Annotated in this window: 109 protein-coding genes (1 of these 109 running past the window's edge); 42 read left to right on the forward strand and 67 right to left on the reverse strand. The window is 67.1% G+C overall.

The features are described from left to right. Positions 1-64 precede the first annotated feature (64 nt). The 17 genes from CDA09_RS23865 to CDA09_RS22260 all read right to left on the reverse strand — a co-directional run bounded on the left by CDA09_RS23865 (position 65) and on the right by CDA09_RS22260 (position 15,814). The gene (locus CDA09_RS23865; RefSeq protein ID WP_444541840.1) at positions 65-418 is read right to left on the reverse strand and encodes a hypothetical protein; all 354 of its coding nucleotides are present in this window, start codon (positions 416-418) and stop codon (positions 65-67) included. Positions 419-978: 560 nt separating this feature from the next. Beyond that, on the reverse strand, positions 979-1,371 hold the full coding sequence (locus CDA09_RS22180; RefSeq protein ID WP_050417978.1) for a hypothetical protein: 393 nt from the start codon (positions 1,369-1,371) through the stop codon (positions 979-981). Between the two features lie 1,065 nt (positions 1,372-2,436). Then, positions 2,437-4,452, reverse strand: a complete 2,016-nt coding sequence (locus tag CDA09_RS22190; protein WP_050417980.1) for a DNA topoisomerase III — start codon at positions 4,450-4,452, stop codon at positions 2,437-2,439. Between the two features lie 285 nt (positions 4,453-4,737). Continuing rightward, complete coding sequence (locus tag CDA09_RS22195; protein WP_050417981.1) at positions 4,738-5,121, reverse strand: single-stranded DNA-binding protein; 384 nt, start codon at positions 5,119-5,121, stop codon at positions 4,738-4,740. After that, complete coding sequence (locus tag CDA09_RS22200; RefSeq protein ID WP_050417982.1) at positions 5,118-5,666, reverse strand: DUF3158 family protein; 549 nt, start codon at positions 5,664-5,666, stop codon at positions 5,118-5,120. Before CDA09_RS22200 ends, CDA09_RS22195 begins: the two co-directional genes overlap by 4 nt. Then, on the reverse strand, positions 5,663-6,430 hold the full coding sequence (locus tag CDA09_RS22205; protein ID WP_050417983.1) for a PFL_4669 family integrating conjugative element protein: 768 nt from the start codon (positions 6,428-6,430) through the stop codon (positions 5,663-5,665). The genes CDA09_RS22200 and CDA09_RS22205 overlap by 4 nt, the downstream gene beginning before the upstream one ends. Positions 6,431-6,630: 200 nt before the next feature. Continuing rightward, positions 6,631-7,383: an OST-HTH/LOTUS domain-containing protein gene (locus CDA09_RS22210; protein WP_050417984.1), complete on the reverse strand. Its 753-nt coding sequence runs from the start codon at positions 7,381-7,383 to the stop codon at positions 6,631-6,633. Between the two features lie 283 nt (positions 7,384-7,666). Further along, positions 7,667-8,869, reverse strand: a complete 1,203-nt coding sequence (locus CDA09_RS22215) for an STY4528 family pathogenicity island replication protein (protein ID WP_050417985.1) — start codon at positions 8,867-8,869, stop codon at positions 7,667-7,669. Positions 8,870-8,872: 3 nt separating this feature from the next. Then, complete coding sequence (locus tag CDA09_RS22220; protein WP_050417986.1) at positions 8,873-9,433, reverse strand: DUF2857 domain-containing protein; 561 nt, start codon at positions 9,431-9,433, stop codon at positions 8,873-8,875. Between the two features lie 15 nt (positions 9,434-9,448). Beyond that, entirely contained in the window at positions 9,449-11,140 is a 1,692-nt protein-coding gene (locus CDA09_RS22225) for a ParB family protein (RefSeq protein ID WP_050418518.1), read from the reverse strand. Continuing rightward, a complete protein-coding gene (locus tag CDA09_RS22230) occupies positions 11,133-11,390 on the reverse strand; it encodes a hypothetical protein (protein ID WP_050417987.1) in 258 nt (85 codons plus the stop codon). Before CDA09_RS22230 ends, CDA09_RS22225 begins: the two co-directional genes overlap by 8 nt. Next, positions 11,374-12,252, reverse strand: coding sequence for a ParA family protein (locus CDA09_RS22235; protein WP_050417988.1), 879 nt, complete (start codon positions 12,250-12,252; stop codon positions 11,374-11,376). The genes CDA09_RS22230 and CDA09_RS22235 overlap by 17 nt, the downstream gene beginning before the upstream one ends. 41 nt (positions 12,253-12,293) lie before the next feature. After that, on the reverse strand, positions 12,294-12,509 hold the full coding sequence (locus CDA09_RS22240) for an AlpA family transcriptional regulator (protein ID WP_050417989.1): 216 nt from the start codon (positions 12,507-12,509) through the stop codon (positions 12,294-12,296). A 121-nt stretch (positions 12,510-12,630) separates the two neighbouring features. Next, the gene (locus CDA09_RS22245) at positions 12,631-13,362 is read right to left on the reverse strand and encodes a hypothetical protein (protein WP_050417990.1); all 732 of its coding nucleotides are present in this window, start codon (positions 13,360-13,362) and stop codon (positions 12,631-12,633) included. 751 nt (positions 13,363-14,113) lie between these two features. Next, positions 14,114-14,467 carry a hypothetical protein gene (locus tag CDA09_RS23430; protein ID WP_164844456.1) on the reverse strand — a complete coding sequence of 118 codons (354 nt, stop codon included), beginning with the start codon at positions 14,465-14,467 and terminating at the stop codon, positions 14,114-14,116. Positions 14,468-14,655: 188 nt separating this feature from the next. Beyond that, positions 14,656-15,183 (reverse strand): superoxide dismutase family protein, encoded by a 528-nt coding sequence (locus CDA09_RS22255; protein ID WP_121430513.1) that lies wholly within the window; start codon positions 15,181-15,183, stop codon positions 14,656-14,658. Between the two features lie 130 nt (positions 15,184-15,313). Beyond that, entirely contained in the window at positions 15,314-15,814 is a 501-nt protein-coding gene (locus CDA09_RS22260; protein ID WP_121430514.1) for a flavin reductase family protein, read from the reverse strand. 134 nt (positions 15,815-15,948) lie between these two features. Between CDA09_RS22260 and mutY the strand changes: the two genes are divergently transcribed. After that, complete coding sequence (mutY, locus tag CDA09_RS22265) at positions 15,949-17,043, forward strand: A/G-specific adenine glycosylase (protein ID WP_121430515.1); 1,095 nt, start codon at positions 15,949-15,951, stop codon at positions 17,041-17,043. Between the two features lie 12 nt (positions 17,044-17,055). Here mutY and CDA09_RS22270 read toward each other — a convergent pair whose 3' ends face one another. The 5 genes from CDA09_RS22270 to CDA09_RS22290 are packed head-to-tail and all read right to left on the reverse strand — an operon-like array spanning position 17,056 to position 21,410. Further along, complete coding sequence (locus CDA09_RS22270; protein ID WP_121430516.1) at positions 17,056-17,697, reverse strand: LON peptidase substrate-binding domain-containing protein; 642 nt, start codon at positions 17,695-17,697, stop codon at positions 17,056-17,058. Then, positions 17,697-18,329, reverse strand: coding sequence for a flavin prenyltransferase UbiX (locus CDA09_RS22275; RefSeq protein WP_121430517.1), 633 nt, complete (start codon positions 18,327-18,329; stop codon positions 17,697-17,699). The genes CDA09_RS22270 and CDA09_RS22275 overlap by 1 nt, the downstream gene beginning before the upstream one ends. A gap of 11 nt (positions 18,330-18,340) precedes the next feature. Then, positions 18,341-19,501, reverse strand: a complete 1,161-nt coding sequence (locus tag CDA09_RS22280) for an ABC transporter substrate-binding protein (RefSeq protein WP_121430518.1) — start codon at positions 19,499-19,501, stop codon at positions 18,341-18,343. Positions 19,502-19,539: 38 nt separating this feature from the next. Beyond that, positions 19,540-20,532: a branched-chain amino acid ABC transporter permease gene (locus CDA09_RS22285; protein WP_121430519.1), complete on the reverse strand. Its 993-nt coding sequence runs from the start codon at positions 20,530-20,532 to the stop codon at positions 19,540-19,542. Beyond that, positions 20,529-21,410, reverse strand: coding sequence for a branched-chain amino acid ABC transporter permease (locus CDA09_RS22290; protein WP_121430520.1), 882 nt, complete (start codon positions 21,408-21,410; stop codon positions 20,529-20,531). The genes CDA09_RS22285 and CDA09_RS22290 overlap by 4 nt, the downstream gene beginning before the upstream one ends. Before the next feature lie 161 nt (positions 21,411-21,571). Between CDA09_RS22290 and CDA09_RS22295 the strand changes: the two genes are divergently transcribed. Then, positions 21,572-22,192, forward strand: coding sequence for a trimeric intracellular cation channel family protein (locus tag CDA09_RS22295; protein ID WP_121430521.1), 621 nt, complete (start codon positions 21,572-21,574; stop codon positions 22,190-22,192). A gap of 164 nt (positions 22,193-22,356) precedes the next feature. Next, positions 22,357-22,791, forward strand: coding sequence for a large conductance mechanosensitive channel protein MscL (gene mscL, locus CDA09_RS22300; RefSeq protein ID WP_121430522.1), 435 nt, complete (start codon positions 22,357-22,359; stop codon positions 22,789-22,791). A 38-nt stretch (positions 22,792-22,829) separates the two neighbouring features. Here mscL and CDA09_RS22305 read toward each other — a convergent pair whose 3' ends face one another. The 5 genes from CDA09_RS22305 to CDA09_RS22325 all read right to left on the reverse strand — a co-directional run bounded on the left by CDA09_RS22305 (position 22,830) and on the right by CDA09_RS22325 (position 26,968). After that, the gene (locus CDA09_RS22305; protein ID WP_121430523.1) at positions 22,830-23,471 is read right to left on the reverse strand and encodes an MBL fold metallo-hydrolase; all 642 of its coding nucleotides are present in this window, start codon (positions 23,469-23,471) and stop codon (positions 22,830-22,832) included. Positions 23,472-23,554: 83 nt separating this feature from the next. After that, positions 23,555-24,655, reverse strand: coding sequence for a molybdenum ABC transporter ATP-binding protein (modC, locus tag CDA09_RS22310; protein WP_121430524.1), 1,101 nt, complete (start codon positions 24,653-24,655; stop codon positions 23,555-23,557). After that, the gene (gene modB, locus CDA09_RS22315; RefSeq protein ID WP_121430525.1) at positions 24,652-25,323 is read right to left on the reverse strand and encodes a molybdate ABC transporter permease subunit; all 672 of its coding nucleotides are present in this window, start codon (positions 25,321-25,323) and stop codon (positions 24,652-24,654) included. The genes modC and modB overlap by 4 nt, the downstream gene beginning before the upstream one ends. Before the next feature lie 13 nt (positions 25,324-25,336). Next, positions 25,337-26,089, reverse strand: a complete 753-nt coding sequence (modA, locus tag CDA09_RS22320) for a molybdate ABC transporter substrate-binding protein (protein WP_121430526.1) — start codon at positions 26,087-26,089, stop codon at positions 25,337-25,339. A 57-nt stretch (positions 26,090-26,146) separates the two neighbouring features. After that, positions 26,147-26,968, reverse strand: coding sequence for a TOBE domain-containing protein (locus CDA09_RS22325; RefSeq protein WP_121430527.1), 822 nt, complete (start codon positions 26,966-26,968; stop codon positions 26,147-26,149). Positions 26,969-27,157: 189 nt separating this feature from the next. On the opposite strand from CDA09_RS22325, the gene CDA09_RS22330 reads away from it, so the two are divergent. The 6 genes from CDA09_RS22330 to CDA09_RS22355 all read left to right on the forward strand — a co-directional run bounded on the left by CDA09_RS22330 (position 27,158) and on the right by CDA09_RS22355 (position 34,072). Further along, positions 27,158-27,586, forward strand: a complete 429-nt coding sequence (locus CDA09_RS22330; RefSeq protein WP_121430528.1) for a TOBE domain-containing protein — start codon at positions 27,158-27,160, stop codon at positions 27,584-27,586. A 174-nt stretch (positions 27,587-27,760) separates the two neighbouring features. Next, positions 27,761-28,720: a phosphate/phosphite/phosphonate ABC transporter substrate-binding protein gene (locus CDA09_RS22335; protein ID WP_121430529.1), complete on the forward strand. Its 960-nt coding sequence runs from the start codon at positions 27,761-27,763 to the stop codon at positions 28,718-28,720. Positions 28,721-28,735: 15 nt separating this feature from the next. Beyond that, positions 28,736-30,802 carry a putative bifunctional diguanylate cyclase/phosphodiesterase gene (locus CDA09_RS22340; protein ID WP_121430530.1) on the forward strand — a complete coding sequence of 689 codons (2,067 nt, stop codon included), beginning with the start codon at positions 28,736-28,738 and terminating at the stop codon, positions 30,800-30,802. Beyond that, on the forward strand, positions 30,799-31,380 hold the full coding sequence (locus CDA09_RS22345; protein WP_121430531.1) for a hypothetical protein: 582 nt from the start codon (positions 30,799-30,801) through the stop codon (positions 31,378-31,380). The genes CDA09_RS22340 and CDA09_RS22345 overlap by 4 nt, the downstream gene beginning before the upstream one ends. After that, on the forward strand, positions 31,377-32,474 hold the full coding sequence (locus CDA09_RS22350) for a c-type cytochrome (RefSeq protein WP_121430532.1): 1,098 nt from the start codon (positions 31,377-31,379) through the stop codon (positions 32,472-32,474). The genes CDA09_RS22345 and CDA09_RS22350 overlap by 4 nt, the downstream gene beginning before the upstream one ends. Further along, complete coding sequence (locus CDA09_RS22355; RefSeq protein ID WP_121430533.1) at positions 32,471-34,072, forward strand: SulP family inorganic anion transporter; 1,602 nt, start codon at positions 32,471-32,473, stop codon at positions 34,070-34,072. Before CDA09_RS22350 ends, CDA09_RS22355 begins: the two co-directional genes overlap by 4 nt. A 59-nt stretch (positions 34,073-34,131) precedes the next feature. Here CDA09_RS22355 and CDA09_RS22360 read toward each other — a convergent pair whose 3' ends face one another. The 5 genes from CDA09_RS22360 to CDA09_RS22380 form a co-directional block, all read right to left on the reverse strand. Next, positions 34,132-34,500, reverse strand: coding sequence for a hypothetical protein (locus CDA09_RS22360; RefSeq protein WP_286164289.1), 369 nt, complete (start codon positions 34,498-34,500; stop codon positions 34,132-34,134). A 148-nt stretch (positions 34,501-34,648) separates the two neighbouring features. Then, positions 34,649-35,200, reverse strand: a complete 552-nt coding sequence (pgaD, locus tag CDA09_RS22365; protein ID WP_121430535.1) for a poly-beta-1,6-N-acetyl-D-glucosamine biosynthesis protein PgaD — start codon at positions 35,198-35,200, stop codon at positions 34,649-34,651. 25 nt (positions 35,201-35,225) lie between these two features. Next, positions 35,226-36,506 carry a poly-beta-1,6-N-acetyl-D-glucosamine synthase gene (gene pgaC, locus CDA09_RS22370; RefSeq protein WP_121430536.1) on the reverse strand — a complete coding sequence of 427 codons (1,281 nt, stop codon included), beginning with the start codon at positions 36,504-36,506 and terminating at the stop codon, positions 35,226-35,228. Beyond that, positions 36,503-38,401 carry a poly-beta-1,6-N-acetyl-D-glucosamine N-deacetylase PgaB gene (pgaB, locus tag CDA09_RS22375; protein WP_164844457.1) on the reverse strand — a complete coding sequence of 633 codons (1,899 nt, stop codon included), beginning with the start codon at positions 38,399-38,401 and terminating at the stop codon, positions 36,503-36,505. The genes pgaC and pgaB overlap by 4 nt, the downstream gene beginning before the upstream one ends. Positions 38,402-38,412: 11 nt before the next feature. Beyond that, entirely contained in the window at positions 38,413-40,821 is a 2,409-nt protein-coding gene (locus tag CDA09_RS22380) for a PgaA family protein (RefSeq protein WP_121430538.1), read from the reverse strand. 327 nt (positions 40,822-41,148) lie between these two features. Between CDA09_RS22380 and CDA09_RS22385 the strand changes: the two genes are divergently transcribed. Next, positions 41,149-42,792 (forward strand): ATP-binding domain-containing protein, encoded by a 1,644-nt coding sequence (locus CDA09_RS22385; protein WP_121430539.1) that lies wholly within the window; start codon positions 41,149-41,151, stop codon positions 42,790-42,792. Positions 42,793-42,889: 97 nt separating this feature from the next. Here CDA09_RS22385 and CDA09_RS22390 read toward each other — a convergent pair whose 3' ends face one another. From CDA09_RS22390 to CDA09_RS22400, 3 genes are all read right to left on the reverse strand, one after another. Further along, positions 42,890-43,231 (reverse strand): phage protein Gp27 family protein, encoded by a 342-nt coding sequence (locus CDA09_RS22390; protein ID WP_121430540.1) that lies wholly within the window; start codon positions 43,229-43,231, stop codon positions 42,890-42,892. 116 nt (positions 43,232-43,347) lie between these two features. Beyond that, positions 43,348-44,619 (reverse strand): three-Cys-motif partner protein TcmP, encoded by a 1,272-nt coding sequence (locus CDA09_RS22395; RefSeq protein WP_121430541.1) that lies wholly within the window; start codon positions 44,617-44,619, stop codon positions 43,348-43,350. A 6-nt stretch (positions 44,620-44,625) separates the two neighbouring features. Beyond that, positions 44,626-45,375, reverse strand: coding sequence for a DUF5131 family protein (locus CDA09_RS22400; RefSeq protein WP_121430976.1), 750 nt, complete (start codon positions 45,373-45,375; stop codon positions 44,626-44,628). Between the two features lie 274 nt (positions 45,376-45,649). Here CDA09_RS22400 and CDA09_RS22405 point away from each other — a divergent pair, with 274 nt between their 5' ends. The 10 genes from CDA09_RS22405 (at position 45,650) to CDA09_RS22450 (ending at position 54,175) form a co-directional block, all read left to right on the forward strand. Continuing rightward, positions 45,650-45,991 (forward strand): endonuclease V, encoded by a 342-nt coding sequence (locus tag CDA09_RS22405; protein ID WP_174718470.1) that lies wholly within the window; start codon positions 45,650-45,652, stop codon positions 45,989-45,991. Further along, the gene (locus CDA09_RS22410) at positions 45,988-46,257 is read left to right on the forward strand and encodes a hypothetical protein (protein WP_164844458.1); all 270 of its coding nucleotides are present in this window, start codon (positions 45,988-45,990) and stop codon (positions 46,255-46,257) included. Before CDA09_RS22405 ends, CDA09_RS22410 begins: the two co-directional genes overlap by 4 nt. A 346-nt stretch (positions 46,258-46,603) precedes the next feature. Then, entirely contained in the window at positions 46,604-47,239 is a 636-nt protein-coding gene (locus CDA09_RS22415; protein WP_121430542.1) for a hypothetical protein, read from the forward strand. After that, on the forward strand, positions 47,236-47,934 hold the full coding sequence (locus tag CDA09_RS22420) for a hypothetical protein (RefSeq protein ID WP_121430543.1): 699 nt from the start codon (positions 47,236-47,238) through the stop codon (positions 47,932-47,934). Before CDA09_RS22415 ends, CDA09_RS22420 begins: the two co-directional genes overlap by 4 nt. Further along, positions 47,927-48,175, forward strand: coding sequence for a hypothetical protein (locus CDA09_RS22425; protein ID WP_121430544.1), 249 nt, complete (start codon positions 47,927-47,929; stop codon positions 48,173-48,175). The genes CDA09_RS22420 and CDA09_RS22425 overlap by 8 nt, the downstream gene beginning before the upstream one ends. Before the next feature lie 12 nt (positions 48,176-48,187). After that, on the forward strand, positions 48,188-49,177 hold the full coding sequence (locus CDA09_RS22430) for a hypothetical protein (protein ID WP_128106589.1): 990 nt from the start codon (positions 48,188-48,190) through the stop codon (positions 49,175-49,177). Positions 49,178-49,663: 486 nt separating this feature from the next. Further along, positions 49,664-49,897: a hypothetical protein gene (locus tag CDA09_RS22435; RefSeq protein ID WP_121430546.1), complete on the forward strand. Its 234-nt coding sequence runs from the start codon at positions 49,664-49,666 to the stop codon at positions 49,895-49,897. 50 nt (positions 49,898-49,947) lie between these two features. Then, on the forward strand, positions 49,948-50,268 hold the full coding sequence (locus CDA09_RS22440) for a Mor transcription activator family protein (protein WP_164844459.1): 321 nt from the start codon (positions 49,948-49,950) through the stop codon (positions 50,266-50,268). After that, positions 50,265-51,005: a hypothetical protein gene (locus tag CDA09_RS22445; protein WP_121430548.1), complete on the forward strand. Its 741-nt coding sequence runs from the start codon at positions 50,265-50,267 to the stop codon at positions 51,003-51,005. Before CDA09_RS22440 ends, CDA09_RS22445 begins: the two co-directional genes overlap by 4 nt. 14 nt (positions 51,006-51,019) lie before the next feature. After that, positions 51,020-54,175: a phage tail length tape measure family protein gene (locus tag CDA09_RS22450; protein WP_121430549.1), complete on the forward strand. Its 3,156-nt coding sequence runs from the start codon at positions 51,020-51,022 to the stop codon at positions 54,173-54,175. 2 nt (positions 54,176-54,177) lie between these two features. On the opposite strand, the gene CDA09_RS22455 is transcribed toward CDA09_RS22450, so the two are convergent. Further along, the gene (locus CDA09_RS22455; RefSeq protein ID WP_121430550.1) at positions 54,178-54,492 is read right to left on the reverse strand and encodes a hypothetical protein; all 315 of its coding nucleotides are present in this window, start codon (positions 54,490-54,492) and stop codon (positions 54,178-54,180) included. A 43-nt stretch (positions 54,493-54,535) separates the two neighbouring features. On the opposite strand from CDA09_RS22455, the gene CDA09_RS23220 reads away from it, so the two are divergent. From CDA09_RS23220 to CDA09_RS22485, 6 genes are all read left to right on the forward strand, one after another. Next, complete coding sequence (locus CDA09_RS23220; RefSeq protein ID WP_128106590.1) at positions 54,536-55,435, forward strand: hypothetical protein; 900 nt, start codon at positions 54,536-54,538, stop codon at positions 55,433-55,435. Between the two features lie 210 nt (positions 55,436-55,645). Beyond that, the gene (locus CDA09_RS22465) at positions 55,646-55,993 is read left to right on the forward strand and encodes a phage virion morphogenesis family protein (RefSeq protein ID WP_164844460.1); all 348 of its coding nucleotides are present in this window, start codon (positions 55,646-55,648) and stop codon (positions 55,991-55,993) included. 114 nt (positions 55,994-56,107) lie between these two features. Next, complete coding sequence (locus CDA09_RS22470) at positions 56,108-56,290, forward strand: hypothetical protein (RefSeq protein ID WP_121430553.1); 183 nt, start codon at positions 56,108-56,110, stop codon at positions 56,288-56,290. A 93-nt stretch (positions 56,291-56,383) separates the two neighbouring features. Next, positions 56,384-56,707, forward strand: coding sequence for a cupredoxin domain-containing protein (locus CDA09_RS22475; protein ID WP_121430554.1), 324 nt, complete (start codon positions 56,384-56,386; stop codon positions 56,705-56,707). A gap of 6 nt (positions 56,708-56,713) precedes the next feature. Next, on the forward strand, positions 56,714-57,535 hold the full coding sequence (locus tag CDA09_RS22480; RefSeq protein WP_121430555.1) for an FTR1 family iron permease: 822 nt from the start codon (positions 56,714-56,716) through the stop codon (positions 57,533-57,535). A gap of 103 nt (positions 57,536-57,638) precedes the next feature. Then, on the forward strand, positions 57,639-58,370 hold the full coding sequence (locus tag CDA09_RS22485; protein WP_121430556.1) for a hypothetical protein: 732 nt from the start codon (positions 57,639-57,641) through the stop codon (positions 58,368-58,370). 83 nt (positions 58,371-58,453) lie between these two features. On the opposite strand, the gene CDA09_RS22490 is transcribed toward CDA09_RS22485, so the two are convergent. The 4 genes from CDA09_RS22490 to CDA09_RS22505 form a co-directional block, all read right to left on the reverse strand. Continuing rightward, positions 58,454-58,933 carry a ProQ/FINO family protein gene (locus CDA09_RS22490; protein WP_121430557.1) on the reverse strand — a complete coding sequence of 160 codons (480 nt, stop codon included), beginning with the start codon at positions 58,931-58,933 and terminating at the stop codon, positions 58,454-58,456. Between the two features lie 338 nt (positions 58,934-59,271). Beyond that, positions 59,272-62,079: a formate dehydrogenase subunit alpha gene (gene fdhF / locus CDA09_RS22495; RefSeq protein WP_121430558.1), complete on the reverse strand. Its 2,808-nt coding sequence runs from the start codon at positions 62,077-62,079 to the stop codon at positions 59,272-59,274. Beyond that, positions 62,076-63,872 (reverse strand): NAD(P)H-dependent oxidoreductase subunit E, encoded by a 1,797-nt coding sequence (locus tag CDA09_RS22500; RefSeq protein ID WP_121430559.1) that lies wholly within the window; start codon positions 63,870-63,872, stop codon positions 62,076-62,078. The genes fdhF and CDA09_RS22500 overlap by 4 nt, the downstream gene beginning before the upstream one ends. A 249-nt stretch (positions 63,873-64,121) precedes the next feature. Continuing rightward, positions 64,122-65,021: a LysR family transcriptional regulator gene (locus CDA09_RS22505; protein ID WP_121430560.1), complete on the reverse strand. Its 900-nt coding sequence runs from the start codon at positions 65,019-65,021 to the stop codon at positions 64,122-64,124. 167 nt (positions 65,022-65,188) lie between these two features. Here CDA09_RS22505 and gpmI point away from each other — a divergent pair, with 167 nt between their 5' ends. The 9 genes from gpmI to CDA09_RS22550 all read left to right on the forward strand — a co-directional run bounded on the left by gpmI (position 65,189) and on the right by CDA09_RS22550 (position 78,524). Further along, positions 65,189-66,832: a 2,3-bisphosphoglycerate-independent phosphoglycerate mutase gene (gene gpmI / locus CDA09_RS22510; protein ID WP_121430561.1), complete on the forward strand. Its 1,644-nt coding sequence runs from the start codon at positions 65,189-65,191 to the stop codon at positions 66,830-66,832. A gap of 25 nt (positions 66,833-66,857) precedes the next feature. Further along, the gene (locus CDA09_RS22515; RefSeq protein WP_121430978.1) at positions 66,858-67,457 is read left to right on the forward strand and encodes a lipocalin family protein; all 600 of its coding nucleotides are present in this window, start codon (positions 66,858-66,860) and stop codon (positions 67,455-67,457) included. 70 nt (positions 67,458-67,527) lie between these two features. After that, positions 67,528-68,199: a transglutaminase-like domain-containing protein gene (locus tag CDA09_RS22520; RefSeq protein ID WP_121430562.1), complete on the forward strand. Its 672-nt coding sequence runs from the start codon at positions 67,528-67,530 to the stop codon at positions 68,197-68,199. A gap of 715 nt (positions 68,200-68,914) precedes the next feature. After that, the gene (locus tag CDA09_RS23435; protein ID WP_164844461.1) at positions 68,915-71,119 is read left to right on the forward strand and encodes an Ig-like domain-containing protein; all 2,205 of its coding nucleotides are present in this window, start codon (positions 68,915-68,917) and stop codon (positions 71,117-71,119) included. A gap of 38 nt (positions 71,120-71,157) precedes the next feature. Continuing rightward, complete coding sequence (locus CDA09_RS22530; protein ID WP_121430563.1) at positions 71,158-73,446, forward strand: Ig-like domain-containing protein; 2,289 nt, start codon at positions 71,158-71,160, stop codon at positions 73,444-73,446. A 226-nt stretch (positions 73,447-73,672) separates the two neighbouring features. Beyond that, positions 73,673-74,164 carry a MarR family winged helix-turn-helix transcriptional regulator gene (locus tag CDA09_RS22535; RefSeq protein WP_121430564.1) on the forward strand — a complete coding sequence of 164 codons (492 nt, stop codon included), beginning with the start codon at positions 73,673-73,675 and terminating at the stop codon, positions 74,162-74,164. 25 nt (positions 74,165-74,189) lie between these two features. Next, complete coding sequence (locus tag CDA09_RS22540; RefSeq protein ID WP_121430565.1) at positions 74,190-75,617, forward strand: efflux transporter outer membrane subunit; 1,428 nt, start codon at positions 74,190-74,192, stop codon at positions 75,615-75,617. A 22-nt stretch (positions 75,618-75,639) separates the two neighbouring features. Further along, entirely contained in the window at positions 75,640-76,947 is a 1,308-nt protein-coding gene (locus tag CDA09_RS22545) for an HlyD family secretion protein (protein ID WP_121430566.1), read from the forward strand. A 17-nt stretch (positions 76,948-76,964) separates the two neighbouring features. Next, the gene (locus CDA09_RS22550; RefSeq protein WP_121430567.1) at positions 76,965-78,524 is read left to right on the forward strand and encodes a DHA2 family efflux MFS transporter permease subunit; all 1,560 of its coding nucleotides are present in this window, start codon (positions 76,965-76,967) and stop codon (positions 78,522-78,524) included. A 43-nt stretch (positions 78,525-78,567) separates the two neighbouring features. Here the strand turns inward: CDA09_RS22550 and CDA09_RS22555 are convergent, their stop codons facing one another. The 3 genes from CDA09_RS22555 to CDA09_RS22565 all read right to left on the reverse strand — a co-directional run bounded on the left by CDA09_RS22555 (position 78,568) and on the right by CDA09_RS22565 (position 80,834). After that, the gene (locus CDA09_RS22555; RefSeq protein ID WP_121430568.1) at positions 78,568-79,005 is read right to left on the reverse strand and encodes a hypothetical protein; all 438 of its coding nucleotides are present in this window, start codon (positions 79,003-79,005) and stop codon (positions 78,568-78,570) included. Between the two features lie 301 nt (positions 79,006-79,306). Then, positions 79,307-79,945, reverse strand: coding sequence for a response regulator (locus CDA09_RS23440; RefSeq protein WP_164844462.1), 639 nt, complete (start codon positions 79,943-79,945; stop codon positions 79,307-79,309). A gap of 109 nt (positions 79,946-80,054) precedes the next feature. Beyond that, entirely contained in the window at positions 80,055-80,834 is a 780-nt protein-coding gene (locus CDA09_RS22565) for a sensor histidine kinase (protein ID WP_121430570.1), read from the reverse strand. Between the two features lie 417 nt (positions 80,835-81,251). Between CDA09_RS22565 and CDA09_RS22570 the strand changes: the two genes are divergently transcribed. Continuing rightward, positions 81,252-81,503, forward strand: coding sequence for an AbrB/MazE/SpoVT family DNA-binding domain-containing protein (locus tag CDA09_RS22570; RefSeq protein WP_121430571.1), 252 nt, complete (start codon positions 81,252-81,254; stop codon positions 81,501-81,503). Beyond that, the gene (locus CDA09_RS22575) at positions 81,500-81,880 is read left to right on the forward strand and encodes a type II toxin-antitoxin system PemK/MazF family toxin (RefSeq protein ID WP_121430980.1); all 381 of its coding nucleotides are present in this window, start codon (positions 81,500-81,502) and stop codon (positions 81,878-81,880) included. The genes CDA09_RS22570 and CDA09_RS22575 overlap by 4 nt, the downstream gene beginning before the upstream one ends. 161 nt (positions 81,881-82,041) lie before the next feature. Here the strand turns inward: CDA09_RS22575 and CDA09_RS22580 are convergent, their stop codons facing one another. Both CDA09_RS22580 and CDA09_RS22585 read right to left on the reverse strand, forming a co-directional pair. Beyond that, positions 82,042-82,548, reverse strand: coding sequence for a GNAT family N-acetyltransferase (locus tag CDA09_RS22580; protein WP_121430572.1), 507 nt, complete (start codon positions 82,546-82,548; stop codon positions 82,042-82,044). Next, a complete protein-coding gene (locus tag CDA09_RS22585) occupies positions 82,545-82,826 on the reverse strand; it encodes a type II toxin-antitoxin system TacA family antitoxin (protein ID WP_121430573.1) in 282 nt (93 codons plus the stop codon). Before CDA09_RS22585 ends, CDA09_RS22580 begins: the two co-directional genes overlap by 4 nt. Positions 82,827-83,871: 1,045 nt before the next feature. Here CDA09_RS22585 and CDA09_RS22590 point away from each other — a divergent pair. The 4 genes from CDA09_RS22590 (at position 83,872) to CDA09_RS22605 (ending at position 88,312) form a co-directional block, all read left to right on the forward strand. Further along, positions 83,872-85,044, forward strand: a complete 1,173-nt coding sequence (locus CDA09_RS22590; RefSeq protein ID WP_121430574.1) for a hypothetical protein — start codon at positions 83,872-83,874, stop codon at positions 85,042-85,044. After that, a complete protein-coding gene (locus tag CDA09_RS22595) occupies positions 85,041-86,156 on the forward strand; it encodes a hypothetical protein (protein WP_121430575.1) in 1,116 nt (371 codons plus the stop codon). Before CDA09_RS22590 ends, CDA09_RS22595 begins: the two co-directional genes overlap by 4 nt. A gap of 18 nt (positions 86,157-86,174) precedes the next feature. After that, a complete protein-coding gene (locus tag CDA09_RS22600; protein ID WP_121430576.1) occupies positions 86,175-86,792 on the forward strand; it encodes a hypothetical protein in 618 nt (205 codons plus the stop codon). A gap of 71 nt (positions 86,793-86,863) precedes the next feature. Next, the gene (locus CDA09_RS22605; RefSeq protein WP_121430577.1) at positions 86,864-88,312 is read left to right on the forward strand and encodes a CsgG/HfaB family protein; all 1,449 of its coding nucleotides are present in this window, start codon (positions 86,864-86,866) and stop codon (positions 88,310-88,312) included. A 403-nt stretch (positions 88,313-88,715) separates the two neighbouring features. Here the strand turns inward: CDA09_RS22605 and CDA09_RS22610 are convergent, their stop codons facing one another. From CDA09_RS22610 to dsdA, 13 genes are all read right to left on the reverse strand, one after another. Then, positions 88,716-89,303, reverse strand: coding sequence for a DUF4124 domain-containing protein (locus tag CDA09_RS22610; RefSeq protein WP_164844463.1), 588 nt, complete (start codon positions 89,301-89,303; stop codon positions 88,716-88,718). A gap of 10 nt (positions 89,304-89,313) precedes the next feature. Then, positions 89,314-90,069 carry a nuclease-related domain-containing protein gene (locus CDA09_RS22615; protein ID WP_164844464.1) on the reverse strand — a complete coding sequence of 252 codons (756 nt, stop codon included), beginning with the start codon at positions 90,067-90,069 and terminating at the stop codon, positions 89,314-89,316. 455 nt (positions 90,070-90,524) lie between these two features. Beyond that, positions 90,525-91,214 (reverse strand): HTH-type transcriptional regulator HbdR, encoded by a 690-nt coding sequence (gene hbdR / locus CDA09_RS22625; RefSeq protein WP_502697081.1) that lies wholly within the window; start codon positions 91,212-91,214, stop codon positions 90,525-90,527. A 96-nt stretch (positions 91,215-91,310) separates the two neighbouring features. Continuing rightward, positions 91,311-92,066, reverse strand: coding sequence for an enoyl-CoA hydratase/isomerase family protein (locus CDA09_RS22630; protein ID WP_121430581.1), 756 nt, complete (start codon positions 92,064-92,066; stop codon positions 91,311-91,313). 289 nt (positions 92,067-92,355) lie between these two features. Further along, a complete protein-coding gene (locus CDA09_RS22635) occupies positions 92,356-93,174 on the reverse strand; it encodes an enoyl-CoA hydratase family protein (protein WP_121430582.1) in 819 nt (272 codons plus the stop codon). Between the two features lie 51 nt (positions 93,175-93,225). Then, positions 93,226-93,972, reverse strand: a complete 747-nt coding sequence (locus CDA09_RS22640; RefSeq protein ID WP_121430583.1) for an SDR family NAD(P)-dependent oxidoreductase — start codon at positions 93,970-93,972, stop codon at positions 93,226-93,228. A 379-nt stretch (positions 93,973-94,351) separates the two neighbouring features. Beyond that, complete coding sequence (gene hbdA / locus CDA09_RS22645; protein WP_121430584.1) at positions 94,352-95,926, reverse strand: 3-hydroxybenzoate--CoA ligase HbdA; 1,575 nt, start codon at positions 95,924-95,926, stop codon at positions 94,352-94,354. 67 nt (positions 95,927-95,993) lie between these two features. Next, positions 95,994-97,025: a TRAP transporter substrate-binding protein gene (locus CDA09_RS22650; protein ID WP_121430585.1), complete on the reverse strand. Its 1,032-nt coding sequence runs from the start codon at positions 97,023-97,025 to the stop codon at positions 95,994-95,996. Between the two features lie 39 nt (positions 97,026-97,064). Then, positions 97,065-98,396, reverse strand: coding sequence for a TRAP transporter large permease (locus CDA09_RS22655; RefSeq protein WP_121430586.1), 1,332 nt, complete (start codon positions 98,394-98,396; stop codon positions 97,065-97,067). After that, a complete protein-coding gene (locus CDA09_RS22660; protein ID WP_121430587.1) occupies positions 98,393-99,061 on the reverse strand; it encodes a TRAP transporter small permease in 669 nt (222 codons plus the stop codon). The genes CDA09_RS22655 and CDA09_RS22660 overlap by 4 nt, the downstream gene beginning before the upstream one ends. 110 nt (positions 99,062-99,171) lie before the next feature. Then, positions 99,172-100,350: an acyl-CoA dehydrogenase family protein gene (locus tag CDA09_RS22665; protein ID WP_121430588.1), complete on the reverse strand. Its 1,179-nt coding sequence runs from the start codon at positions 100,348-100,350 to the stop codon at positions 99,172-99,174. Between the two features lie 210 nt (positions 100,351-100,560). Further along, positions 100,561-101,361 carry an SDR family NAD(P)-dependent oxidoreductase gene (locus CDA09_RS22670; protein WP_121430589.1) on the reverse strand — a complete coding sequence of 267 codons (801 nt, stop codon included), beginning with the start codon at positions 101,359-101,361 and terminating at the stop codon, positions 100,561-100,563. 259 nt (positions 101,362-101,620) lie between these two features. After that, complete coding sequence (gene dsdA, locus CDA09_RS22675; RefSeq protein WP_121430590.1) at positions 101,621-102,949, reverse strand: D-serine ammonia-lyase; 1,329 nt, start codon at positions 102,947-102,949, stop codon at positions 101,621-101,623. 106 nt (positions 102,950-103,055) lie between these two features. Between dsdA and CDA09_RS22680 the strand changes: the two genes are divergently transcribed. Then, positions 103,056-104,015, forward strand: a complete 960-nt coding sequence (locus CDA09_RS22680; RefSeq protein ID WP_121430591.1) for a LysR substrate-binding domain-containing protein — start codon at positions 103,056-103,058, stop codon at positions 104,013-104,015. 39 nt (positions 104,016-104,054) lie between these two features. Here CDA09_RS22680 and bzdQ read toward each other — a convergent pair whose 3' ends face one another. The 9 genes from bzdQ to CDA09_RS22725 form a co-directional block, all read right to left on the reverse strand. Then, positions 104,055-104,972 (reverse strand): benzoyl-CoA reductase, bzd-type, subunit Q, encoded by a 918-nt coding sequence (gene bzdQ, locus CDA09_RS22685; RefSeq protein ID WP_121430592.1) that lies wholly within the window; start codon positions 104,970-104,972, stop codon positions 104,055-104,057. 31 nt (positions 104,973-105,003) lie between these two features. Continuing rightward, a complete protein-coding gene (locus CDA09_RS22690) occupies positions 105,004-105,807 on the reverse strand; it encodes an acyl-CoA dehydratase activase (protein WP_121430593.1) in 804 nt (267 codons plus the stop codon). 143 nt (positions 105,808-105,950) lie between these two features. Beyond that, on the reverse strand, positions 105,951-107,261 hold the full coding sequence (gene bzdO, locus CDA09_RS22695) for a benzoyl-CoA reductase, bzd-type, subunit O (RefSeq protein ID WP_121430594.1): 1,311 nt from the start codon (positions 107,259-107,261) through the stop codon (positions 105,951-105,953). Between the two features lie 17 nt (positions 107,262-107,278). Beyond that, a complete protein-coding gene (gene bzdN, locus CDA09_RS22700; protein ID WP_121430595.1) occupies positions 107,279-108,418 on the reverse strand; it encodes a benzoyl-CoA reductase, bzd-type, subunit N in 1,140 nt (379 codons plus the stop codon). A gap of 387 nt (positions 108,419-108,805) precedes the next feature. Then, on the reverse strand, positions 108,806-110,350 hold the full coding sequence (gene paaH, locus CDA09_RS22705) for a 3-hydroxyacyl-CoA dehydrogenase PaaH (RefSeq protein ID WP_121430596.1): 1,545 nt from the start codon (positions 110,348-110,350) through the stop codon (positions 108,806-108,808). Between the two features lie 9 nt (positions 110,351-110,359). Beyond that, complete coding sequence (locus tag CDA09_RS22710; RefSeq protein ID WP_121430597.1) at positions 110,360-110,530, reverse strand: rubredoxin; 171 nt, start codon at positions 110,528-110,530, stop codon at positions 110,360-110,362. A gap of 105 nt (positions 110,531-110,635) precedes the next feature. Continuing rightward, positions 110,636-111,439, reverse strand: a complete 804-nt coding sequence (locus tag CDA09_RS22715; protein ID WP_121430981.1) for an enoyl-CoA hydratase/isomerase family protein — start codon at positions 111,437-111,439, stop codon at positions 110,636-110,638. A 120-nt stretch (positions 111,440-111,559) separates the two neighbouring features. Continuing rightward, a complete protein-coding gene (locus tag CDA09_RS22720; RefSeq protein WP_121430598.1) occupies positions 111,560-111,982 on the reverse strand; it encodes a benzoyl-CoA thioesterase in 423 nt (140 codons plus the stop codon). A gap of 7 nt (positions 111,983-111,989) precedes the next feature. After that, a protein-coding gene (locus CDA09_RS22725) for an alpha/beta fold hydrolase (protein WP_121430599.1) crosses the window boundary here: on the reverse strand, positions 111,990-112,692 show its 3' portion. 68 nt of this gene lie beyond the right edge of the window; 703 of the gene's 771 nt are visible here — the last part of the coding sequence; its start codon lies beyond the right edge, outside the window — the gene reads right to left on this strand; the stop codon is at positions 111,990-111,992.

Genomic DNA, 112,692 nt, shown 5'->3' on the forward strand with positions numbered 1-112,692 from the left:
GATGGGACCTCCGGGGAAAGGAATGAAGGGCCCCCCGTCGAGAGGGCGGGAGGCCGTATGGCGGTCAGTGCTGAACGGACTTGTGGCCGGACAGGCATTGCACGCGGATGCGCCGCCAGTTCCCGTCGTCGATCAACCGTTCCAGGGTCTCGCCGAGAGCATCGAAGAACACCTCATCGACCCGTTCGACGAGCTCGCCGTCGCGGTGCAGTTCCAGCGCGTACAGATCGAGCCCGCGCTCGTACAGCACGGTGACGCGTCCCTGGAACTTCGCCGTGGCCACCGTGAAGCCAATGGCCGGCGGCGTCGCGATGATGTCCTCGGGCAGCGGGTCGACCCAGGTGAAGTCCCGCGCGCCGGCATCCACCAGCAGGTGGGTGATGCGCCGGAAGCCGTCGGGAGCGGGAAACTGCTCCATCTGCTGGATCAGCTAGCTCGGGGCAACGGGGCTCGGGGATAGGCAGCTTCGCCGGCGCGGAACCGAGCACGAGCGTCTTCACCGTGTAGGGCTGGCCGTCGGCGGTGAACTCGATGCGTTCCGCGGGCGTATCCGCGCGCTGCCCGTCGAAGCGGCGTCGGGCGTAGGGTTCGACGTGCACCTTGGTGCCTTCGTCAGGCACCTCGGTCACGAGCGCCCGGTCGAGCACCGCGAACTCGCCCCGCCCCGTCTTGACGATGACGGCCTCATCGGTGGTGGCGATGACCTTGCCCTCGAACGGCTTGGGATCGATGTGGAAGCCCAGTGTCGAAACCTTGGGCTGGCCGTCGAAGATGTTGAACTTGAAGGTGCGCACGTTGGAAGGTACGTGGCCGCGAACGAGCAACGGCATTTGTGCGCAGATGGATTGGGTGTCCATGGGAGACTTCCTTGTGGCAACCAAGGGACTCCCGCCCGCAAGGGAGGTATGTCCCTTGAGGGTAAGGCGGATAGACGCGGCATGCGTCCGACGGAAGAGACGACCAGGGCGGTGAACGGGCTCACCAACCGCTGTAGTTCAGCACCAGATCGGCAATGATTTGGCGGCGCTCCAGATCGAGACCTCCCAGATCGGAAAGCCCCTCGAATCCGCAACGCTTGAGCATCGCGCCACCCTCGCGGGCGTTGTAGAAGCTCACCATTGCGGACAGGAACATGCGCTGGCCGCCGCTGAGGACGTCAAGGGCGTCGTTGAGCATCAGCACCTTGGGGCGCAGATCCCACTTGCTTGTGGCGCGCTGCAGGCCTTCGGGCGTGCCGTCGCCGAACCATTCGGCACCGGCAATTTCCGCACCGCGTTTCCATGCTTCGAAAAATGCCTGCGGTGCCTCGGCGAAATGCCGTTCTTCCGCGGCGATCTGATCAAGTACGTCTTGGGGCAAAGACCGGTTCATGAAATGGCTCCTGGTGAGTGGAAGTCAGGGGTGGAGGCGTTGCTGCCAGCGGCCTGTTGCCAGGGCGTGCTCGGCGGCGTACTGCGAGCGGAAGTACTCGACGGACTCTCGGGACACCGGGCCGTCTTCGTCGGCGGTGCCGATGTAGTGGCCGGCGGCGCTGTGGCGCACCTGCAGAGGCAGGCGCTTGCCCGTGTGGCCAGGGCCAGATAGCCAATGGCTTCGGCACGGGCCTGTGCAGCAATCAGTGGCGTCGATGTGAATGCAAGAGACATGGGGCTCTCCTGGTTGAAAGACCGGGAGCCCTACCCCCAAGACGGGAGCGGATACCTCCCGAGGGGTTGAAGGAAGAAGCATCGGCGTCGGGAATAAGCTCATCCGCGGTGGGCGATGCGAAGCGGACTGGTTCGATCCACGCGGCGAATCGCGTTGCAGCCTTGAAGATCGGAGCTGCCAGGGTATGGTGCTGACGACCGTCAGCAGCGCATGACCGCAGGATGGACGCGACGCATCGCTGGCGTCTTTGGGGAATGCGCATTGCACAAGGGCCGCTTTGAGGCAGCGCGACACCGATCAGGATCAAATAAAGACCAACAGGCCGAAGGCCCTTGAGCCTTCAGCCGGAGAAGAGAGAAACCACCTGTGGGCTGTGGCAGTCCCGGCCGTCGTCAAAGCCGCTCGCTGCGTCAGCAATCGCACCCGACCCGTGTCGTGGCTGGGGTCGACATCCTTCGGCACACATCCGCGCACAAAGGGAGCCCGTTGTTCCACCGGCGGGCACCGGCACCGAATACCGTCGACCCGAGGGGTCTCCTGACGGCTCGCCACAGCACAGGTCAGCCAGACGTCAGGAGACCGCTCGTCATCGACGGAAGCATCTCGATCAACGGAGTCGCGGCAGACGCGATTCGCAGAGGAACCGCCTTCTCGTCTCGCTGACCCGTCGCGGGGCAGAGAGACGCGCACACCGTTGCAGAAGGAGGCGTGTGCTGGGGAATCCCGCGGGGTGCGGGAAGTCGGCCCCGCCGTTCGGAACGGTCGGCGTGGCGAGGGGATTCGTCGGCGTCAGGATGCCTTGCGGGAAGCCCGCTGCTTGCGCGGCGCTTCGCGCTTGCCAGTCGAAGTGTCGACCGGCAGCGTTCCCTTGCAGTCCGGGTAGCGGTTGCACGACCAGAAGGCACCGCTCTTGCCCGTGCGCTGGCGCATCTGCGCGCCGCACTGGGGGCAGGACGGAGATGGTGGCAGCTTGATGGCGAGCGTCACACCGCGGTACTGCTGCACGAGCTGGGCCATCCAGGCGGATTGCTTGGCGATGAAGGTATCCAGCGTCATCTGGCCGGCCTCGATCATGTCCAACGCCTGCTCCCAGACCGCCGTCGTGCCCGGATCGGCAATGGCGGCCGGCACGGTGTCGATCAAAGTGAAGGCGGCATCCGAGGCACGGATGGCACGGCCCTTCTTCAGCAGATAGTCGCGCCCAAGCAGGCCGCTGATGATGTTGGCGCGCGTGGCTTCGGTGCCGATGCCTGTCGTGTCCTTGAGCTTCTGCTTCTGGCGCGGGTCGGTGACGAGCCTGGCGACGCCCTTCATGGCCTTGACCAGTTCGCCCTGCGTGTAGGGCTTGGGCGGCAAGGTCTTCAGCGCCTTCAGATCGACATGGCCGACCTGGCAGGACAATCCTGCTTGCAGTGCCGGTAGCACCTGGCTGCGCTGGGCGTCGTCGCCATCCGCATCGCCTTCCTCCTGCGCCGACAGTACCTGGCGCCACCCGGCCACAGCGATCTGCTTGCCCACGGCATGCAGCGACTGCCCGCCGCACGCGAACTGCGCCACCGTCCGGTCGAACTCGTGGTGGGGCAGGAACTGCGCCAGGTAATGCGCGCGGATCAGTCGGTAGACGGCCAGTTCCTTGTCGTTCATCGCCGAGAGGTTGGCCGGTTCCAGCGTCGGGATGATGCCGTGGTGCGCCGTGACCTTGCTGTCGTTCCAGGCGCGCGAGCGCTGAGCCGGGTCCAGGCGGTCGATCAAGGGGCGCAGGCCGGGATCGGTCTTGACCAGGCTGTCGAGAACGGTCGGCACCTCGGCCAGCATGCTCTCGGGCAGGTAGCCGGAATCCGAGCGTGGATAGGTCGTCGCCTTGTGCGTCTCGTACAGCGCCTGGGCGATGTCCAGGGTTTCCTGCACTTCCAGGCCCAACTGCTTGGAACACACCTCCTGCAGCGTGCCCAGGTCGAACGGCAGCGGCGGACCTTCGCGCACGCGCTCCGTCTCGACCGACACCACCTGGGCGCTGCCGGCGGCGCGCATGCGGTCTGCGGCCTGCTGGGCGACCGGCTGTTGCAAGCAACGGCCAGCATTGTCCATACACCCCTGCGACGGCGTCCAACTTGCGATGAAGGATTGGCCGGCATGGGACAGCGTGATGTCGATCGCCCAGAACGGCACCGAGACGAAGCTCGCAATCTCGCGGTCGCGATCCACCACCAGCTTCAGTGTTGGCGTCTGCACCCGGCCCACCGACAGCACACCGGTGTAGCCAGCCTGCCGTCCCAGCAGGGTGAACAGCCGGCTCAGGTTCATGCCGATCAGCCAGTCGGCACGCGAACGGGCCAGGGCCGAGTAGTACAGCGGCAGCGTCTCGGCCGACGGCTTCAGCGCGCCCAGTGCCTTGCGGATCGACGCATCGTTGAGCGCTGACAGCCACAGCCGCTGGATCGGCCCGCGGTAGCCGCACAACTCGATGATCTCGCGGGCAATCATCTCGCCTTCGCGGTCGGCGTCGGTGGCGATCACCAGCTCGCTGGCTTGACCGACGAGCTGCGTGACGATCTTGAACTGCGTGGCGGTCGCAGCCTTGGGCTCGACACGCCAGCGCTCGGGAAGGATGGGCAGTTGCTCGAGAGTCCAGCGCTTGTAGCGCTCGTCATAGCCCTCGGGCGGAACCGCTTCGACCAGATGACCGATGCACCAGGTCACCACGACACCCGCGCCGCTGTAGCAGCCGGAACCACGCTGGCCAGCCCCCAGCACACGGGCGATGTCCTTGCCTTGCGAAGGCTTCTCGCACAGGAACACGCGCATGCTGAAGCCTCCTCGGGAATGTGCGGTTCATCAGATGGACGACAGCATGGCTGGGCCAGGTGAGACCGGCCGCAAGGAAGCCGGACGGCATGGACACCGATTTGTGATCGGCTGGGGAATCGCTGCCGCGGCCGTATGCACGGATCGCGGCGGTATGAGAGGCGGGAGATTGGTGTCGGGAGGGCGACTGGAACTCGGTGGACCGCAGTGGAACTATCCCCAGGGGATAGCCCGCTGGTGCATGGCGGGCGTCTGACGGTTGCTACAGCCGCCCGCGATGATCGGCTACTGGCCCCCGGCCGGTTTGGCGCCGAGCATCACCGTCTCGATGCGATACGGCAGGATGCCGACGCGCCGGGCTTCGATCTTGAAGGTGACGCGCTCGTTCTCGTCGGCGTCCTCCCATTCGTCGCGCACGGTACGGCCTTCGACCAGAACGCGCATGCCTTTCTGGTACAGCGACTGCCAGTGCTCGGCATCGCGGTGCCACAGCTCCACCGGCGCCCAGAAGCCGCCGCGGTCCTCGTACTCGCCATCCCTCTTCGGGATCGGATTGTCGAAATAGACGTTCAGCCGCAGCAGCCTGCGCGGTTCGTCATTGCCGTTGGGGAATTCGCGGTAGTCCGGCGCAGAACCGATGTTGCCCTCGCCGACGAAGTGCGTGCTCATGGTGACTCCTTGGGGGTGGAGGGAATGGATGCGACATGCCCATGGGCACGCCGCAGATACGTCGCCTCGGCCCGCGCCATCCTGCTGGCGCATTCCAGGGCGTGGCGGGCGATGCTGTGGGTCAGGCTGATCTGCATGTTCAGCGCGATGCGCTGCAGTTCGATCGCATACAGGTCGTCGATCAGCGAAGCCGATGTCGCGGGGCGCGCAAGCAGCGCCTCCCACAAGGCCACGCCCATGGCCGAGCGGTCGAGGTTGCGCCAGCGCAGGAAGGTCGTCCCTGCGCCAGTCGCCTGCTGGGCCAGGTGCACATCGAGCACGCTGAAAGGATAGGCCCGCGCCTGCGGTAGCACCTGCCGTTGTGCCAGGGCGATCAACTCGTCGCGCAGCGCCATGCACTGGCTGGCCCAAGTCTCCAGACTCCCCTTACCTTTAAAAGGCTGTAAAAGGCCTTTTAGGTAGCCGGCGTGTTCCAGCCGCTGGAAGTCCGCCTGTCCCAGCGGAATGAAGCGCGCCGGACGGCCGGAAGAAGAAGGTGCCGTCATGCCTTGGCGTCCTCGTCTTGCGCCGTGGTGTCGGCTGCGCCATCGGTGAGGCCTGGCTCCGATGCGTCAGCGGACGGTACCTCGGGCCGGTTTCCCCGTCGCGCGATGGGTGGCGCAAAGCGCGAACGGCGCGTGCCTTCGAGCACGTCCTGCGGCAACTCGCCAAACTTCTCCTGTGCCGCCCGCGCCGCGGCGCTCTTCGCCGCGAAGTCGTCGCGCGTCGTGCCGGAGTAACGGTACTGCTGTGCCAGGGCGAACAAGCTGCGCAGTGCATGCGCACCGTCGTTGAGCCAGCGCTCCAGCGTGCTGCGGTCGATCAGCGCGGTGTGGTGCGCCAGGATCAGCTTGCGCGCCAGATCGTCGTAGTCGGCCAACAGGTATACCGCCATGAAACCGAGCTGCGCATTCACAAACAGCGGCAGCTTGACCGGCTGCACGTTCATGTTCTCACCCAGGGACAGCGCTGGCGGCACGTCGGACAGGGCTTGCTCCACCTGTTCGCGCAAGGTCTGCAAGCGGGTCTTCGTATCGGCCAGCTTGTCCTCGATGCGCAGCATCCACCAGTCCGAGTAGGGATCGTCCTGCTCGGCGCCGCGCTTCATCTTGTTCATCACGCTGAGGTAGCCGTTGAGGCCGATGATGCCGGGGCGCCCCTCGGTCGGTGCGCGACCGTGCCAAATACGAGAGGCATGATGCGTATGCATCGTCAGCGACATCGCGCTGCGCAGCGATCCGAGATTCAGTTGCAGGGGTTCGTTGGCCATGGAGACGACTCGCGGGGAATGAATGTGTCGCCAGCATCGGCATCAGGCGGAAGGCTGTCAGTCATCAAACCGCCGCCGGTGTCCGCCCGGTTTGCCTGATGCGGAAGGCCGCCTGTGCCGGCTATCCCCTGGGGATAACGCGGAAGGCAAAGCAAGGCATGAGCTGCTGGCACAGCGTCATGCAATGTCGTCGCGTAAGGCTATGTCTCTCGTGCCCTGAACCAAGCGGCACGCCGACCATCCACATCGCGGTAGCGAAGCTCGAACAGGCGGGACTCATGCACCACCTGGCGCCAACTGCTGCATCCATATTTGGCGGGCAGTTGCTCGGGATGCCGTTCGGAAATCCACCGTCCGGCCGCGGCGACGGGCGTCCATCCCTCGACGGCCAGTTCCCCGGCCGCCTCGCGCAATGCGCGAACGATGCCGGCCGCCGGCCAATCCACCGTTCCGTCCGGTGCAATGCCGTTGACCACCAGGTCGTGAAACACATCCGACTGGACGAACTCCGCCGCCAGGCTGCGCGCCTGATCCATGTGTTCGGCCCAACCACGCAGTTGCTCGAAATGCTGATCGATGCGGGTGTAGGCGGTGGTCAGCGCATCGTGCGCGGTGTGGCACCCCTTGATTGTCCAGAGGTCGTGCTGGTCGATGAAGTGGTGTACCAGGGCATTGCGCAGCGACACCAGATCCTTGAGGTCGGCCTGCGTCCTGACGTAGTCCTCCGCAGACAGGCTCAGTTGCACCCGCGTGCGAAATGAAATCACGTCGGCGGACAGGTCCGGGCCCTTCTCGCTGACGTCACCGCCCTCCGTGACGACATACGATCCGAACAATTGACCTACCAGCGTACCCAAGGTCTTGGTCGCCGTGTCCTCGATGCGCTCCGCACGAATGGCCTCCAGTGAATGCGCAGGCCCCGAAATGTCATGATGGGCCACGATGGCCTTCATCAGGCGTTCGTATTGCTGAAGGCGCAACACGCAGCGGCCCAGCAGGCGCTGAACTTCTCGCTGCTGTGCCTGAAGTTCGTCATCGCTCGCGGGGCGGTGGGCTCCGGGGTGCAGCAATCCTGAGTCCAGACCATGCGGGTCGGAAGCCGTCGAAGGTATTGCTTCAGAGATCAGGTTCATTTGTGCCATCAGGCAGCAGTTTCGCCCATGGGACAACAGGGAGCAATCAAGAACGGAAGGAAGGCAGCCTGTGCCGGCTATCCCCCGGGGATAGCCCAGTCGATCAGGGATCGCGCATCATCGACCGCAACTGCGCCAGGTAAGCGCGCGCCATCTCACGGTCGGGGCCATTGGACGCAGCAGGTGACGACGGCGCAGGAGCCGTGGCTCGAGGCGGTGGCGGCACTGGGCTGCCTTCGCCCGCCCAGGCCTTGAACTCCCCGCGAATCGCCTTCTGGATGATGCCGAATAGGTAGCCAGCCGGATTGCGCACCGTGCCGCCGCGGCAGCGCGCCGCCCACTCGTCGAGCACCGCCTGCCGCTGGGCTTCGTCCACCTGCTGCAGAGCGATCAATGCACCTGCCTGCTGCTCGTCCTTCAAATTCAGGAAGCGCTCAGGCAGGCGCAGGTTCTGCAAGGCCTTCGCGCGCGGTATTGTACATACTTCATTTATACGATCCTTACGTACGGTACGGTCTTCCTTCGGATTCCGAAGAGAGCCGTCCGGCGCGGGTTTTGGTCCTGCTCCGGATTCCGAAGACGGGTGTTCTGCATTCCGAAGCAAGCCCTCCCTGCCTCCTTCGGAATCGTGATCGGTGCCATCCTGTGGATAAGTCTCTGGCATCCAGCCATGCCGGACCATGCGCTGCGCGAGCACCTGCAGGCGTGTCGGCAGCATGCGACCGCTGAGCAACGGGTCTTCGGCGATTTCCTTCAGCGTGTGTATGCCGACGATCTGCACCGCCTTGGCGGCATGGGTGAGGGCCTGGCTCACCAGACCCAAGTAGTCGGGGTCGAGTTGCATCGCCTCGAAAGGCGTCAGCGGTTCGTCGTGCAGAACATAGAGGTTGCCCAGGATGCGGCCGGTCTTCGGATCGCGCCGTCGCCGCACCAGACTCAACCAGCGCGTCAGCCGCAGCAGCGTCAGGGCACGCGCGACGGTTTCGTGCGATGCCAGCGCCGCGCACGGCATCGACGCCAGGTAGGGCCGCAGCTGGTCGTAGGTCGGGAACGCGGTCACGCCGTCGTCGTTGAGCTGCAGGCGGAACACCTGCCAAGCGTTGCGCTCCAGCGGCGTCAGGCGCCGGTCGAGAAACAGCGCCCGCGGCACGCTCTCGTGGCGGTTGCCGCTGTAGAGGAATCCATCGGCGGCGGGCGCCGAGGCTTGGCTTGATCGTGGGTCCGGTGCCAGCTCGCGCAGCGCATCGTCGAACAACGCCGACAGCACCAAGGGACCATCGCGCCGTGGCGCGCCGCCCGTGGCCATGGACTACACGACTCCCTGGTCGATCCAGTTCCGAATCGCCGCCCAGATCACCGACATCGGCAGCATCAGGGTTTCGGCGAGGTCCATGGTCAGCGCCAGCATCGCCACGTCGTCGTCCAGCGCGATGTGACGCTCGGTGATACCGGCCTTCCAGTGCTCCCACAAGGCAGCGTCCTGCACCTCGTCCAGCACCGGATGCCGCCCCTTGCGCTTGGGCAACCCGAGGATGTCGCGCCGTAGGGCGACTTCCTGATGCGTGAGGCCGTAGAAGCGGCTCACCATCTCCGTGCTCGCACCCAGGCGCAGCATGCGATCCACCGTGGCGATTTCCTGCTCCACGTCATGCACCTGGTTCAGCAGCCGTTTCAGCACCTCGCGGTTGACCGAGACCGAGCACCACGACACCGTGGCGTTGACCAGCACGCTGACCAGCGCCGGATGCTTGAGCGCATCCAGTTCCTCGTCGCCAAAGCCCATCGCCTTGCAGCGACGCAGTTGGCCGTTGCGCAGATCGTGCAGCGCCTGGGCGATGACGGCCTGGTTGAGCGGATGGGGTGACGACATGGTGGCCTCCCACGCTCAGGGTTTGTGGCTCGGGGCGACGGATGCCACACCGGTCTCCAGGTCCAGCAGGCGACGCGCCAGGCGCAGCAGCCGGAACAGCTTCACCAGGCCGGCGTCGCTCAGGCGCATGGACGTTCCGCCGCCGCGCAGCAGCGGCGCCAGGTCGTTGGCCAATCGCTCACGATCCAGGCCCGGCGCAGGTACCCGCGCCGCGCTCAGCGCATGCAGCAGCGTCAGCACGGCACGAGCGAAGGCCGGAAAGTCCTTTGTCTGGCAAATGGCAGTAGTCGCACAGATAAAGCCGATGCCGCTCTCACTGGGCTCGATGTGCTCGGCGACCGCAGCCTCCTCGGCGATCTCGCGAGCGAACTGTGCGATATGCACCCGGAGCCGGTCCGGCCCATCCAGTCCGGGCTCGATGTACCAGACATCTGAAATCGGGTAGAGCCCGCCGACCTGTACAGGAATCGCACGCAAGGCATCGGTCTCGAAATCGGGCAGCTTGTCGCCCATCTGATCCGCCACCAGGCGCTGAATGGATTGCAGGCGTTCAGTGGTCAGCGCCGGAGACACGATGTGTCCCTGCAGACGCTCCGCATCGCGATCGGCCGGTTCTGGTGCGGCGCCTACTCCCTCACCTTGCTCATTGCCAAGCGCGAGCGCCGTAGCAGTCTGTGTCGGGGGAAGCTCGGCAACGGGTCCAGCCGGTGCGCCAGCCTGCTGAGCAGGTGTCGCCGCCGGAGGTGGCGATGCAGGCCTCGGCGTCGCGGGCACGATGGGTGCCGCCGGGCTCACAGGCGCCGGCTCGCGGGTCAAGGCCCGATGGCGGATTTCGCTGTCGTCGATCTCCAGGCTCAGCGTGTCATAGTCCGCTTCCAGGAAGTCGGCCATCTGACCCACCAGTTCGTCCTGCACCCGCTGGAACGAGAAGTCATCCGGCTGCGAGTCGAACTGCGACAGCACATCCTGGAACAGCGTGGCGAAGTCCACGGCGAGGTGACGGCCCAGCGCTCTCCGTTCCCAGGTGCGCTCGCACGCCTTGCGCAGCACCGCGAGCCGTTCCACCTGATGCCGGCCCAGCCCGCCGTACAGCACTGTCGGAATCGCCGGCAGCAGGTAGCGCACCGAATCCTGCATGCGACTGATGTGGGACTGCTGCACCGGATAGCCATCGCCCGTCAGGCGCCGCGCCAGCTCGGACTGAGTCAGCGTGCTGCCGGTTTCCTGTTCGTAGAACTCGCGCGCCTTCTCCACCCCCAGGGCGCGCTCGATGAATGTCAGGCCGCCGCGCAGCTCGTTTTCGGCGAGGTGGCCCGTCAAGGCGACGATTTCGCCCCGTTCTGGCCAGGGGCGGAACAGGCAGGAAATGCGGAAGAACCGTTCCTGCTTGGTCTCGGTCCACAGCTCGCGAAGAATGGCCAGTCGCGTATTGCCGCCATTGCGAATGATGAAGTGTTCTTCGCCGGGCCTGCGTGTGATCGCCGGTGAAGCATCCAGCCCGCGCTCACGGATGGACGCCTTGATTTCCTCGTACGCCGGATTGCGCTTGACGCGAGGGTCGTGGTCATAGGGGCGCAACTGGTCCAGCGTTACGATCATCGGCGTATCGGCGATGGGGTCGCTCAAGACCGTTACCGTCGGACCGCTCCGCTCGAAGCCGGAGGCCATCAGCTTGGCGGCCATGTCCTGCGGGGTCAGATCAGCCAAGGCCATTCTCCTGGGCCGGTATCCGGCTGATGGCTGCCTCCCGATCGGCACGACGAAGCTGCGCGCGAGCATTGAGCCCGGCACGATGGTCGCTCGCCGTCGAACTGGTGTAGATCGATGCGCGACCTGGCTTGGTGAACTTCAAGTGGCCGCCTGGCGTGCGCACCACATGCCAACCTTCACCCAGGGCAAAGTCGATCAGCGCCCGCAGCCGCTTGTGGCCGCGCGCCAGGTCATGCGCGTTCGCCATCGCCCTCGCTCCTTGTCACGCCTCTCGCATCGGATCGGCCGGTCACCTGCGCAAAGCGTTCCCGCCACTGCGGAAACAGCTCGCCGGAAAGGGCGCGCATCGTCGTCAGCGCCGAAGGCGCGACACGACCGGCGGGCTGGCGGTGCTCGACCTGATGCACCGGCAGGCCTCGTGTCGCCGCACGCGGATAGGCTTCAATGGCTGGTACGTCGGTGTCCAGCACCTGCACGCCTGCCTGTCCTTGGAACATCTGCCGCAGCGTCTGCTGAATCAGCCGGGCATTCGACGAGACCGGGTGTACCCGGTTGATGAGCAGGTGCAGCGGTGGAGGCTCGATGCCGAGGAGCCGGTACGGCCCGATGTCCTCGATCAGTTGCAGCGTGCCGCGCCGCAACTCACGTGCCGCCAGAATCTCCGGCGTCACCGGCGACAGCGCCATGTTCGAGGCCAACACCGCCATTTCCAGCAGCACGCTGCGAGCGCCCTGTGTGTCGATCAGCACCAGGTCATAGAACGGCGCCAGCGCGGGTAGCAGGTGTCGGAGCCGCAGGCGCCCGTCCGGCGCATGCAGCAGCAGCGTGTTCAGTTCTCCGCGATCGTCGTTCGACAGCACCAGGTCCAGTCCGGCAATCGCAGTGCGCGACACCAGTTGATCGATGCGACGCTCGTTGAACGCCAGCAACTCGTAGATGCCGGCGGGCGCACGCGCGCTCAGCGCGAAGTAACTCGACAGCGTAGGTTGCACGTCCAGATCGAGCAGCAGTACGCGCAGCCCTGCGTCGGCGACAAAGGCGCCCAGGTTTGCTGCCGTTGTCGTCTTGCCCACGCCGCCTTTGGTCGAAATGATCGAGATGACCAGCATCGTCAGGCTCCTCGTCGCGTTGTCGGAGTACGGAACGAGGATCAGATGCGCTCACTGCGGCGCTCGGCGATCCACTGCTCGATCTCGAGCGAGTCCCACCCGACAGCACGAATTCCAAGACGTATGGCTTTCGGAAACTTGCCCGACTTCATCAGGTTGTAAATGTGGGCGCGCTTGAAGCCGGTCTTGGCTTCGACTTCCTCGCGGCGCAGGATGCGGTGCTCACCCGCAGGCAGCGGAAGTGGCTTATCCGACATGAGGGGCACTCCTTAGCGCTTACTGGCGCATGTTTGGCGTAACCCGTAATTGACAGGAACCCCGGGGGAAAGAACACCGCAAATGCGGTTTCTGCGACCGCAGATTGGGGCTTGACGCCCTTCAGTGGCTCGCTGCCTGCAACCTGCGGCGGGCCTGAGCAAACTTGGCCTGCAGCGTGCGCTCGGTGATGCCCATGAGGTTGCCGTGATGGGCGATCAAGGCGCTGATGATCGCGTCCTGGCTGTTGAAACTGGAGTATGGAGCCCCGGAAGGGGTGCGTCCGAGCATCAAGGCCAGCATCGTGCCGATGATGTTCAGATAAGTGGTCTCGCCACGATCACTGAGGGGGCACAGGGTGCAATTGAGATTCGGAGATCCTTGCTTCTTCTGCTGCTCTTGAAGCTGATGCAACTGATGGCGACATTGCTCGAGCTGGGACTTCAGCGCTTCCCGTTCGACCAAGAGCGCATGACCCGCCTCCAGGGTGATCACCGGGTGGGCGATCCTCTCGTGACGGGAGAAGAGGAACGCCGGCCGCTGCTCCGGATAGCTTCGTAGCATCCACCGCTTGAGGTCGACGTGGCGAACGGTCAGCTCAGGCGAGTCCCACAGGGACTTGTCGCTCATCGTAATCCCGTTCAGTCCGTAAGGCAGCTCGCCGTGGAAGATGGCATCGTAAATGCGATCGGTATACAGGCGGAGTTCATTGCAGCGCGGGCAATTCAACGTCTCAGGCAAGCGCCCGGACCTGACAGCCGCGAGGATGTCATCCCTGAACCGATACAACCCAGCCCATCGGATGGCTGCATCGATGGGCCGGTAATACACCTCCGAAAGCGAACTCCCTTGCATGTAGTTGCTCCCTTGTAACTGCTACCCCCACAAGGGCTCCTGGCTGCCCCGGCCGTGGCCAGTGCTTTGAAATCGCGTCAGCGGTACGATGACGCTATGCAGCCCTGCGCGGAAGGATCGGGCTTCATCGCGAATACCGCGACCAGATCGGGCTCGGTGTCGGCGTTGCATCCGGTGCTACCCCGGGGTAGCCAACGTAGGACCTTGACGAGTGGTCGGTAATCGCACGCAGGTCGACTCCGGCGTCCGCAAGATGGGGGGCTACGCCTCTGTTGCCGCGCATGCAATCATCATGATCGCGCGAAGCGCCGGCAAGACCGGCTGAGAATGAACTGATCTCGCGGCGATCTATGACACTGCGATATCCCGCAATGCGAAGCTTCACGTCGCCCAATGTCAGGCAAAAGCGCCGTGGGTCAGACCTGATCGGTATGCTGATAGCCTGAAAAGGAATCGCGCCGCAGGAGGTATGAGCGTTCAACGGGGGGCCAGGAAGGCAGCCCGTGCGCTGGCTGTCCATGGCTGAGGATGGCCCGCCTTGGAGCGAAGACGTTGCCTGCTTTCCGACTAGCGGGGTAAACTAGTCCATGAGCCAGTCCAATGGCTGGTTTGGGTTTGGAAAAATCGATTATGACTCAACAACTTGGGAGTCGGATTCGATTCCCTTCACCCGCTCCAGATTGCGCAAAAAGGGCCCGGCTGATGCCGGGCCCTTTTGCATTTCCGGGCGCCCTGCGGCGACTTGCCCGGCTTACTTCATCGCCGGCGCAGCCGCGCCCCCCTTCATGTCCATCGCTGCGTCGTGCTTGCCCATGGCCTTCCCGGCGCTCGCCTTCACTTTCTTCTGCGCGTGCTTGGCGGTCGCCTTGGCGCTGTCCAGTGCCTTCGCGGTGTCGGCCTTGGCCGGTTCCGCGGGCGTGGCCTTGACAGCCGGCGTCGCGGGAACGGCCGGGACGGCCTTCTCGCCGCCAACAGCAGGAACTGCCGGCAGGGCCGGAGCGGCCTTCACGGCGGGGGTCGCGGGCGCGGCCGCCGGGCCCGATTGGGCGAAGGCGGTGGCCGCAAAACCGGTGGCGATAATGACGGAAGCGATCTTCTTGAGCATGGCTGGCACTCCTCAAATGACGGTCGGTTGTTCGTGAGGCGGCGGGATGTCCGCCCCTGTGCGAATAACGCGCCCTCTCGCTGCAGGATGTCAGGCTGAGTGTAAGACCATGCTAATTTGTAACAGATGCGATACGAATCGAGGCCTGTCGCGTCCGGGCCAACGCCCCCGGGCGCAGCAGCCTGCCGTCACTTCGCGGTGATCACGCCGCACGCGACGCGTGCGCCGGAGTTGCCGGTCGGTTGGGTGAGGAAGTCGTCCGGGGCGGCATGCACGATGACGCCGCGGCCGACGATGTTGCCCTCACCCTTGCCATTGATCGTCACGCCTTCGAGGATCGTGTCGAGCTTGGCATGACCGTTGGCATCGGCGATCAGCATCGGCATGTCGCCGAGGTGGTGTGCGCCCCGTTCGGGGCTGCCGTGGGGCTCGCCGGTCGGGTTGAAGTGGCCGCCGGCGCTGGTGGCGTCGGGGGCGGAGCAGTCACCCTTTTCATGGATGTGGAAGCCGTGCTTGCCGGGGGCGAGCCCCGTCACGCGGGCTTCGACGAGCACACCGGCATCACCTTCGGCAAACTTGACCGTACCGGACACCGTGCTGCCCTGGGTGGCAGCGAGCGGGGCCTCGGCAGTGACCGGTCCGCGCAGGCCGAGACTGCTGCAGGCGGCAACGAGAAGGATTGCGGGCAGGGCGAGGATCGGGGAGCGGGCGTTCATGTTCTTCTGTCCTTTCTCGAATGGAGGATGTCGATGGCAGGCCTGCAAGCCGGCTACAGTTCAACATGATCCCTTGCTACGCCGAAAGGAATACGGTCACGCCCCCACTGCGGGGCCGGCCGCGGAACGCTCAGCCCGCGGCGAGACGGCGATAGGCGCCGCCGTGGTAGATGAGCGGGGTGCGGTCTTCGCGGTCGAAACGCACGACCTCGGAGATGAACACGAGGTGGTCGCCGCCTTCGTGGCGCGCGGTGTTGCGGCACTCGAAGCGCGCGCAGCAGCCTTGCAGCAGCGGCACGCCGTAGAGGCCGTCCTCGACCTCGAGGCCGGCGAACTTGTCGTCGGAACGCGTCGCGAAGAGCTGCGACAGGGCCTGCTGGTCTTCCGCGAGCACGTTCACCGCGTAGTATTCGCAGGCTTCGAACACCGGCAGGCTCGCCAGGTGCCGCGACAGGCTCCAGACGATGAGCGGCGGATCGAGCGACACCGAGTTGAAGGAATTGACCGTCAGGCCGATCGCCTCGCCGTTGGGCGCGCGCGTCGTGACGACGGCGATGCCGGTCGCGAACATGCCGAGGGCGTCGCGGAAGGCGCGGGTGAAATCCTGGTGGGAGACGGGCGGCTGGGACATGGGGGTTTCTTGTGATCGGCGCCGGCCCCTCTCGGGACGGGCGCGAAATTGGTTGGAACCGGCGATTATCGCCGCGCACAAGGCATTGGGCAACGCGGGACAGGACCGGAACAGGTATCGGGAACAGGAAAGAAATGGACGACACGACGCAGGATGGCGATTTCGCGACGCGGCTGATCGCGTGGCACCGCAAGCACGGGCGGCACGACCTGCCGTGGCAGGCCACGCGCGACCCGTACCGCATCTGGCTGTCGGAGATCATGCTGCAGCAGACCCAGGTCGACACCGTGATCCCGTACTACGCGCGCTTCCTCGCGCGCTTTCCCGACCTCGCGAGCCTCTCCGCGGCGCCCATCGACGACGTGCTCGCGCTGTGGAGCGGGCTGGGCTACTACGCACGCGCGCGCAACCTGCACAAGGCCGCGCAAGCGGTGATCGCGCAGCACGGCGGCGACTTCCCGCGCCGCGCGGCGGAGATCGCGGAACTGCCGGGCATCGGCCGCTCGACCGCCGCAGCGATCGCCGCCTTCGCGTTCGGCGAGCGCGCGGCGATCCTCGACGGCAACGTCAAGCGCGTGCTGTGCCGCGCCTTCGGCATCGACGGCTTCCCCGGCGAGCGCGCGGTCGAGCAGCGCCTGTGGGCGCTCGCGGAAGCGCTGCTGCCGCAGACCGGCATCGGCACTTACATCCAGGCGCAGATGGATCTCGGCGCGACGCTGTGCACGCGCGGCCGGCCCGCCTGCGGGCGCTGCCCGATGGCGCAGATCTGCGTCGCGCTGCGCGACGATCGCGTCGCCGAACTGCCCGCGGCGCGCCCGAAGAAGGCCGTGCCGCAGCGTCACGCGCGCGTCGCGGTGATCGTGGCCGACGGCCGGGTGCTGCTCGAACGCCGGCCGCCGAGCGGGATCTGGGGTGGGCTGCTGGCGCTGCCGGAAGTGCCCGAGCACGAAGCCGATGCCGCACGCTGGGTCGCGGCGCGCTTCGGTCTCGTGCCGCGCGGCGCGACGACGCTCGCGTTGCTGAACCATGCGTTCACGCATTTCCGCCTGGAGATCACGCCGATCCGCGTCGATGTCGCGCCCGCCGGACATGCGGTCGCGGATGCCGACCATCGCTGGCTCACGCTCGCCGAACTGGAGGGCGCCGGTCTGCCGACGCCGGTGCGGCGCATCCTCACCGAGCTCGCGCGCGGGCCGCTGGAGGCGCCGCAGGGCCGACTGGCGTTCTGAACGCGGCGGCGGTCAGCTTCCCTTTTCCTGGCGGTCCGCGAGCAGCCCGCGCTGGTCGAGGAACTGGCGGACGATCTCCAGCCGGTCAGCCGGATCGTCCAGTTCCAGCAGCGCCTGTTTGGCCTGCGCCGGAATCGGCAGCACTTCGGCGAAGCGCAGGCCGACCCAGCCGGCGTCGTCGAAGGCGTGCGGCCCGGGCAGCCGTTCTTCGCCGGCGTCGGCGACGATGGCGCGCAACAGCGCGACGAGCGGTGCGCAGTTCTCGGGCACGGCGGTCGGCGGCGCCTCGGCGAGCCATTCGACTTCGCCCAGCAGCAAGCCGTTGGGTCCGGCCTGGGAGCGCAGGACGCGGTAGCGCCGCTCGCCGCGCGTGACGAGGTCGAGCGTGCCGGGCTTGACCATGTCGCAGCGGACGATGCGGGCGCTCACACCGACCTCGTAGGGCCGCGCCGGCGCGCCGACCTCGCGGCCCTCGGCGATGAGGTTCACGCCGAACACCGCGTCGTCCTTCAGGCAGCGCGTCGCGAGGTCCATGTAGCGCGCCTCGAACACGTGCAGCGGCAGCAGCGCGCCGGGGAACAGCACCGTGTGCAGCGGGAACAGGGGCAAGAGCGGTGGCAACAGCGGGGGCGGCGGCAGGCGGACGTCGTCCATCACGCGCCCTCCCCGTCCGCTTCGCCCCAGCGCTGCGTCAGGCGATGCGGCACGCGCAACTGGTCAAGCACGCGCGCGACGACGAAGTCGACAAGATCGTCGACCGTCTGCGGATGGTTGTAGAAACCGGGGCTGGGCGGCAGGATCACGACGCCCAGGCGCGCGAGCTTGAGCATGTTCTCGAGATGGATCGCCGAGAACGGCGTCTCCCGCGGCACGAGCACGAGCTTGCGCCCTTCCTTGATCGCGACGTCGGCGGCGCGCTCGATGAGGTTCTGGCTGAGTCCCGCGGCGATCGCGGCGAGCGTGCCCATCGTGCACGGGCATACGACCATCGCATCGGCGGGATTGGAGCCGGACGCGAGCGGCGCGAACCATTCCTCGCGCCCGAACACGCGCAACTGGCCATCCGCCGCCTTGAAGCGCGCGGCGAGCGCGGCCTCGACTTCGGCGGGACGCGAGGGCAGGTCCAGCCCCATCTCCTGGCGCGCGACGATCTGCGCGACCTGCGAATACAGCAGCCACACCGTGCAGCCGGCCGCGAGCAGGCATTCGACGAGGCGCAGCCCGTAGGGCATGCCGGAAGCGCCGGTGAAGGCGACGGCGACGGTCTGCGGGGCGGGGAGGCTCATCGGGACGGGGCTCACTTCAGGTAGTCGGTCAGGATCACCCAGCGGCCATCCTGGATCTGCGCGATGCGGCCCTGGCGATTGCCGAGGTGGTCGTCACGACTGAAACGATACTCCGGGGCGCCGAAGAAGTCGCGCGGGGTATGCAGCGATTCCATCGCCGCCGTGAAGCGCTCGACGGTGAGCTCGCGCCCCGCCTTGTCCGCGGCCTTCACGAAGAGGTCGGCGACGCCGTAGCCCATCACGCTCCACACGTTGGGCGCGACGCCGAAGCGTTCGCGGTAGCGGCGGATCCAGTCGGCGAGCTGCGCGTTCGCACCCGCTTCGTAGGGGTGCGGCAGCACGGTCACGCCGTACAGGCCCTCGACCGCCTTGCCGCCCAGCTCGTGCGTCTGCGCCGAATAGCCCGACGCGGTGACCAGCATGTCGACGTTCCAGCCGGTGCGGCGCGCCTCGGCGATGGCGGCGACGGTCTCGCGCACGACCGCCGCGAGCACGACGAGGTCGCAGCCCGCGCCGCGCAGGCGCGCGACCTGGCTGGAAAAATCGGTCGCGCCGCGCTTGTAGCTGGTCTTCTCGGCGAGCGCCTGCTTGAGCTTCGCCAGCCCCGCCTCCACGCCCTTCATCACCTCCAGGCCGTAGTCGTCGTCCTGGTACAGCAGGCAGGTGCGCTTGTAGCCGTGCGTCTGCACCATGTGGCGCGTCGCCGCGTCCATGTAGTCCTGGTAGGGCGCGAACATCTGGAACTTGAGCGGATGGCGCGGTGCGTAGGTCGATTCGTGCGGCGAGAAGGGGAAGAGGTGCGGGCGCCCGGCCGCGACGATCAGCGGCATCGTCGCCATCACCACCGGGGTGCCGAGGTCGGCGAGGAAGGCGAACACCTTGTCGCGCTGGATGAGCTTCTTCGCCGCGAGCACGCCCTTCTTCGGATCGTAGCCGGCGTCCTCGACGACGAGGCGCAGCTTCCGGCTGTGCACGCCGCCCGCGGCGTTGGCGTCCTCGAAACGCATCAGCATGCCGTCGCGCACCGGAGCGCCGAGCAGCGCGATCGGGCCGGACAGGTCCTGGATGCTGCCGACGACGATCTCGCGTTCGCTCACGCCGGGCGCCTGCGCACCCGCGGCGCTCGCGACGAGCAGCGGCAACAGGACGAGGATACGGCGGATCAGGCTCATGGATGCTCCCGGCGCCGGGACAGCGCCAAAGGCGCCGATTATCGGCGATCCGCGCCCGCGCCGTCGCCCCCCGCCAGTCCCGCCGGACGCAGCAGCACCAGCGCGACGAGCACCGCACCGAACAGCAGGGTCTCGATACCCGCCGCGCCGGCGATGTCCGGCGGCAGGCGCTCGACCGCGAGCGACACCCCTTGCGGCAGCGCGACCACCACCAGCGCCCCCCACAATGCCCCGGCGAGATGTCGTGCCCCGCCGATGAAGGCCAGCATCAGCAGCTCGAAGGACAGCATCAGGCCGAACTGCTCGGGGCTCACGAAGCCGATCCAGTGCGCGTAGAGCGCGCCCGCGAGCCCGGACAGGCCGCCACCGAGCACGAAGGCCTGCGTCTTGGCGCGCGCGACGTCGATTCCCGCCGCGGCCGCGGCGACCTCGTCCTCGCGCACCGCCCGCCACGCGCGCCCCAGCCGCGACCGCACCCAACGCCGGCACGCCAGCCAGGCCAGCGCCAGCACGGCGCCACTCACCAGCGCCTGCGCGGCCGAGGTGTCCGCCACGCGGCCGGCGAGCGCCAGCGGCGGCACCGCGAGGCCCGCGGCGCCGTGGGTCAGCGCTTCCGCGCGCACCAGCCCCTCCTCGACGATCAGCGCGAAGGCGAGCGTGCTCATCGCGAAATACAGGCCGCCGAGGCGCCGGGCCGGCAGGCTCGCGAGCCATCCCCCCGCCGCGCCGAGCCCCGCCGCCAGCGGCAGCGACAAGGGCGCCGGCACGCCACGCAGCGCAAGCAGCGCCTGCGCATACGCACCGAGCCCCAGCAGGGCGCCCTGCCCCAGCGAAATCTGGCCGCACTGCCCCGCGATCAGGATCACGCCCAGCCCGGCGATCGCCCAGGTCAGCACGAAAGCCGCCTGCGCGAGCGCATAGTCCACGCCCAGCCCCCATACCGCGAGGCCGGCGAGCCCCACCCCCGCCACAAGCGGCGCCCACGCCCGCAGGCGCCGGGCCGCAGCGATCCCCGATTCCCCGCCGCTCACGGCCGTCCCCGCGTTCCGCCCGCAAACCCGCCCGGAAACAGCAGCAGCGCGAGCAGCATCAGCACATAGGGCACGACGTCCTTCGCCCCTTCCGGCAGCGCGATCCCCGCGAGCGCCTCCGCGACCCCGAGGAACACCCCGCCCGCGAGCGCCCCCGGCAGGCTCGTCATGCCACCCAGCACCGCGGCGGGAAAGGCCTTCAGCGCCACCAGCCCCATGTTCGGATGGATGAAGGTCACCGGCGCCAGCAGCAGCCCCGCGACCGCCGCGAGGCCGGCACCGAGCGCCCACGCCAGCGTGTGCATGCCGGCGACCGACACCCCCATCAGCGCGGCGACCTGCGCGTTCTCCGAACACGCGCGCAATGCCAGCCCCGCGCGCGTGAAGCGGAAGAACAGCGTCAGCACGCCGGCCAGCCCCGCCGTCGCGACGATCACCGCGACATGCTCGGCCGCCAGCACCAGCCCGCCGAGGTGCACGCTCTCCCCCGCGAACGGCAGCGGCAGGCGATGCATGGTGTGGCTCGCCGCCGGCACCGCGCCCACCGCGCCGCGCATCACCATGCCCAGCCCGAAAGTCAGCAGCAGCGCCGTCAGGTGCGTGCGGCCGGGGGCACCGCGCAGCACCGTGCGCTCGAGCAGCGCGCCGAACCCCGCCATCGCCGCGACGCCCAGCCCCGCCGCCGCGAGCAGCGGCAGTCCGGCCGCGTGATGCAGCGCCAGCATTACGAACGCGCCGAGCATCAGCAGTTCACCCTGCATGAAGCTCACCGTCCCGGTCGCCTTGTAGATCAGCACGAAGGACAGCGCGACCAGCCCGTACACGCAGCCGGTCGCGACACCGCTCGCGAACACCTGGATCAGCGTGAGCGCGGTCATCGGTGCGGAGGTGACGCCATCGCGGGGCAGGAAGAATTCATGCGCATTCCGGGAAGAAGCCTGCCGCGCGACGCGGCGGCGGGCGAAAGGCCCGATTATGCCAAGCGCCGCGCGGGCCGGGCCGCTCCAATGGCAGGCGGAAGCGGTGTTATGCTCATCCGATGCCTCCCATCGACTCCCTCGTCTACTCGATCGGCCTCGCCGGCGTCGCCGCGCAGGCCGCGGCCGGCGTGCTCGAGGCCGGCAACAAGCGCTTCGACCTTTTCGGCATGATCGTCGTCGCCCTCTCCGCCTCGCTCGGCGGCGGTTCGCTGCGCGACCTGCTGCTCGACCGCCGCGTGTTCTGGATCGCCGACCAGAGTTACCTCGTCACCGCCGTGCTCGCCGCCCTCGCCGCCTTCGCGCTGGCGCGCGTGATGCGCCTGCCCGCGCGCCTGTTCCTGCTACCCGACGCGATCGGCCTCGCGCTGTTCACGGTGAGCGGCACGCAGGCGGCGCTCGCGCTCGACGCCCCGTGGCTCGTCGCGAGCCTCATGGGCGTCATCACCGGCGCCTTCGGCGGCATCGTGCGCGACGTGCTGTGCAACGAGGTGCCGCTGGTGTTCAGCGGCGCGCTCTACGCCACCGCGTCCTGGGCGGGAGCGCTGCTGCTCGTGGCGCTGACCACGCTGGATGTCGCGCATGCGTGGTCGGCCCTCCTCGCCGGCTCCCTCACTCTCGCGCTGCGCCTCGCGGCGATGCATTTCGGCTGGCACCTGCCGCTGTTCCGCGCGCGGCTGTAAGCACCCGGGGTGCGCTGCGCAACACGTGTGACTATCCCGGATGAAACTCGCGTCGCGGTGCGCGATGACAGCCGAAAACCCGGAAAAGATGGCACACTATTCTCGCAGGCACGGCGCACCGCCTGGTGCGGCGGCCCATCACTCACATAGGGAGGTTATCGAGCATGAGTTTCCTGCGCGAGTTCAAAGAGTTCGCGATGCGCGGCAACGTCGTCGACCTGGCGGTCGGCGTGATCATCGGCGGCGCCTTCGGCAAGATCGTCGAATCGCTGGTCAAGGACGTGATCATGCCCATCGTCGGCCGCCTGCTGGGCGGCGTCGATTTCAGCCACTTCTACATCAACCTCGGCGACAAGACCTACGAATCGCTGGAAGCGGCCGAAAAGGCCGGTGCGCCGCTGGTGAAGTACGGCGCATTCATCAACACGACGATCGACTTCATCATCATCGCGTTCGCGATCTTCGTCGCGATCAAGGCGATCAACCGCCTCAAGCGCGCCGAACCGCCCGCACCGGCGGCGGACCCCGCACCCGCGCCCGAGCCGGAAGACATCAAGCTGTTGCGCGAGATCCGCGACGCGCTGAAGCAGCGCGCCTGACACAACCGGGAGGGCTGCCGCCCTCCCCCTCCGGGCCCCTACGCGTGGTCGCCGACGTAGGGGTTGCTGCGGCGCTCCTCGCCGAAGGTCGAGGTCGGGCCGTGGCCCGGCACGAAGGTGACGTCGTCGCCGAGCGGGAAGAGCTTGTCGCGGATCGAGTGGATCAGCGTCGCGTGATCGCCCTTGGGGAAGTCGGTGCGGCCGATGGAGCCGGCGAAAAGCACGTCACCGACGATCGCGAGCCGCGCATCTGCGTGGAAGAACACGACGTGGCCGGGCGTGTGGCCGGGCGCGTGGATCACGCGCAGCGTCTCCTCGCCCACCGTCACGGTGTCGCCCTCATGCAGCCAGCGATCGGGCTCGAACGACTCGACGTCGGGAAAGCCGAACATCTTGCTCTGCTGCGGCATCCCGGCGATCCAGAAGCGGTCTTCCTCCTGCGGCCCCTCGACCGGCACGCCCAGCTCGCGCGCGAGCTTCGCGGTACCGCCGGCGTGGTCGATGTGGCCGTGCGTGATCAGCAGCTTCTCGATCGTCACGCCCAGCTTGTCGGCCGCGGCGCGGATGCGCTCCAGGTCGCCGCCCGGGTCGACCACCGCGCCCTTCATGGTCCGGTCGCACCACACGATGCTGCAGTTCTGCTCGAAAGGGGTCACCGGAACGATGCGCAACTGGATCATGGCGGGCCGAAGATTCGTTGGTAGGCCGCACAGTTTAACGTGCACGCAATTGGTGAGCAGATTTCCCCGCCGGCGCGGCCCGCTCAGCGCAGCAGCGCGACGCCCTTGACCTGCGCGAAGAGCACCATGCCCGGCACAATCCCCAGCTGCGCCGCCGAGCGCGTCGTGATGCGCGCGAGCAGCGCGCGGCCGGCACAGTCGAGCCGCACCAGCGTGCGCCCGGGGCTCGCGCCGTCAAGCGACACCACGCGCGCCGGCAGCACGTTGAGGATGCTCGAATCGTGGCGTTCCGCGAGCGCGAGGCTCACGTCGCGCGCCAGCACGCGGGCGCGCACCTGCGCCCCGAGCGGCGTGTCGAGGCCGGTGATCCACAGCGGCAGGCCGCCGAATTCGAGCCGCGTCAGCGCGAAACGCTCGTCGCGCCCGGCGACCTGCGCCTCGACGACGACGAAGGCGTCCTCGTCGTGCGCGAAGGGCAGGTCCAGGCGCGGCAGCACCTCGGCGATCGCGCCCGACGCCTGCACGCGCCCGTCGCGCAGCAGCACGACATGGTCGGCGAGCCGTGCGACCTCCTCGGGCGCGTGGCTCACGTACACCACCGGGATGTCGAGCTCGCCGTGCAGGCGCTCGAGGTAGGGCAGGATCTCCGCCTTGCGCGGCGCGTCGAGCGCGGCCAGCGGCTCGTCCATCAGCAGCAGGCGCGGACTGGTCGCGAGCGCCCGCGCGATCGCGACGCGCTGGCGCTCGCCGCCCGACAGCCGCTCGGGCATGCGGCCAAGCAGCGGCTCGATGCCGAGGAGCGCGATCGCGTGATCGAGCGACACCCGCCGCTCGGCCGCCGCGACGCGCCGCATGCCGAATTCGAGGTTGCGCCGCACCGACAGGTGCGGGAACAGGCTCGCCTCCTGGAACACGTAACCGAGCGGGCGGCGATGCGTCGGCACGAACAGCCCGCGCGCCTCGTCCTGCCACACCTCGCCGCGCACCGCGAGGAAGCCGTCGCGGGCGCGCTCCAGGCCCGCGAGACAGCGCAGCAGCGACGTCTTGCCCGAACCCGAATGCCCGAACAGCGCGCTGACGCCGCGCGCGGGCAGCTGCAGCGCGGCCTCGAGCGCAAAACCGGGCCAGGCGAGGCGGAAACGCGCCTCGATGCCGGTCGCGGCCTGCGCTGCGGCGAGGCTCATCGCACGCTCCCGCGCTTGCGGCGGTTGAGCAGCAACAGCACGAGGAAGCTGAACACGACCATGCCGGCGGAGAGCCAGTGCGCCTCGGCGTATTCCAGCGCCTCGACGTGGTTGTAGATCTGCACCGACACGACGCGCGTCCTGTCCGGGATGTTGCCGCCGATCATCAGCACCACGCCGAACTCGCCCACCGTGTGCGCGAAGCCCAGCACCGCCGCGGTGACGAAACCCGGACGCGCGAGCGGCAGCACGACGCTGAAGAAGGTATCGAGCGCGCCCGCACGCAGCGTCACGGCGACTTCCAGCGGCCGTTCGCCGATCGCCTCGAAGGCCTGCTGCAGCGGCTGGACGACGAAGGGCAGGGAGTAGAACACCGAGCCGACGACCAGCCCCGCAAAGCTGAACGGCAGCAGGCCGATGCCCAGCGCCTGCGTGAACTGGCCGATCGGCCCGTGCGGCCCCATCGTCACGAGCAGGTAGAAGCCGATCACGGTCGGCGGCAGCACCAGCGGCAGCGCGACCACCGCGCCGACCGCGCCCTTGAACGCCGAACGCGTGCGCGCGAGCCACCACGCCACCGGCGTGCCGAGCACGAGCAGGATCGTGGTCGTCACCGCCGCCAGTTCCAGCGTCAGGCCGATCGCCGCGAGGTCGACCACGCTTGTCATGCCTGCGCCCGCCTCACAGCCCGTAACCGTAGGATCTGATGATCGCGGCCGCCTTCGCGCCGCGCAGGTAGTCGGCCAGTGCGCGCGCGGCCGGCTTGTCGCGCCCGGCGGCGAGGATCACCGCGTCCTGGCGCAGCGGTTCGTGCAGCTCGGCCGGCACCTGCCACGCCGAACCGCCGGTCAGCCGGCCGTCCGCCCACACCTGCGACAGCGCGAGGAAGCCCAGCTCCACATTGCCGCTGGCGACGAACTGGTGGGTCTGGGCGATGTTCTCGCCGGTGACGAGCTTCGGCGCGAGCGCATCGGCCAGCCCCAGCCTGCGCAGCACTGCCATCGCCGCCGCGCCGTAGGGCGCGGTCTTCGGGTTCGCAACGGCAAGATGCGCGAAGGCGCCGCGCTTCAGCACCTCGCCCTTGTCGTCCACGACGCCGGGCTGCGCCGACCACAGCACCAGCCTGCCGATCGCGTAGGTGAAGCGGCTGCCCGCGACCGCCACGCCCTCCTGTTCGAGCTTCGCCGGCGTGGTGTCGTCGGCGGACAGGAAGAGCTCGAAGGGCGCGCCGTTCGTGATCTGCGCGTAGAGCTTGCCGGTCGCGCCGAACGCGAGGCGCGCCTTGTGCCCGGTGTCGCGCTCGAACTCGGCGGCGATCTTCTGCATCGGCGCGGTGAAGTTCGCGGCGACCGCGACGCTGACTTCGGCGGCCGGGGCGGTCCCGCACGACAGGACGGCGGCGGCGCACAGCAGGCGGGCGAGGACGGCTTTCATGGGGCACTCCTTGGGGGCGGGAACGGGGGCAAAGGCGGAAAATGATGACCCGGGGGTTCAGTCCCAAGTCGCGAGGATCACGCTGGAAGACTTGAACAGCGCACACGCCGGCACGCCGACCGCGAGGCCGAGGGCCGCGCAGCTGCCGTGCGTGACGACCGCCGTGACGCTGCGCCCGGACGGCAGCTGCAGCGTGACCTCGTCGTTGACCGAGCCGGCGTGGACCGCCGCCACCTCGCCCCACAGGCGGTTGCGCGCGGTGATGCGCAGGTCGGCATCGGTCGTCAGCAGCACAGACGAGGACTTCACCAGCGCGCACACCTCCTTGCCGATCGCCAGCGCCAGGTTCTCCGCGCTTTCCTTCGTGATCACGGCGACGATCTCGGTGTCGCGGTCGAGGCGCAGGCGCACCTCGTAATCCACGCCGCCGTCGCGCAACCCGGTGATCGGGCCGGTGAACTGGTTGCGCGCGCTGGTCTTCATCGCCATGCGGTGCATCAGGGTCTGGAACTCGCGGATACCGACCGGCCCGAGATCGTCAAGGCGCGCGGCGAGGCGGTCGAGCGTCGCCTGGTATTCGATCTCGAGCGCGCGGTACATCGCGACGACGCGCCGGCCGTACCCGGTGAGCTGCGTGCCGCCACCCTGGCGCCCCCCGGTGACGCGCACCACGAGCGGCTCGGGGGCGAGGTTGTTCACGGCGTCGACCGCGTCCCACGCCGCCTTGTACGACAGCGGCACGGCCTTCGCCGCCTGGCTGATCGAGCCGCGCCGGTCGATCTCCTCGAGCAGACGGATGCGCGTGTCCGACAGGGCCGTGCCCACGTCGGCCTCGATCGCGAGGCGCCCGATGAATCGGCGCGGACCCGGGGAGTTCATCCGTGAATCTTCCTTTATGTAGTCACCACTATATAGCGATTCGCATGCCAGATTCCGCTGTTGCGCCCGTGTCACTGACGCCTGTAGAGTGCCTCGCGGAGATACCGATCGTCGCCACCGCAGATTGTATGTATTTAACCATACAACGGTGTCGCAATCCCGACACACAACCGACACGAGGAGCCCGCGATGAAAGTCAGCGCACGCAACGTGTTTCACGGCAAGATCGATGCCCTGACGCCGGGCGCGGTCAATGCCGAGGTCGACCTGGTGCTCGCCGGCGGCGACCACCTCGTCGCGATCGTCACGATGGAAAGCGTGCGGGCGCTCGGTCTCGCGGTCGGCCGCGAGCTCGTCGCGCTGGTCAAGGCGCCGTGGGTGATGCTGATGACCGGCGCCGGCGGCGTGCACCTGTCGGCGCGCAACTGCCTCGCCGGCACGGTCAAGTCGGTGGCGCCCGGCGCCGTGAACGCCGAGGTCGTGCTGACGCTCGCCGGCGGCAGCGAGATCGCCGCGATCGTCACCCGGGAAGCGGTCGGCGAGCTGGGCCTCAAACCGGGAGCGCCCGCCACCGCGGTGATCAAGGCCTCGCATGTGATCCTCGGGGTGCCGGACTAGCGGAGCCGTGGAATCCATCACGCAGTCCGCAAACCGAAGGCCTTGAATTCCGCCGCAACCCCGTTCATGCTCCCGCTGCTTGCGCCGCAGGGTTTGCACCAATAAGAACAAGCACGCGGCCGATGTGCCCGTAACCCGGGCACCGCTCCACACGATTCAAAGGGGACAGCAGGAATGAGCACGGTCATGAAGGGCGCGGGAGGCGCCAGGCAAACGCTCGCCGATACATCAGCGTGCGGCATGGGTGCCAGGCCCGCCGGTCGTCGCCGCATCCTGCTCGGGCTGCTGGCGGGCCTCGGGCTGTCGCTCGCCGAACGCTCGATCCCTGCCGCACTGGCCGCGGGCGAGCCGCCGCTCGTGATGGGGATCTTCCCGCGGCGCCAGGCGACGCTGACCACGGAACTCTACGCCCCGCTCGCCGCCTACCTCGGGCGCCAGCTCGGGCGCGAGGTCCGGCTTGTCACCGCGAAGGATTTCGACGCGTTCTGGGACGGCGTCGAACAACGGCGCTTCGATATCGTCCATTACAACCAGTTCCACTACGTCCGCTCCGCCGACAAGTACCGCGTGATCGCGCACAACGAGGAATTCGGCACCGGCACGGTCGCCGGCGCACTCTACGTCAGGAAGGACAGCGGCATCAACGCGATCGCCCAGCTGCGCGGGCGCAGGATCGTGTTCGGCGGCGGCACGGACGCGATGATGAGCTACATCCTGCCGAGCTACCTGCTGCTCGAGGCGGGACTGAAGCCCGGCGACTACGAGACGGTGTTCTCCAAGAATCCGCCCAATGCGCTGATCGCGCTGTACCACGGCCAGGCCGACGCGAGCGGGGCGGGCGACATCCTGATCGATCTGCCCGTGGTGCGCGACGCGATGGACTCCGGCACCGTGACCCACCTCGGTATGACCGAGCGCGTGCTGCACCTGCCCTGGGCCGTGCGCAAGGACATGCCGCAGGCGCTCGCCATGCGCATCCAGGCGCTGCTGGTCGGACTGTCAGCGCACGCGGAGGGGCGCGCGATCCTCGCCCGGGCCGAGATGACCGGTTTCGGCCCGGCGCGCGACGCCGACTACGATCCTCACCGCCGCATCATCCGCAAGGTCATGCCGACGCTCGACCTCCCGCGCTGAGCACGGAGAGCGCCCTTGCGCCTTGCGAGCAAGTTCATCCTCACCGTGGCCGGCATCCTGTCGGTCACGCTGGCGCCGAACGCCTGGTTCTTCCTGCGCAGCCAGCACCACCTCCTGGAGCAGCAGCTCAACGAGCGCGGCCGCGTGCTGGGCAGCCTGATCGCGCTGATCAGCCCCGAGGCGATCCTCGGGCTCGATTTCCTGACCCTCGACGCTTACGCGCGCGAGGTCAGCCGGCAGCGCGACGTCGTCTACGGCGTGATCGTCGACAATGACGGGCGGCCGCTGACGTCCTATGTGGACGGCGAAGATCCGCACATCCGCAGCCGCCTCGCCATCGACGGGCGGGCGCCGGATCATCTGCCGCCGCCCCGCCTGCAGACGCTGGTCCGCGAGCTCGCGGCGCTGCCCGACGTGATCCCGATCGAGTTCCCGATCGTGCACGACGGTCACCCGCTGGGCCGCCTGCAGGTCGGCATCAGCCGCGCGGAACTCGCCACGCAGGCGCGCGAGCAGCTCCTGCAGCAGTTCGGCATCTATGCGGCGATCATCGTGTTCCTGAGCGTCGCGATCCACCTCGTGTTCCGGTACAGCGTGATGCGTCCGGTGCAGCGCCTGATCGAGGTCTCGCGCGATGTCGGGCGCGGCGAATTCACGCTCGTGCCGGTGACCTCCGACGACGAGCTGGGGCGCCTCGGCGAGACCTTCAACGCGATGACGCTGGAGATCCGGCGCGAGCAGGCCAAGCTGCACTACCAGGCGAACTACGATTCGCTGACGGCCCAGCCGAACCGCATGCTCGCGGTCGAGCGGCTGCAGCAGGAGATCCGTTCGGCGCATCGTCAGCAGCAGCGCTTCGCGCTGATGTTCATCGACCTGGACGACTTCAAGATCGTCAACGACACGATGGGGCACGCCGCCGGCGACCGCCTGCTCGCTCGCGTGAGCGCCAACATCCGCGCGCGCCTGCGCGAGGAGGACACGCTCGCGCGCCTTGGCGGCGACGAATTCCTGGTGCTGCTGCCGCGCCTCGGCCAGGTGAACGACGCCAGGGATGTGGCCGGCCGGCTGCTCGAGGCGGTGGCCGAACCGGTGGCGCTGGACGGCCGCGACGTGGTCGTGCACTGCAGCATCGGCATCGCGCTGTACCCCGACGACGGAGACTCGGTCGAGGCGCTGATGGCCAACGCCGACAACGCGATGTACCAGGCGAAAAAACCCGGACGTGCAGCGGTCTGCTTCTTCACCACGGAAATGAACGCACAGGCGCACGAGCGCATGCGCCTCGAGCAGGATCTCAACAGGGTCCTCGCGCGCGGCGAACTGCAGCTCGCGTTCCAGCCCATCTTCCGCGCCGCGGACGGCGCTTACGTCGGTGCCGAGGTGCTGCTGCGCTGGCGGCATCCCGAACGCGGCTTCATCAGCCCGGCGACCTTCATCCCCCTCGCCGAGAGCACCGGCCAGATCGTCGCGATCGGCGAATGGGTGCTGCGCGAGGCGGGGCGGCAGCTGCGTCACTGGCTGGACGCGGGACTCGCGCCGGGCCATCTGGCGGTCAACCTCTCGCGCGTGCAGCTGCGCGAGGACCTGGAGAAGCTGATCCGCGAAATCCTCGACGACAACGAACTGCCGCCGCAGGCCCTCGAGCTCGAGATCACCGAGAACATCCTGCTCGACGACCACCAGCAGATCAACGCGGTGCTCGGGCGGCTGCATGCCCAGGGGTTGAGCTTCAGCCTCGACGACTTCGGCACCGGCTACTCCTCGCTCAGCTACCTGCGCCGCTTCTCGTTCGACACGCTGAAGATCGACCGCAGCTTCGTCGCGCCGCTGTGCGACGACACCGAGGCCGCCGCGCTGGTGCGCGCGATCGTCGCGATGGCGCACAGCCTCGCGCTGAAGGTGATCGCCGAAGGCGTGGAGACCCCCGCGCAGATGGAATTCCTCCGCGGCCTGCGCTGCGACTACCTGCAGGGCTACCTGTTGTCGCACCCGCTCGACACCGAACACTTCACCACCTTCCTCAACCGCCGCGCGCACGAGTCCCGATCCGCGGGCGGCCCGCCGGTGCTTCTCCCATGAGCCACACACCGCCCGTCCCCGCGCTCGCCGCGATGCGCAACCGCCGCCGCGCCGCACGCCAGGCGCGCCTCAAGGTCGTGCTGCGCGGCGCCCTGGGCGCCGCCGCCGTGGTCGGCTTCGTGCTGTGGGCCCATTTCGCCTCCGGCCGACCGAAATTCTCGCCGCACGAGGCACCCGAAGCCGGCTGGGAGGCGTTTCGCGATGCCTATGGCGTCGACGCCTTCGGCCGCGACGGCTATTTCGTCCGCGCGATCCAGAACGGCTACAACCTCGTGCACTACACGCACAAGTACGCCTGGCGCTTCACACGCAAGAGTGCCCACGACCATCCGAACGCGTGCATCGACTGCCACGACGCGGAGTCCCTGGCCTACGCCTTCGCGGCCGGCGACCGCTTCGACGCGCGGCTCGGGCGGCGGGTGTCCTTTGAGGAGCGCGTGATGCGCTGCTACGCGACGCATCTCGACGGCTTCATCCCGACGATCCACGAGCCCGCGGTACGCGACATCCGCATCTTCGCCCGCATGGTCGCCTACCACCTGCAGCTCGGCGAGGGCGCGCTGGAGCACACGCGGTGAAGCGGCGCGCGCCGGGCTGGCGAAAAGCCACGCGACTCGGACTGCTGGTCGGCGTGCTGCTCGCGCTGTACGCGCTCGCGGTCGCGAAGCACGACGAACGCGCACGCATCCGCGAGCAGCCCGTGGCACTGACGCCGGGCTGCGCCGACAAGCTCACCCGCTACGGCCTCGCCGCCGGCGCGACCTACGTGTCGCCCTACGCGCTCGCGCGCACCGGGCGGGCGAACGTGCGCCGCGGCTACAGCGAAGAAGACGTGCGCGCGATCCAGCGCGGCTGCAACATCATCGACGACCTGCAGGGGCAGCTCGCCGCGGACCCCGCGCGCGAACGCTGGAACGCCACGCGCTTCGTGCGCGGCACCCACACCAGCTGCGACCACTGCCACCAGGGCATCGGCGACAAGCAGACCGCGGACGGCGTGCCGCAGACCGGCTCGCTGAGCCTCGCCGCCTCATGGGTCATGGCCGACATGTACGACCAGTTCACCGGCATCCTGCTGCCCTACGAGCTGCGCCAGATGCAGTGCTACATCAACTCGTCGAACGGCTTCAAGCCGAACATCGCCGACGACCTGATCCGCGACGTCACCGCCTACAGCCGCTTCCTCGCCGCGGCGCTCGACCTGCGTTTCGGCGTCCGCTATCCGGAACAGGGCATCGACGAGGTGACCGCATCGTCGACGCTCAAGCGCGGCGACGACTATGTCCGCGGCGGCGCGCTGTTCCGGGAGAAGTGCGCGCGCTGCCACGGCCCGCAGGGGCTCGGCACGGTCGTCGACGGCAAGGTGCGGTTCCCGGCCGTGGCGGGGCCGAACGCGTTCAACCTGCAGTCGCGCAACAACTTCTCCTTCGTGTCGACGATCCTGCCGGGCTTCATCTGCCGCAACATGCCGCTCGGCGAAGAGGGCTCGCTCTCCAACCAGGACTGCCGCGACGTCGCCTTCTACGTCAGCAACCTGCCGCGGCCCGCCGGCGACAAGCAGGGGCCGCTCGCGGCATTGTGGCAGCAGCTGATGATGCGCGTGATGCCGCCGCTGATCCGCAGCATCGAATCCTGGCAACGGCCGGGCGAAACCGTGGGGAACGGGACGTGAACGTGAAGACCGCCGTGTTCGGATGGGCGCCGCCGCGCGTGGGCGCGCTCGGCAACGAATTGCTGATCGGCCTGACGCTCGCGATCGTCGTGCTGCCACAGGCGATCGCGTTCTCGACGACGCTGGCCGGCCTGCCCTCGTATTTCGGCCTCTACTGCGCGATCTGGGGCGTGCTGTTCACGGCGCTGCTGAACCCGTCGCGGGTGTTCCACGGCGGGCCCAACAGCACGCTGTCGGCAGTCGTCGGCGTCACGCTGCTGCCGGTCGCGCCGCAATTCGGCCCCGACTACATCGGCTACGCGCTGACGCTGTTCCTGCTCGCGGGGCTGATCCAGCTGGTGTTCCTCGCGGTGCGGCCGCTCGGACGGATGCTCGACTTCGTCAGCGAACCGGTCGCCAACGGCATGATCTGCGGCATCGGCCTGTACATGATCTTCAAGTCATTCCCGGCCTTCGCCGGGCTGCCGATCAACACCCAGGTCGAATGGCGCCTGTGGATCGCCTGGCAGAGCTTCCTCGCGGTGCTCGAGATCGGCAACCTGCACGCGATCCACATCGGCCTGATCACGCTGCTCGTAACCCTCGTCACGCGCCAGTTCACGGCCCTGCGCAACTGGGCGATCCTGCTCGGCATCGTCGCCGGCACGCTGTACTCGGAATGGCTGAACGCACGCCTCGGACTCGCTGCCACGCTGGTCGAACAGACCGCCAACGTCTCCGCCGCGGGCTTCGTGTACCCGTCCGTGCCGCTGTTTACCCAGGAGGCGATGCCCGACATCATCAGCATCATCCCGGGCGCGGTGACGCTCGCGCTGCTGGGCCTGTTCCAGACGGTCGCCGCGATGCGGCGCATGAACCGCCGCAGCGGCCAGTTCGTCGACGCGCGCCACGGCATCTTCGCCGACGCGCTCTCCAACTGCGTGCTGCCCTTCATCTCGGCGCTGCCGACCTGCGCCTCGTTCAACCGCATGTCGCTGATGCACGCGATGAACACCGGCAGCCGGCTCGCCGCGGTCTCGTCGGCGCTGTTCCTGCTCGCGCTGGTGAGCTTCTTCGGCGAGTTCATCGCGATCATCCCGGTGCCGGCGATGGCCGCGATCATCATGGTCGTCGGCGCCAACATGATCGACTGGTCGGACATCCGCGCGCACTTCCAGCACCGCCCCGAGGCGATCGTGTTCAGCGCCTCCTTCCTGTCGGTGCATCTCTTCGGCCTCTTCGGCGCGGTGATCTGCGGCTCGCTGCTCGCCCTCGCCTACGCGAAGTGGGAGAAGGCACATCCCAACGTCAGCCTCGAACACAACGTGCTGCGCATCCGCGGCAACATCTATTACGGCTCGCTGCCGGTGATCGAATCGCTGTACCACCGGGCCAGCACCGACGCGCACATCGACGAGCTGGTCGTCGATTTCTCCGCGGTCCACCACATCGACCCGGAAGGCATCCGCTGGCTCGCCGAAGTCGGCAAGAACGGGAAAGTCCGCTTCATCGACCGGCGCAGCGGGCTGGACCGGCGCGCGGCTTCGGGCGAATCCCCGCCCGACCGCAAGCGCCGCGACCGCAAGCGCCGCGACCGCCGCCGCCGGCGCACGCTGTAGCCGCCGCCGCGGGGCGCGTCGCGTGCCGGGGCAGGGCCGTTCGGGCGCGGACGGAGGGCCTACTTCTTCGCGATGGTCGCTTCCTCGACCAGCAGCGGGTACATGTAGCCCGAGCCGAAATCGCGGTCGAGCGTGACCTTGCCGGTGACGACGACTTCGTCGCCGACCGCGGCGGTGTCCTTGCTCGTGACGATGAGGTTGTTGGTGCCCTGCTCGCCCGAGCCGTCGCGCACATGGACGAAATTGCGGCCCATGATGCCGTTGTTCACCTTGACCACCTTGCCGCTCACCTGGATCGCCTTGCCCGACAGCGCGGCCTTTTCCTGATACACGGCGGCGACGGTCCTGACCGCGGCATCCTCGGCGAAGGCCGCGGGGACGACAGAACCGAGCATTCCGGCGATGACGAGGGCGAGAATTTTGTTCACGAACTGACTCCTGCTGATGGGTCCGCATGCGGACAGGAAGGCAATGCTGCAAGCGGGCATTGTATACCCTGCTGCGGGCGCATGACGTCCGACTGGGGCGCAGCCGCCCGCGCAACGCGACGCCGCCGACATCGTCGCCTTGCCCCGCCTACGGCGAATCGAGCGTTTCCACGGCAACCCGCGCCTTCCCGCCCGCGACAACGTCCGCCTCGCGGAAGCGCGCTTCGACGTCGACCAGGACCCCGTGCTCATCGTGGATGCAAACGACGTCCTTCATGCCGCGAGCCGCCGCCAGTTTCCCGGGTGTCATTCCGGTCCACCGCGCGTCGGAGTCGACGCTGGGAAGGGCGCGCGCCTTGCGCCGCTCCTTGCCGTGGAAGCGGAGGTAGTTGACCGTCGCCCAGATCAACAGGGCGGCGCAGAGCGCCCAGCCGTAGGGCATGGTGTCGTACGCGAAGTCGATCAGGCCGGTCCAGCCCGACAGGTCTATCCACTGGTGCTGCGCGATGCGGATGCCCATGACCCACAGCAGCAGGGTCAGCACGGGCCGCCACAGGTAGACCCACACGCCCCAGCCGATCCAGGTCACCACGGTCATGGCCTGGCGGGCGCCCTTGGCCTGGGCCTCCGGCCGCTCGTAGATCAGGGGATGGCCATCGGCGCAGCGGACGCGGATATGCGGAGGAAGAGGAAGCGACATGTATGGAGCGGTGATGCGGAGTGGCTTAACGGAGTCCCCGGTCCGGGCTGCTCCAGCGGCCGCGCTGACCTTTCTTCCGCAGCAGCGCCTTGGGAAAGGCCACGACCGCGGTCAGCATGTTGATCAGCCAGTACGCGAGCGGATACCAGATCGTGAAGAAATAGTTGCGCCGCAGCCGCGCGTCGTAGCGCGAGTCGAGCGCCAGCGCGACGCCGGTCTGCAGCAGCGCGGTCGCGGCGATCAGCATGCCGGTCCAGCCGGGCAGAAGCGTCCTGATAGTGAGCGCCGGCGGCAGCGTGAAGACGCGTCCGAGCAGGTAGAGGACGATGATCCCGGTCATCGCGTAGGACCAGGCGAGGCTCAGGCCGTATTCGAGGTACACGGGCCACATCCGCCGCTTGGTCCACTGCGTCCAGATGCCCCGGTACTTCAGGATCGCCTGGGCGCCGCCGGTCGCCCAGCGCAGGCGCTGCTTCCATAGCCCGGTCAGGGTTTCCGGCATCAGGATCCAGCACGTCGCGGCCGGCTCGAAGCGGACATCCCAGTGGGCGATCTGGAGCTTCCAGCTGATGTCGATGTCCTCGGTCAGCGTTTCCCGCGACCAGAAGCCGACGTCGCACAGTGCCACCTTGCGGAACATCACGCAGACGCCGGAGACGCTGAAGAGACGCCCGTAGGTGCGCTGCGCCCGCTTGATGATGCCGATGATGGACGAGAACTCGCCGACCTGGATGCGGCCGAGGAGCGTGGAGCGCGTGCGCAGGCGGGGGTTGCCGGTCACCGCCCCGACGCGGGGGCTGTTGAGGAAGTGGCGCACCATCCACGCGGCCGCGTACTGATCGAGCAAGGCGTCGCCGTCGATGCCGAGGATGTACTCCGCATCGGTCATCAGCGCGGCCGTCGTCAGCCCCACGGCCTTGCCCTGGTTCTGTTGCTGGTGGATGACGCGCAGGCGTGGGTGTTCCGCGCACAGCTGGTCGAGGATTTCACCGGTCCGGTCGCGGCTGCCGTCATTGACGGCGATGACCTCGAAGTTCGGGTAGTCGTGCGCCAGCAGGTTGAGGATGGTCTCCTCGACCTGGCCTTCCTCGTTGTAGCAGGGAACCACCAGCGCGACCTTGGGGGCGGCGCCGACTTGCGGCGGACGCATCGGGTCCGACCCGTACTTCTCGTAACGGAACCAGTAATTCAGGCTCCCCACGACCCACAGCCAGGACATGAAAAGCGGGTAGAGGAAGCAGAAGTTGAAGACCAGCGACGGCAGGCCCGCGGCGACGGCGGGAACGAGACCGGCTTGCGGGGTCATTCGACGACCCTCTGCAGCGACAGCTCCTTCCTCAGCACGTCGATATCGGGACGGTTGGCGAAGGGATCGTCGGGGTAGTAGCCGAAACTGCGGATCCCCGCTGCGCGCAGGCGCCGCATCCAGCCGGCGATCTCGGCCGACGGCAGTGCTTCGTCGGGGGACCACTTCTTGGCCTGGAGCTCGAAGACGACCTTCCTTTCCGCCCCATCGACCTTCCGTACCGCACCGACCAGCTCATCCAGCCACGCCTGGGGATGCTCGGCCTTTTCCATGTAGGGCATAGCCATCACCGCGATCCAGTCGAAGCGGCGGACGGCATCCGGCAGCGACTGGGCGAAGCGGGCTTCGGCGTCGGGATCCATGAGGGGGGCGGCAAAGTAGTTGCGCGCGAGCTGCAGCGGTTGGCGGAACTTCTCCACCCGGTTTCGCAGTTCGCCGGCGAACCACGAGAGGTGCTCGGTCTTCGCCTGCGTCCAGCGCGCCATTTGCGCCGGGTTCGCGCGTATGGCCGCGACATCGCGCGGCAGTCCGAGGCGCGCGGCGTAGTAGTCGAGGGCGAACGGCGAAGCATCCTCCATGTCGGAGAGCGTCGCGTCGTCATGGATCAGCAGTCCGCTGAAGTACGCGTACCGGCCGAGATCCTCGTAGATTTCGGCGACGAATTCCCGCGCCTTGTCCGAGAACGGGCTCAAGCGGGCGTAGCCCACGCCGCGGCTGCCGTCCGCGGCGCGCACCATGTGCGCCTGCCATGCGTCGCCGGGGGGCACGAAGGCGGTCAGCGGCAGCCACGCGAAGACCCGCGCGCCGGTGCGGGTCGCGATCTGCCAGCTGGCCCGGCCGAAGAGATCCGCCTTCACCGGCAGATGGCGGTTGGGGAAGTACAGCCGCCGGGCAACCCCCGAAGCGTCGTCGTCCGCGAAGGCCTGCAGGAATACCGTGTTGACGCCGGAAAGCTTGATGCGCTCGAGGAGCAGGCCGAGATTCCTTTCCTGCTGTTCGGGGTTCGCATCGTAGATGTAGTCCAGATCCACGTGCATGACCCGCATCGGGCGCGTCTTGTCCGGGACGAGGGTCGCGGCCAGTTCGGCGGCAGTCGGGTCGTTCTTGAGGTAATGGCGGCGGATGGCCGACAGGCCCGCTGCAAGCTCGTTGTCGCCGTCGTCGAGATTCATGGTGACGGTCATGCCGAGCCGGGCCGCGAAGTCCTGCACTTGTCCGCTGTACCGCCCGTATGGCCAGACCATCACCCGCGGCCGCCTGCCGGTGAGTTTTTCCAGGAATTCGCTGTTCCGGGCGAGATCCCCGACAACGCGCGCCTCGTAGCTCGCTTCCGATTCGTAGCTGGCCGTGGCCTGATCGTAGCGGCGCGTGGTCGCGGCCGGCATCTCGTTGCCCTCGGCATTGCCGCGGATGCCGTGGTGCAGGTCGTAGCTGTGCGAGGCGATTTCGACCAGGCCGCTGGCCGCGATCTCCCGCAGCTGCGGCACGCTCAGGAAATCCTGCCGCGACACCCGGAGTTCGCCGTAATTCACGGGCTGCTCGCCGGCCTCCTTCAGCCACGAGCCGACCACGGCCAGCGTAGCCGGGTAACGGTAGGCTTTCAGGAGCGGAAAGACGATCCTGTAGAAGCTCTCGTAGGCGTCGTCGAAGGTGAGGAGGACGGCCTTGGGCGGCAGCGGTTTCGCGCCGCGGCGGGCATCCACCAGATCCTGGACGGATATGACATGGTAGCCCTGGTCGCGCAGCCAGTCGAAATGGTCGGTCAGCCGCTTCGTACCGAGCGTGTCGCCCGCGGCGGCGGCGCCGACCGTGTCGACGATGTCGTGGTAGCACAGCACCTGATAGGACTCGGCCCGGAGCCAGGGGCTGAACAGGAAGAGAACGACGAGAGCCATCCGGCGCAGCATCAGAAATACCCCTCGAAACCGATGGTCCCCGTGTAGTAGGAGGAAATGACGCCATCGAAGGGATAGCGCGTCCGGCTGATGCGCCAACCGATGCGGAAGGCGTCGGAGAACGCGATGTCCTGACCGTAGCCGTAGTTGCTCATCGCCATCGCACCGAAGCCGGACTGATCGACCTGCCCGGCGGTCAGCCAGAACCGGTGCCACAGCGACGATTTCTTGGTGTCCACGTCCCGCCACTGCATGAATTCGAAGATGAGCGTGGCCCCGGCCTCGAGCTGACGGCGCGGCGAGAAGTAGGCGACATTCGGCTGGCTGTTGTTCTGCCCGGCAACGCGGACGCTGGCGGTCAGGCGCCGGTCGAAATCCGTCAGCAGGTTCTGGCTCGCGGCGAGGTGGGCTTCGGTCCGCTCGTTATCCGAAAAGCGGGTGACGCGATAGCCGCCTGCGACGTCGCGCGTCTCGTCCTGACGCCAGCGCAATGCCAGGGCGGCGCTGTCCGCCGTCACGCCGGTGGCGACCGCCCGCGCCTGGCGGAAGAACTGGTTCTTCTCCACGGCCGCGGACGCGGACCAGCGGTCCGAGAACGCGTGGTCGGTCTCGATTCGCCCATAGCCCGCGCTGCCCGCCTCGATTTCCGTGCTCCAGTCCGTCACGGTGTATTTCAGGCCGGCACTCCCGGAATCCCCCGAAGTTGAAACGACCGGACCGCTCCACAAGGAACGGTAGCGGGCGAAGACGCGCCAGCGGTCGTCGGCGAACGGCGGGCTGTCGACGCGCAAGTCGTATTCCCGGGTGCGGTTGCCGGCGATCGAATCCGCATCGCGGCCGAAGGATGCGTTGCCGGTGACGTGGCTGCTGTCCTGCAGCGCCAGCCGCCGCCGGGCGTCACGGATGGTGTGAAGTTCCGGATAGCCGGGTGACAGCTCATCGACGGTCTGCCGGAAAAACGCCGCATCGCCGCGGTCCATGCGGGCACTGGCCAGGCCGATGCGCGAGTCGAGGCGGTCGGGCTGCTCGCCGAGCACGATGCGGAAGCTCTCCTCCGCCTGACGCGGCTGGCCGCGCCAACTTGCGAGCACCCCGGCGGCTTCCTGGGCGTCGGTCGATGCGGGCGCCGCCGCCAGCACGGTATCGAGCTTGAGTTGGGCGTCGTCCAGCTTTCCGCGGTAGGCCGAGAGCATCGCCTGCGTAATCAGTGCGGCGGTATAGGTGGCCGCCTCGCCGGGATCGCAGCGATCCTTGTGCGCCAGGCGCTGCACCAGATCGTCGATCACGTATTGCGCGTCGTCGTACCGTTCCAGGTCGGCGAGGGCGTAAAACTGCGCCCGGCGGAGGTGGAGCGCGTCGGGCGACTGCTCGACCAGCGTTCGCAGCAACGCTTCCGCCTCGCGGTAGCGCCCCACCGACTCGTAGGACGATGCGGCCGGCAAGGCCACGTATTCCGGCACGCTGTCGCCGGCTTCGATGAGTCGTTCATATTCGTTGACGGCGTCCTGCCAGCGGTTGCGGGCTTGGTAGGCAACGACGAGGTCGCGGCGAAGACGGGTGAGCGTGGCCGGCGGGGCCTTCCCGGCCGTGCCGTCCTCCAACGCGGCCGTCAGCACGGCGATCGCCCGATCGGCGTTGGTGAAGCGTTCCTTGGGCGTATTGCGGTCGCCGACCGCCCAGTGCAGGTATTGGGCGGCGCGGTTGTTGGCGAGGCGGAGCGATTCCTCCAACGTCAGCGCCACGCCCGCACCGGTGGCATGACGTGCCGCTTCCTGTGCCGCATCGATATCGGCCAGGATCATGGCAATCGCCTTCGGCGCATCGCGGTTGTCCGGGGCGAGGCGCTGCATCTCCTCGTACGTCAGCAGGGCCTCGGTGAGCCGGCCCGCCTGGCGCAGCGCGTAGGCGCGCAAGTCCAGCACGTCCGGGCGGCCGGGCGCGCGCGCGAGGAGCGCTTCGGCAAGCTTCAGCCCCTTGTCATCCTGTCCCCGCTGCAGGTACAGGCGGGCCAGGCGGATGCCGGCATCGGTATCGGGGCCGAAACGCTCCGCGATCAACGCGTGGAGACGCTCCGATGCCGCTTCGTCGCCCACCGCCAGGGCGGAGCGGAACAGTGCATCGACGACATAGCGCGGCGCCTGCGCTTCCAGCCTCCCGTCCGTCTGCGCCAACGCCCGGGCGTGTTCCCCGCTCGCGCTGGCAACCGCGATGAAGTCGAGGCGATAGCGGAGGACCTGCGGAAAACGGTTCGCCAGTGACTCGAGGACAGGCCAGGCGTCCTTGCCCCGGCCTTGCTCGTTCATCGAGAGTGCATGCCGATATTCGGGCTCGCCGCTGTCGGCGGCCGATACCGCCGGCTCCGGCGCCCCCGCGCGCTGCACGTCACCCGCGCAAGCCTCGCCCGCGCCGACGAGAAACAATGCCGAGGCTATCAGTACCCTTTTCAAAAACCACCCCGAAAACCACTCTTTGCAAGCATGCCCTTGGTGTCGATCCGATGAACCGGCGTGTCGGCCGAATCGCAGGGCATCGGCCGCCGGCATGCGGTTGACATCAAGTCGCACGCCCGGCGGCACCCGGAATAAATATATTTCAACATATAGGGAATTGTAAAATTGTGTGGCAACTTCGCGACACAATCGCATGGCACGGTGTGGTCGGGTGCCCGGGCACCCCCGGCTCGGCGTGGCGAAAAATCGCCATTGCGCGTTAGCATCCCGTCATCCAGACTGTCCGAGAACGCGCATATGGCACGCATCCACCCCGAAGGCTGGCAACGCATCCCGGCGAGCGGGGCGCTGGCGCGCGAACTCGAGACCCTGGCGACGCTGGCCGAAGGCTTGCCCGACGACCATGCGGTGTATCACGGCATCCACTGGACGCGGGTGAATCGCGACCACGCGCTGTTCGGCGAGATCGACTTCGTCGTCGTCGGCCCGAGCGGCCGGCTGCTGCTGATCGAGCAGAAGTCGGGCTTCCTCGACGAGACCGCGGACGGGCTGGTCAAGACCTACGCGAAGGCGAAGAAGAACGTCAGCGTGCAGATGGCGCGCAGCGCGGACCATCTGCGCGAGCGCCTCGGCGTCTTCCTGAAGGGCCACAAGGCGCACATCGACGCGCTGCTCTACTGCCCGGACTACACGGTGCGCCAGCCGGGCAGCGCCGGGATCGACCCCGCGCGCATCGTCGACGCGGGCCGCCGCGAGCATCTCGTGGCGATCGTGCAGAGCCTGCTGCGCGACGACACGCGCGACCGCGTGGTGCTCGACAACATCGCGCGTTTCCTCACCGACGAGCTGGAACTCGTGCCGGAGGTGAACGCCATCGTCGGCCAGGCGGAGGCGCTGTACACGCGGCTCGCCGGCGGCCTGGCGGAATGGGCGCGGCGCATCGAGATGGAGCCCTTCCGCCTGCGCGTCACCGGCACCGCCGGCAGCGGCAAGACGCAGCTCGCGATGGCGGTGTTCCGCGACGCGCTCGCGGCGGGGCGGCGGCCGCTGTACGTGTGCTACAACCGCCCGCTCGCGGACCACATCGCGCTGATCGCGCCGCCCGGCGGCGAAGTCGCGACCTACCATCAGCTGTGTGACCGCGTGCTGCGCGCGCACGGCGCGGTGCCGGACTTCCGCCGGCCCGACGCATTCGCCGAGCTGGAACAGCGTTTCAGCGCGCTCGACGCGGGCGAGGCGTGGCGCTTCGACGAGCTGATCGTCGACGAGGGGCAGGACTTCCGCGAGGACTGGCGCGACGCGCTGCTGCGCCTGCTGCGCCCCGGCGCGCGCGCGTGGTGGCTGGAGGATCCGCTGCAGAACCTGTACGGGCGCCCGCCCGTCGCGCTGCCCGGCTGGGTGCGCCTCACCAGCGAACGCAACTACCGCAGCCCGGGCGACATCCTGTCGGCACTGAACCGCATGCTGCCGCTGGCGCGGCCGCTGGAGGCCGGCAGCCCGCTCACCGGCTCGGATGTCGAGATCCTGACGTGGGCGGATTCCGCCGAGCTCATCGACGCGACCAAGCGCGCGATCACGCGCGCGATCGGGCTGGGCTTCCGCCGCGACATGATCGCGACGATCACCTTCCGCGGGCGCGAACATTCGATGTTCACGCCCTTCGACCGCCTCGGCGGGCACCGCCTGAAGGCCTTCAGCGGGACCTACGACCTCCTCGGCAACCCGGTGTATTCGGACGGCGACTTCCTGATCGACTCGGTGTACCGCTTCAAGGGCCAGGCCGCCCCGTGCGTGATCTTCACCGAGATCGACTTCGCGGAGCTCGACCCGCTGACGGTGCGCAAGCTCTTCGTCGGTGCAACCCGCGCGAGCATGAAGCTGATCCTGGTCGTATCCGAGCTAAGAACGAGTGAGATATTCCCCAGGGACCCGGCGAGATAATTGCAGGATTTAGTGGTACCAGCCTGAATTTATCTGGATGTGGCGCAAAAGGGTGTTTGCTGTGGAGAAACACCCGCGCCGCCGGGAATCGGACCGGTCAGGTCGCCTCGGCGGGACGCTTCGAGGCCGGCAAACCGAGGGCGCCAATCGCGCCGACGACGCTCGCCGAAGAGGCTGACGTGCGGATGGCAATCGGGTCGGAACCATCGGTGTCGAGCACGATGACGACGGTCTCGCGTCGGCCAGTCGGAGAACGCAAGTCGGCGGCCTTGAGCCTCTGCGAATAGCGATGCAGGGCGCTACGGGAGAGCCGGATTCCGGCCGCAGCCAGCTCCTCTTTCACGATGTCGCAGCAGGTATAGGCATGGCGCCTGAGCAATGCGTCCACGTGGTTCTGTTGGTTCGCCGGCAGCTTCACAATTGTGCTTGTGCGTCCCATGCGCGCGTTCCTCTCATCAGCCGGCCGGGATGGCGGCATGCGACGAGGCTACGGGCAATTCCGGCAACATACCAAGGAACGGGCTTCACTGCCTGCAGCGCCGCCGCGCGAGGGCGTCAGGGGATCAGCCGTGGCGTGCGGGCGGCCTCGATCGTGCTGTTGAGGTGGTAGGACTTCGAGGGGCGCAGCGTCCGCCCGTCCGGGCTGCAGATGATCACGTCTTGCGAGCGGTGCAAGTTGGCTGCGGCCTGGATGAAATGCATGGTCGAGCCCGGCGACTGCGCCGCGTAGCGCTCCACCAGGTCGCGCAGGCGGACCGGGCCGGACTCAGCAAAGATGAGGCGTCCTAAGTGCTCGTGGATGCCATTGACGCAGGCCTCGCGCGACGAGTCGCCAAAGTCGAAGGTCTCCTGGCCGGTGTATTCGTGGTCGCGGTTCGCGTCGTAGCCCTGCATGAAGACGCCGGGCTCCAATTCGTGGCCGAAGGCCGTGGCGTTGTCCCAGTGCAGGTTCTTCATCACCTCGTGCGCCTTGTAGCGGTTCGACAGGTGGATCAGCCAGTAGTCCCACGGCGTGGCGCCAAGCGGGCGCACGAAGAACAGCGTCGCGAAGCGCGCGCCCGCCTCCTGGCGGATGCCATAGGCCAGATGGCGCTGCAGCACCTGGCGCCACTGCCGATCCTGCTTGAGCGCCTGCAGGCTTTCCCACGGCACATGCTTTGCCAGCCCGATCCGCTCCATCGGCCGGCGGTTCGCCGCGCGGTCGGCCAGGAAGGTGATGAGCGAGCCGACGTTGAACGTCAGCAGCACCTCGGCCCCTTGCATCGCCCGCATCAAGCCGGCGAGATCGGCCATCGGCAGCTTGTCGTAGCTGTACTGGTCGAGCACGAAGATCGCATGCTCGCCCATCCGCCGCGCCTTCACCTCGCTCACCAGGCGCGGCAGCTCGGCGAGGAAGTCGCCCTGGCAGACCCGCGCCCGCGCCAGATCGGCACGCTCGATCGCGCCCTCATCGGCGCGCTGTGCCAGGCGTCGCTCCAGGTAAGCCGCCGTGTCGCGCTCCACGTCGATGAACGCATAGTCCACCGCCACCTCGCGCGGCTTGTCGCGGCCGAGGTTGAGCCGCGCCCGCGCCTCGCGTACCGCTCGCATCATCAGCAGCGGCGAGCCATCGATCTCGCCCGAACCGTCCTCGGCAAGGTAGGCGCCGCCGCCGGAGAAGCCGTCGACCAGCGTGAGCTGCAGCTTCGGAATCCTCGCCTGTGACATCAGCGTCAGGATGTACTCGCACACGTAGGATTCGATGATCCGGTGCTTGACGAGGCTGTGCTGCTCGATCAGCGGCGGCGGGGAACCGATGCGCCAGTCGTACTTGTCGCCTTTCTTCATCAGGCGTCAGCTACCCAGGGCGGCTGACGCCGGCATCTGATCCCAGGTGCGGCCGTTCAACTCGCGGCCGTTGTGCTTTTTCGCGCGCTTGACGCCATCGGCGCCCCAGCCGCCCCACTGCTTGAAGAAGAACGCGACCTGTGCGGCCTCGCACTGTTCGCGGATCGCATCGACCCATTCCAGCTTCATCGGGCGGGCCTTCGGGCCGGACTCGCCGCCGACGATGACCCAGTGAATGCGGTCGAGATCGAGTTCGCCCACGTCCTCGAGCAAGGGCTCCACCGACAGGAAGCGGATGGCGGCGTCGACGCGGCGCAGGTGGTCGATGCGCGGCACGCCGTACTGACGATCTTCGACTGAAACGCCCAGCCACGCATTGCGCGGCGCCGCCTTGCCCTCGAAGAAGGCCGCCATGCGGTCCGCCCGCTTGGTCAAGATCTGGAACGTGTGCCAGTGCGCACGCCCGATCACGTCGAAAACCTGTTCGATGTAGGTGGTTGGCACCGCTTCGTGGAACAGGTCGGACATCGAATTGACGAAGTACGTCGTCGGCACCCGGCGCTTCAACGGATCTTCCAGCCGTTTCGGCAGCAGCGTGAGGTCGAAGCCGTTCTCATAACCCGGTGTCCTCATCGCCTGCAATCGCGCGGCCATGCCCTCCGCGTAGCAGTGCTTACAACCCGGCGACACCTTGGTGCACCCCACCGTCGGGTTCCAGGTGCGCTCCGTCCACTCGATCTTGCTTACCGTCGTCATCGTCGAATCCTGCTCGTTCAGGCGCCCAGTGCTTGCAAGCCGCATGGCGGCGGGCGTATCCCGGTTCGCTCCATTTTAGCCCATCGCTACGGGAAGCCGCGGCCCGAAGTGGCGTCTGGAATATTCGACCGCCGGCCCCGGATCGCTGTGGAAAAGTGCTCCTGGATTGGAAAGAGGCCTGCTTGGCCGAGTCGAAACAAATACTCCTTTGGAATCCAAGGAATCCCGCTTTCTGCGCCTAAGCTGGTCATCGTCACCTCACGAGGAATGCGCCATGACCACGACGAAATGCCACCTCCTGAAGCTCGAAGCGCAGGTCAATGCCCTGGCGCAAGCCTGGATGCATCTCGCGGCGACCGTCGAGGTCCGCGGCCGCATCGACCTTGCCGCGATGGAAGACGCGCTGCGTCACCAGCACTGGCCGCGCGCGCCAGACATCGACGAGGACGCACGCGATACCTTGCAGTGGCTGTGCGGCCAGCTCGACGAGGCACGCGCCGCCCGCGAGGCGCGGCTTACGGCACGGCACCGGGAGAAGCCGAACGCCGAAGCGACCTGCGCCAAGGTGATCCCGTTCAACCTCGTTCGCGCGCGGCACCGGAGGAATGCATCATGACCGCCCTACCGACGATGGGCGCCCGCCTCGTGAAGCTGGAAGCGCAGATGAACGCGATGCTGCAGGCGTGGCTGTATCTGGCCGCGACGGTCGAGATGGAAAGCGGCGTCGATCTTGCGGGCATGGAGGCGTCGCTGCAGCGCAAGCACTGGCCCGGCGCGCCGGAGATCGACAGGGAGGCGCGGGGCACGCTGGGCTGGTTGTGCCGCGAACTGGCGGCGGCGCGGGCGGTGCGGCAGGCACGGCAGCGCGACGACGGCGAGTGAGGGCGCTCCCGCGCGCGCGGAAACGAGGCGAAATAATACGCGGCGTCAACGCCGCATTCTGTTTTCTGGCGCGAAAGACTATTGCGTTAGGTAAAAGCTTTATGGCAAGCTTTGGCCGTCGCTGAAAACAACAGCGGCCGGGGGTGACAGCCCGAAGTGGAGCGGCGATAAGCCGCAGAGCGTTTAGCATGCGGCTTTTTCGTTTGCTTGGTGCGTCCAGTTATGGGCGACCGGGCGGGGGGAGCCGCAAGGCTCGCCGGTGCTCCACCGGTCTGTCAACCTCCGTTTCGGTCGCCCACCCGTTTGACAGCGGGTTGGCGGTTCAAACCGTTACTGGAGCGCAACCATGAGCACCTCGTTTTCGTCCGCGGCCCCTGCCGCCGAATCTGACTTCCCTTCTGCGTCGCACAACGGGACCGCGCCCGCGGCGCCCGTCTCTACTCTCGAACCGTCCGACCTGAATCCCGGCGATCGCATCCGCAGTCTTCACGCCGGCCGGCCCGGTTCCGTCGTGAAGGTGTATGCAGACGGCTCCGCTTGTGTCTGCTGGGACGACGGCGAGCCACAGGCCGAGGGCCTCGGGCACGAGCGCATGCCGCGCGAGCTGCTGGAACGCGTCGCGGCCCCCGCGTCCGGCCCAGTGAACGCGGTTGCCGACCGGGAGGCCCGTGCCGCTGCGGCACTCGATCGCTTCCTGTTCGAGGGCGCCGGCAGCGCTCCCGAGACTGCCGCGGAAGAGGCCTATTCCCCGCGGCTCCGACCAGCCCCCCATGAATCGGCTTCGATCGCGAAGCGCAAGGATTACTGTGTCGCGCTCCTCAAGACGTTGATGCGTTACGCGGATGAGGCGGACCTGGGCGAGTTGGAACAGGCGCTTGAGGAACAGATCACGGAAGTCAGCGGGAGCCGTGCCGTGCCCGGTCTGGTGGCTGCGCGATATGACCTCTTCTGCCGCTTCTGGCTGCAAGGGGGTGTGAAATGACCGACCATCCCGCACTTGTTGACCAACAGGGCTGGCGCGAAGCGGTGGATGCGCTGAATTCGGCGGGCGGAACAAACTGGTTCCAACTTGAAGCGACCATCAATTACGGCTTGGGCCGCATTGAATCGCTTCTTCGCCTGGTGCTCGCCGCCGCGAAGAGTGGAGATGATGCCAGCGGCGTTGGGATCATGGACATCGTCGTTGCGCTGGAGCAGGTACAGGAGACCCTGGGGGACTGCGACAGCGAATTCAACAGAATCTCGAACTACCTGATCTCCACGCAGCTTGCGTATTACGAGCTGAAAACGGCGGAAAAGCGTGAGCGCCTGCTGCTCGGCGCTTTCCAATTGGCCGCCCTTCCTGAAACGGACGTTGAGCTGCTGACTCGTGCGGCACAGACGGTGGCTGAGGTTGTGGTCGGCGACGCCTCGTTCGCCCCGCACTGGGACGTGTTTTGCGATGTGATCAGGGCGCGCGGGCTGGTTGTCGACGCGGTTGGCGATCGCCTGTTGCCGCAGCTGGTGTCGGTGAAGACCCCGGAAGCGGCCGAGGAGGATGGCAGAAGGCGACAGGCCGTGGCCGACGCCATGAATGAGGTTCGTGCCGCGGATCAGATGGCGCTGCCAGCGAAGGCCGGTGCGGGGGCGCGGGCGCGGCGGGCGTCCTCCGCAAAAAAGGAGGTTCGCCATGGTTGATTACGCAACCGCAAGGCGGGTCGCATTCATCCGGGCGCAGAGCCAGCGTGGTTTGATCGCGCGGATATTTGGGCGCCTGCTTGGGATTGAACGGACGCCCACGCGGGCGGCCAACAGGCGGTTCACGGCACCGGTGCGTCCGGCCATGGCGGACGATGGTCTGGTCTATCTGAACGTCGATACGGTTGCGAACTTTCGGCGCTTCAGTAAATTTCCGGTTGGTTGCAAATCACCGGACTGACAGGAGCCAGTAATGACCAGAGGAAGGGAAACCCTCGCACCGCCCGAAATTCTCGACGCGTCCGTGGATGAAGCCCAGACTGCCCAGGGCTTGGCACGGATGCGTGAGACCGCCATCCGCGAGCAGCAGGAGCAAATGTCCGGGGTTTTCAGCCTCGGACGGAATGTCGGCGTCGCGCTCATGGCGAATATAGTGAAGAACTTTTCTGCCGCAGCAGAAGTTCGCGCCTTCGAGGAAATCAACAAGTCAAAAGATTTCAAGGGTTTGCCGATTCGTCACCCGGATGGAGTTCTGCGGCCGGCAGAAAACATCGACGAGTTCTGCCGTGTGGTGTTCGGCCGTGGCTACAAGGCAATGAACAACCACAAGGTGATTCTGCAGAAGCTTGGCGAAGAGGCCTATGAGAACGCAACCCGCCTCAGCCTGAACCGCTCGCAGTTGCGCCTGCTGCTGTCGCTGCCGGAAGATGACCGCGCTATCGTCGAAGAGGCCATGCGCACGGAAGACAAAACCGAAGTGGTCGGGCTGCTCGAATCGCTGGTGAACAAGCTCGACGAGGCCCGTGCCGAAGTCGAAGAGCTAAAGGGCGAACTCAAGGCTACCGAGGAGCTGTCTTCGGAGAAGAGCCGCAAGATCGAGCGGCTAGAGATTGATAAGCGGCGTTTTCAGATGCTGCCGCCGGATGAGGTGCTCGCCGCGCTTCACAATGAAGCAACCAAATTCCATAACGAAGCGTGCGGCATCATTCGCGGAATGTTGCGCCAGGCGGTGATTGCGGTTGATCGGCACCATCAGGAGCATGGTGGTGACAGCAAAATCTTCTTCGCCGGACTGATCGGGCAGATCCAGGCGGATCTGACCGAGTTGCGTGACGAGTACGGCATCCCGGACGCCCACCCGCTGACCATACCTGAATGGATACGCGATGGCGCCGAGGGCGAGGCGACAAATAACATGGCCGGCCCCGCCGCAGTCGGAAGCGAACCAGCCGGAAGCGAATGACCGTGCTTCGCCACACTTCGTAGGCCAACCGCGCGCAGCTTTCGGATATCTCCCTTCCGCCTCCGAAAGCGCTTACAGTTGGCCGGCGAGCGCAGCGCGAAACCGGTAGGGACGCGCCCCTGTGACCGACGTTAGCGACGCCGAGGCAGCCGATACAAGCCGGAGTGTTGAAAAGCTGCGCTCGCGGCCTTCCTCGCTGCCCACTCCGGGCAAGGCGGCACGGATCCGCCGACGGGGCGTAATCGCCCCCTGAAAGGGCTGCAGTGTCGCGGAGGGACGGTGGCTCACTGCCGGGCTGTTCGCGGTCGGTAAATGTTTATAAACGCCATCCGCCGCCCATCCTTTTCGGGCGCGCCTTGTCAGCTCTTGCTGACCTCTCTCCAAGCTCGAAGCCACCACCGTAATTGAAGCGCTTCAATAGCCATGGCGTATCGAAACGCCGATGCTCATCACGGCGTTGACGCATTTCATGGAGGTGGGACAACGATGGAAGTTTTAACCGCCTTGGCGATGATGGTGGTGTCCTACACGGTCGCCTACCTCACCCGGCCGAAGCCCACCAAGCCGAAACCGGCGTCGCTGTCCGAATTCGACCTGCCGGTCGCCGAAGAGGGCACGCCGCAGTGCGTGATCTTCGGCGACGTGTGGACAGGCGACTGGCAGGTGCTGAGCTACGGGAATTTCCGCACTCGCCCGATCAAGACGAGCAACGGCAAGTGACTGCGATGGGGGACGATGACTCGATGTACCAGCCTACTTCAGGTGGAGTGATGGCAGACGAATATCAGGACACATTCCTTGGAAGAATGTCGAGCGTCCTGGGTGATGAACTCGGGAAATACGTGCCCGTTCAAGCGGAAGCGGTCCCTGATGTAGTCGCCCGGTGCATTTCACGGATGCAGGCCGAGTTTGGTGGCGAACAGCCCTACCTGCCGAAGTACCCGAACGGCAAGCCCGAGGCGCTTGCCAAGCAGGTCTTCGATGCTTTCGACGGGCGGAACTGGCGTGAGCTTGCCAAGCGATTCGGCAAAACCGAGCGATGGATCAGGACGATGATTAGGGTGCACCGAAACACAATGAGGAAACCATGACCGAGCAAGAACGTAGCACCAAGACTTCCGACCTTCAGGTTGCGCTGAGCGACGAGTGCGCCGCGGTTCTTCTCCAGCAGCAGAAGATTCTCGAGATCGAGCGCGAGCTGGATCGCACGATGACGGCAATCACGTCGCAGCGCGAGACCGTTGACCGCCTGAGAAAGTCGTTGCCGGATAAGGAGGCGCTGGAACGTCGCTTCGACGATCTGCTTGTCCGCGTTGCGACGGGTGGCGCCGGCGATGACGATTTGGCGCAGGTGGATGATGAGATCAAGGGCGCACAGGCCGAGATCGATCGCATCGGCCCCGAAATTGTACGCAGCGAACGGACTGCTGCCGCCTTGGCCCGCAATGCCGATGCGCTTTGCGCCGAGGTGATGAAGCTCAAGCAGGAGAAAGCGGGGCTGATCACGCGCTTCCTGATCGCCGAGGCAGAAGCGGAGTGTCAGCGCTATGTGGAGGCCGGAAAGGCCGCGGCAGAAGCCTACATGCGGCTGCTTGCTCTCGACGGGATGCTGTCGAGACGTGGGCGACACCCCTTCCACGCGCGTGCAGAGCGGATGCACCTGCCGCGATTCAACCTGGCCGCCTGCAACGTGGAGAAGGGGCATTGGTTCTTGCGCGACGTGCTGTTCACCGTGGATGACCGTTTCGATCGAGAGCGTTCGCTTGAACGGGTGGCGGCCGAGTATCGGTCGCTGCAGGGCAAGTACGGTATCGAGTTTGACGACTGAGGGCGGGATTCGTCATGGCCGCTCGTGGTGACCTGACCGTTGCGCTGAAGCTGCAGGCCGATGTGGCCGAGGCGGTCAAGCGCCTGGGCGATGTCGAGTCGGCAATCGGGCGGGTCGAGAAGGCCGGCGACACGGCCGGGAGGGCCTCGGCCGTCAATGGCCTTGCGCAGGCCGCAACTGCGGCGGCGCAAGGCGCGCAGACCGCGACCGCAGCCACCAAGACGTGGCACGACTTCGTGCGCGAGCGCATGGGGCCGCTCATGCGGCAGTTTGCCCAGGATAGCGCGACCCATGCCGAGGCTCATACGCGCGCCATCCGCCAGATCGGCGCCGAGTGGAAGGAATACAAGGCGGCATTGGCGAGCGGCACCACCCAGGGTGCGCAGGCCGTCCGCGACGTGTCGCAGGTCACCGAGGGGGCGGCGGCGGCGCAGCAGCAGCTCGGTCACGCTACGGTCGTTGTTGCCCAGCGGATGAAGGGGGCGACGATCACTGCCGGGCAGTATGCGCAGGCGATGCGTCAGCTGCCGATGCAGATGACCGACGTCGTCACCAGTCTGGCGAGTGGTATGCCGATCTGGATGGTGGCGATCCAGCAGGGTGGGCAGATCCGGGATTCGTTCGGTGGCGTCGGCCTGGCGTTGCGTGCGCTCATGGGGGCGATCAATTCTGCGACGGTCGGCTTCGCGGCGCTGGCCGGTACGGGCGTCGCGTTGGCGGCGGCCTACAACCGGGCCGAGGAAGAAGCGCGCGCCTACACCCTCGCGGTCGAGACCACCGGCAACGCGGCCGGCGCCACGCGCGGCCAGATCGAGGCGCTGGCAGCCGAGGCGCACCGGACCAGTGGCATCAGCACCGGCGCCGCGCGCGAGATCGCGGTGGCGATGGTGCAGTCGGGGCAGCTCGGCATCGACACCATCGGCAACCTGACCCAGAGCGTCGAGACCTACGCGGCGGTCACGGGGCAGAGCAACCGCCAGGCCGCCGCAGCGCTGGCGGCGATGTTCGTGAAGCCGGCCGAGGCGGCAGAAAAGCTCAACCGGCAATTTCACTTCCTGTCTCCTGAACAGGAGAAGTACATCCGCCAGCTGGAGGAGCAGGGGCGGACGGAAGAGGCGCAGATCGAACTGTCGCGCCGGCTGGCCGAACGGCTTGACGATCTGCGTGACCGCAGCCTGCAGCCACTGCAGCGCGCATGGGACTCGGTCGGGCGTGCCGCGGCGGAAGCCTGGGACCGGTTCGGCTCCCGCTTTCGCGATCCGACAACTGAGGACCAGATTGCGGCGCAAACCAAGGAAGTCGCCCGGCTGCGCGCGGCCGCAAGCCGCGACCCGAACGCGCACGAGTCGATGCTGTTGCCGTCGAACGCCCGGCAGCTCGAAAAGGCCGAAGCCGAACTCGCGCGGCTGCAGACGCAGCAGCAAGCCGAACAGCAGAAGGCGGCCGACGATCGCGCGAACACGCTGCGCGACCAGGCGCGCGAGGCGGCGGACAAGAGCTGGGAGCGCCGCAACGAGAGCCTGAAGAACTGGCGCGAGCGCCTCGCCGAGGAGACGGCCAAGATCCGCGCCGAGGGCGCCACGCTCGGCAAGACGCAGGCGGAGATCGACCAGCAGATCGCCCGCGCGGCCGAGCGGCTGACGCCGAAGGGTGCGAAGCGGACGAAGGTCGATCCGGCCGAAACGGCCTTCCAGTCACAGCTGCAATCGCTGACCCTGGCCCGCGCCGAGGCGGAACAGCGCCTGAAGAATGCGCAGGAAGGGGTGGTCGAGAGCCGGGACAAGGCTACCACTCGCCTCGAGGCATGGATCGGCGTCAACCGCAATGCGCAAAAGCTGAGCGACGCCGACATTGCGCGCCTGCGCGAGCAGGCTGCTGCGACCGATGCCGCCGCGAAGGCCACCGACGCGCTGACCGAGGCGAAGAAGCGCGACGAGCGCATCGACAGTGGCATGGAGCAGGTCAATGCCGAGTTGCTCGAGGCGACCGGGCGCGGTGCCGAGGCGGCGATTGCGCAGGTGGAAAGCCGTTATCGCAAACTGCGCGAGGATCTGACCGCTGCCGGAAACCAGGGCGGGCTGATCACACTCGACCTGCGCATCAACGCCGAGAAGGCGAAGGTGCAGCTCGAGGAGCTGCAGCGGGCAATCGAGAAAGTTTTTGATGGTCAGGGGCGCGGCGAGCAGAGCATCGAAGCGCAGGTCAGTGCCGGCCTCATCACCGAACTCGAAGGGCGCGAGCGCCTGGTTGAACTGCACCGCCAGACGGCCGCCACGGTTGAAGGCTACCTGCCCGCGTTGCGCGAGATGGCTGCCCTGCCCGGCCCCATGGGTGAGCAGGCCCGTGCTGCGCTGCAGACGGTCGAAACACAGCTCGTGCATCTGCGCACGACCACCGACGACCTGCGCAACGCGCTGCGCGATGGCTTGCAGAACGGCCTGCAGGAGGCCCTGCGCGGGCTGGCCGACGGCACGTTGACCCTGCGTGATGCGCTCATGACGCTGGTGCGGGGCGTCGCCCAGTCGATGGCCGATCTTGCGACGCAGCGACTCGCGCAGCAGGCCGCCAACGGCTTAATGTCGATGTTCGGCGGCGGCGAGGGTGAAACCGATATGGTGACCGGCGCTGCGGCGGTCACCGGCTCTGCCGCCGCACTCGCGGTCGCGGGGGGCTCGCTCCTCACCGGCGCCGCCGCCATTGAAGCAGCGGCCGCATCGCTTGCTGCAGCCGGCGCAGCCACTGGGGTAGCGGGCCTCGGCTTCGCCACCGGCGGCTACACCGGCGACGGCGGCAAGTATGAGCCGGCGGGCGTGGTGCACCGGGGCGAGTTCGTCACCCGCAAGGAAGTGACCCAGCAGCCTGGTGCGTTGCCCTTCCTGCATGCATTCAACGAGCTTGGAATGCATGCGTTGTTCGGATGGCGAGGATATTCAGACGGCGGTCTGGTTGGAGCACCCGCGCCGGCGCTGACTGCCCCCAGGGTCTCGGTTACACAGCTATCTGAGTCCGCCGCGCCGTCAACGACCGTGAAGAATGCCGTGAACCTGCACCTCTATGACGATCCCCAGCGCATTGCCGAAGCGGCATTCCGTTCTAAGGTCGGAGAGGAGAACTTTGTCGTAATGCTCTCACGGGATCCGGCGCGGTACCGGTCCATTCTGCAGTTGTGAGGTCAGTCGCGATGCAGCCTTTCCCGAGCAAGCAGGCCAATGATGATGTGGGCGGAACGAGCCGTTTGCCGCATGAAGATATTCCTGATCAAGGGAATGATCGTGGTCGCCTGATGTTCGCTCAGCGCCGCTCCTTCGGGGATGGCCAGGCTGCTTGCCTCGCAATCGAAAAGTTCCTCATGGTAGGTCCGGTACTCGGCCGCCACATCTTGCGCCATGGCGGGCGTCAGGCCGTTTCGTACGCATGTGTCGATGATCCAGCGCTCGATCTCCAGGAAGGAGCGGTCTTGATACGGGAAATCGATTACGTCGCCCATCGGCCATCATCCAATTTGAAAAGTGCCGTTAGAGGGAACCATCATGAACGAACGACCGCCACTTGACGATCACGAGATCGACCGTAGGGCGAGGCAGTATGCTCTCGCTCATCGAGTCGATTATGCCGACGCAGTTAAGGCAGTAGTCGAATTCTCCGCACCGCCCGACAACGCGGCGCCATCTCGTGCCCCGGTGTCAGACAACGCGGCGAAGGCTGCGGAAGCAGCTTTGGATGCGAAGGCGAGACAATACGCCCTGGAACACGGGGTGAGATATGCCGACGCTTTGCAGCACGTTCTGACGGCACCTGCCCTGCCGCGACAGGGGAGCGAAAGTCTGGACACGGCTGGAGGTGATGTTGCCATTGACCGCAGAGCAAGCGCCTATGCACGTCGATTTGGCGTGAGCTACTCGGAAGCACTTGACCACGTTTGCCACTCGGATAGTGCAGGCTCTCCCGGTTTGGTCGCCTGCTTTAGCGAGATGGATGGCTCGATGGCGATCCCGACCCTGAAGCAAATGATGGAGGGGCAATGGATCGAGATTTTCAAGTCCGGCAAGCATGTTTCGAGTGACGGCGAATCGATCGACTTCACCGTGGAAGATGTGAAGGCCATCGCAGACGGCTATCAACCTCACATCAGGGAGGCTCCCCTGGTTGAAGGACATCCGGTACTTGATGCGCCTGCCCAGGGCTGGGTAGATGCTCTGAAGGCTACCCCTGACGGAAAGCTTCTGATGCGGGCGAGGCAGGTCAATCCTGAGTTCGCGGAGCGCGTCAAGGCTGGACGCTTCAAGAAACGAAGCGCCGCATTTTATCGCCCAGGCGAACGCTCGAACCCGAGTGGCGGGGCGTGGTACCTGAGGCACGTTGGTTTTCTCGGTGCGCACCAGCCCGCGATTGCGGGGCTTCGCGATATCGTTTTCGGGCCGGTGCACTAATCGAAGCCTGATCGGATCGCCTGAATGCGGGCCCTGGCGATGATGTTGTACCCGCGGAAGTGCGCGATGCCGGGCGCACGAATGAGTTTCCTGGTCGGCCTTGAGGGGGGGGCGTGTTCTGCCTACGCCGTGGCACCCTACCCCGTCAGCCGGCTATCAGTCGTAGGCCCAGGCGGTTTTGCACACACCCTTGATTTGGAGTCCCATCCCATGATCGGCGCCGGCGGCGCCGCGCGCGACTATGCCGCCATCCACCAGTTCGGCGGTACCATCGACCGCGCGCCGTACTCGACCAAGGTTCGCCATCGGACCGACGCGAAGGGGAATCTCGTGCGACATGGCGGGGGGAAGAATCTGGCGGTCTTCGCCCGTCAGAAACGTGATCCGCACGAGCAGTTCCGGGAGACTTGGGCGTCAGTCGACGCATACCAGATCACCATCCCGGCCCGCCCGTACCTGCCCTTCACCGGAACATCGGCTGGCGCCACCCTCCAACCCGAGGCCGCCCAGTCTGTCCTCGACGTGATGATGCGCATGCTGAGAGACTCGCTGGCGTGACATGCCGACAGGGTGGCGCCACGGCCCCCGCTTCGATCGAGCAGCGATCGATGCTGAGCTATGGGAATCTGCGCGCCTTCCCGATCAAGACGTCAAGCGGCAAATGAGCGACCTGTGACGGTTGGGCGTTTCCTGCTTGTCAAATTTGTTTCCTTCTATTCAAACTGGCCGGTGCTTGTTTATCTCGCTGGCAGGGCGGCATTTATCGCGCGCGGCTTTACCGAGCGCGCGGCCGGGCGCCTGCTCGCCGGCCTCGGCCGCGACGGCGAGGACTGCGAACGCGGCGCAAACGGGTGATTTTCCCCACCCGACCTTAAGAAAACTTAATGTCGTGTATCGGTTGTTTTCTAATGCGAATCGTTATCATTAGTGAAACCACTGGAGCCCGACATGAATCGCATCACCCTCCTCGCTGTGCTGTGCCTGCCGCTTGCCGCCTTCGCGGCCGACCCCGCGGAGGTTCCGCTGACGATCAAGAACCATCGCTTCGAGCCCGCCGAGGTCCGCATCCCGGCCGGCCAGAAGGTCAAGCTGATGATCCACAATCAGGACAGCACGCCCGAGGAGTTCGAGAGCCACGAGCTCAACCGCGAGAAGGTTATCCCCGCCGGTGCCAAGTCGGCGATCTTCATCGGGCCGCTGCAGGCGGGGAAGTACCCGTTCTTCGGCGAATTCAATGAAGCGACCGCGCGCGGCGTGGTTATCGCGGAGTAAGGGATCATGTTCGGCGCCGCCATCATCGTCTTTCGCGAATCGCTCGAAGCGGCGCTGCTGATCGGCATCATCGCCGCCGCCGCGCGCACGCTGCCCAATCGCAACCGCTGGCTGTGGAGCGGCGTCGCTGCCGGCGTGGCCGGCGCGCTGGTGGTCGCGGCGCTCGCCGGCAGCATCGCCGAGATGGCGGGCGGCATGGGACAGGAGATGCTCAACGCGAGCATCCTCGGCCTGGCGGTGATCATGCTGGCGTGGCACAACATCTGGATGGCGCGGCACGCGCGCGAGATGGTCGATGGTGCGAAGGCGATCGTGCGCGACGTCGCTGACGGCCGGCGCGAGCTGTCGGCGATCATGCTCCTGGTCGCGATGGCCGTGCTGCGCGAAGGCTCGGAGACGGTGCTGTTCCTCTTCAGCCTCGCGTCGCAGGGCGAGTCGACCGGTCAGGTGCTGACGGGCGGCGCGCTCGGACTCGCGGCCGGCGCAGTCGTCGGCTACACGATGTACACCGGGCTGCTGCACGTGCCGGTGCGCTGGTTCTTCACCGTCACGGCCGCACTGGTGCTGCTGCTCGCGGCCGGCATGGCCGGGCAGATGGCGCGTTTCCTGATCCAGGGCGACATCCTGCCCCCGCTCGCGAATCCGATCTGGGACACCTCGGCCTGGCTGTCGTCGAACTCCGCCGGCGGCACGCTGCTGCACGTGCTCGCGGGCTATGACCCGCGCCCGAGCGCAATGCAGGCGCTGTTCTATCTCGGCACGATCGCGGTGATCGGACTGGGCATGTACCTCGTCCGCTCACCGTCGCCCGCCCGCGCTTCCGCCTGACTTTCCGTTTCCCCGGCTCCAGCGACCCCCACTCCAGCGGGGGCCGGGGCCTCGCATCGCGGCGATTTCCGCACTCTTCAACGCAACCTACGAAAGGATCAATATGAAAAAGCAGCTCCTCGCCCTGGCGGTCGCCGCCCTCGGCACGGGCTTCGCCCATGCCGGCCCGGCCGACTACATCTTCATGCCGCATGTCGAATACGGCGAGCACGAGATCGAACTGAAGGCCGGCTCGACCCGCGACCATGGCAAGGAACAAAATACCGGCGTGATCGTCGGCTACGGCCAGGGTGTGACGCCGTGGTGGTTCACGGAAGTGAACGTCGGCTTCGAGCGCGAGCCCGGCCACGCCCTCAAGTACGAGGCTTTCGAGTGGGAAAACGTGTTCCAGCTCACCGAGCCCGGCAAGTATCCGATCGACGTGGGCGTGCTGACCGAGATCGAGCGGCCGCGCAATCATGCGGAAGGCTGGGAGCTCAAGCTGGGCCTGCTGACGCAGAAAGATTTCGGCAAGGTGCAGGTAAACTTCAACGTGCTGACCGAGCGCCATTTCGACGCCGCAGAAAAAAGCGTGACCGAACTGGGTTACCAATGGCAGGTCAAGTACCGCCTGGTGCCGGCGTTCGAATACGGCCTGCAGGGCATGGGCGAAGTCGGCAAGCTGGATAAATGGGACAGTTGGCACGAGCAGAAGCACAAGGTCGGCCCGGCGATCTTCGGCAAGCTGCCGCTGGGCGGCCACCAGGCGCTGAAGTACGACGTGGGCTTCCTCTTCGGCATGACCGATGCGACGCCGGATCACACCCTGCGCACAAAACTCGAATACGAGTTCTGATCCGCGCACGGCCTCGCCCGCAGACGCCCCGCCTTCGCGCGGGGTTTTTTTTCGCCCGGGCGCAGGCCCGGGGACAGGCATCGTCAGCGTCGGGAGAACTTGCCCACGAGCTGGGCGAGCTTCTCGGTCTTGCGGCGCTCGGCTTCCTCGGCGCGCTGGCGTTCGCGTTCGGCGTCCGCCGCGGCCTTCTTGCGCTTGGCGACGTCGGCAAAGCGCTCCTTGAGCGTCTGCGCCGCGTGCTGGCGCTGTTCTTCGGTGACTTCGCCGCTTTCCTTGCCGTCGAGGTCGAAGCGCGCCGTGGCCTTCTCGACGGCCTTGAGGTAGCGCGTCGTCGCGGTGTGCGTGCGCATCGCGCTGCGGATGACCTTGCGGTCGAGGTCCGGGAAACGCTCGGCGATGGCCTTGTCGATGCGCAGCGCGAGCGGCTTCACTTCGCCGAAGGTCGGCGAGATTTCCTGAAGCTTCTGCAGCAGGCCGCGGGCGTCGAGACCGGCGGGCTTGGCTTCGGCGGCCGGGGCAACGGGCTGTTCGGCGAGGGCTTCGGGCGTTGTTTCGATGTTCATTGCGGGCGGTGCGGGAGCTGCGGACGAAAAACGGCATCATCGCATGAAAATGGCTTCCGAGACCGTAACGGGAGTGGGATTGGGGCGTCCGCGGGCGTCAGGGCCGGCACACGCAGCGCTTGTTCCGGCGCATTCGTCCGTCGGGCAGACGCTCGCGGCCTTCGGCTTCCCGGAGCGGACGCGGCTGCGGAGGCGGCGACGCAAACTCGCCGGCTGCGCCGGCTCAGACATGCGTCACCTTGTTTCCCCCGCAACCACGCCCGCTCCGGCGCTCATGACAGCCCGCCGGCCGAACGCACCGGCGCGCCGCGTGCGCCCGCCCTGACGGGTGACCGTGATCAGGTCTCGACGGTTTCTTTTGTGGTGATCCTGGCCGCGCAGTATTTGAACTCGGGGATCTTGCCGAAGGGGTCGAGTGCGGGCTGGGTGAGCAGGTTCGCGGCGGCTTCGACGTAGCAGAAGGGCATGAAGATGGAGCCTTTCTGCATGCCGCGATCGGCGCGCGCCTCCAGCGTGATCGCGCCGCGGCGGGTTTCGAGCGTGATCGCGGCGCCCGAGGCGACGCCCTGCGCGGCGAGGTCGTCCGGATGCACGGTGCACCACGGCTGCGGTTCGAGCGCGTCGAGGACGTTGGCGCGGCGGGTCATCGAGCCGGTGTGCCAGTGTTCGAGGACGCGTCCGGTCGTGAGCACCATCGGGTAATCGGCGTCGGGCAGTTCCGCGGCGGGCAGCGGCGTGACGGCGACGAAGCGGGCGCGGCCGTTGGCGGTCGGGAAGTCCTCTTCGAACAGGACCGGGTAGGACGGGCCGTCCTCGGTGAACTTCGGCGAGATGGCGGCGCCTTCCGCTTCGAGCTGGGCCCAGGTGATGCCGGCGTAGGCGGGCAGCGCCTGGCGCAGTTCATCGAAGATCTCCGCGGGGCCGGCGTAGTCCCACGCGAGGCCCAGGCGCCGGGCCATCTGCTGGATGATCCACCAGTCGGGACGCGCATCGCCGGGCAGCGGCAGCACGGGCTGCGAGAGCTGCACGAGGCGGTCGGTGTTGGTGAAGCTGCCGGTCTTTTCCATCAGGGTGGAGGCGGGCAGGATCACGTCGGCGAGCATCGCCGTTTCCGTGAGGAAGAGGTCCTGCACGACGAGATGCTCGAGGCCGCCGAGCGCGGCGCGGGCGTGCGCGAGGTCGGGGTCGGACATCGCGGGGTTTTCGCCTTCGATGTACATGCCGCGGATCTCGCCCGCGAGGGTGGCATCCATGATCTCGACCACCGTCAGGCCGGGCTTGTCCGAGAGCGACGTCTGCCACAGCGCCTCGAACTTCGCGCGGATCGCGGGATCGGCGACGCGCTGGTAGTCGGGGAACATCATCGGGATCAGGCCGGCGTCGGAGGCGCCCTGGACGTTGTTCTGGCCACGCAGCGGGTGCAGGCCGGTGCCGCGGCGGCCGATCTGGCCGGTCATCAGCGCGAGTGCGATGAGGCAGCGCGAGTTGTCGGTGCCGTGCGTGTGCTGCGACACGCCCATGCCCCAGAAGATGATGCTGTTGGGGCCTTTCGCGTACAGGCGGGCGACTTCGCGCGCGGTTGCGGCGGGGATGCCGGTAATTGCTTCGACACGCTCGGGCGGGAATTGCAGCGCGGCGGCGCGGAAGGCGTCGAAGCCTTCGGTGCGGGCGGCGATGAAGGCTTCGTCGGTGAGCCCTTCCTCGATGATCACGCAGGCGAGCGACAGCAGCAGCGTGACGTCGGCGTCGGGGCGGAACTGCAGGAAGCGGTGGGCGTGGCGCGCGAGCGGGGTTTCGCGCGGGTCCATCAGGATGAGCTTCGCCCCGCGCTCGGCGGCGTTCTTCATGAAGGACGCGGCGACCGGGTGGTTCGCGGCGGGATTCGCGCCGATCACGACGATCACGTCGGCGAATTCGACGTCGCGCACGGGGTTGGACACCGCGCCGGAGCCGATGCCTTCGAGCAGCGCCGCGACCGAGGAGGCGTGGCACAGGCGCGTGCAGTGGTCGACGTTGTGCGTGCCGAAGCCGACGCGCACGAGTTTCTGGAAGAGGTAGGCTTCCTCGTTGCTGCCCTTGGCCGATCCGAAGCCTGCGAGCGCGTGCGGGCCGTGGGCGGCCTTGATGCGGGCGAGTCCGGCGGCGGCGGCGTCGAGCGCTTCTTCCCAGCTCGCTTCGCGGAAGGCGGCGAGCGGGTTGGCGGGGTCGAGGTCGACCGCTTTCGGGATGCCGGGCCTGCGGATCAGCGGCTTCGTGAGGCGCTGCGAGTGGCGCGGGTAGCCGAAGCCGTAACGGCCTTTCACACACAGGCGGCCGGCGTTGGCGGGGCCGTCGCGGCCGACGACGTGGATGATCTTCGCCTCGGGGCCTTCGCCAGCGACGTGGTAGGTGGTCTGGCAACCGACGCCGCAGTAGGGGCACAGCGAGTCGATGGCCTTCGTCTCGGCAACCGGTGCGGGCGCGGTGATGGGCTCGGCGAAGGCGCCCAGCACCGGCGCGGGTTCGGGTGCAGTCTTCGCGAGCGCCGCGGGCAGCAGCGCGCCGGTCGGACAGGCCTGCACGCATTCGCCGCAGCCGACGCACGAGGACGTGCCCATCGGGTCATCGAAGTCGAACACGATGGCACTGTCGGCGCCGCGGTGCGCGAGGCCGATCACGTCATTCACCTGTTCCTCGCGGCAGGCGCGCAGGCAGCGCGTGCACTGGATGCAGGCGGCGAGGTTCACGGCGATGCCGGGGTGGCTGCGGTCGGGAGCGGGGTTTTCACGCCGTTCGAAGCGCGATTCCTTGACTCCGAGTTCGTCGCACCAGTGCGCGAGCTCGGAGTCGGCCTTCTCGGCCTCGGCGGGCACGTCGGCACGCAGCAGTTCCAGCACCATGCGCTGCGAGGCGCGGGCGCGCTCGCTCTCGGCCTTGACCTTCATGCCGGGCTTGGGCGCGCGGCAGCACGAGGGCGCGAGCACGCGCTCGCCGTCGATCTCGACGACGCAGGCGCGGCAGTTGCCGTCGGCGCGCAGACCGTCGGTGTAGCACAGGTGCGGGATCTCGACGCCGGCGCGCTGCGCGGCCTGCAGGATGGATTCGCCGGGGGTGGCGAAGATCTCGCGCTCGTCGAGTTCGAAGCGGATCATGTCGGCGGCGTTCATTTCGCGCCCTCCTCTTTCGCAGCGCCGACTTCCTGCGGGAAGAAGCGCAGCACCGATTGCATCGGGTTCGGCGCGGCCTGTCCGAGGCCGCAGATCGAGGCGTCCATCATGGTCCGTCCGAGTTCCTTGAGGAGCCCCGCGTTCCACTGCGGCGCCTTCATCAGCGCCGCCGCCTTCGCGGTGCCGACGCGACAGGGCGTGCATTGGCCGCAGGATTCGTGGGCGAAGAACTCCATCGCGTTTTCGGCCAGCACGCGCGCCTGGTCGTGCCGCGAGAACACGACGATCGCCGCCGAACCGATGAAACAGCCGTGGGGCGCGAGCGTGTCGAAGTCGAGCGGCACGTCGGCGAGGCTCGCCGGCAGGATCCCGCCCGAGGCGCCGCCGGGGAAATAGCCGTACAACTCGTGGCCGGGGAGCATGCCGCCGCAGTGTTCGTCGACGAGCTGGCGCAGCGTGATGCCGGCGTCGGTGACGACGACGCCCGGCTTCGCGACGCGGCCACTCACCGAGAAGCTCCTGAGGCCCTTCCTGCCGTTACGGCCGAAGCTCGCGAACCAGTCGGCGCCGCGCTCGACGATGTCGCGCACCCACCACAGCGTCTCGAGGTTGTGCTCCAGCGTCGGGCGGCCGAAGAGGCCCACTTCGGCGACGTAGGGCGGGCGCAGGCGCGGCATGCCGCGCTTGCCTTCGATCGACTCGATCATCGCCGACTCCTCGCCGCACACGTAGGCGCCGGCGCCGCGGCGCAGTTCGATCGGCGGCAACTCCGGCCAGGCGGCACGCACGCGCTCCAGTTCCTCGGCGAGCAGGCGGCGCAGCGCGGGGTATTCGTCGCGGATGTAGATCCAGATGCCGGCGATGCCGACGACGCGCGCGGCGATCAGCATGCCTTCGATGAAGCGGTGCGGGTCGCTCGCGAGGTAGTGGCGGTCCTTGAAGGTGCCAGGCTCGCCTTCGTCGATGTTGATCGCCATGTTGCGCGGCACGGGCTGAGCGGCGACGGTGCGCCACTTGCGCGCGGACGGGAAACCGGCACCGCCGAGGCCGCGCAGCCCCGCGTGGTCGAGCGCCTCGATGATCGAGTCGGTCGCGCGCTCGCCGCTGCGTACCGCTTCCCACAGCGCGTAGCCACCGGCCGCGCGGTAAGCGTCGAAGCGGATCGCCTCCGGCAAGGGCTCGTCGCGTTCGCCGCTGGCGACGACCGCCGCGACCTTGTCGGCATCGGCGTTGAGCACCGGCTTCTGCCCGACGACCGCGACCGGCGCGCTGTCGCAGCGGCCGACACAGGGCACGCGCTGCACGCGCACGTCGGCGCCGAGGCGGGTCGCGAGCGACGCAGCGAGTTCCGCCCCGCCCGCCATCGCACAGCCGAGCGAGTCGCACACACGCACCGTCAGCGCGGGCGGCGCTTCCGCACCGGTCGGGACGAAATCGAAGTGGTGGTAGAAGGTCGCGACCTCGAACACTTCGGCGCGCGCGAGCTTCAGCGCCTCGGCGAGCGCGGCGAGATGGTCGGCGAAGAGTGCGCCGTGCGTGTCCTGCAGGCGGTGCAGGTACTCGATCAGACGGTCGGCGCGCGGGGCGACGTCGGCGTCGCGGTCGGGCGCGAGCGCCGCCGCAGCGGCCGCATGCGCGGATTCGGGCAGCGGTTCGCGCTTGCGACCGCGCTCCCCGCCGCCCTTTCCGACTTTTCCACCACGACCTCCTCCTGAACCCTCGCGCCCGGCAGCGGGACGACTGCCCGCTGTCCGTTCCGTCGTCCTGCCTGCCTGTTCCACAATGTTCGCCATATCGTTCGCCGCCTATGCCATCGCGCCACGCCACCGCCCGGAATGGTCCGCTCCGCGCGGAGCCCCGCGGCCCGGTCGGCTGAACGATAGTGCAGCCAACCGGGCAAGAAAAGCGGAATCTGCCGAAGGCCTGTTCGCTTTTTCCGAACGAATCTCAACCCCGCCCGCCCTGGTGCCGTTCGGGAGTTCCATCGACCCGGCATCCCGATGCCGTTCGGCGCGAACGGGGGCATCTGCTCAATTGCCGTGTCAATAACGGTTCGCGACGTCGGCCGCAAGCGTGACGGCAGCTTCGAGCACGGCATCGACCAGCGGCGAACTCGGCTCGCGCTTCAGCGTCACGAGCCCCGTCTCCCACGCGACCGATGGCTTCACCAGCGGCAGCACGCGCAGTTCCGACGGAGCGCCGACGAGTCCCAGCACGCTGCGCGGCAAAATCGTAGACCAGCGCCCGGTGCGAACGTGCGCCAGCAGGCTCAGGATCGAGTTCGTCTCCAGCCCGACGTGCGGCATGCACTCGAGGCTCTCGAACACCCGGTCGATGGTCTGGCGGTTCTGCATGTCGCGCGACAGCAGGCACAGCGGCTGGCGCCCGGCCGCCTCCCACGCGATCGCCTCGCCGGCCGGCAACGCGGACGCGGCCGTGAGGAACACGAGCTGCTCGCGCCACAGCGCGCAATAGCGAAGGTCCACCGCATCGGCGGAATGCGCATACACGACGCCGCCTTCCAGCTCGAAGTTGCGCAGCCCGTTGAGGATCGCCTGCGTGCTCGCCGAACGCACCTCGATCGCGACCGCCGGATGCGCTTCGGCGAAGGCCCCGGTCAGCGACGCGACGACCGGCAGCGCCGTCGGGATCACGCCGATGCGCAGCGGCCCGCGCAACCCGTCGCGCAGCATCCCGAGCTCGTGGCGCAGGTCGTCGGCACCGGCCGCGACACGTTTCGCGTGCGCAACGACGCACTCCCCCTCGGGCGTGAGCCCGGCGAAGCGCTGCCCGCGCACGACCAGCGCGACGCCCAGTTCGTCCTCCAGGTCGCGGATCGCCGCCGACAGCGTCGAGGGCGACACATGACAGCTCCCGGCGGCCTTGCCGAAATGCCGTTCGCGCGCGAGCGCAAGGAGATAGAGGTATTTGCGGGCGATCACGCGCTCAGGATACGGGCTCCGCCCGCACCTCGCCACCCGCCCGGCGCCGATCGCGCGGGCACCCGTCGGCGCGTGCGATTCCCGGTCCGCGACGATCTCATGCGAACAGCGCGCGCAGCTTCAGTAAAATAACGGGCTTTCCGCATCGCAACGAAGGAATCCCCAGCATGCTGCAAAAGCTCCCGTCCTTCCCCGGCATCGCCGGTCCGGTCGTCGTCATCGTCATGGACGGCTACGGCGTTCCCAAGACCGACGTGGGCAGCGCGATCGCCGCCGCGAAGAAGCCGACGCTCGACGCGCTGTTCGCCAACTTCCCGCACATGCTGCTGCGTGCGCACGGCACGGCGGTCGGCATGCCCTCGGACGAGGACATGGGCAACTCGGAAGTCGGCCACAACGCGATCGGCGCGGGCCAGGTGTACTCGCAGGGCGCGGCGCTCGTCGCCGGCGCGATCGCCTCGGGCGCGATCTGGCAGGGTGCGGCGTGGCAGCAGGTCGTCGCCGGGGCGAAGGCGGGCCGGGGCGTGCTGCACTTCATCGGCCTCTTCTCCGACGGCAACGTACACAGCCACATCGACCACCTCAAGGCGATGGTGCTGCGCGCGCGCGACGAAGGCGTGCGGGCGGTGCGCATCCACGCGCTGCTCGACGGCCGCGACGTGCCCGAGACCAGCGCGCTCGACTACGTCGAGCCCTTCGAGACCTTCCTCGCCGAGCTGCAGGCACGCGGCTTCGACGCCCGGATCGCCTCGGGCGGTGGACGCATGACGATCACCATGGACCGCTACGACGCCAACTGGAAGATGGTCGAGCAGGGCTGGCACACGCACGTGCTGGGGCGCGGCGAGCAGTTCGCGAGCGCCTCCGAGGCGGTGCGCGCACTGCGCGGGAAGCACCCCGGCACGATCGACCAGGACCTGCCGGCCTTCGTGATCGGCCAGGACGGCCAGCCGGTGGGCACCATCGAGGACGGCGACGCGGTCGTCTTCTACAACTTCCGCGGCGACCGCGCGATCGAGATCACGCGCGCCTTCGAGGAAGGCGCCGCCTTCGACAAGTTCGACCGCGTGCGCGTGCCGCGCGTGACCTACGCCGGCATGCTGCAGTACGACGGCGACCTCAAGCTGCCGAAGCGCTTCCTCGTCGATCCCCCGGCGATCCGCGACACCATGAGCGAGTGGCTGTCGAAGAGCGGCGTCGCGCAGTTCGCGTGCTCCGAGACGCAGAAGTTCGGCCACGTGACCTACTTCTGGAACGGTAACCGCTCCAACAGGTTCGACGGCGAGACCTGGGAGGAAGTGCCGAGCGACGTCGTGCCCTTCGAGCAGCGCCCGTGGATGAAAGCCGCCGAGATCACCGACGCGATGATCGCCGCACTCCGCAGCGGCCGGCACAAGGTCCTGCGCTGCAACTACGCCAACGGCGACATGGTCGGCCACTCGGGCAATTTCCGCGCGGCAACGATGTCGATCGAGGCGGTCGATCTCGCGCTGTCGCGCCTCCTGCCGGCGATCGACGCGGTCGGCGGGGTCGCGCTGATCACCGCCGACCACGGCAACGCCGACGAGATGTTCGAGCTCGACAAGAAGACCAGGCAACCGGCGCAGAACCCGGACGGCTCGTTCAAGGCGAAGACCGCGCACACGCTGAACCCGGTGCCGCTGATCCTGTACGACAAGGTCAGTGGCGGCAGGCTCGGGCTGAAGGCGCTCGAGGGTGCGGGGCTGTCGAACATCGCGGCGACGGTGGCGAACCTGATCGGCTTCGAGAAGCACGCGGCGTGGGACGCGAGCCTGCTCGATGTGCGCTGACGCGATGCCCGCATCCGAAGCACGCATGCAGTCCCTCTTCCAACCCGCCCCGCGTCGAAGCGCGACGGCCCGTTTCCTTCGGAGCGGGTTTGTCGCGCTGGCCCTGCTCGGCACGCTGGCCGCGCCCGCCCGCGCGGAAGCGCCGCCGCCCCCGCTGGCGACCATCGCGGCGCTCGACGTGCCGCGCTACATGGGCACGTGGTACGAGATCGCCAAGTACCCGAACCGCTTCCAGCGCCACTGCGTCGGCTTCACCCACGCCGAGTACCGCCTGCAGGACGACGGGCGGGTGCGCGTGGCGAACCGCTGCCGCAACGCCGAAGGGCGCGTCGTCGAGGCGATCGGCGCCGCGCGCCAGCTCGGCGCAGCCGATTCGCCCCGCCTCGAAGTGCGCTTCGCGCCGGCCTGGCTGTCCTTCCTCCCGGCGGTGTGGGGCGACTACTGGGTGATCGACCTCGACGCGGGCTACCGCCTCGCCGCGGTGAGCGAGCCGCGGCGCGAGTACCTGTGGATCCTGTCGCGCACGCCCACCGTCGCCCCGCAGGCCCTGGAAGCGCTGCGCACGCGCCTCGCGGCGCAGGGTTTCGACCTGTCGCGGCTGGAGATGACGCGGCAGGAGGACTGAGTCCGCGCCGGGCTTCGACAAGCCCGGCGCACACGGTATATAGTTGTCCTGTCAATCATTGGACACCGCAATGACCCATACCTATCTTTCGCCCACCGTGCTGATCGACAGCGATCACCCCGAAGTCGTCGCTTTCGCGAAAACGCACTGCCGCGGCAGCAATGACCGCGAGCGCGCGGTGTCGCTGTATTACGCCGTGCGCGACGGCTTCCGCTACGACCCCTATCGCATCGACCTGTCGGAAACCGGGATGAAGGCGAGCAGCGTCCTCGCCTCCGGCGCCGGCTGGTGCGTGCCGAAAGCCACGCTGCTCGCCGCCGCGTGCCGCGCGGTGGGCATTCCCGCCCGCCTCGGTTACGCCGACGTGCGCAACCACCTCAGCACCGAACGCATGCGCCAGACGATCGGCTCGGATCTCTACCGCTGGCACGGCTACACCGAGATCCTCATCGACGGCGACTGGTACAAGGCCACGCCGGCCTTCAACCTCTCCCTGTGCGAACGCTTCGGCCTGCTGCCGCTGGAATTCGACGGCCGCAGCGACTCGATCTATCACGCCTTCGACCGCAGCGGCAATCAGCACATGGAGTACGTGCACCAGCGCGGGCACTACCCGGACGTGCCGCTGTCGCAGATGGCCGCGGATTTCCGCACGCATTATCCGCTGTGGCTGGAGCAGGCCGAACAGATGCGCGCGGCGGATTTCCTCGCCGACGTGGAAAGGGAAAACCGGCCCGCGTAACGCGCAATGACCCGGGGGCGTCGCCCCCGGTGCGGCCGGCCCGCTCCAGGGATCGACCGCTTCGACTCCGCACTCCACCAAATCCCTCGCGTTCCGCGTGACTCGCACCGCGGGTTCGCGCGACGGCTGCCGGGCGGAGCACGTCCGGCAGCCCGTCGGCATCGCGGGCAACCATGCGCTGTGGTCCCGCGGCTCGCGCATCGGATCACGTAGCGGCTGCTCCGGCACGACGCCGCCCCGCCTTCATATCGGGCAGACCGACAAGGGCGGGACCCGACCCTCGTCTCATACCCCTCGCCCCAGTCCCCCCAGTCACGGGGGGGACGTGGGTCAAGCCCCCATCCGCGGGCCACGCGCGGGGTCCGCAAATTATCCCCATGCCATTGAGCGGCGACTCAGGCCCCATATCCGGTGCGGTTTTTTGGTTTTGCGTCGCCATTGGCATAGGCGGTGGCACAGCGGTTGCTCGAGGGGGGACGAACCTTGGGGCTAGAAGATTTCCAGAACTGGCTGTTGGTTCGACACAAGAAACCCCCCGTGCCCGGAAACAGGAGAGCCAACAATGAAAGCGCAAAAACTGAAGCTGATCGCCGCCCTGGTGGCCATCACCTGCAGCGTCCCGGCCCAGGCCGTCCTCGAACGTGTCGGCCCGGTCAACAACGCCCCCGCCGTCGGCGGCTATCCCGCCTGGTACGAAGACACCACCGGGCTGGCGATGGAGTTTTGCAGCCCCAGGAACCAGGCGGAAGTGGACGGCGGCTGGTGCCTCCTCCTCGCCCCCGACGTGCCGGTGGTGCCGGAGGTCTTCCCGACCTCGTTCTTCGGGGAGCACTTCTACTGGGCCGCCGGCGCCACCCTGGCCCACGGCACCCAGACCCGGGGCGTGTTCACCACGTCCATGGAGGGGGCCTTTGCCAACGGCCCGGCGATTCCCGGCGACCAGATCACCTTCGCCCGCATCCGCATGGTGCTCACACCGATCCCGGCCACCGGGACCTACCGGATCATCCACCCCTTCGGCGAGGACTCCGTCTTCGCCGAAGCGGGCGGGAAGATCTTCTACACCCAAGACGTGGCGGTGCCCTGCGCGACGGGCTTCGACTGCCCGCTCAACGGCCGGGTGGGCCCCTTCCTGCTGCCCTCCGACGTTCCCGGCGGTGCCGAGATGCCGGCCCTGACGGCGGCCAACCCGGCTCCCGACAAGAACCCGGCGCACTTCGGCGGCACTTTCGTGGCGACCCCCTACCCAGGCACCGGCAGTGCCTACATCGCCGACCCCGCCCGCCTGGGTCCGGTGACCGGCAGCCCGCTGCCCAACTTCATCGACTCCAGCGGCGCCTCCCGCAATCACAACATCATCCGCATCGAAGGGCCGGCAGGCTCCGGCCTGGGCGGCCCCGGGATCGACTACCTGGAATCGACCGACTTCTCCCTGACGGGCCGCGTCTATACCGGCGCCATGCCGGGCCAGGTGGACGTCAAGCGGGCGAGCTACCTGCGCAGCGCCGCCGGCAACCAGCTCGACGTCATCGCCACCGCCGTCGAGGCGAGCCAGGGACGCATGCCCGCCGGCCCCCGCCCGATCCAGGCGCCGCCCCAGCTCTCGTTCTTCGACGCCCCCTGCGCGGGCGCCGTGGACCCGGTGACGGGGGCCATCATCCCGCCCTTCAGCGCCCCGGCGGCCGCCACCGAGACCCAGATGTTCGCCGCCAGCGGCGGCCACTGGGGACAGGCCAGGCCCACTCTCATTCCCGCCGCGGTGTGCGTCAAGGACGCCAGCGCGCGGGACGTCATCGGCAACCTGGTCCCCACCTACACGCCCCACGCGGTGTCGGATGAGGTGGCCATCACCCAGGCGATCTTCGACCCCGCCGCCGGCGCCCTCACGGTGGCCGCCGCCTCCAGCGACACCGTCCTGCCCCCCGCCCTGACCGTCGGCTTCGGCACCTTCCGCGGCAGCCTGGTGAACGGCAGCCTGGTGGTGCCCACCGTGGCTCCCCCGGCCAACCTGCGGGTCTTCTCCAGCGCAGGCGGCAGCAACAAGGCCCAGGTGATGACCGGCGCCGCCGCCGGCATCCCCGCCCCCACCGGCGCCCCGGTGGCGGTGCCCGACAGCTACACCTTCCTCGAGGACGCGGGGCCCCAGCTCCTTGTCCCGCTGGCGAACGACCTCAACGCCGCGGGCGGCACCGTGACCCTCACCACGGCTCCCCGTCTGGGCACTGCCGTGCTCAACCCGAACGGCACCGTGACCTACACCTCCAACCTCAACGCCAACGGCACCGACGGCTTCACCTACACCGTGACCGCCGGCACCAAGGTCTCCAATACCGGCACCGTGACCCTCAACATCACGCCGGTGAACGATCCCCCGGTGGCGGTGAATGACACGGCGTCGGCGCTGGTGAACGTGCCCGTCACCATCGACGTGCTCGCCAACGACACCGATCCCGACGGCTTCACCGACATCGTCGCGGTCGCGGGCCTCACGCCGCCCACCCCGGCAGGCGCCACGGTGAGCCTGGTGGGCCGGCTGGTGACCTTCAACGCCACCGTGGGTGGCACCTACAGCTTCACCTACAAGCCGCAGGATGCGGCGGGCGCGGTATCCGCCAACACGGGCGTCGTGACCGTGAAGGTGGCCGCCGCCGAGACCTTCACCTTCACCAAGTCGGAATACGTGGTCAGCAAGGGCCAACTCATCGCCTCGGGCAGCGTCCTGCCCGCCGCCGGCCAGACCGTGACGGTGCAGTTCGTCGATGCCGCCGGCACCGTGCTGGGCCTCGCCGGCACCGTGGCAGTGGACGGCGCGGGCAACTGGTCGATCAACACCCTGATCGCCAAGCCCGCCGGCACCACCGCCCTCAAGGCCACCACCAACAACGGCACGGTGAAGACTGCACCGCTCGCCCTCAAGTAACGGGACCCACGGATCGATCCGCCTCAGGAGCCACAATTATGAAAACGCAAAAACTCAAGCTGATTGCCGCGATGGTGTCCCTGGCCTGCAGCTTATCCGCCCACGCTGTCCTCGAGCGCGTCGGGCCCACCAGCATCGCCCCCGCCATCGGCGGCTTTCCCGCCTGGTACCAGGACACCACCGGACTCACGCTGGAATTCTGTGACCCGCAGAACGCCACGGAGCTTTCGGGCGGCTGGTGCCGGCTGTTGGCGGCCGACGTGCCGACCCTGCCGGAAGCCTTCCCCAACGCCTTCGCCCCGGAGCATTTCTACTTCTCCGGCGACGCGGGCGTGAAGCTCGCCAACGGCGGCGCCGGGAGCCTGATCCTCGGGCTTGAAGCCGGCTTCGCCGGCGGCGCCCCGGCGCCCGGCGAGCACATCGCCTTCGCCCGCATCCGGGTCAAGATCACCTCCTTGCCGATGACCGGCAAGTACCGGATCATCCATCCCTACGGGGAGGAGCTCCTGGACGGCGTCGCGGGCGATCGGATCTTCTTCTCCGACGACGTGGGCTTCATCTGCGTGGAGGATTTCACCTGCGCGCTCAGCTCCCGCATGGGCCCCTTCCTGCTGCCGGCGGCGACTCCCGGGGGCGCGGAACTGCCGGCGGTGACCGGACCGGTGCCGGGCAAGCAGTACCTTGCCGATCCCTTGCGCCGTGGGCCGGTCACGGGCAGCGTCCTGCCGGACTTCGTGGATTCCGCCGGGACGCTGCGCAACCACAACATCTTCCGCATCGAGGGGCCGGCGGGCTCCGGCATCGGCGGGCCGGGGATCGACTACCTCGAGACCACCGACTTCACCCTCCAGGGCCGCATCCATACCGGCGGCATCCCCGGCCAGGTGCGGGTCGACCGGGCGAGCTACGCCCGCAGCGCCGCGGGCAACAAGCTGGATGTCTTCGCGCAGGCCCAGCCGACCACCCAGTCGCGCCTGCCGACCCAGCCCATGCCCGCGGCAGTGCAGCCGCAACTCAGCTTCTTCGACGCCCCCTGCGGCGGCGTGGTCAATGCCCTGGGGATCGTCCTGCCGCCCTATACGGCGCCCGTGGGGGCCACCGAGAGCATCATGTTCGCCGACGGCACCCACCAGTGGGGCCAGGGCAAGCCGGCGGCCATTCCCGCCGCGGTGTGCGTCAAGGACGCGGCGGCGCGCGACCCGCTCGGCAACATCGTTCCGGCCTATTACGCCCATCAGGTGAGCGATGACGTGACCATCAGCCAGGCGCACTATGACCCGGCGGCCGGTTCCCTCACCGTGGCTGCGGCGTCCTCCGACACGCTGGTGCCGCCCACCCTGAGCCTCGCCTTCGGCACTTTCCGCGGCGACCTGGTGAACGGCAGCCTGGTGGTGCCGGTGGGGATCGCCCCGCCGGACGTCGGGCGGGTGCTCTCCAGCGCCTTCGGGGTGAATGACGCGCGGGTGACCATCGGCGCGGCCACCGGCGCCGCGCCGGCGGGCGTCCCGGTGGCGGTGAACGACAGCTACACCTTCCTCGAGGATGCCCCGCCGCAGACGCTCGCCGTGCTCGCCAACGACACCAACGCCGTGGGCGGCAAGGTAACCATCACCTCGCCTCCCCACTTCGGGACCGCGGCGGCGAACGTGAACGGGACGGTCACCTACACCCCCAACCTCAACGCCAACGGCACCGACGCCTTCACCTACACGGTGACCGTCGGCACGGCGGTCTCCAACACCGCCAACGTGGTCCTCAACATCACCCCGGTGAACGATCCCCCGGTGGCGGTGGCCGACACGGCCAACGCCCTGGTGAACGTGCTCCAGACGATCAACGTCCTGGCCAACGACACCGATCCCGACGGGTTCGCGGACATCGTCGCCGCGGTGAATGTGACCCCGCCCGTCCCGGCCGGGGCCACCGCCACCGCGGCGGGCAGGGTGGTGACCTTCACCGCCCCGGCGGTGGGCACCTACACCTTCACCTACCAGGCCCAGGACGCCGCCGGCGCCCTGTCCAACCCGGCGACGGTGACGGTGCAGGTGGCGGCGGCGGAAACCCTGGTGGTCCAGTCGGCCCGCTTCGTGCCCCGCCTGAGCCGGCTGCGGGTGGTGGGCACCCTCACCCCGGTGGCGGGCCAGACGATCACCTCCGAGTATGCCAATGCAGCGGGCGCCACCTTCGGCGTGGTGGGCAGCACCACCCCCCTGCCGGACGGCACCTGGACGGTCGAGAAGCTCGGCCTGACCGCCCTGCCTGCCGGCACGACCTGGATCAAGACCACCACCTCCAACGGTAGCGTCAACCTGACGCCGCTCAAGTAACGCGAGGCGCGACACCACCCGCCGACGGTCTTCGGGCCGCCGGCGACGAACGCCCGGACCGCATGGTCCGGGCTTTTTGTTTCCGAAGATTCCCCCGGCGGGAGGCCCCCGCGTCGCAGCAAGGCCGCAGCGCGTTTCCGCGAAGCCCGAAAAATATTTGCCTTGACAACCATTGCCTGCGCATCCATATTCATGTCCAGGCAATTACTGTTCAGGCAATCTCTTCATGAACGACGGCGCAAATTCCCGTTTCTATGATGGCGACAATTACCAGATCAACGACAGCATCGGCTTCCTGATGCGCCAGATCGTGGGCATTTTTTCGGCGGCGATCGACGACCGCATGGCCGCCCACGACCTCACCGACGCCCAGTGGAAGCCGCTCATCATGATCCAGCTGGGGCAGTGCAGGACGGCGGCCGAACTGGCACGCCTGACCTGTTCCGACGCGGGCGCCGTGACCCGGCTCCTCGACCGGGTCGAGGCCAAGGGCCTGGTGCGACGCAGCCGCTCCCAGCAGGACAGGCGGGTGGTCAATCTGGAGCTGACGGAGGAAGGCGACCGTGCCGCCCAGGTGGTGCCCCACGTCCTCGCCGACGTCCTCAACGCCCTGCTCGCCGGCTTCAGCGAAGCCGAGGCACGGCAGCTCAAGGCCCTGCTCCGGCGCATGCTCGACAACGCCCGCGATTTGCGCAAAAGCAGCGCAGTGCAGGCCTGACGTGCCCACCGCCAGGGAGCCATCGATGAAAATTCGCACGCCCTTGCGTACCCGACTCGTTGCCACCGCGGCCGCCGTGGCGCTCACCGGCTGCGCCAGCTTCGCCGGCATCGAACCCGCCTCCCGGCCGCTGGCGCCCGCTGCACTGGGGGCGGAACCCGAACCCATCGACTGGCCCGCCAGCGCATGGTGGCGAGACTTCAACGATCCGGTATTCGACCGCCTGATCGAGCAGGCCCTGGCCGGCAATCCCAGCCTCAGGCTCGCCGAAGCCCGGCTGGCCAAGGCCCGGGCAGTCGCCGGGGTGGCCGAAAGCGCCCTGGGTCCGCAGGTGAACGCGGATGTCGACAGCACCCGCCGGCGCTTCAGCGAACACGCGGACGTTCCACCGCCGCTCGCCGGCAGCATGCAGACCATCAGCCATGCCCGCCTGAACGGCAGCCTGGAGCTGGATTTCTTCGGCCGCAACCGGGCTGCCCTCGACGCCGCCGTGGGCAGCGCCCGGGCCGCCGAAGCGGACGCCCAGGCGGCGCGGGTGCTGCTGGCGAGCGACGTGGCCCGGGCCTACTTCCGCCTTGCCGCGCTGCTCGAACAGCGCGAGGTCGCCCGGGCTACCCTGACCCAGCGCGGCACGATCCTGCAATTGGTGGAGAGCCGCGTGGGCGCCGGGCTCGATTCCAAGGTCGAGCTGCGCCAGGCGGAAGGCGCGCTGCCCGAGATCCGCCGCGACCTCGAGGCCCTCGACGAGCAGATCAGTCTCGCCCGCCACGCCCTGGCGGCGCTCACCGGCCAGGGACCGGGGGCAGCGGCCGACGTTGCCCCGAGCCTCGCGGTGGTGCGCCCGCTGGCGCTGCCCGCGACCTTGCCGGCCGACCTGGTCGGCCGCCGCGCCGATCTCGCCGCGGCCCGCTGGCGGGTGGAGGCGACGGCGCGCGACGTCGACGCCGCCCGGGCCGCCTTCTACCCGAACATCAACCTGGTCGCCCTCGCCGGCTTTTCCAGCATCGGCCTCACGAACTGGTTCAAGGGCGGCAGCCGCGAACTCGGGCTAGGCGCCGCCGTTCATCTGCCGATCTTCGACGCCGGCCGCCTGCGCGCCAGCCTGCGCGGCACCACGGCGGACGCGGACGCGGCGGTGGAAAGCTACAACCTCACCCTGATCCAGGCGGTGCGGGAAGTCGCCGACCAGATCACCTCGCAGCAAGCCGTCGAACGCCAGGCCAGGGAGCAGCAGGCGGCCTTGGCGGCGGCCGAGAGCGCCCTCGACCTCGCCCTGCAGCGATACCGCGCCGGCATCGGCAGCTACCTCACCGTGCTCGGCGCCGAAACGAATGTCCTGACCCAGCGGCGAACCGGCATCGAGCTCAAGGCCCGCGGCATCGACACACACCTGCAACTGATCCGCGCCCTCGGCGGCGGCTACGCGACCGCTCCGAAGCCGGCTGCCGCGTGATTTCCCCAAGAGAGGAAACTCCATGGACAAACCAGACCGCACCCCGACGCCAGCACCCGCGCAAACCTCGAAGCCTGCCCGCAAGCGGGCGCTTCTCGGCCTCACCGCCCTGTTCACCGCCATCGGCCTCGCCTATGGCGGCTACTGGTACGCGGAAAAGCGCTTCAGCATCGAAACCGACAACGCCTATGTCCAGGGCAATGTCGTCCAGCTCACGCCGCAGATCGCCGGCACGGTGCTCGCCATCAACGCCGACGACACCGACTATGTCGAAGCCGGCCAGACGCTGGTCCGCCTTGACCCCGCCGATGCCCGGGTCGCACTGGATCAGGCCGAGGCGCAGCTCGCCCAGACCGTGCGCGAGGTGCGCACGCTCTACGCCAACAACAGCACGCTGAGCGCGAATATCGCCATGCGCCAGGCCGAGCTCGCGCGTGTGCGCGCCGACGTGGCCCGCGCCGAGGACGATGTCGCCCGCCGCCGGCCGCTGGTGGCCACCGGCGCCGTCGGCAAGGAGGAACTGCAGCACGCCGTCACCGCGCTGGCCGACGCCAAGGCGGCCGACGCCGCCGCGGCCGCCGCGCTGGCCGCGGCCCGCGAGCAGCTCGCCAGCAACCTGTCGCTGACCGAAGGCACCACCGTCGAAAACCACCCCAACGTCCAGAAAGCGGCCGCCCGCGTGCGCGAAGCCTACCTCGCGCTCAAGCGCAGCGACGTCCCGGCGCCGGTGACCGGATACGTCGCCAAGCGCAGCGCCCAGGTCGGCCAACGGGTCCAGGCCGGAGTGCCCCTGATGGCCATCATTCCGCTCGAGCAGGTGTGGGTCGATGCCAATTTCAAGGAGTCCCAGTTGCAGGACATGCGCATCGGCCAGCCGGTGCATCTCGTCGCCGACATGTACGGCAAAAAGGTCGAATACCAGGGCACCGTCGCCGGGCTGGGGGCCGGCACCGGCGCCGCTTTCTCCCTGCTGCCCGCGCAGAACGCCACCGGCAACTGGATCAAGGTGGTGCAGCGGGTGCCGGTGCGGATCGCCCTCGACTCCAAGGAACTGACGGATCATCCGCTGCGGGTGGGTCTGTCCATGACGGTCGCGGTCGATGTCCACGACCGGAGCGGCAAGGCGCTCGCCGATGCGCCGCGTCGCGCCCCGCTGGCCCAGACCCCGCGGTACGCGGGCCCGGAAGCGGATGCCGACGCGGCCGTAAACGGTATTGTCGCCACCAACCTCGGCCGCAAGACGCCCCCGGTCGCACTGCCCGCCGGGCGGGCGCCGGCCGCAGGCGCCGCCGCGGCGAAAAAGCCCGTGCACCTGGTGGCCGTCCGCTAGGCGGGGAAGGCAAGGCCATGGCATCCGCGCCCCTTTCACCTGCAGCCTTGCCGCCCCTCGCCGGGCGACCCCTCGTCCTCGGCACGGTGGCCCTGTCGCTGGCCACTTTCATGAACGTCCTCGACTCGTCCATCGCCAACGTTTCGATTCCCGCGATCGCCGGCGATTTCGGAGTCAGCCCCAACCAGGGGACGTGGGTCATCACCAGCTTCACCGTCGCCAACGCCATTGCCGTGCCGCTGACCGGCTGGCTCACGCAGCGCTTCGGCACGGTGACGCTGTTCGTCGCCAGCGTGCTGCTCTTCGTCCTCACCTCGTGGCTGTGCGGTGCCGCACCCAATCTCGAAACCCTGATCGCCCTGCGGGTACTGCAGGGCCTCGTCGCGGGGCCGCTGATCCCGCTGTCGCAGACCCTGCTGCTGCAGAGCTACCCGAAGGCCAGGGCCGGCATGGCGCTGGCGATGTGGTCAATGACCACGCTGGTGGCGCCGGTGATGGGGCCGCTGCTGGGCGGCTGGATCACCGACAACATGAGCTGGCCCTGGATCTTCTACATCAACGTGCCGATCGGCCTGGCCGCCGCCGCGGTGACCTGGAGCATCTACCACAAGCGCAACTCGCCGACCCGCAAGCTGCCCATCGACCGCATCGGCCTCGCCCTGCTGGTGCTGTGGGTCGGCGCCCTGCAGGTCATGCTTGACAAGGGCAAGGAGCTCGACTGGTTCGCCTCCGGGCAGATCGTCGCGCTCGCGGTGACGGCGGTGATGGGTTTCGCCTTCTTTCTCGTCTGGGAATTGACCGAGGACCACCCCATCGTTGACCTCTCCCTGTTCCGTCGCCGCAATTTCTGGACCGGCACCCTGTCGATGTCGCTGGGCTACGGCGCCTTCTTCGGCAACGTCGTGCTGCTGCCGCTGTGGCTGCAGCAATACCTCGGCTACACGGCCACCCTCGCGGGCTTCGTCCTGGCACCGGTGGGCCTGCTCGCGATCGTGCTTTCGCCGGTCGTCGGCAAACAGGTGGGACACCGGGACCCGCGCGTGCTTGCCACCATCTCCTACCTGGTCTTCGCGCTGGTGCTGTGGATGCGCTCCGAATTCAACACCCAGGCCGACCTCGCGACCCTCATCGTGCCCACCGTCATCCAGGGCGCGGCCATGGCCTTCTTCTTCATCCCCCTGGTGACGCTGACCCTCTCCGATCTCTCGCCGGACCGGGTCCCGGCCGCCTCGGGCCTGTCGAATTTCGCCCGCATCACCGCCGGCGCCTTCGGAACCTCGATCGCCACCACGCTGTGGGAGGACCGTGCCGCGCTCCATCACGCCCAGCTCGCCGAAGCGATCACCGCCGGCAGCAGCGCTACTACCCGGGCCCTGGACGGCCTCGCGGCGGCCGGCTTGAACGCGGATCAGGGGCTGGCGCAGTTGAACCGCCTGGTGGACCAGCAAGCCTTCATGCTCGGCGCCGACGACGTTTTTCGCGCCTCGGCCATACTCTTCCTGCTGCTCATCGGGGTGGTCTGGCTGGCGCGGCCGGCCAGGGGTGGGGCGGCCGCCGATGCCGGAGGCGCCCACTGAGAAACCGGCCCGCCAGCAGGGCGGCAGACGCTTCGGGATCATTTCACAGCTTGTTGCAGCGCACCGGCCCCATTATCAGGTTTCCATTCACGTAAACGCTGATCTGGGGGTTGCCCGTCACGCCGTTGGGGGCTGCGCCCTGCTTCGGCAGCACGATCGGCCCGTCGGCAAGCGTCAGGTGCAGATCGACCTGGTTGTGCACCGTTGCATCGTGGGCGCCGCCGCCGTCGAAAAGCACCGTGACCGGGACGTCGTGCAGCGTGATCGTCGGCCCCAGGGTAATCACCGGCCCTGTGTTGCTGCAGTCGCCCGTGACGGAAAGCTGCAAGGTGCCGGGCACGCTGATGTTGGACGTGACGTCCATCGCGACCACCGGTGCGATCGCGGCGCCGGCGAGCGCAAGTCCTGCCAGGCTCGTGCGTGCAAGCCGTGCGACGGCCAGGGCGGAACGCTGCTGTGTGGATACCTGTGCAATCATCATGACCTCCGATCCTTTTCTGGTTGGTCGCGAACGGACACGCCCCCTCCCGGCGCGGGCCGCCGATGCGCTGTTCCGCCGTCGGCCGGGACCTTCCGTCCATCATGGCGCCCTCGCGGGCCCTCCGCGCGAGCGTCCTCTGCGTCGAGGACTGCCGGCACAATGCCGCGGGCCTCACCCGCAATATATGCATTGGTCCTGACAGGGGAACTCTGCGGATCGATGGATTCGCCGCCCGCCGACGGCTAGCTTTTCCACTCCATCGGACGACGGACGGGCGTCATCGCCCGATGCACGTCCGCGCTCAGCCGAGACCGTGGGTGCGGGCGTAGGTGACGAGCTCGAGGCGGCTGCGGACCTCGAGCTTCTCGTAGATCCGGTGGAGATGCGTCTTGACCGTGCCTTCGCTGATGAAGAGCCGCTCGGCGATCTCCTGGTTGCGCAGCCCGCTCATGAGCAGGCGCACGACCGCCTCCTCGCGGCTGGAGAGGAGCTCGTTGATCGGCCTCGCGCGTGCATCGCCGTCGAGCAGGTGGCCGAGCGCAGTGCCGATCGAGCGGGTCTCGATCCATCGCCCGCCGGCGTGCACCTTGCGGATCGCCCGCACGATGAACTCGGAGCCCATCTCCTTGAGCACGATTCCCTCCACGGCCAGGCGCATGACCTGCAGCAGCAGTTCCTCGCTGATCGCCGCGGTGAAGATCACGACGCGGCTGCGCAGCGCCTCCGAGCGCACCTGCCGCAGGACCTCGAGCCCGTCCGTCCCGCCCATCTTGAGATCGAGGACGATCACGTCCGGGTGCCTGTTGCGGGCGAGGCGCAGCGCCTCGCCGCCGTCGGTGCAGCGCGCGACCACCTCGATGTCGGGCTCGGCGCGCAGCAGGCACGAGAGCCCATCGAGCACGATGGGGTGATCATCCACCAGCATGACTTCGATACTCATGATGGGAGTTCTCAGCAAATCGGCGAAAGCCGGGCGGGCCGGAGTACCGGTGCAGACTAAGCGTATGCCTTGGCACCGAATCCCGAAGCGATCGGACGATGGATCCGCGCTATATCCTTGGATGATCCTCCGCGTCCGCAACGGGTCGCCGGGGGGCGAGGGGAATCCGGATTTCGACACGCGCGCCCTCGCCCGTCGAGTGGATGCCGAGACGCCCCCCCAGGGCGCCCACGCGCGCGCTGAGCGAGCGCGGGCCGAGCGCTTCCCGGCACAGGTCGCAGCCGTCGTAGTAGCCACGGAACGGGAAGCCCGTGCCGTCGTCCGCGATGATGATGCGCAGGACTCCGTCATCGGCGCGCACGTCGACCCGCAGGTGGGACGCCCCGCCGTGCCGCGCGGCGTTGGCGACGCCTTCGCTGACGATGTGGAGCAGGTCCGGTTCGAGCTTCTCCGGCAGGGCGCGGGCCAGCATCGATCGGACCGACACCTCGATCATCCATTCGCGCGCGAGCCGGCCCGCCAGCGACGCGAGGCGCGCGTCCAGATCGCCCCCCTCGCAGGAGCCCGGTGCCGCCGGCCGCTCGAGGGACTCCACGAGGCGGCGCAGCCGGTGCTGTTCGTTGACGATCAACGCGTGGAGCGCCTCCAGCCGCTCGCCCGCCCGCCCTTCCCTCTGCTCCTCACCGCGCAGCGCCTTGAGCTGCATCGCCACTCCGGCAAGGAGCTGCAGCACGTCGTCGTGCAGCTCGCGGGCGATGCGCGCGCGCTCTTCACGCACCGCGCCCGCCCGCACCTGCGCGATCGCGCGCAGCACCGTCGTTTGCGCCTCGTCGCCGCGCGACGCATGTGCTGTTTCCCGGGCGTCATGCCCCGACGACATTGCGTTCATGGAGTGAGGGATCCGCAAGAAGCGTTATGCAATATAGTCGAGGAATGCCTGCGCGACAGCGCATGCCCCGCTCCGTCGCGATGCGGAATGAGAAATCCCTCACAGTCGCGCCGACATGCGAGGAGGACTTCGCAGCCAACCGCCGCAAAGGCCGGTGACGGTGTCATGCGGGCGAACCCGCTCGGCGGGGGTGACAGCAGCGCTGTTCGGCCTCGTTGTCTCGCCCGCCTTACGCCGCAAAGGGGGCGCGGTCGAGGCGGGCCAGCGCACCGGGCTGGTCGCTGAGGTGCTGGGCGGGTTGAAGGTGAGCGGACGGTGAGGGGTCAAGACGCAGTCGATCGGCTGCTGGCGCGCCTTTGTTGCCGACCCCTTGCGCGATGTTTATACTGCGTTTAAACATTCGAGGGGGTGCCCGCCATGACCGAAGCGATTCTTGCCATCAAGCACTGGGGCAACAGCCTCGGCGTGCGCCTGCCCGCCGCCGTCGCGCGCGAGGCCCGTCTGGATGCCGATCAGCAGGTGCGGATCACGGTCGAGGAAGGCCGCGTCGTGATCACGCCCCTTGCACCGGAGAAACTCAGCCTCGAACAAAGGCTTGCCCGCTTCGATCCCGAGCGGCACGGCGGCGAGGCGATGGCGAGCCCGAACGTCGGGGCCGAACGGTGGTGAGCGCACGCGGCAAGGCGCCGTGGGCGCCCGACCGCCAGGACATCATCTGGATCGACTGCAATCCGCAGGCCGGCCGCGAAATGCGCGACCGCCACCCCTTCCTGGTGCTCTCGCCGCGCGCCTTCAACGAACGCACTTCGCTGGTCATCGGTCTGCCGATGACCACGGCCGAGTACAACGCCGACAATCCGTTCGCGATCGCCGCGGGAACGGCCGGCGGGCGCCGCCCCGGCAAGACCAGCTATGTCCTGTGCCACCAGCCGAAATCCTTCGACTGGCGGGTGCGCGAGGCTGCGCCACATCCGATGAAACGTCTGCCCGACGAATTGTTCGCCGAAGCATGCGCGGTGCTGAACCAGATCGTGCGCCTCACGTAAGGTGGCGCCCGGCAGCAGCGGTGGAGCCACGCATCGAGCCTTCGCGCTTGCGAACGCTTCTCCGACCCGGACTCGGGCTTTGCTCGTTGCCGGCGCTCCGTCGGCTAATCACGAAACCGTATCAAGGCAAGAGGCAAGACTTGCCCCTGAGCAGCTTGCCTTTACCGCTTTCGCGAGGCCAACGCCGTTGCCAGCGGAAGGAATAGCGTCGATGGAGAGTCAGGCAGTGCGATGAAACCGTGATGAGCATAGAAGCCCACGGCCCGGTCATCTTTGGCATCGACCATCAACGCATACGCTGCAATCTCGGAACCGGTGGCGCGCACGAGCGCATCGGCCAGCAGCGCGCCCCCGAGGCCCTGCCCGCTGAACGCCTCGTCGACGGCCAAACGGCCCATGCGAACGGCCGGCACAGCCGGATAGCGCGGAAGCTTCTTGCCGATGTCGGCCGGAAGATCCGCCAGCATCAGGCTCGCGGAGGCGAGCGTGTAGTACCCGGCGATGCGCTTTCGATCGGCCAGCGCCACAAAGCAGGCCGCCACGCGACGCCGAATGTCCTGGGTGACTTGCTCTCGGAAGTACCGATCAAGCGCGGCAGAACCGCAACGGAAGCCGGTACGGTCATGCGTGGCATCGAGCGGCGCGACGAAGAACGGTGCGGCGCTCATTCAGCGCGCAAGAGCTTGCGCCTGCGAGCAAAGGCACGTTCCAAAGCCGGGGCGGGTTGCGGGGGCGATAGCAGCGCCTGTGCGAAGCACTCCTGATCGGCCAGCGAAAGACGGACGACGCCCGCTTGTTCGACGGCGCGCTGGGCGGCGTCCTGGACGGCTGCAATGACGAAGTCGGTCATTGTGCGCCCCTGGAGCTCAGCGGCTCGCTTGAGCAGCGCATGCAGATCGGCGCTGATCCGGGCTTCGAGCCGGGCGGTATTGGTGGCTGTGGCCATGGGACGTCCCTCCTGACCGGGAATATACGGCAAATTGCCGTATATAGACAGGACGCCGATCGCCGAGTTGCGTTCGGCAGCGTTTCGACCGGTTTCCCGCAAGGCAGCCGATCGAACGACAACGGTGCCGAATCGACCGCGGCCCTTCCTGGCCGGAGCTTCTCGGTCGGCGCGGGCCGAGATCTGCCGCATGGTCCCCACTTGGATTAACGGCAGCTCTGCTTATCTCCCACTGGCTGGTCCCGACCCAATTCAGTCAGTAGCAATACGCGAGGCTCAACGACTGGTTACAGATGCGAGCGGTCACTCGGCGCAGATCTCCACGGACGGTTGCTCGGCCTCAACTGGCCTCAACCCGCGCCATCACTCAGCGGCAGTGATCTCTGCAGGCGCCGTCTGGCCCTGATACCAGCTCGACCGCGCGTCACATTCCGCTTGAACTCGGAGCTTTTAGCGATCGGCCTCCAGCTTGAGAACAACGCCGGACATACAGGTCTCCCTCACGGATCCCGACGCCCGCTCGATGAAGACGCGGGCCACAGGCATCACGGGCTATGACGGGCAGACGGCGGTCGAGACCAAGAACAGTTAAGTGATATGCAGCCATCGCGTCGAAGCGGACCTTAATCCACCCATTCAGCATCGTAAGCTTGTCCTGCGGGCGCTCCCTCTTCGCGCGAGCGCCCGCAGGCTCTTGCCAGTCGGCGCTGTCCATCTCGACCAGGTAGCGTTCGATGCTCGTTTCAATCTCCTGCATCCGGCGCTGGAAATGAGTCGGTCAGCGGTCGAAGCTCAGAATTCTCTACGTCCGCTTCGAAGGCCACCCCACAGTCTGACCCGACAGGTCTACACGGACCCGCGTCAGTAAAGCGAATCATTTGAGTATCCATCTCCATATGCCCATGTGATTGTAACGGTTTTCACTACATGCCATTGGCGAACGTCAAAGGGATAACAACTTGCCACCTACATGTAACTCGATGTAAATTCTTCCAATGCGGCACCTGGATCAAGGCCGGCAGATTTGGAAATGATGGAGAGGTGATTGCTCAAGAAGCTTCTTGTCGCAGCTTGCTCGCTGCTCGCGTTGATAAGTTCCGTCGCCGCCGAGGAGGTTACCGTAGGCGGGTTCGCATTCGCGGGCGACTTCAAGAGTGCAGCCGGACGCTTCCCTCTCACCTATGCAGTGTTTGAAAAGCTCAATCGTGACAAGGGGCAAAGCCATAACCTGTCGCGCGAAGTTATTGAGCGGATGCGCCAGACGACTAACGCGAGTATCCAATTTAATCTGGGTGATAAAGGGGTCAACCTGAAAGACAGCGATCGCGCCCTCATGTCAGTGCTGCTGCTGACCGGCGAGACCGTGGCAACGGAGAACTTCGGCAGTTACTACAAGACGTTCGTCAATTTGCGCGGCGATGCGTTGATTTTCGACTACAAGAATCAGATAGTCGTTCGTAGCTATCCGCTGAGCGTGGTGCTCTTCGACGCCACCCCGGCAATGCCTACCAAGGAATACCTTTCCGCATTCGTCGAGAATTTGCTCAAAAGAACTGATGGTCGGGGTCTGATCAGTCAGTACGAGCGACGCATGCAGGCTGCCAATATCGATCAGAAAGCGGCCAAGACAGTCCAGGTGCGAAACATTCGGATCGACGCCCCTGCGCTCGACGCAATGCCCGCCCCACTGAAAGCGGATATCACGAGTGCCGAGTCGATCGTCGCCGATGGGTTCGCCTCGATCATCTCAGCCAAGCTCGGAATTTCGTTGTTGCCGCGCACCGTCGGACACGCCGTGGGTAACGTAATGACCATGCGACTGGAAAACGGGGACGACTACAAGTTGAAGGTCGGCGAAGGCGACTACGTTTTTGATATCGCCTTGAAGAAGTTCGCGAAAATCAAGACAGCTGAGAATAATGTGGCGACCTCTTTTGTCTACGGGGCCTACGTCGATCTGGCCTTCCTGGAGCCTTCGCTCGGAACGAGCTTTCTGTCGACGTCGATCAAGAATGGCGAAACGGCCCTGGTGCCCACCGGCCAAATTTCCAATGATGACTTCCCGGGATACCAGGATGCCTATCGCGGTTTGTTCCTGAAACTGACTGAAGTTCTCGCCGGCGGTGGCGATGGCAAATGGATAAAGACGGCCTCCTCGTCTAGTAACATCGAAGATCAAATTAGTGCGGCACGCAAAATACTTGAGGAATGTAAATGAAGATACGGTTGCTGATGGGGTTGCTGGCTCTAGTGCCTACGCTGGCGATGGGACAGGTGGTGCAGGTAAAAGGGGTTGGCACTTCCAGTTACAGCGGGGAGCTAAGCCCGACCGTCAAGGAAGCGTCATATCAGAAGGCTCAGGTATCTGCGGTCGAGCGCTATTTCGCTGAAAACGGGGAAGCTGAATCGAAAAACTTCGAGGCCATTGCAGATCAGATTGCGGCCAATCTCGACAACTTCATTCTCAGCACGACTATCCTGAATGAGCAGGATCAGCCGAGCCTCAAGAAGTACTCTGTTGCGGTCAAGGTCGAGCTGAATGTCGCCAAGCTGCGTAACACGCTGCGCAAATCCAGTGTTGTCGGCACCGCCGGTGCCTATGACAAGTCTCCGATGGTCTATGTGTTCGTTGGCCGTGAAGCTGCGAGCGTCCGTGCCTTCGACACCAGGGTCGTGAAGCGGGAAGAAATTACCGCGAAAGGCGGTTCCCGTAGTACGAGCGCGACGCGGGGCAATGAAGGTGAAGACATCGGCGGCACGTCGATTTCTACGAGCGCCACCAAGGAGACGTCAAACAGCCGTTCCGCATCATCCTCCGTGCGCGTCGAAACCGGAGGCAGCGCAACCCGCAAGGCGGACGATGTCACGTACCGCCTGCTGCCGATGGCCAATGCCAAGACATCCATCACCAGCGTTTTCTCGCAAGCGGGCTTCCGCGTCGAGGAACCCGAATTCGTCATCGGCGACCGTGAGTTCAATGCCATGACGAAGGAGTTTTCGGCGGGCAACGACATCGCCCCGGCCACGATGCGCTCGATCGTCGGATCGCTAACGAAGGCGCAGGTTCCACTGCTCGTGTTGGCAACGTTGGATGTGGGAGCGGCCGATCAGGATCCGGCGACGGGGATGCAACGGGTGGCCGTCACGACAGTGGGGCGGGTGCTCGATGTATCGAGTGGCCGTCCGCGCGAAGTGGCGTCGGTTCCGGCCGTCCAGTACTTCGGGGTGGGCTCTGATAACCAGGCTGCCATCAACAAAGGACTTAAGGAAGCGTCACTGGCCGCTGCGCGAGAAGTAGTCAGTCGTTTGAATGCAGTTGGAACTCATTAATCACTTGGAGAACGCCTCATGAATAACTGGATCAAGAAGGGAATCGTTAGCGTCGCAGCGGTGTGTTTTGCCGGGGTCGCGGCGGCGCAGTTCGGTGGTCTGGCAAACGCTCTTCCGGGGGGCTCCAAGAGTGCCGGCGGGGTGACCGCAGAGTCCCTCGTCAAGAGCTATGTTTCCGGCACCAAGTATGTTCTTGCCTCCGATGCCAAGCTGCTTTCGGCACTCGGCCTCAAGGACCAAGCTGCCAAATCGGAACTTCAGGCGAATAACCTGACCGAGGGCGCTACCGTCGGCAGTCTCGAGGACGCGGTCAAGGTACAAACGGAAAGCAGCAAACAGCTCGCCGAGGGCTTCGACAACAGTAAAGTGGCTCTTGACGCCGAAGGGAAAAAAGCCTTTACGCTCGGGCTGGTTGATCTGGCAAAAGGCATTACCAGCTACTCCAACATGAGTTCCGACGTTTCGAAGTTCACGCCTAGCGCTACCTCCATTGGCGGTGCGGCCGGCGCTGCGATGTTCGTCGTCAAGACCCTGCCCGACACCAGCACCAATCTGATGAACACCTTGAAGAAGGCAGTGGCGTTCGCGAAGGAAAACAAGATTGAAGTGCCGAAGGAAGCAACCAGCCTCCTCTAATTTCAAGTAATGGGCGACCCGATTTTTGGGTCGCCTAAATTTTCACGAGGTTGGCCATTTTGAAGAAACTAATGCTTTCGTCCCTGATCGCCGTGGCGCTGGTCGGTTGTGGCGAACAAAAGGTCGAGAAACCGCAAGAAGAGGCCCCCAAGGCGGTCGGACCCAGCTTGACACAGACACCGGACGTCGGCAAGGTCGAGCAAATTCAGGTAACGGCCAAGGGAATGGGCGTGACGCCCGGCGCCGCCGTAAACGATGCCCTGAAGACAGCGATCATGCAGGTCAATGGCACCCGAGTCGAAGCGGTATCAGCGACCTTGAATACCTTCTCCAATGCGACTGCCAATCTCGACGTCCAGACCGCCAGTGGATATCGGGACAGCGCTGAAGCCACGGCCACTTTGCAGAGTCAAAATTTCGCCGACCAGATCGTCTCCGAGTCCAAGGGCATGGTGACGTCCTTCCGAGTAGTCAAGATGCTCGCGCCCAAGTCCAAAGGGGATATCTATACCGTAGATATCGAAGCCAAGATCGCAAAATTTGCGGCACCGGCGGATGCGGGCAAGATCAAAATCGTCGTGGCGCCCTTGAAGTCGAATGTTGCGGCCTATGACATCGGCGGCACCGTCGTGCCTGCGTCCGAAGTCCTCAATCCGATTCGCCAACAGATTATCGATGCGCTTTCGCAAACCGGGCGCTTCACCATCCTCGATCGCCAATTCGAAGCCGATATCGAGGGAGAGCTCGATATGATCGGTTCGGGCAAGAGCGCCAACACGGACTTTGCGAAGCTCGGCCAGGCATTGGCCGCCGACTTGGTATGGATCGGGGTCGTGAACGACTTGGCGTACAAGAAGCACGCGCGCAAATTGCAGACCTCCGACCGCGAACTAGTCAGCTACTCCGGCGCCTGGTCCGTTTCGCAGCGATTGATCAACCTGACGACCCGTCAGATTCTACAATCGAACACGCTGCAGGGTACGCCACCATCCGTTAAACCTACCACGCTGGGGGCAGGTGTCGATTCCAACGCAATGCTCGCGTCCATTCGTAATGAGATCGTGAAAAACGCGACGGAAGCGATCATCCTTCGCACTTTCCCGATCTCCATCGTCGAACGAGATGGGAATATGGTGGTATTGAGCCAAGGCGGCCAAGCAGTCCGCGAAAACAGACGCTATCAGATTTACCTGCAAGGCAAGGAAATCAAGGATCCGCAGACTGGTCAGTCACTGGGCAACATGGAAAGCCTTTGTTGCGAAGTCGTCATCAACAGGGTGACTCCGAACTTGTCGTATGGGACGCTCGAGAACATCAAAATTGAGTTGTCGTCAGTTCAGCCAGGGGCTCTACAGATCCGTGAAGCCTTAGCCGACCGACCGGAGGCTGCCGCTGCTGCGCCAGAAGCGGTCCATCAGCCCGTCCCTGCGGCTGAGCACAAGCCTGTTGCGCAGCCGGCAGTAGCCCGTAGCGCACCCACTGCGCAGGCGCCGCGGGTCAAACAATCCGAAGACTGGTAAGCGCCTCGTTGTTATCGTGATGAGGGATGCCGCGCTTTAATGCGGCATCCCATTTTCGTAAGTAGATGCGCGCATTTTTTCGGACTGCTAGCTTGCGTTATCGCGGTCGCTTGCCAATTTGACCTGCTCTCAATCGAGAGTTCGCGTTTGCCACGGACGGAGGCCGCCGTTCAAATCAATTGACACAGAACGGCAGGTAACCGAAGCATTGCCGACTGACCGAGTGATCAACTGTGCAGGCCACTAGCTCAAGGTCGGCTCTGGCCGAGTTACGCGAGTTCGCCTTCGGGCAGGTTTCTGAGTTGAGCAGTCGCGCGAACGGCGGCTATGTCAAATGAGCGACCGACCGCAACTGGCCGTTTGCTGCCCTTTCAAATTCAAACTCGCTGCACCAATTCGACAGTCACCTCCGCATCGTCCCCTTTACATCCGCAATCACCGCCAGCCCTATCCCGATCCGCTGCGCGTGCAGATTCAACTGCGCCGTACGCGCAGCGGTATTCAAAACCAGCGATCCCTGATACCGCTGATTCAAATCCTCGGCCGCGCAATTCGACAGGGTCACGTCGAGGTTCAGAATTTTCGGCGTATAGCCCGGCGACGCGACGCCGAGCAGTTGGCAACGGTTTTCCGGGCTGGACCCGACGAACTTGCCGTCTTCGGAGATCTGGATGCTCAGAGGCACAACGAAGTGAGTGCCGTTCTGCTGTAACCCCGCGTTCATCACCTGGTATTGCGCCTCCCCCTGCCACGGACCCTGTGGTTTCTCGTAGCCGCCGCCGACGACGGTCTGTTTGACGCTCGGATTCGGAGCGGCAGCGGCATTGCCCGGTTGAATCAGCGGGCGGTTGCACGGCGAATCGGTGTAGGTGACTCGGCCCCCCTGCTCACAGCGATAGATCGACTGGGCGTGCGTGGCGAGCGGCATCGCGAGAAGCGCGAGCATGGGTGTGAGCAGGCGCAGGAATGCAAACTCGCGCATCGTTTTCATTGAAACTCCTTCAAACATTCCGCATGTACCTGCACGCGGGAAAGCTCGAACACCCGTAGAACTGTTTCCCGACATTCGCGCCCGACTTTGCCGTCCTCAACACCAGCTCGCTCGAACACTTCGGGCAGGTCGTCGTGCTCGAATGCCTGGCCTTTAGCGATTCGACGTGCGCGGTTCTCGTCGCCCAGGTTTTCGGCAGCGCTCCGGCCTCGATCGCGGAGACGATCGAGCGGACGTCATCGTCGGAGAACAGCGCTTGCTGTTTGCTCTTGATGTAGCTGGTGTAGCCGGAAGTCATGACGTTTTCCGGCATCGGGGTCTTGAATCGGGCGTCGCCCCAGAACATCACGACGGAGTGGAAGCGGGAGTCGTCCAGCTCTAGGAATTCGGCGAGCGCGCGAATGTGGCGGTAGTTCTGGCGCAGCGGGTTCTGGAAGCGGAACTTGCGGCCGTAGATGTTTTGCGTCCACTGCGCGCTCTTTTCGTCGCCGAAGATCCATCCTTTCATGTTCTTCGTCTCGATGACGAAGATGCCGTATTTCGAGACGACGACGTGGTCGATCTGGGTGGTGCCGTTCGAGGTCGGGATCGTGATGTTGTTGAGAGTGGTGTAGATCTTCTTGTCGAGCAGCAGGTGCTTGGCGAGGGCACCCTGCGCTTCGCCGAACCAGCCCTTGACGACGGGCGAGCGCAGGACGGCGCCGATCACCGCGGCGATGATGACGAAGTACGCGGCGTTCCAGAGCGGCGCCAGGATTGGCGTCATGTCGATCACGTTCAGGACGCCGGATCAAAGGCGACGGCTGATCAGGATCAGGCGATCCTTGGCGGTCTTGATCAGCTCTTCGAGGAAGTAGTTGGTGGCGCTGGTGTTGAGGAACTTGGCCATGTCGCGAATCCGTTCTCCGTTGTCATCCGGCGCCATTCGAGCGGATGGGGCACGGGGTCAACGGGCTGCTCGGACGATGACTACGTGTTCATGTCGATGGCGTTCCAGAGTGCATTTTACATTCGCACACATATGACATCGAAAGAAAATGGGGACCGCGGGTGGGAAGGCGCGGTCGATCGGCACTGGCAGGGCTTCGACCGGTTCGGCACGAACGGTTTTTGGACGGGCTCAGCCCCAGCGGTTTTTGGGAGGCTCGGCCCGAACGGAATCTGCTTACCGGGGTAACGGGAGGAACGGCGTGCGGCCTTGTCCCGCCCTGCCCCGCAACCTCACTCGGCTGCGCGCGGCGCGCTCTCGACGCCCTTGGCGATCTTCGCCATCGCGGTCTTGCCTTTGGCGGTGAGGAAGGGGTCGACGAGGAGTAGCAGGCCTTCTTCGACGTATTCCGCGAGGCTGAAGCGGTCGACGAAGGCCCAGTGCTTGAGCGCCCAGGCGTGGGCGAAATTGACGATCTGGTAGCCGAGCAGATATTCATTCACCGGCCGCATGAAGCCGCCAGAGGTGCACGCGCGGATCGACTTTTCGATCATGCGGTTGGTGCGCGTTTCGCCGTCCTTGATCAGCACGCGGCGGTCGGCGCGCAGGGATTTGGTCGAGCGGTAGGCGAGCACCGTCGCGTCGCGCTGGGCGTCGACGACCGCGCAATACGCCCACACCGCGCGGCACAGGCGCTCGACCGGGTGGGTGAGGCCTTCGAGCTGCAGCGGGATGTCGTGCTCGTAGGTGTCGAGCACGTTCTTCAGCGTCAGGAACAGGATGTCGTCCTTGTCGCCGAAGTACTGGTAGATCAGGCCGGTGCTGACCTTGGCTTCGCGGGCGATCTGCAGAATGGTCGTCGTGTAGTAGCCCTGCTCGGAGAAGAGCTTGGTGGCCGCGCTGATGATCTGGTGACGGCGCTCTTCGACCAGCTTGGGGTCGGTGACGACGCTTTTGACGCTTTCTGCTGAACTCATGTCCATTCCCTCGGTGAACCATTGCCACAAAGTCCGGCAGCGGCCGGACGCCTTATTGTGCCACCGGAGCGCCGGGTTTCCGCGTCGCCTTGTCCTGCGGCCTTACTGACGGTTCAGAAAGCCGCGCACGCGCTGCTGCGTCTGGTCGTCGGCCAGGAGCGCCGCGCTGCCGGCCAGTTCCACCTCGTAGCCGTCCGCGCCTCCTGCCGCTGCGACCTCGATGCAGCGCTTGCACTCGGCGATGGCCTTCGCGGGCAGGGCCGCGAGGCGCGCGATCAGGGCGTCGACGAATGCCGGCAGCTCGGCGGCCGGGGCGACCCAGTGCGCGCAGCCCAGGGCCACCGCATCCGCGCCGGAGAGGACTTCGGCGCCGAGGATCAGGCGCTTGGCCACCGCTTCGCCGCAGATGCGCGTCATGCGCTGGGTGCCGCCGGCGGCGGGGAGCAGCCCCAGGCGCGCTTCGGGCAGGCCGACTTTCGCGCTGTCGGCGACGACACGCAGGTCGCAGGCGAGCGCGAGTTCGAAGCCGCCCCCCATCGCGGCGCCGTTGATCTCCGCGACGGTGACCTGCGGCAGGCGTTCGAGGCGGGCGTAGATTTCCTGCATCCGGCGGGTGATCGCGATCATTTTGGCGCGGCCCGCCACGGTGGCGAAGAGCGAATCGATCAGTTCGAGGTCGGCGCCGGCGCAGAACAGCCGCTCGCCGCTGCGGATGCGCAGCACGTTCACGTGGCGCAGGGTTTCGAGCTCAGCGAGGATGCGGTCGAACTGGTCGATCCATTCCTCGTTGATCGCATTGACCGGCGCGCGGCACAGCGTCACGGTGGCGATCGATTCGTCAATCCTCAGCGAAATCATTGCGATGTCCTCTGGAGCTGCTGACTGTTATGAAACCGTTTGCCCTGAGCCTGTCGATGGGCAATTGCGGGACTTCGACGGGCTCAGCCGAACGGCTAGTGGTCTCGATTCGATCGAAAAAACGGGGCGCCGCCGGCCTCTGCGCACATCAGAGGAGGATTCGTTGGCGGAACGCACAGGCCGCCTGCGCGACGCCCCTCTCAAGCCGGCCGGTGAAACTGCGCGTCAAACCGGCCGTACCGCGAGACGCATCCGGGCGGCGGGGACGGCCGCCCGGTGCGCCGGAACCTCAATCACCCTCGAACTTCGGCACCTGCTTGTTCACGAAGGCGTTGTAGGCGCGCGTGAAGTCCTGCGTCTGCATGCAGATCGCCTGGGCTTCGGCCTCGGTCTCGAGCGCCTGCTCGATGGTCTGGTTCCATTCCTGGTGCAGGCACTTCTTCGTCATCGAGTGCGCGAAGGCCGGGCCGTTGGCGAGCGACAGCGCCAGCTCCTGCGCTTTCGCCAGCACCTTCTCGGCGGGCACGATGTCGTTGTAGTAGCCCCAGGCGCGGCCTTCCTCGGCGCTCATCGAGCGACCGGTGTACAGCAGCTCGGAGGCGCGGCCCTGGCCGATGATGCGCGGCAGGATGCTGCACGCGCCCATGTCGCAGCCGGCCAGCCCGACGCGCACGAACAGGAACGCGGTCTTCGCCTCGGGCGTCGCGTAGCGCAGGTCGGAGGCCATCGAGATGATCGCGCCGGCGCCGGCGCAGATGCCGTCGACCGCCGAGATGATGGGCTGCGGGCAGTTGCGCATTTCCTTCACCAAGTTGCCGGTCATGCGCGTGAAGGCGAGCAGTCCGTTCATGTCCATCTTCGTCAGCGGCCCGATGATGTCATGCACGTCGCCGCCCGAGCAGAAGTTGCCGCCCGCGCCGGTGATCACCACCGCGCGCACGTCGTCGGCGTACTGCAGCTTGATGAAGGTGTCGCGCAGCTCGGCGTAGCTCTCGAAGGTGAGCGGATTCTTGCGCTCGGGGCGGTTCAGCGTGATGGTCGCGACGCGGTCGGCGACCTCGAACTTGAAGTGTTCCGGACGCCATTCGGCGGCTTTGAGCTTGTACATGAGATTCTCCTCGAAACGGGTTGGGTGTCTATTTATTGACTGAACAATCACTCATCCTGCGAGCGTGAGACCGCCGCTGACGCTGATCACCTGGCCGGTGATGAAGCTCGCGCGGTCGCTGGCGAAGAACAGCACGGCGTCGGCGAGCTCGGACGGCTTGGCGAGGCGGCGCATCGGCGTGGCCTTGACGAAGGCTTCCTGGTGCTTCTCCGGCACCGCGCGCAGCAGCGGCGTGTCGGTCGGGCCGGGGCATACGCAGTTGACGTTGATGTTGTAGCGCGCGACTTCGCGGGCGAGCGACTTGGTGAAGGCGATCGCGCCGCCCTTGGCGCCCGAATACACGGTCTCGCCGAGGCTGCCGACGCGGCCGGCGTCGCTGGACACGGTGACGATCTTGCCCGCGCCGCGCTCGATCATCTGCTGCAGGAAGGCGTGCGACACGGCGACCGGGCCGAGCAGGTTGAGGTCGATGACCTTGCGCCAGAAGTCGGGCGTGTTCTCCATGAAGGGCTGGATCTTGCCCCAGCCGGCGACGTTGGCGACGATGTCGACCTGGCCATGACGACGGTAGGCTTCGTCGCGGAAGGCGTGGATGGAGTCGATGTCGGTCACGTCGAGGCGGACGAAGTCGACGTCGAGGTGCTGCTCGGCCAGCTGGCCGGCCGCGGCCGCGCCCTTGGCCGCATCGATGTCGCCGATCACGACCTTCGCGCCCGCCCGCGCCAGCGTCTCCGCCGTCGCATACCCGATCCCCGATGCGCCGCCCGTGACGACGGCCGTTTTGCCTTGCAGGTTCATGTGTCTGTCTCCTCGTTCACCAGTCATTCGAGCCTGGGGCGCCTGCAATCGCGCCGCCCCGCTTCCCGTTTGCTGCAGCGTTCCGTGTCCGGCTCCGTCAGCAGTTGAATGAATGATCGTTCAGTCAATTCACCAAGTCAACCCCTTGGCGCGAATTTCAGCAGAATGGGGCAGGCGCCTGTCCTGCGCGATGATGGGTCGCACAACCCGATACGATTCGGGCTGAACCCTTTGGCGGCTTGCCGATGCCCGTCAACGGGCTCAGGAAGAATGGGTATGGACGACGCCGTTCAATACCAGTCGCACTAATGCAAACGGCCGGAAATCCGGCCGTTTGCAACTGAACGATCAATCAGGTGTGATCGCAGTGACACGCCCCTTAAAGCCGCCCCGCCTTGAGCAGCTCACGCAGGCGGAACTTCTGGATCTTGCCAGTGGCGGTGCGCGGCAATTCGTCCACGAAGCGCACCGTGCGCGGACATTTGTAGATCGACAGGCTCGCCATCAGCGTGTCCTGCACTTGCGTCGACAGGCGCGACTGGCTCGCCGCCGGATCCTTCGCCACGGCCACCAGCACGAGGCGCGTGAGGCCGTCCTCCTGCGGCACCCCGACGACGACCGCCTCGGCGATGTCCGGCGCGGTCATCGCACAGGCTTCGATCTCGGACGGGCTCACCCACTGGCCGGAGATCTTCAGCATGTCGTCGGCGCGGCCGTTGTGGTACCAGTAGCCGTCGGCATCGAAGCTGAACATGTCGCCCGGGAAATACCAGCCGTCGCGCAGCGACTTCGCCGTCTGTTCGGGCAGCTTCCAGTAGCCGCTGAACTGGGACGGCGTGCGGATCGCGATCTGGCCGGGAACGCCGGGCTCGACGATGTCCGCGCCGCTGTCGTCGACCAGGCGCACTTCGGCCCACGGCACCGGCTTGCCACAGGAGCCGGGGCGCTGCGCTTGGCCTTCGTTCACGAGGAAGAGGAAGATCGTCTCTGAGGCGCCGATGCCGTCGATGATGGGCTTGCCGGTCGCTTCGAGCCAGGACTGGTACAGCGTCTCGGGCAGCTTCTCGCCCGCCGACAGGAAATGGCGCACGTTGCGGAAGCCCTCGCTCCCGCCCGCCCCTTCGCGCAGCAGGTTGCGGTACATCACCGGCGTGCTGAAGAAGATCGTCGGGCGATGGGTGTCGACCACGTCGATCATGCGCATCGGGTCGGGCCAGCCGGCGGCGACGATGACCGTCGCGCCGCAGCGCAGCCCGCCCATCATGGAATGACCGAGCGCCCAGCCGAAGAACATCTTGGAGGTGGCGAAGATGCGGTCGCCCGGACGCACGCCGAAGTACTCCGCCTCCATGCGATCGGCGATCAGCACGCAGCCGTGCGTATGCATCACCGCCTTGGGTCGCCCGGTCGTGCCCGAGGAATACACCCAGAAGGCGACGTCCTCGGGTGCGGCCGGTTCCGACGCCAGCGTGTCGGGCTGCCCGGCAACGAAGTCGTCGAGCGGCACACCACCGACGCGGGAGCCGGCGCCGCGCACGACGAGCTGCGGCGGGTCGGCGAGTTCGGCGACGATCTCCTGGTACAGGTGGGCGAACTCGGCATCGACGAAGAGCAGGCGGCAGGCGCTGTCCTCGATCACGTAGCGCACGTCGCGCGGCGCGAGCCGCACGTTGAGGGCGACCGCGACGGCGCCGATGCGCATCGCGCCAAGGTAGCCGGCGACCATCTCGGGCGAATCGTCCATCAGGAAGAGCACGCGTTCGCCGCGGCCGACGCCGTGCGCCTTCATCGCGTTGCCGGTGCGATTGACCATCGCGTCGAGTTCGCCGTAGGTGACGGAACGGCCGGCACCGACGATCGCGGGCTGGTCGGTGAGGCCGCGCGCGAGGGGGGGCCCGATGATCTCGTCGGCGGCGTTCATCGCGCCGTAGCGCGCGGTGTTGTCAAAAATCATGTCTGCTCCTGGACACCGAAGGGATGCCCCGGCGCACGCGCCGGGGTGCGGGACGGACGCGCCCGGTTCAGTTCGCGAGCAGCGCGCGGGCTTCGGCCAACAGCTTCGGCCCGTCGTAGCCCTTGGCGCTGACCTCCTTGACCCAGTCGGCCGCGACCGATTCGGACGCCTTCTGCCACTTCTGCACTTCGGCGGCGGGCACGGTGTAGAAGGTGTTCTTGTGGTCGATGCCGGACTGGCGGCCGGTCAGGGTCGCCTCGTCCCACACCTTGCCGGCCCACGCCGACACCTCGGGGCCGCTGTTGGCGTCGATGACCTTCTTCAGCTCGGGCGGCAGGCTGTCGTATTTCGCCGGGTTCATCGCCAGCACGAAGGTCGAGGTCGACATCAGCGGCAACGCGGGATCAGTTTCGCTGTGGTACTTCACGATCTCCTGCGCCTTGATCGTCGGCACGACTTCCCACGGCATCATCGCGCCGTCGATCACTCCCTTGTCGAGGCTGTCGGAGACCATCGTCATCGGCATCGGCACCGGCGTGGCGCCCAGCGCCGTGAGCATGCGGGTCGCCATGCGCGTCGGCGCGCGCAGCTTCATGCCGCGGAGGTCGGCCAGGGTCTTCACCTGCTTGCTGGTCGTGTGCAGCGTCATGCCGGGGATGACGTGGAACACCAGCGGGCGCACACCCTTGTATTCCGCCACGGCGTTCTTCGTCGCGTAGACCCACAGCGCGCGGCTCGACTTCTCGCCCGACGTGCCCATGAAGGGCAGTTCGAAGGCTTCCGAGACGAGGAAGCGGCCGGCCTGGTAGCCGGGCACCGTCCACACGATGTCGGCGACGCCGTCCTTGGCCTGATCGAAGAGCTGCGCGGGCGTGCCGCCCATCTGCATCGCCGGGTAGATCTGGCACTTCAGGCGCCCGCCCGACTCGGCGGCGATCTTCGCGCACCACGGTTCGATGAATTTCACCTGCGCGTTCGAGGTCGGCGGCAGGAAGTGGTGCACGCGCAGCGTCACGACCTTGTCCGACTGGGCCTGGGCGGCAGCGGCCGCGAGCAGCATCGCCGTCAGCAGCGGCTTGAGCAGTGTTCGGGTTTTCATCGCGTCTCCTCTTTGGAATGAAAGGCCGGCCCCGGCTTGTCAGCCGCCGAAGATCCGGACCAGGTACAGCGAAATGGCGGGGAAGAACAGCAGCAGCGTGATGCGCATCATGTCGGAGGCGAGGAAGGGCATCACCCCGCGGAAGGTGTCGGTAAGCGGCACGTCCTTCGCGGCCTTGTTGATGATGTAGATGTTCATGCCGACCGGCGGATGCACGAGGCCGATCTCGACCACCATCAACACGAGGATGCCGAACCAGATCGACTTCTCCTCGGGCGCCAGCCCCCAGAACTCCAGCCCCATGACCACCGGGTAGAAGATGGGGATGGTCAGCAGGATCATGGCCATCGCGTCCATCACGCAGCCGAGGAAGACATAGATCAGCAGGATCGTCGTCAACACCAACAGCGGCGACAGGCCGCTGCCCCGGACCCAGTTCGCGAGTTCGACCGGCATCTGCGTGAGCGCGAGACCGGTGTTGAGCATGTCGGCGCCGAGCAGCACGAGGAAGATCATCGCGGTGGCCTCGGCCGCCCCGAGCACGCTTTCGCGGACGCCTTCCGCGCGCATGCCGCCGGTGACCACCGCGAGGATGCCGCAGGCCGCGGCGCCGATCGATGCCGCCTCGGTGGGGTTGGCCCAGCCGCCGTAGATGCCGACGATGACGACGAGGAAGATCAGCGCCACCGGCATGACGTTGACGATCGAGCGCAGCTTCTCCGCCAGCGGCACGTGCGGGCCGGCGGGACCGGCCTCGGGCTTGAGCGTGACGATGATGCGGATCACCAGCATGTAGCCGAGCATCGCGATCAGGCCCGGCAGCACGGCGGCCATGAAGAGCTTGCCGATCGACTCCTGCGTGAGCACCGCGTAGATCACCAGCGGCACCGAGGGCGGGATCAGGATGCCGAGCGTGCCGCCTGCCGCCAGCGCCCCGGTCGCCAAGGCGCCGGAGTAGTTGTAGCGCTTCAATTCCGGCAGCGCGACCTGGCCCATCGTCGCCGCAGTCGCGAGCGAGGAGCCGCAGATCGCGCCGAAGCCCGCACAGGCACCGGTCGAGGCGATTGCGACGCCGCCGCGCCAGTGCCCGACGAGCGAGCTTACGCAGCGGAACAGCGCGCGCGACAGGCCGCCGTGGGTCGCGAACTGTCCCATCAGCAGGAACATCGGGATGACGGCCAGATCGTAGTTGGAGAGCCGCGCGTAGGCGAGGTTCTTCAGCATGTTGAGGAAGGGGGTGAGCTCGCCGCCCATCATCGTCAGGTAGCCGCCTGCGCCGACGACGAACATGGTGATGCCGATATGCACGCGCAGCACCAGCATCGTCAGCAGGATCGCGAACATCGTCGCGCCGATCGCAATGCCGCTCATTTTGCACCTCCGAGCACGACGCCGAAGCGGCGCCCCGCGATGTAAAGACTGGTCGCCGCGAACAACAGGAAACCCGGAACGATCAGGGCGATCGCCACCCAGCCCGGCCAGCCGAGCATCACCGAAGCCTCGCCCGAGTCGTAGGACGACACCGCCGCCACGCCGGTGCGCCACGCGACCAGCAGCGCGACCGCCCCCATCAGCAGCGCCGCGAAGCCGTCGAGCAGCGCGCGCCCGCGCAGTGGCAGCCAGTGCGTGAAGAAGTCGACGCGCACGTGCCCATCCACCATCTGGCAGTAGGAGAAAAAGGTCGCGGAGGCCACGGCGGCGCCCATCTGCAGGATCTCGAAGTCACCCGGCACGGGCGCTGCGTACAGCTTGCGGGCCACGATGGATACTAGGGACATCGCGATCAACGCGATGAACACGGTCCCGCCCGTCAGCGCAGACACCCTGCTCGCCGCGTACAACCGCTTGCCCCACGGCCCGTGCGGCAGCGCCTCGGGATGCGCGACGTGCTCGATCGAACCGGGTTCGAGCTGGACGCCGGCATCCTCATCGGGGCCATCCTCGCCCTCCCTCTCCCCGCTTCCGGCGCCGCATACCTTCACCGGACGCAGCCCCGCGGCGCTGGCCGCGTCCAGGCTCACTACGCTTGCATGCATGTTTGTCTCCTCCTCGGTACGCTCACTGGTTGAACGTTCACTCATTTAGTTATAGGAAAATGGGGAATCACGACGGGCGCACAACGCCCGCCGTGATTCCCCCGCCAGGCTCAGGCGACCTGTTCCTGCTCCCAGGCAGAAAGGGTCTGTCGGGCGATGATGAGCTGCTGCACCTCGGTCGCCCCTTCGTAGATGCGCAGCGCGCGGATCTCGCGGTACAGGCGCTCGACCGGATGGTCGGAGACGACGCCGCAGCCGCCCCACAACTGCACCGCCGCATCGATGACCTGCTGCGCGGTCTCGGTGGACGTCATCTTGGCCATCGCCGCGGCGCGCGTGATGTTCTTGCCCTGGTCGCGCATCCACGCAGCGCGGTAGGTGAGCAGTGCGGCGGTGTCGACGTGGGTCGCCATCTGCGCGAGCTTGGCCTGGGTGATCTGGAAGTCGGCGAGCTTCTTGCCGAACATGTCGCGCGTGGTCGCGCGGCGCAGCCCTTCGTCGAGCGCACGGCGCGCGAAGCCGAGCGCGGCGGCGGCGACCGAAGTGCGGAAGATGTCGAGCGTCTGCATCGCGACCTTGAAACCCTGCCCCGGCTCGCCCAAGAGGCTCGCTGCGGGCACGCGGCAGCCGGAAAAACGCAGGCGTGCGAGCGGATGCGGCGCGATCACGTCGATGCGCTCGGCGATTTCAAAGCCGGGCACATCGGCCTCGACGATGAAGGCCGACAGGCCGCGCGCGCCCGGCGCCTCGCCGGTACGCGCAAACACGACGTAGAAATCGGCGATGCCGCCGTTGGAAATCCAGGTCTTCTCGCCGTCGAGCACGTAGTCGTTGCCGTCGCGGCGCGCGCTGCACGCCATCGCCGCGACGTCCGACCCCGAATCCGGCTCGGACAGCGCGAAGGCCGGGATCGCACGCCCCGCTGCGACTTCGGTCAGGTACTTGCGCTTCTGCGCGTCGCTGCCGTGCAGCGTGATCGCGCCCGAACCCAGCCCCTGCATGCCCAGCGCGAAATCGGCGAGCCCCGAGTGGCGCGCCAGCGTCTCGCGCAGCAGGCACACGGCGCGCGTGTCGATCTGGTCATGCCGGCCGCCGTAAGCGGTGCCGCCGACCATGTAGCGCAGCCAGCCGTCGACGCCGAGTTGGCGCACCAGCGCGCGGCAGGCGTCGTCGAGATCACCGTGCGGGTGGGCGCCGACGTGCGCCGCCGCCCACGCCTCCAGCTCGATCTGCATGCCGCGGTGGCGCTCGTCGAAGAAGGGCCACTCCAGATAGCTCCGATCACTCATTTTCGCGTCTCCTCTCGGGGCGGTACGCCACCGGCGTCCACCCTCCTCTTGGTTGCTGTCCTGTGCGGCGCCCGCTCGGGCGGGTCTGTACAGCCGCTTGTGTCCGTTACACCGTTCGCCCTGAGCCCGTCGAAGGGCATTGGCAGGCGGCTCAGCTCGAACGGTAGTTGCCCGCCTCGTTGATAACGGTGACGGCGCCCGTTCCGCCCCTCACATCACCTCGCCGCCCGACACCGAGATCGCCTGGCCGGTGATCGCCTCGGAGCCGGGCAGGCACAGCCACAGCACCGCGTTGGCGACTTCTTCGGGACGCACCAGCCGGCCCTGCGGGTTGTGTTTCGCCAGTTCGGCGAGCGCCTCGGCCTCGCTGCGGCCGGTCTTCTCGCGGATGTTGGCGACCGCATCGCGCACGATGTCGGTGTCGGTGTAGCCGGGGCACACGGCATTCACGGTGATGTGCTTGTGCGCGAGCTCCAGCGCCAGTGCGCGCGTCAGGCCGATGACGCCGTGCTTGGCGGCACAGTACGCGGAAACGTAGGGATAGCCCTTTTCGCCCGCGGTGCTGGCGACGTTGATGATGCGGCCCCAACCGGCGGCGAGCATGTCGGGCAGCGCGGCACGGGTCGCGAGATAGGTGCCGGTGAGATTCACGTCCAGCATCTGCTGCCACAGCGCGGGGTCGGTGCGCAGGAAGGGGGCGCTGCCGGCCTGGCCGGCGTTGTTCACCAGCACCGCGATCGGTCCGAGCGCGCGCGCAGCGGCGGCAAAAGCCGACTCGACCGAATCCGCGCTGGCGACGTCGACCGCCTCGCAATGCACCTCGATGCCACCCTGCCCCGCCGTGCGCAACGTTGCGGCACGCTCCTCGAGCTGCACGCGGTTGCGCCCCATCAGCGTGAGCGACGCACCCTGGGCTGCCAGCGCCGCGGCGATCGCAGCGCCGATGCCGCGGCCGCCGCCGGTGATCACTGCGTGTTTGCCTGCGAGCGCACGAGACAGATCTGCCGCCATCACATCCTCCACGTTCCGTTGCCCATTCCGGCCGAGACCGCCGCGCACCGGGATCCGGATACGCCTGGCAATTCGGTGAATGAATAGTCGTTCATTTTTCTCATGCCGTCAACGGGAATCTCTCTTCGCGTCGCTTCCCCCTTGTTCCGCTCCGGTTCGCCCCCTCATCGGCGGTTTATGAACTGCCAGATGCCTTTCCGCCTGAGCTTTTGGGGCGAACGGGGAGGCCGAACGGAAGCGGTCTATTTCACTGCCGCGTTCATGCTTGCGCCGCGCCGGGCCGAGATCGGCTCAGCGTTTCCGCGTGCGCCTGGAAGCGCCGGAGTTCCTCGGGCGGCACGAGCGAGCCGCCCGTCAGCCAGATCACCTGCGTTGCCGCGCTCAGGTCGAGGCCGTGGTCGCGCACATACGCCCGGCCTTCCGGCGAATCGCGCAGCCAGCCCGGCCCGCCGACGCCGGCCGCCGCCGACGGCTCGACTTCCACGTCCAGCGATTGCTTGAGCGCAAGCAGGTGAAGGTAGAGCTGGTCGTCGGGGACGGTGAACACGCCGGCGAGTTGCGACGTCATCAGGGGGCTGACCAGGTGCGAGGCCTGCCCGACGGCGAGGCCGTCGGCGTCGGTGCGGTTGTCGAGGCCGATGTCGTAGACCGGGACCGGCGCGTCGCCCCCCGAGGCCAGCTGCACCAGCATGCACGGCGAGGCGACGGGCTCGGCGAAGAAGCAGTGCACGTGCTCGCCGAACAAGGCCTTGAGGCCGTAGGTGATGCCGCCGGGCGCGCCGCCGACCCCGCAGGGGATGTAGACGAAGAGCGGATGCGCGGCGTCCACGACGCGGCCGGCGTCGGCAAGCTGGCGCGCGAGATGACGCGCCGCCGCGGCGTAGCCGAAAAACAGCAGCGCGGAACTTTCGTCGTCGACGAAGTGGCAGCGCGGCGAAGCCAGCGCCTGCTCGCGCCCCGCCGCCACGGCCTCGGCGTAGTCGCCTGCGTGTTCGACGACGCGCACGCCGCGTTGGCGCAGACGGTCCTTCTTCCACGCCTTGGCATCCGCGGACATATGCACCACCGCGTCGAAGCCCAGCGCCGCCGCCATCACCCCGATGCTCAGGCCCAGGTTGCCGGTGCTGCCGACCGACACCGTGTATTGCGAGAACAACGCGCGGGCGGGCGGCGTCGCGAGAACGCGGGGATCGCCGCCGGCGGCGAGGATCCCGTGCTCGATCGCGACGGATTCGGCGAAGGCGAGCACCTCGTGAAAACCGCCACGCGCCTTGATGGAGCCGGCGACCGGCAGCTGGTCGTCACGCTTGACGAACCACGCGCCCGCGGCGGCATCGTCGCCGCCCAGCGCCCCGCGCAGCGCGGCGGCGGACATCAGTTGCGATTCGACGTGTCCCTTGCTCGACGCGAGTTCCGCAAACAGCGTCGCCATGAGCGGCTCAAAGTGCGCCAGACGCGCCTCCGCCGCCGCAATCAGCGCCGTCGCCGGGGCGGAGGCCGGCAGGTGCTGGCCGAGCCTTGGATTCAACCACAGCAGCGGCCGGCGGGATTGAAGCTGCGCTAATAGCGCCGGGGAGAGAGCGGTCATGTCGCGGATCCTCGCAGGGGTTCTCTTATCGACCGCAATCCTATGCCGGCCCCGCGTGTGAAAATAGCGATATTTTCTGGACGGTGCATTAGCCCTTCTAATACCTATGAAGCTGGATTCATCCATCCTCGGGACGCTGCGCTGCTTCGAAGCGGCGGGGCGCCTGCTGAGCTTCACGAAGGCGGCCGAATCACTGAACCTCACGCAAAGCGCGGTGAGCCAGCAGGTTCGCCACCTCGAAGATCGCCTCGGCTACGGGCTGTTCCGGCGCCAGCCGCGCGGCCTGAAACTGACGGCGAAGGGCGAAGCGCTGTTCGAGACGACGACGCGCGCGCTGTACGAGATCCAGGACACGATCCTGCGCCTCGGCGAGCCGAACGCGCCCCTGCAGGTCAATTGCCTGCCCTCGTTCGCGCTGCAATGGCTGATGCCGCGCCTGACGGAGTTCCACCACGAGCGGCCCGACGTGTCCGTGCGGCTGAAGGCGGAGTTCGAGACGCTCGACCGGCAAGCGATGGACGCTCAGGACATCGACGTGGCGGTGCGTTACGACCCGGTCCGGTACAGCCGGCTGCAGGCCGACGTGTTGCTGGATGAGTATCTCTTCGCCGCGGCCACGCCCGAGTATCTGGCGCGGCATCCCGGGTTTGCGACCGGGGAGTCGCTCGACGGCGTCGTGCTGCTGCACGACGCATCGCCGTGGGTCGGTGCGGCCGAATTCGTGGAATGGCGCACCTGGCTCGAGGCGTTTCACCCCGCCTGGATCGCGCATCTCGAAGGGCCGCAGTTCAACCTGTCGAGCCTGGCGATCGGCGCGGCCTTGAGCCACCAGGGCGTGGTGATGGCCCGCTCGGCGCTGGTCCAGGACGAGATCCTGAGCGGACGCCTGGTGAACGTGTTCGGCCGGCACGTACGTGCGCCGGCGCGCTACGTGCTGCTATCCCGCCGCCCCGACGATCGCCGCGTCGCGACTTTCGCGACCTGGCTGAAGGCGGAATGCGCGCGCTTCGATGCCGCGCGAATGGCCTGGCTCTCCCCCGGCGGGGCAGGGCATTCGCGCGCATGAGCGGCCGGCGCGGCAAGGCGCGCGCGCGTCGCCGCGAGCTCAGGCCTTGCCGCCCTGCTTCTGCATCAGCGTGTAGCCGAACAGCGCCGCGCCCAGCGCGCCGGCGATCTGGCTGTCGATCTTGGTATCGACGGCCTTGATGCCCAGCAGGCGCTCGATCCGCTTCACGACGCCCGGGTTCTTCGCGATGCCGCCGGTGATGAAGAAGCCCTCTTCCACGCCGATCCGCTCCAGCAGGCTCACGACGCGCTCGGCCATCGCCTGGCAGTACGCGGCGATAACCTTGTTCTTGGTGTAGCCGGCCTTCAGGAGCGCCAGCGCCTCGGACTTCGCGAACACCACGCAGATCGACGACACCGCTTCCGGCTCGACATCGACGTCGAACGAACGCGGGCCCAACTCGGCGATGGGGATCTGCATCAGGTCGGAGATGACTTCCATGCCGCGCCCGGTACCGGCCGCGCACTTGTCGTTCATCAGGAAGTTCGTGACCTTGCCCTTGTCGTCGCAGTGGATGGCCTTGCAGTCCTGGCCGCCCATGTCGAGGATGGTGCGCACCTTGTTGCCGCCCATGTAGTTCGCGCCGCGGGCGTGGCAGGCGATCTCGGTGATCGCCTTGTGGGCGAAGGGCACGTTCACCCGGCCGTAGCCGGTGCCGACGACATAATTGATGTCCTCGAGCTGCATGCCGATCTTGTCCATGATGCCGGCGAGCGCGTTCTTCGCCGAGTCCGGCGAGTTGTTGCCGGTGCGCATGCTGTTGTAGCCGTACAGCTCGCCGTCACACACCAGCACCGCCTGCGAGGACACCGAACCGACGTCGATGCCGCAGGTGATGATCTTGGCGTCCTTCCAGTTCTTCGTCTCGTCGAACCAGGTGTTTTCCTGCCAGCGCCAGAATTCCTTTTTCTCGGGGGCGGCGGTGGCGAGCTTGCTTTCATCGACTCCAGCGTTCACTTGATCTCTCCTTGATTCATGTCCGTTCGGTTCAGTGCAGGCGCTCGGCCGCGATCAGCGCGCAGCCCAGCGCGCTGGCGAATTCGGGCAACTCCGGCAGCAGCACCTCGTCGACTTCCATCGCGTTCTTCAGCGCCGCGACGAAGCCCGGGTTGTGGCCCATGCCGCCGATCAGCACCACGTTGCCGTCGATACCGACGCGCCGCACCATCGCGCACACGCGGCTCGCGACCGCATCCAGCACCGCCTTCGCGATGTCTTCCTTGGGCGTCGAGGAGTGGATCAGCGACACCACCTCCGATTCCGCGAACACCGTGCATTGCGCGTTCATCGGAATGCTCTTGTCGGACTTCAGGCTCGCCTCGCCGAACTCCTTGAGCGACAGCTGCAGCGCGCGGCTCATCGCCTCGGCGAACGAACCGGCACCGGCCGCGCACTTCTCGTTGCCGGCGAAATCGATCGCCTTGCCCTCCGCGTCGGTCTTGATGCCGCGACCTTCCTCGGCGCCAACGTCCACCACCGTGCGCGCCTGCGGGTACATGTACACCGCGCCGCGCGCGCCGGCGGTCATCTCGGTGACGCCTTCGGTCGCGAAAGCCACCTGGCCGCGACCGGCACCCGTCGCGAACACCGACTTCACCTGATCACGGCTCACACCGGCTTCAGCGAGCGCATCGTCGTAGGCCTGTTCGGCCGCCTGATCGGCGTCGAGGTCGCCCGGCAGCATCATGTGCGCCTGCTTCACGACCATCAGCGGCTTGCCTTCCATGCTGACCTCTTCAAGCAGCACGACCTTGACGCTGCGCGAACCCATGTCGATTCCTGCGGTGATCATCTTCCTGTCCTCATCTCGTTGGCACTGCTTGTGCGTTTTTATCGGGCGCACCCCGTCTCCGGAGCCGGCTCCATGACGGAACGCGGCTCCAGGAGCCGGCGGCGCGGCGCCGCTCTCTATCGGTTTTGGGGGTGTGCTGCGGATCAGGCCGCCAGCTTGCGCAGGCCGAGCTGCTCCATAAAGGCATCGACGCGCGCCTGGGTGCGCACTTCGTCGAACTCGCGCTCGTCGCCCATGTTGCCTTCGTAGGTCATGATCGGGATGCCGGCCTTGGCCATCGCCTGGCGGTTTTCCATGATCCCGACCGAGAGGCCTTCGCAGCCGCGGTTGAGGTGCATCATGCAGCCGTCGACCCCCCAGTCGCGCGCGATGTCGAGCATCATCCGGGACTTCACCGACGGGTCGAAGAACTGCTGCCACAGCGGCTTCGACAGGTTCCAGTCGGCATACAGGCGCAGCGCCGTGTCGCGGTCGTTCATCTCGATGCCTTTCTCCCACGGCACGGTGCGCGCGCCCCAGGAGCCGTCTTCCTTGTACTCCCACGTGCCTTCCAGGCCGAAGGTGTAGAGCGAGCCGATCGACACCGCGCCGTAGCTCTCGAGGTAGCGGAAGATCTTCAGGAAGGGCCACGGCGGCTGCGTGTCGGACATCAGGCGGCAGCGCTCGTTGGCCACCGCGGCGATGCCGCGCGCGACGCGGTCCTTCACCTCGTCGTACAGCTCGTCCATGAAGTCCGCGCACCACTGCGAGGATTTGTGCAGGATGCACAGCACGTACAGCGAGTACATAGTCTTCTCGTCGAGCGGCGCGGGCCGCGCCTTCTGCAGTTCGCAGATCTGCGCCCAGCGGCTGGTCGAGCGCATCTCGTTCTTGATCGCGCGGATCAGCAGCTCGTCGTCGCACTTGCGCCCGGTCGCCTTCTCGACGAACTCGATCGAGTCGTGCAGCTGCGCCGTCACGTAGTCGAGCCGTTCGGGCGTGAGATCCTTGTACGCGCCGACCGAGACATCCACGTAGAAGTCCGGGATGTTCTTCACGCGCGCCACGTGCTGGTACCACTTCGCGTGCGAGCAGCAGATCTGCGTCTGGTAGATGAAGTCCGACTTCGGCCACTTGCCGCCGTAGAAGTACTCGTCCAGGTGCATGCTGCCCCAGTAGATGCGCATGTAGGAGCACATGTCGCGCGCGAAGCCGTAGGACTCGGCGGCGTCAAGGCAGCGCTGGGTGAACTTCTTGTCGAGCGACACGCCGGCCGAATACGGCTCGCCGGTGAGCGGATAGACGTCGTCGCCGAGCGAGGTCGGGATCGCGTCGAAGGACCACCCCGCCGCGGACCAGCGGATGCCGCCGTTGTCCTTGGCGCGGGCGTAGTTGTGGTAATACTGCTCGCGCAGCTGCTTGGCCTTGCCCCACAGCTTGAGCTGTTCGGTCGGGTAGATCGCCTTGGTGTCCATGTCTTGTCTCCGGTCGCTCAGAACAGTTCTTCTTCGCTCAGCGTCTCGAGCATCGCCTCGATGCGGATGCGGAACGGGCCGATCGGGTTGGTGATGTCGAACTCCAGGAACAGCGTCGGGATGCCGTTGGCCTCGAGGTGGCGCTTGAGGTCCGGGTAGTCGCCCTCGTGCGGGTCGCAGAATTTCTGCTGCAGGAAGACCGCCGCCTGCACCTTGTATTCCTTCGCGAGGTTCAGCACGTGATCGAAGCGCGTGTGCGCCGGGTAGTCCTTGGTCGGGCAGGCCGGGCGGTCGCAGTAGCGTTCGGCGATGGCCTTGACGACGTCGGCCTCGGGCTTCGAGGCGTTCCAGAAGTAGCGCGTGCCCGAGCACTGGTCGTCGATGACGATCGTGGCGCCCACCGACTCGACCATCGCCATGAAGGCGACGTCGTCGTTCTCCGAGCCGATCGTCATGAAGCGCGCACCCGTCGGCCGCGTCACCTGGCGCTTGGGCAGCGCCGCGAGCACCTTCTTCAGCATCTCGTTGTGTTCGCGCTTGTCGATGAACTGCGCGGTGATCGACGCATACAGCGCCTCGACGCCAGTGACCTTGGGCTCGTCCGCCTTGCGGTAGTCGAACAGCTCGCGCAGCAGGCGGCGGTTCTCGTCCATCACCGCGAGCGCGTCGCGCAGCATGTCGTCGGTGAGCGGCTTGCCGGTGAGCGTCTGCAGGAACACGCGGAAGCGCTCGATTTCGGCGTAGTGCGCCTTGCGCGAATGCGGCGACTGCACGTCGTTGGGCATCGCGACGTAGTAGTCCCATTGCACGGTCGGCACGTTCTGACGCCAGGAGCTGTAGGCTTGGCGGTACTGGATGCAGGACTGCGTCAGCGTGACGCCTTCCGCGTAGTCGAAGCGGCCCAGCAGGCCCTGCGCCAACGAGTCGCGGCAGAACGGACAGAACATGCCGAAGATGTGCGGCTCGGTCACGTTCTGCGGCTCGTGCGCGCCGAGCACGCGCACCGGCAGCATGCCGGCCGCGATCAGCAGCTCCTCGGGCGTGTAGGTGCACATCGTCGCGACGACCTGCCCGCCGGTGCGCGCCTTCCAGGCGCGGGCATAGTCGTGGCGCTTCTCGTACCACTCCTTGAACTGGTCAAACAATCCGTCGTTCATGAACCTGTCTCCTCGTGAATGCCCCGCCCTGTCGGGGAGCCTGTCCAGCCAAATCGTCCCGCTCTGGTCTCCGCTTCAGTCTGTTTGATGTCCATCAACTGACTGAATGTTCGTTCACTCTACATCCGGATTTTTGCGAAAGCAAGTATTGAATGAACAATTATTCATTCGACTGCAATGGAGTGCAGGCAGATGTGGCAAACGGAGCGGCGCGAGGCGGGGAAAGACGAGTTGACGGCAGCACCCGGCGCGCCGTCGACGAGCTCAGAGCGCAGGGCTGCGGTGCCGATCCACTAGCGGTGGAGGAAGGCGCAGTGGCGCGGGCGTGTCATGGGGGTGCGGCACGCGCGCGGGGCAAGGCATCGCGGCCCTGCCCCGCCGCGGGGATCAGGCGTGGAAGCGCCCGTCCGGACGCAGCGCGACGCGCTGCAGCAGCGGTGACAGGCGGTAGCGCTCCTCGCCGTAGTGCGCGCGCAGGTTCTCCAGCACGCGCGCGACGAAGGGGACGCCCAGCGCGTCGGCCCACGCGAGCGGGCCGCGCGGGTAGTTGGTGCCGTAGCGCATCGCGGTGTCGATGTCGGCGGCGGTGCCGATGCCCTGCAGGACGCCGTCGGCGGCTTCGTTCGCGAGCATCGCCACGGTGCGCAGGCCGACGAGGCCGGCGACGTCGTCGAGGCGGCCGATGACTGCCTCGGTGCGCTGCAGCGTGCCGACGACGGCGTTCCACGCTCCGTGGCCGCAGGAATCGGCACGGGCGAGCGTGAGGCGCTTCGCCGCCGCGTAGTCGAGCGCGAGATCCATGACGACGAGGTTGGCGAAGCCTTCCTCGTGGGCACGACGCGAGGCGCTGCGACCGTCGGACAGTGCCAGACGGGCGGTGCCGATGTCGATCCAGCCGCGGGCGGCGCCGGCGCCCTGCCCTTCGCCCGGAACGCGGCGGACGATAACGCCGCCGGCTTCGAGGCGGGCGATCAGCGGGGTGGCGGGGCCGAGGTCGCCGACCACCGTGACCGCGGCTTCGCCTGGCTGCGGCGGTTCGCTCTGCGGCGCGGGCAGGCTCGCGCCTTCGGCGTAGTCGTAGAAACCGCGCCCGCTCTTGCGCCCCAGGCGGCCGGCGGCAACGAGTTCCTGCTGGATCAGGCTCGGCGTGAAGCGCTTGTCGCCGAAGTAGGCGTCGAAGACGGACCGGGTGACGGCGAAGTTCACGTCGTGGCCGATGAGGTCCATCAGCTCGAAAGGCCCCATCGGGAAGCCGCAGCCGTCGCGCAGCGCCGCGTCGAGCGTCGCGGGGTCGGCGGCACGCTCGTTGAGCACGCGCAGCGCTTCGGCGTAGTACGGGCGGGCGACGCGATTGACGATGAAGCCGGGTGTCGAGGTCGCGTGCACCGGGACCTTGCCCCAGGCTTTCGCGGTTTCGTACAGCGTGTCGGCGAGGGCGCGCGTCGTCGCGAGGCCGGAGACGATCTCGACCAGCTTCATGCGCGGCGCAGGGTTGAAAAAGTGCAGGCCCGCGAGGCGTTCGGGGCGCGCGAGCGCGGCGCCGATCTGCGTGATCGACAGCGACGAGGTGTTGGTCGCGAGGATCGCGTCCGCGTCGAGCAGGTCTTCGAGCGCCCGGAAAAGTTTTTGTTTGACGTCGAGGTTCTCGACGATGGCTTCGATCGCGAGGCCGGCGTCGCGCGCGGCGGTGAGCTCGGTGACGGGTATCACGCGCGCGAGCGTCGCGTCCGCCTCGGTCTCGGCGAGCTTGCCCCGGGCGGCGAGGAAGCGCAGGTCGCGCGCGATGCCGTCGCGGCCCTTCTCGACCGCTTCGGCACGCGTGTCGTAGAGGTAGACGGCGTGCCCGGCGGCGGCCGCGACGTGGGCGATGCCGCTGCCCATCGCCCCGGCGCCGATGACGAGCACCTTCACGTCGGTGGTGAGCGCGGTCATCGCGTCACCTCACTCCGCGTCGGGGGCCGGGTTGAAGTGCTCCTTGCCGTTGCCGCAGTCGGGGCAGACCCAGTCGGCGGGGACGTCTTCCCACTTCGTGCCCGGTGCGATGCCGTCGTCGGGCAGGCCGTCGGCTTCGTTGTAGGGGAAGTAGCAGGCGCTGCATTGGTCGGTAGTCATGATGGCGTTCTCTCTGTGTCGTTGGGGGGGTGGGGTCGGGCGCTCTGCGGCGCCGTTCTTGGGTTCCATGGGGTGGAAAAGCGAAGCGCGTTCCGCCTTACGGGTTCATATCGGCGAGCCGCTCGGGAAGTTCGGCGTCCGCCGCTCGCGCACGGCGGCAAGGCCTTCGCGCACTTCGGGGCCGGTGAAGCCGAGCATCTCCAGCGCGACGGAGTTGTCGAAGATCGGCCCCGCTTGGCGCAGCCAGTTGTTGAGGCTGTGCTTGGTCCAGCGCAGCGCGGTCTGCGGGCCGGCGGCGAGTTTTTTCGCGATGTCGAAGGCGGTCCCGCGCAAGGCGTCGGCATCCACCGCCATCGACACGAGGCCGATGCGCTCGGCTTCCTCGCCGCTCACTTCGTTCGACAGCAAGAGATGCAGCTTCGCCTTGGCCATGCCGCACAGGAGCGGCCAGATGATTGCGGCGTGGTCGCCGGCGGCGACCCCGAGGCGCGTGTGGCCGTCGATGAGGCGCGCGTTCTTCGCAGCGATCGAGATGTCCGCCAAGAGTGCCACCGCCAGCCCGCCGCCGACCGCCGGGCCGTTGATCGCCGAGACGATCACCTTGGAGCAGTTGATCATGTTGTAGACAATGTCGCGCGCTTCCTTCCACACGCGGGCGCGGTGCTCGAACTCGTCGACCATCGCGGCGACGAGGTCGAGTGTGCCGCCGGCGGAGAAGCCCTTGTCCTGGCCGCGCACGACGATCACCGACACCGCCGGGTCGCGGTCGAGGTCGCGCCAGATGTCGGCGAGCTCACCGTGGCCGGTGGCGTCGGCGGCGGGGAGCTTGCCCGGTTCGCCGAGGATCACTTCGGCGATGCCGTGTTCGTGGAGTTCGACCTTGAGGTTGGTGTAGCGGGTGTAGTCCATCGTCTGTCCTTCGTTTTCGATCGTAGGGCGGAAAAGCGAAGCGCCTTCCGCCGTATACCGGGCCCGGATGACCGCATTCGGCGGCGAAGTTGCCAAAATCCGGCCTTCGGCTTTTCCGCCCTACGGGTTGTGCGGCTCCAGAAACCGGCTGAAGCGCTCGCGCCATTCGCCGTCGATCATGGTCGCGCGCGGGGCGCCGCCGAGGTCGGCCCACACCACCGTCTGCTTCGCGCGGAAGCGCACCTGCTCGCCCTTCGACGCGGTCGTGACGATGTCCATCGAGCTGCCGCCGATGCGCGCGACGTAGAGCGTGAAGGTCAATTCGTCGCCGTGCATGCTCGGCGCGATGAAGTCCACTTCGAGGTGGCGCATCGGCACGCCGCGGCGGATCTCGGCGTGCAGCTTGTAGAAGTCCACACCGATGCCACGGTCGAACCAGTCCTCGATCACTTCATTGCACAGCACCAGGCACTGCGGGTAGAAGACGATGCCGGCCGGGTCGCAGTGGTGGAAGCGGATGGGTTTCTTGCATTCGAAGATCATGGCGGTATCAGTCCAGGATGCGGTTGACGAATTCGCCGACGGCCTCGATCACGGCCGCGGGCTGGTCCTTGTGCGGGGAATGGCGGCAGTCGGCGAGCTTGACGAGGTCCACGTCGCGCGCCTGCGCGGCGATGCGGTCGATCTGGTCCATCGTGCCATATTCGTCGTCCTCGCCCTGGATCGCGAGCACCGGGCAGGCGATGCGCGGCACGTATTCCTCGATGTTCCACGCGCGGAAATCCGGGTGCAGCCAGATGTCGTTCCAGCCCCAGAACGCGGCTTCCACGTCCTGGTGGTACTTGCCGAGCCGCGCCGGGAGATCGGTCGTCTGCCACGCGACCTTGGCCTGCGCGATGCTTTTCACCGAGATGTCCTCGACCAGCACGTGCGGCGCCATCACGACCACGCCGGTGAGCGGCGTGTCGGTACCACCGGCGCAGATCAGCGCGATCGAGCCGCCGTCGGAATGGCCGAGGAGGATGGGGCGGTCGAGCTGCAGCGCGTCGAGGAAAGCCGGCAGCACCGCGAGACCTTCGTCGTGCATGTAGCGCGTGTCGCGCGGCAGCTCGGCCGGGTCGGAGCGGCCGTAACCGGCGCGCGAGAAGACGATGGCCTCGCAGCCGGTCGCGTCGGCGACCTTCTGCGGAAAGTCGCGCCACATCGTCACCGAGCCCAGCCCTTCGTGCAGGAACACGATTGCGGGCGCGCCT

This window comes from Azoarcus sp. DN11, from assembly GCF_003628555.1.
In the GTDB taxonomy this organism is placed as follows: domain Bacteria; phylum Pseudomonadota; class Gammaproteobacteria; order Burkholderiales; family Rhodocyclaceae; genus Aromatoleum.

Coding starts and splice junctions, on each gene's coding strand:
- CDA09_RS23865 (WP_444541840.1), bottom strand. CDS start 418: ATGGAGCAGTTTCCCGCTCCCGACGGCTTCCGGCGCATCACCCACCTG.
- CDA09_RS22180 (WP_050417978.1), bottom strand. CDS start 1,371: ATGAACCGGTCTTTGCCCCAAGACGTACTTGATCAGATCGCCGCGGAA.
- CDA09_RS22190 (WP_050417980.1), bottom strand. CDS start 4,452: ATGCGCGTGTTCCTGTGCGAGAAGCCTTCGCAAGGCAAGGACATCGCC.
- CDA09_RS22195 (WP_050417981.1), bottom strand. CDS start 5,121: ATGAGCACGCACTTCGTCGGCGAGGGCAACATCGGTTCTGCGCCGGAC.
- CDA09_RS22200 (WP_050417982.1), bottom strand. CDS start 5,666: ATGACGGCACCTTCTTCTTCCGGCCGTCCGGCGCGCTTCATTCCGCTG.
- CDA09_RS22205 (WP_050417983.1), bottom strand. CDS start 6,430: ATGGCCAACGAACCCCTGCAACTGAATCTCGGATCGCTGCGCAGCGCG.
- CDA09_RS22210 (WP_050417984.1), bottom strand. CDS start 7,383: ATGAAGGCCATCGTGGCCCATCATGACATTTCGGGGCCTGCGCATTCA.
- CDA09_RS22215 (WP_050417985.1), bottom strand. CDS start 8,869: ATGGCCACGGGCGGCGCGCCACGGCGCGATGGTCCCTTGGTGCTGTCG.
- CDA09_RS22220 (WP_050417986.1), bottom strand. CDS start 9,433: ATGTCGTCACCCCATCCGCTCAACCAGGCCGTCATCGCCCAGGCGCTG.
- CDA09_RS22230 (WP_050417987.1), bottom strand. CDS start 11,390: ATGGCGAACGCGCATGACCTGGCGCGCGGCCACAAGCGGCTGCGGGCG.
- CDA09_RS22235 (WP_050417988.1), bottom strand. CDS start 12,252: ATGCTGGTCATCTCGATCATTTCGACCAAAGGCGGCGTGGGCAAGACG.
- CDA09_RS22240 (WP_050417989.1), bottom strand. CDS start 12,509: ATGTCGGATAAGCCACTTCCGCTGCCTGCGGGTGAGCACCGCATCCTG.
- CDA09_RS22245 (WP_050417990.1), bottom strand. CDS start 13,362: ATGCAAGGGAGTTCGCTTTCGGAGGTGTATTACCGGCCCATCGATGCA.
- CDA09_RS23430 (WP_164844456.1), bottom strand. CDS start 14,467: ATGCTCAAGAAGATCGCTTCCGTCATTATCGCCACCGGTTTTGCGGCC.
- CDA09_RS22255 (WP_121430513.1), bottom strand. CDS start 15,183: ATGAACGCCCGCTCCCCGATCCTCGCCCTGCCCGCAATCCTTCTCGTT.
- CDA09_RS22260 (WP_121430514.1), bottom strand. CDS start 15,814: ATGTCCCAGCCGCCCGTCTCCCACCAGGATTTCACCCGCGCCTTCCGC.
- mutY (WP_121430515.1), top strand. CDS start 15,949: ATGGACGACACGACGCAGGATGGCGATTTCGCGACGCGGCTGATCGCG.
- CDA09_RS22270 (WP_121430516.1), bottom strand. CDS start 17,697: ATGGACGACGTCCGCCTGCCGCCGCCCCCGCTGTTGCCACCGCTCTTG.
- CDA09_RS22275 (WP_121430517.1), bottom strand. CDS start 18,329: ATGAGCCTCCCCGCCCCGCAGACCGTCGCCGTCGCCTTCACCGGCGCT.
- CDA09_RS22280 (WP_121430518.1), bottom strand. CDS start 19,501: ATGAGCCTGATCCGCCGTATCCTCGTCCTGTTGCCGCTGCTCGTCGCG.
- CDA09_RS22290 (WP_121430520.1), bottom strand. CDS start 21,410: ATGACCGCGCTCACGCTGATCCAGGTGTTCGCGAGCGGTGTCGCGACC.
- CDA09_RS22295 (WP_121430521.1), top strand. CDS start 21,572: ATGCCTCCCATCGACTCCCTCGTCTACTCGATCGGCCTCGCCGGCGTC.
- mscL (WP_121430522.1), top strand. CDS start 22,357: ATGAGTTTCCTGCGCGAGTTCAAAGAGTTCGCGATGCGCGGCAACGTC.
- CDA09_RS22305 (WP_121430523.1), bottom strand. CDS start 23,471: ATGATCCAGTTGCGCATCGTTCCGGTGACCCCTTTCGAGCAGAACTGC.
- modC (WP_121430524.1), bottom strand. CDS start 24,655: ATGAGCCTCGCCGCAGCGCAGGCCGCGACCGGCATCGAGGCGCGTTTC.
- modB (WP_121430525.1), bottom strand. CDS start 25,323: ATGACAAGCGTGGTCGACCTCGCGGCGATCGGCCTGACGCTGGAACTG.
- modA (WP_121430526.1), bottom strand. CDS start 26,089: ATGAAAGCCGTCCTCGCCCGCCTGCTGTGCGCCGCCGCCGTCCTGTCG.
- CDA09_RS22325 (WP_121430527.1), bottom strand. CDS start 26,968: ATGAACTCCCCGGGTCCGCGCCGATTCATCGGGCGCCTCGCGATCGAG.
- CDA09_RS22330 (WP_121430528.1), top strand. CDS start 27,158: ATGAAAGTCAGCGCACGCAACGTGTTTCACGGCAAGATCGATGCCCTG.
- CDA09_RS22335 (WP_121430529.1), top strand. CDS start 27,761: ATGAGCACGGTCATGAAGGGCGCGGGAGGCGCCAGGCAAACGCTCGCC.
- CDA09_RS22345 (WP_121430531.1), top strand. CDS start 30,799: ATGAGCCACACACCGCCCGTCCCCGCGCTCGCCGCGATGCGCAACCGC.
- pgaD (WP_121430535.1), bottom strand. CDS start 35,200: ATGTCGCTTCCTCTTCCTCCGCATATCCGCGTCCGCTGCGCCGATGGC.
- pgaC (WP_121430536.1), bottom strand. CDS start 36,506: ATGACCCCGCAAGCCGGTCTCGTTCCCGCCGTCGCCGCGGGCCTGCCG.
- pgaB (WP_164844457.1), bottom strand. CDS start 38,401: ATGGCTCTCGTCGTTCTCTTCCTGTTCAGCCCCTGGCTCCGGGCCGAG.
- CDA09_RS22385 (WP_121430539.1), top strand. CDS start 41,149: ATGGCACGCATCCACCCCGAAGGCTGGCAACGCATCCCGGCGAGCGGG.
- CDA09_RS22390 (WP_121430540.1), bottom strand. CDS start 43,231: ATGGGACGCACAAGCACAATTGTGAAGCTGCCGGCGAACCAACAGAAC.
- CDA09_RS22395 (WP_121430541.1), bottom strand. CDS start 44,619: ATGAAGAAAGGCGACAAGTACGACTGGCGCATCGGTTCCCCGCCGCCG.
- CDA09_RS22400 (WP_121430976.1), bottom strand. CDS start 45,375: ATGACGACGGTAAGCAAGATCGAGTGGACGGAGCGCACCTGGAACCCG.
- CDA09_RS22405 (WP_174718470.1), top strand. CDS start 45,650: ATGACCACGACGAAATGCCACCTCCTGAAGCTCGAAGCGCAGGTCAAT.
- CDA09_RS22410 (WP_164844458.1), top strand. CDS start 45,988: ATGACCGCCCTACCGACGATGGGCGCCCGCCTCGTGAAGCTGGAAGCG.
- CDA09_RS22415 (WP_121430542.1), top strand. CDS start 46,604: ATGAGCACCTCGTTTTCGTCCGCGGCCCCTGCCGCCGAATCTGACTTC.
- CDA09_RS22420 (WP_121430543.1), top strand. CDS start 47,236: ATGACCGACCATCCCGCACTTGTTGACCAACAGGGCTGGCGCGAAGCG.
- CDA09_RS22425 (WP_121430544.1), top strand. CDS start 47,927: ATGGTTGATTACGCAACCGCAAGGCGGGTCGCATTCATCCGGGCGCAG.
- CDA09_RS22430 (WP_128106589.1), top strand. CDS start 48,188: ATGACCAGAGGAAGGGAAACCCTCGCACCGCCCGAAATTCTCGACGCG.
- CDA09_RS22435 (WP_121430546.1), top strand. CDS start 49,664: ATGGAAGTTTTAACCGCCTTGGCGATGATGGTGGTGTCCTACACGGTC.
- CDA09_RS22440 (WP_164844459.1), top strand. CDS start 49,948: ATGGCAGACGAATATCAGGACACATTCCTTGGAAGAATGTCGAGCGTC.
- CDA09_RS22445 (WP_121430548.1), top strand. CDS start 50,265: ATGACCGAGCAAGAACGTAGCACCAAGACTTCCGACCTTCAGGTTGCG.
- CDA09_RS22450 (WP_121430549.1), top strand. CDS start 51,020: ATGGCCGCTCGTGGTGACCTGACCGTTGCGCTGAAGCTGCAGGCCGAT.
- CDA09_RS22455 (WP_121430550.1), bottom strand. CDS start 54,492: ATGGGCGACGTAATCGATTTCCCGTATCAAGACCGCTCCTTCCTGGAG.
- CDA09_RS23220 (WP_128106590.1), top strand. CDS start 54,536: ATGAACGAACGACCGCCACTTGACGATCACGAGATCGACCGTAGGGCG.
- CDA09_RS22465 (WP_164844460.1), top strand. CDS start 55,646: ATGATCGGCGCCGGCGGCGCCGCGCGCGACTATGCCGCCATCCACCAG.
- CDA09_RS22475 (WP_121430554.1), top strand. CDS start 56,384: ATGAATCGCATCACCCTCCTCGCTGTGCTGTGCCTGCCGCTTGCCGCC.
- CDA09_RS22480 (WP_121430555.1), top strand. CDS start 56,714: ATGTTCGGCGCCGCCATCATCGTCTTTCGCGAATCGCTCGAAGCGGCG.
- CDA09_RS22485 (WP_121430556.1), top strand. CDS start 57,639: ATGAAAAAGCAGCTCCTCGCCCTGGCGGTCGCCGCCCTCGGCACGGGC.
- CDA09_RS22490 (WP_121430557.1), bottom strand. CDS start 58,933: ATGAACATCGAAACAACGCCCGAAGCCCTCGCCGAACAGCCCGTTGCC.
- fdhF (WP_121430558.1), bottom strand. CDS start 62,079: ATGAACGCCGCCGACATGATCCGCTTCGAACTCGACGAGCGCGAGATC.
- CDA09_RS22500 (WP_121430559.1), bottom strand. CDS start 63,872: ATGGCGAACATTGTGGAACAGGCAGGCAGGACGACGGAACGGACAGCG.
- gpmI (WP_121430561.1), top strand. CDS start 65,189: ATGCTGCAAAAGCTCCCGTCCTTCCCCGGCATCGCCGGTCCGGTCGTC.
- CDA09_RS22515 (WP_121430978.1), top strand. CDS start 66,858: ATGCAGTCCCTCTTCCAACCCGCCCCGCGTCGAAGCGCGACGGCCCGT.
- CDA09_RS22520 (WP_121430562.1), top strand. CDS start 67,528: ATGACCCATACCTATCTTTCGCCCACCGTGCTGATCGACAGCGATCAC.
- CDA09_RS23435 (WP_164844461.1), top strand. CDS start 68,915: ATGGAGTTTTGCAGCCCCAGGAACCAGGCGGAAGTGGACGGCGGCTGG.
- CDA09_RS22530 (WP_121430563.1), top strand. CDS start 71,158: ATGAAAACGCAAAAACTCAAGCTGATTGCCGCGATGGTGTCCCTGGCC.
- CDA09_RS22535 (WP_121430564.1), top strand. CDS start 73,673: ATGAACGACGGCGCAAATTCCCGTTTCTATGATGGCGACAATTACCAG.
- CDA09_RS22540 (WP_121430565.1), top strand. CDS start 74,190: ATGAAAATTCGCACGCCCTTGCGTACCCGACTCGTTGCCACCGCGGCC.
- CDA09_RS22545 (WP_121430566.1), top strand. CDS start 75,640: ATGGACAAACCAGACCGCACCCCGACGCCAGCACCCGCGCAAACCTCG.
- CDA09_RS22550 (WP_121430567.1), top strand. CDS start 76,965: ATGGCATCCGCGCCCCTTTCACCTGCAGCCTTGCCGCCCCTCGCCGGG.
- CDA09_RS22555 (WP_121430568.1), bottom strand. CDS start 79,005: ATGATGATTGCACAGGTATCCACACAGCAGCGTTCCGCCCTGGCCGTC.
- CDA09_RS23440 (WP_164844462.1), bottom strand. CDS start 79,945: ATGAGTATCGAAGTCATGCTGGTGGATGATCACCCCATCGTGCTCGAT.
- CDA09_RS22565 (WP_121430570.1), bottom strand. CDS start 80,834: ATGAACGCAATGTCGTCGGGGCATGACGCCCGGGAAACAGCACATGCG.
- CDA09_RS22570 (WP_121430571.1), top strand. CDS start 81,252: ATGACCGAAGCGATTCTTGCCATCAAGCACTGGGGCAACAGCCTCGGC.
- CDA09_RS22580 (WP_121430572.1), bottom strand. CDS start 82,548: ATGAGCGCCGCACCGTTCTTCGTCGCGCCGCTCGATGCCACGCATGAC.
- CDA09_RS22585 (WP_121430573.1), bottom strand. CDS start 82,826: ATGGCCACAGCCACCAATACCGCCCGGCTCGAAGCCCGGATCAGCGCC.
- CDA09_RS22595 (WP_121430575.1), top strand. CDS start 85,041: ATGAAGATACGGTTGCTGATGGGGTTGCTGGCTCTAGTGCCTACGCTG.
- CDA09_RS22600 (WP_121430576.1), top strand. CDS start 86,175: ATGAATAACTGGATCAAGAAGGGAATCGTTAGCGTCGCAGCGGTGTGT.
- CDA09_RS22605 (WP_121430577.1), top strand. CDS start 86,864: ATGCTTTCGTCCCTGATCGCCGTGGCGCTGGTCGGTTGTGGCGAACAA.
- CDA09_RS22610 (WP_164844463.1), bottom strand. CDS start 89,303: ATGAAAACGATGCGCGAGTTTGCATTCCTGCGCCTGCTCACACCCATG.
- CDA09_RS22615 (WP_164844464.1), bottom strand. CDS start 90,069: ATGACGCCAATCCTGGCGCCGCTCTGGAACGCCGCGTACTTCGTCATC.
- hbdR (WP_502697081.1), bottom strand. CDS start 91,214: ATGGACATGAGTTCAGCAGAAAGCGTCAAAAGCGTCGTCACCGACCCC.
- CDA09_RS22630 (WP_121430581.1), bottom strand. CDS start 92,066: ATGATTTCGCTGAGGATTGACGAATCGATCGCCACCGTGACGCTGTGC.
- CDA09_RS22635 (WP_121430582.1), bottom strand. CDS start 93,174: ATGTACAAGCTCAAAGCCGCCGAATGGCGTCCGGAACACTTCAAGTTC.
- CDA09_RS22640 (WP_121430583.1), bottom strand. CDS start 93,972: ATGAACCTGCAAGGCAAAACGGCCGTCGTCACGGGCGGCGCATCGGGG.
- hbdA (WP_121430584.1), bottom strand. CDS start 95,926: ATGATTTTTGACAACACCGCGCGCTACGGCGCGATGAACGCCGCCGAC.
- CDA09_RS22650 (WP_121430585.1), bottom strand. CDS start 97,025: ATGAAAACCCGAACACTGCTCAAGCCGCTGCTGACGGCGATGCTGCTC.
- CDA09_RS22655 (WP_121430586.1), bottom strand. CDS start 98,396: ATGAGCGGCATTGCGATCGGCGCGACGATGTTCGCGATCCTGCTGACG.
- CDA09_RS22660 (WP_121430587.1), bottom strand. CDS start 99,061: ATGCATGCAAGCGTAGTGAGCCTGGACGCGGCCAGCGCCGCGGGGCTG.
- CDA09_RS22665 (WP_121430588.1), bottom strand. CDS start 100,350: ATGAGTGATCGGAGCTATCTGGAGTGGCCCTTCTTCGACGAGCGCCAC.
- CDA09_RS22670 (WP_121430589.1), bottom strand. CDS start 101,361: ATGGCGGCAGATCTGTCTCGTGCGCTCGCAGGCAAACACGCAGTGATC.
- dsdA (WP_121430590.1), bottom strand. CDS start 102,949: ATGACCGCTCTCTCCCCGGCGCTATTAGCGCAGCTTCAATCCCGCCGG.
- CDA09_RS22680 (WP_121430591.1), top strand. CDS start 103,056: ATGAAGCTGGATTCATCCATCCTCGGGACGCTGCGCTGCTTCGAAGCG.
- CDA09_RS22690 (WP_121430593.1), bottom strand. CDS start 105,807: ATGATCACCGCAGGAATCGACATGGGTTCGCGCAGCGTCAAGGTCGTG.
- bzdO (WP_121430594.1), bottom strand. CDS start 107,261: ATGGACACCAAGGCGATCTACCCGACCGAACAGCTCAAGCTGTGGGGC.
- bzdN (WP_121430595.1), bottom strand. CDS start 108,418: ATGAACGACGGATTGTTTGACCAGTTCAAGGAGTGGTACGAGAAGCGC.
- paaH (WP_121430596.1), bottom strand. CDS start 110,350: ATGACCGCGCTCACCACCGACGTGAAGGTGCTCGTCATCGGCGCCGGG.
- CDA09_RS22710 (WP_121430597.1), bottom strand. CDS start 110,530: ATGACTACCGACCAATGCAGCGCCTGCTACTTCCCCTACAACGAAGCC.
- CDA09_RS22715 (WP_121430981.1), bottom strand. CDS start 111,439: ATGGACTACACCCGCTACACCAACCTCAAGGTCGAACTCCACGAACAC.
- CDA09_RS22720 (WP_121430598.1), bottom strand. CDS start 111,982: ATGATCTTCGAATGCAAGAAACCCATCCGCTTCCACCACTGCGACCCG.